Source organism: Streptomyces canus, assembly GCF_030816965.1.
Classification (GTDB): Bacteria; Actinomycetota; Actinomycetes; order Streptomycetales; family Streptomycetaceae; genus Streptomyces; species Streptomyces canus_E.
This window is the reverse complement of record NZ_JAUSYQ010000002.1, coordinates 4,977,315-5,090,923: the sequence shown is the minus strand read 5'-3', so window position 1 is coordinate 5,090,923 and position 113,609 is coordinate 4,977,315. Positions and strand designations below refer to the sequence as shown.

General features: G+C 69.9%; 100 protein-coding genes, 4 tRNA genes and 4 pseudogenes (1 of these 108 only partly in view). 56 read left to right on the top strand and 52 right to left on the bottom strand.

What is annotated here, in order from left to right:
* Positions 1–797, top strand: partial view of a glycosyltransferase family 87 protein gene (locus QF027_RS24460; protein ID WP_306978952.1) — the 3' portion only. The gene continues 706 nt to the left of window position 1, outside the view; the window shows 797 of its 1,503 coding nt (coding positions 707–1,503); its start codon lies beyond the left edge, outside the window; the stop codon is at positions 795–797.
* A 143-nt stretch (positions 798–940) separates the two neighbouring features.
* Here the strand turns inward: QF027_RS24460 and QF027_RS24455 are convergent, their stop codons facing one another.
* The 3 genes from QF027_RS24455 to QF027_RS24445 all read right to left on the bottom strand — a co-directional run bounded on the left by QF027_RS24455 (position 941) and on the right by QF027_RS24445 (position 3,662).
* Positions 941–1,972, bottom strand: coding sequence for an alanine racemase (locus tag QF027_RS24455; RefSeq protein WP_053846236.1), 1,032 nt, complete (start codon positions 1,970–1,972; stop codon positions 941–943).
* A 74-nt stretch (positions 1,973–2,046) separates the two neighbouring features.
* The gene (gene femX / locus QF027_RS24450; protein WP_123761879.1) at positions 2,047–3,168 is read right to left on the bottom strand and encodes a peptidoglycan bridge formation glycyltransferase FemX; all 1,122 of its coding nucleotides are present in this window, start codon (positions 3,166–3,168) and stop codon (positions 2,047–2,049) included.
* A gap of 182 nt (positions 3,169–3,350) precedes the next feature.
* The gene (locus QF027_RS24445; RefSeq protein ID WP_306978957.1) at positions 3,351–3,662 is read right to left on the bottom strand and encodes a hypothetical protein; all 312 of its coding nucleotides are present in this window, start codon (positions 3,660–3,662) and stop codon (positions 3,351–3,353) included.
* Between the two features lie 263 nt (positions 3,663–3,925).
* Here QF027_RS24445 and rpsF point away from each other — a divergent pair, with 263 nt between their 5' ends.
* From rpsF to rplI, 4 genes are all read left to right on the top strand, one after another.
* Entirely contained in the window at positions 3,926–4,216 is a 291-nt protein-coding gene (gene rpsF / locus QF027_RS24440; protein WP_007383258.1) for a 30S ribosomal protein S6, read from the top strand.
* 80 nt (positions 4,217–4,296) lie between these two features.
* On the top strand, positions 4,297–4,899 hold the full coding sequence (locus QF027_RS24435) for a single-stranded DNA-binding protein (protein WP_306978959.1): 603 nt from the start codon (positions 4,297–4,299) through the stop codon (positions 4,897–4,899).
* A 57-nt stretch (positions 4,900–4,956) separates the two neighbouring features.
* A complete protein-coding gene (gene rpsR, locus QF027_RS24430) occupies positions 4,957–5,193 on the top strand; it encodes a 30S ribosomal protein S18 (protein WP_003949403.1) in 237 nt (78 codons plus the stop codon).
* Between the two features lie 18 nt (positions 5,194–5,211).
* Entirely contained in the window at positions 5,212–5,658 is a 447-nt protein-coding gene (gene rplI / locus QF027_RS24425) for a 50S ribosomal protein L9 (RefSeq protein ID WP_020134131.1), read from the top strand.
* Positions 5,659–5,813: 155 nt separating this feature from the next.
* Here the strand turns inward: rplI and QF027_RS24420 are convergent, their stop codons facing one another.
* A complete protein-coding gene (locus tag QF027_RS24420; RefSeq protein ID WP_307077075.1) occupies positions 5,814–7,151 on the bottom strand; it encodes an MATE family efflux transporter in 1,338 nt (445 codons plus the stop codon).
* A gap of 459 nt (positions 7,152–7,610) precedes the next feature.
* Between QF027_RS24420 and dnaB the strand changes: the two genes are divergently transcribed.
* A complete protein-coding gene (gene dnaB, locus QF027_RS24415) occupies positions 7,611–9,089 on the top strand; it encodes a replicative DNA helicase (RefSeq protein ID WP_306978964.1) in 1,479 nt (492 codons plus the stop codon).
* Positions 9,090–9,346: 257 nt separating this feature from the next.
* On the opposite strand, the gene QF027_RS24410 is transcribed toward dnaB, so the two are convergent.
* Positions 9,347–9,910, bottom strand: a complete 564-nt coding sequence (locus QF027_RS24410; protein ID WP_306978965.1) for a dihydrofolate reductase family protein — start codon at positions 9,908–9,910, stop codon at positions 9,347–9,349.
* 714 nt (positions 9,911–10,624) lie between these two features.
* Here QF027_RS24410 and QF027_RS24405 point away from each other — a divergent pair.
* On the top strand, positions 10,625–12,010 hold the full coding sequence (locus tag QF027_RS24405) for a serine hydrolase domain-containing protein (protein WP_307077073.1): 1,386 nt from the start codon (positions 10,625–10,627) through the stop codon (positions 12,008–12,010).
* 89 nt (positions 12,011–12,099) lie between these two features.
* Here QF027_RS24405 and QF027_RS24400 read toward each other — a convergent pair whose 3' ends face one another.
* Positions 12,100–12,552 (bottom strand): GNAT family N-acetyltransferase, encoded by a 453-nt coding sequence (locus QF027_RS24400; protein WP_307077071.1) that lies wholly within the window; start codon positions 12,550–12,552, stop codon positions 12,100–12,102.
* A 186-nt stretch (positions 12,553–12,738) separates the two neighbouring features.
* Here QF027_RS24400 and QF027_RS24395 point away from each other — a divergent pair.
* Positions 12,739–13,555, top strand: a pseudogene (locus QF027_RS24395) (IS5 family transposase).
* Positions 13,556–13,697: 142 nt separating this feature from the next.
* Positions 13,698–14,906 carry an MFS transporter gene (locus QF027_RS24390; RefSeq protein ID WP_307077068.1) on the top strand — a complete coding sequence of 403 codons (1,209 nt, stop codon included), beginning with the start codon at positions 13,698–13,700 and terminating at the stop codon, positions 14,904–14,906.
* Between the two features lie 81 nt (positions 14,907–14,987).
* Here QF027_RS24390 and QF027_RS24385 read toward each other — a convergent pair whose 3' ends face one another.
* Complete coding sequence (locus QF027_RS24385) at positions 14,988–15,854, bottom strand: GNAT family N-acetyltransferase (protein ID WP_307077066.1); 867 nt, start codon at positions 15,852–15,854, stop codon at positions 14,988–14,990.
* 208 nt (positions 15,855–16,062) lie between these two features.
* Between QF027_RS24385 and QF027_RS24380 the strand changes: the two genes are divergently transcribed.
* Together QF027_RS24380 and QF027_RS24375 are read left to right on the top strand one after the other, a co-directional pair.
* A complete protein-coding gene (locus tag QF027_RS24380) occupies positions 16,063–16,695 on the top strand; it encodes an HAD family hydrolase (RefSeq protein ID WP_307077064.1) in 633 nt (210 codons plus the stop codon).
* A gap of 442 nt (positions 16,696–17,137) precedes the next feature.
* Positions 17,138–18,775, top strand: a complete 1,638-nt coding sequence (locus tag QF027_RS24375; RefSeq protein WP_307077062.1) for a globin domain-containing protein — start codon at positions 17,138–17,140, stop codon at positions 18,773–18,775.
* A 12-nt stretch (positions 18,776–18,787) separates the two neighbouring features.
* Here the strand turns inward: QF027_RS24375 and QF027_RS24370 are convergent, their stop codons facing one another.
* The 5 genes from QF027_RS24370 to QF027_RS24350 all read right to left on the bottom strand — a co-directional run bounded on the left by QF027_RS24370 (position 18,788) and on the right by QF027_RS24350 (position 22,516).
* Positions 18,788–19,270 (bottom strand): NUDIX domain-containing protein, encoded by a 483-nt coding sequence (locus tag QF027_RS24370; RefSeq protein WP_306978980.1) that lies wholly within the window; start codon positions 19,268–19,270, stop codon positions 18,788–18,790.
* 88 nt (positions 19,271–19,358) lie between these two features.
* Positions 19,359–20,276 carry a LysR family transcriptional regulator gene (locus QF027_RS24365; RefSeq protein WP_307077060.1) on the bottom strand — a complete coding sequence of 306 codons (918 nt, stop codon included), beginning with the start codon at positions 20,274–20,276 and terminating at the stop codon, positions 19,359–19,361.
* Positions 20,277–20,504: 228 nt separating this feature from the next.
* Positions 20,505–21,644 carry a cystathionine gamma-lyase gene (locus QF027_RS24360; protein ID WP_306978984.1) on the bottom strand — a complete coding sequence of 380 codons (1,140 nt, stop codon included), beginning with the start codon at positions 21,642–21,644 and terminating at the stop codon, positions 20,505–20,507.
* A complete protein-coding gene (locus QF027_RS24355; protein WP_307077057.1) occupies positions 21,641–22,132 on the bottom strand; it encodes a low molecular weight protein-tyrosine-phosphatase in 492 nt (163 codons plus the stop codon). The genes QF027_RS24360 and QF027_RS24355 overlap by 4 nt, the downstream gene beginning before the upstream one ends.
* 6 nt (positions 22,133–22,138) lie before the next feature.
* Positions 22,139–22,516: a phage holin family protein gene (locus QF027_RS24350; RefSeq protein ID WP_306978989.1), complete on the bottom strand. Its 378-nt coding sequence runs from the start codon at positions 22,514–22,516 to the stop codon at positions 22,139–22,141.
* 58 nt (positions 22,517–22,574) lie between these two features.
* Here QF027_RS24350 and QF027_RS24345 point away from each other — a divergent pair, with 58 nt between their 5' ends.
* From QF027_RS24345 to QF027_RS24330, 4 genes are all read left to right on the top strand, one after another.
* Entirely contained in the window at positions 22,575–22,892 is a 318-nt protein-coding gene (locus QF027_RS24345; protein WP_069759568.1) for a cupin domain-containing protein, read from the top strand.
* Positions 22,893–23,051: 159 nt separating this feature from the next.
* Positions 23,052–23,264: a DUF5326 family protein gene (locus QF027_RS24340; RefSeq protein ID WP_037711649.1), complete on the top strand. Its 213-nt coding sequence runs from the start codon at positions 23,052–23,054 to the stop codon at positions 23,262–23,264.
* A 426-nt stretch (positions 23,265–23,690) separates the two neighbouring features.
* Entirely contained in the window at positions 23,691–24,425 is a 735-nt protein-coding gene (locus QF027_RS24335; protein WP_306986618.1) for an IclR family transcriptional regulator, read from the top strand.
* Positions 24,426–24,523: 98 nt separating this feature from the next.
* The gene (locus QF027_RS24330; RefSeq protein WP_266562472.1) at positions 24,524–24,961 is read left to right on the top strand and encodes an SsgA family sporulation/cell division regulator; all 438 of its coding nucleotides are present in this window, start codon (positions 24,524–24,526) and stop codon (positions 24,959–24,961) included.
* Between the two features lie 388 nt (positions 24,962–25,349).
* On the opposite strand, the gene QF027_RS24325 is transcribed toward QF027_RS24330, so the two are convergent.
* Positions 25,350–27,032: a YibE/F family protein gene (locus QF027_RS24325; protein ID WP_307077055.1), complete on the bottom strand. Its 1,683-nt coding sequence runs from the start codon at positions 27,030–27,032 to the stop codon at positions 25,350–25,352.
* Positions 27,033–27,285: 253 nt separating this feature from the next.
* On the opposite strand from QF027_RS24325, the gene thiC reads away from it, so the two are divergent.
* The 3 genes and pseudogenes from thiC to QF027_RS24310 form a co-directional block, all read left to right on the top strand.
* Positions 27,286–29,076, top strand: coding sequence for a phosphomethylpyrimidine synthase ThiC (gene thiC, locus QF027_RS24320; RefSeq protein ID WP_307077053.1), 1,791 nt, complete (start codon positions 27,286–27,288; stop codon positions 29,074–29,076).
* Positions 29,077–29,397: 321 nt separating this feature from the next.
* Positions 29,398–29,838, top strand: a complete 441-nt coding sequence (locus QF027_RS24315; protein ID WP_306978994.1) for a hypothetical protein — start codon at positions 29,398–29,400, stop codon at positions 29,836–29,838.
* A 65-nt stretch (positions 29,839–29,903) separates the two neighbouring features.
* A pseudogene (locus QF027_RS24310) lies at positions 29,904–30,050 on the top strand (thiamine biosynthesis protein ThiC); the annotation flags it as partial.
* Between the two features lie 112 nt (positions 30,051–30,162).
* Here the strand turns inward: QF027_RS24310 and QF027_RS24305 are convergent.
* The 3 genes from QF027_RS24305 to QF027_RS24295 form a co-directional block, all read right to left on the bottom strand.
* Positions 30,163–31,026: a hypothetical protein gene (locus tag QF027_RS24305; RefSeq protein ID WP_307077050.1), complete on the bottom strand. Its 864-nt coding sequence runs from the start codon at positions 31,024–31,026 to the stop codon at positions 30,163–30,165.
* A 193-nt stretch (positions 31,027–31,219) separates the two neighbouring features.
* Positions 31,220–32,284 carry a metallophosphoesterase gene (locus tag QF027_RS24300; protein WP_307077048.1) on the bottom strand — a complete coding sequence of 355 codons (1,065 nt, stop codon included), beginning with the start codon at positions 32,282–32,284 and terminating at the stop codon, positions 31,220–31,222.
* Positions 32,285–32,483: 199 nt separating this feature from the next.
* Positions 32,484–33,596, bottom strand: a complete 1,113-nt coding sequence (locus QF027_RS24295) for a LacI family DNA-binding transcriptional regulator (protein WP_307077045.1) — start codon at positions 33,594–33,596, stop codon at positions 32,484–32,486.
* Positions 33,597–34,020: 424 nt separating this feature from the next.
* Between QF027_RS24295 and hisC the strand changes: the two genes are divergently transcribed.
* From hisC to cydD, 4 genes are all read left to right on the top strand, one after another.
* Positions 34,021–35,100 (top strand): histidinol-phosphate transaminase, encoded by a 1,080-nt coding sequence (gene hisC, locus QF027_RS24290; protein ID WP_306979005.1) that lies wholly within the window; start codon positions 34,021–34,023, stop codon positions 35,098–35,100.
* Between the two features lie 185 nt (positions 35,101–35,285).
* Entirely contained in the window at positions 35,286–36,794 is a 1,509-nt protein-coding gene (locus tag QF027_RS24285; RefSeq protein ID WP_306979007.1) for a cytochrome ubiquinol oxidase subunit I, read from the top strand.
* A gap of 18 nt (positions 36,795–36,812) precedes the next feature.
* Positions 36,813–37,817 carry a cytochrome d ubiquinol oxidase subunit II gene (gene cydB, locus QF027_RS24280; RefSeq protein WP_306979009.1) on the top strand — a complete coding sequence of 335 codons (1,005 nt, stop codon included), beginning with the start codon at positions 36,813–36,815 and terminating at the stop codon, positions 37,815–37,817.
* Positions 37,818–37,876: 59 nt separating this feature from the next.
* On the top strand, positions 37,877–41,365 hold the full coding sequence (gene cydD, locus QF027_RS24275) for a thiol reductant ABC exporter subunit CydD (RefSeq protein ID WP_307077043.1): 3,489 nt from the start codon (positions 37,877–37,879) through the stop codon (positions 41,363–41,365).
* Between the two features lie 107 nt (positions 41,366–41,472).
* Here cydD and QF027_RS24270 read toward each other — a convergent pair whose 3' ends face one another.
* The 8 genes from QF027_RS24270 to QF027_RS24235 form a co-directional block, all read right to left on the bottom strand.
* Positions 41,473–42,357, bottom strand: a complete 885-nt coding sequence (locus QF027_RS24270; protein WP_306979014.1) for a Cof-type HAD-IIB family hydrolase — start codon at positions 42,355–42,357, stop codon at positions 41,473–41,475.
* Between the two features lie 84 nt (positions 42,358–42,441).
* A complete protein-coding gene (locus tag QF027_RS24265) occupies positions 42,442–43,344 on the bottom strand; it encodes an LLM class flavin-dependent oxidoreductase (protein ID WP_307077041.1) in 903 nt (300 codons plus the stop codon).
* A gap of 52 nt (positions 43,345–43,396) precedes the next feature.
* Complete coding sequence (locus QF027_RS24260) at positions 43,397–43,840, bottom strand: hypothetical protein (RefSeq protein WP_307082475.1); 444 nt, start codon at positions 43,838–43,840, stop codon at positions 43,397–43,399.
* A gap of 37 nt (positions 43,841–43,877) precedes the next feature.
* On the bottom strand, positions 43,878–44,450 hold the full coding sequence (locus QF027_RS24255) for an RNA 2'-phosphotransferase (RefSeq protein ID WP_307077039.1): 573 nt from the start codon (positions 44,448–44,450) through the stop codon (positions 43,878–43,880).
* A gap of 121 nt (positions 44,451–44,571) precedes the next feature.
* Complete coding sequence (locus QF027_RS24250) at positions 44,572–45,510, bottom strand: MerR family transcriptional regulator (RefSeq protein ID WP_307077036.1); 939 nt, start codon at positions 45,508–45,510, stop codon at positions 44,572–44,574.
* Positions 45,507–46,424, bottom strand: coding sequence for a metal-dependent hydrolase (locus tag QF027_RS24245; RefSeq protein WP_307077034.1), 918 nt, complete (start codon positions 46,422–46,424; stop codon positions 45,507–45,509). Before QF027_RS24245 ends, QF027_RS24250 begins: the two co-directional genes overlap by 4 nt.
* A complete protein-coding gene (locus QF027_RS24240) occupies positions 46,373–48,130 on the bottom strand; it encodes an SDR family oxidoreductase (RefSeq protein WP_307077032.1) in 1,758 nt (585 codons plus the stop codon). Before QF027_RS24240 ends, QF027_RS24245 begins: the two co-directional genes overlap by 52 nt.
* Positions 48,127–48,969, bottom strand: a complete 843-nt coding sequence (locus QF027_RS24235; protein ID WP_307077030.1) for a M24 family metallopeptidase — start codon at positions 48,967–48,969, stop codon at positions 48,127–48,129. The genes QF027_RS24240 and QF027_RS24235 overlap by 4 nt, the downstream gene beginning before the upstream one ends.
* A gap of 248 nt (positions 48,970–49,217) precedes the next feature.
* Between QF027_RS24235 and QF027_RS24230 the strand changes: the two genes are divergently transcribed.
* The 6 genes from QF027_RS24230 to QF027_RS24205 all read left to right on the top strand — a co-directional run bounded on the left by QF027_RS24230 (position 49,218) and on the right by QF027_RS24205 (position 53,397).
* Positions 49,218–50,183, top strand: coding sequence for an ABC transporter ATP-binding protein (locus QF027_RS24230; protein ID WP_306986622.1), 966 nt, complete (start codon positions 49,218–49,220; stop codon positions 50,181–50,183).
* Positions 50,173–51,081 (top strand): ABC transporter permease subunit, encoded by a 909-nt coding sequence (locus QF027_RS24225; RefSeq protein WP_307077028.1) that lies wholly within the window; start codon positions 50,173–50,175, stop codon positions 51,079–51,081. Before QF027_RS24230 ends, QF027_RS24225 begins: the two co-directional genes overlap by 11 nt.
* A complete protein-coding gene (locus tag QF027_RS24220; RefSeq protein ID WP_307077026.1) occupies positions 51,078–51,989 on the top strand; it encodes an ABC transporter ATP-binding protein in 912 nt (303 codons plus the stop codon). Before QF027_RS24225 ends, QF027_RS24220 begins: the two co-directional genes overlap by 4 nt.
* Before the next feature lie 10 nt (positions 51,990–51,999).
* Positions 52,000–52,719, top strand: coding sequence for an ABC transporter permease subunit (locus QF027_RS24215; protein WP_266562505.1), 720 nt, complete (start codon positions 52,000–52,002; stop codon positions 52,717–52,719).
* Positions 52,720–52,768: 49 nt separating this feature from the next.
* Positions 52,769–53,023 (top strand): SGM_3592 family protein, encoded by a 255-nt coding sequence (locus tag QF027_RS24210; RefSeq protein ID WP_444876091.1) that lies wholly within the window; start codon positions 52,769–52,771, stop codon positions 53,021–53,023.
* Between the two features lie 268 nt (positions 53,024–53,291).
* Positions 53,292–53,397 (top strand) — tRNA-OTHER (locus tag QF027_RS24205).
* Between the two features lie 298 nt (positions 53,398–53,695).
* On the opposite strand, the gene QF027_RS24200 is transcribed toward QF027_RS24205, so the two are convergent.
* From QF027_RS24200 to QF027_RS24160, 9 genes are all read right to left on the bottom strand, one after another.
* The gene (locus tag QF027_RS24200; protein ID WP_307077023.1) at positions 53,696–54,499 is read right to left on the bottom strand and encodes an HAD family hydrolase; all 804 of its coding nucleotides are present in this window, start codon (positions 54,497–54,499) and stop codon (positions 53,696–53,698) included.
* A complete protein-coding gene (gene serS / locus QF027_RS24195; RefSeq protein WP_306979031.1) occupies positions 54,496–55,773 on the bottom strand; it encodes a serine--tRNA ligase in 1,278 nt (425 codons plus the stop codon). Before serS ends, QF027_RS24200 begins: the two co-directional genes overlap by 4 nt.
* 531 nt (positions 55,774–56,304) lie before the next feature.
* On the bottom strand, positions 56,305–57,237 hold the full coding sequence (gene pheA / locus QF027_RS24190) for a prephenate dehydratase (protein ID WP_306979033.1): 933 nt from the start codon (positions 57,235–57,237) through the stop codon (positions 56,305–56,307).
* 124 nt (positions 57,238–57,361) lie between these two features.
* Entirely contained in the window at positions 57,362–58,663 is a 1,302-nt protein-coding gene (gene efeB / locus QF027_RS24185) for an iron uptake transporter deferrochelatase/peroxidase subunit (RefSeq protein WP_307077020.1), read from the bottom strand.
* Between the two features lie 8 nt (positions 58,664–58,671).
* Positions 58,672–60,648 (bottom strand): copper resistance CopC/CopD family protein, encoded by a 1,977-nt coding sequence (locus QF027_RS24180; RefSeq protein ID WP_307077018.1) that lies wholly within the window; start codon positions 60,646–60,648, stop codon positions 58,672–58,674.
* A 13-nt stretch (positions 60,649–60,661) separates the two neighbouring features.
* A complete protein-coding gene (locus tag QF027_RS24175) occupies positions 60,662–61,114 on the bottom strand; it encodes a copper chaperone PCu(A)C (RefSeq protein ID WP_306979041.1) in 453 nt (150 codons plus the stop codon).
* Positions 61,111–61,767, bottom strand: a complete 657-nt coding sequence (locus QF027_RS24170; protein WP_306979043.1) for an SCO family protein — start codon at positions 61,765–61,767, stop codon at positions 61,111–61,113. Before QF027_RS24170 ends, QF027_RS24175 begins: the two co-directional genes overlap by 4 nt.
* Before the next feature lie 76 nt (positions 61,768–61,843).
* The gene (locus QF027_RS24165) at positions 61,844–62,581 is read right to left on the bottom strand and encodes a YcnI family copper-binding membrane protein (protein ID WP_307077016.1); all 738 of its coding nucleotides are present in this window, start codon (positions 62,579–62,581) and stop codon (positions 61,844–61,846) included.
* Between the two features lie 153 nt (positions 62,582–62,734).
* Positions 62,735–63,556 (bottom strand): hypothetical protein, encoded by an 822-nt coding sequence (locus QF027_RS24160; RefSeq protein WP_307077014.1) that lies wholly within the window; start codon positions 63,554–63,556, stop codon positions 62,735–62,737.
* Between the two features lie 230 nt (positions 63,557–63,786).
* Here QF027_RS24160 and QF027_RS24155 point away from each other — a divergent pair, with 230 nt between their 5' ends.
* The 3 genes from QF027_RS24155 (at position 63,787) to QF027_RS24145 (ending at position 66,099) form a co-directional block, all read left to right on the top strand.
* Positions 63,787–64,230, top strand: a complete 444-nt coding sequence (locus tag QF027_RS24155) for an ATP-binding protein (protein WP_306979050.1) — start codon at positions 63,787–63,789, stop codon at positions 64,228–64,230.
* Between the two features lie 87 nt (positions 64,231–64,317).
* Positions 64,318–65,256: an intradiol ring-cleavage dioxygenase gene (locus QF027_RS24150; RefSeq protein WP_307077012.1), complete on the top strand. Its 939-nt coding sequence runs from the start codon at positions 64,318–64,320 to the stop codon at positions 65,254–65,256.
* A gap of 9 nt (positions 65,257–65,265) precedes the next feature.
* Positions 65,266–66,099 carry a triphosphoribosyl-dephospho-CoA synthase gene (locus tag QF027_RS24145; protein WP_306979053.1) on the top strand — a complete coding sequence of 278 codons (834 nt, stop codon included), beginning with the start codon at positions 65,266–65,268 and terminating at the stop codon, positions 66,097–66,099.
* A gap of 670 nt (positions 66,100–66,769) precedes the next feature.
* Here the strand turns inward: QF027_RS24145 and QF027_RS24140 are convergent.
* Both QF027_RS24140 and QF027_RS24135 read right to left on the bottom strand, forming a co-directional pair.
* Entirely contained in the window at positions 66,770–68,236 is a 1,467-nt protein-coding gene (locus QF027_RS24140; protein ID WP_307077010.1) for an aminopeptidase P family protein, read from the bottom strand.
* 82 nt (positions 68,237–68,318) lie between these two features.
* Entirely contained in the window at positions 68,319–69,830 is a 1,512-nt protein-coding gene (locus tag QF027_RS24135) for a PP2C family protein-serine/threonine phosphatase (RefSeq protein WP_306979058.1), read from the bottom strand.
* Between the two features lie 452 nt (positions 69,831–70,282).
* On the opposite strand from QF027_RS24135, the gene QF027_RS24130 reads away from it, so the two are divergent.
* Positions 70,283–70,948 carry a bifunctional DNA primase/polymerase gene (locus QF027_RS24130; RefSeq protein ID WP_306979062.1) on the top strand — a complete coding sequence of 222 codons (666 nt, stop codon included), beginning with the start codon at positions 70,283–70,285 and terminating at the stop codon, positions 70,946–70,948.
* A gap of 56 nt (positions 70,949–71,004) precedes the next feature.
* Positions 71,005–71,655, top strand: coding sequence for a hypothetical protein (locus QF027_RS24125; RefSeq protein ID WP_306979063.1), 651 nt, complete (start codon positions 71,005–71,007; stop codon positions 71,653–71,655).
* A gap of 244 nt (positions 71,656–71,899) precedes the next feature.
* Here QF027_RS24125 and QF027_RS24120 read toward each other — a convergent pair whose 3' ends face one another.
* The 3 genes from QF027_RS24120 to QF027_RS24110 all read right to left on the bottom strand — a co-directional run bounded on the left by QF027_RS24120 (position 71,900) and on the right by QF027_RS24110 (position 74,510).
* Positions 71,900–72,865: a DUF5926 family protein gene (locus tag QF027_RS24120; protein ID WP_306979065.1), complete on the bottom strand. Its 966-nt coding sequence runs from the start codon at positions 72,863–72,865 to the stop codon at positions 71,900–71,902.
* A gap of 123 nt (positions 72,866–72,988) precedes the next feature.
* Positions 72,989–73,624: an ATP-binding protein gene (locus tag QF027_RS24115; RefSeq protein WP_306979068.1), complete on the bottom strand. Its 636-nt coding sequence runs from the start codon at positions 73,622–73,624 to the stop codon at positions 72,989–72,991.
* A 58-nt stretch (positions 73,625–73,682) separates the two neighbouring features.
* Positions 73,683–74,510, bottom strand: coding sequence for a glycerophosphodiester phosphodiesterase (locus QF027_RS24110; RefSeq protein WP_306979070.1), 828 nt, complete (start codon positions 74,508–74,510; stop codon positions 73,683–73,685).
* A 257-nt stretch (positions 74,511–74,767) separates the two neighbouring features.
* Between QF027_RS24110 and QF027_RS24105 the strand changes: the two genes are divergently transcribed.
* Together QF027_RS24105 and QF027_RS24100 are read left to right on the top strand one after the other, a co-directional pair.
* Positions 74,768–76,264, top strand: a complete 1,497-nt coding sequence (locus tag QF027_RS24105) for a S1C family serine protease (protein WP_306979072.1) — start codon at positions 74,768–74,770, stop codon at positions 76,262–76,264.
* Between the two features lie 62 nt (positions 76,265–76,326).
* Positions 76,327–76,413: transfer RNA gene (locus QF027_RS24100), tRNA-Ser, on the top strand.
* A gap of 99 nt (positions 76,414–76,512) precedes the next feature.
* Here the strand turns inward: QF027_RS24100 and QF027_RS24095 are convergent.
* A complete protein-coding gene (locus QF027_RS24095; RefSeq protein WP_307077008.1) occupies positions 76,513–76,944 on the bottom strand; it encodes a hypothetical protein in 432 nt (143 codons plus the stop codon).
* A gap of 48 nt (positions 76,945–76,992) precedes the next feature.
* A complete protein-coding gene (locus QF027_RS24090) occupies positions 76,993–77,865 on the bottom strand; it encodes a bifunctional DNA primase/polymerase (RefSeq protein WP_307077005.1) in 873 nt (290 codons plus the stop codon).
* Between the two features lie 254 nt (positions 77,866–78,119).
* Between QF027_RS24090 and QF027_RS24085 the strand changes: the two are divergent.
* The 6 genes and pseudogenes from QF027_RS24085 to QF027_RS24060 all read left to right on the top strand — a co-directional run.
* Positions 78,120–78,369 (top strand): annotated as a pseudogene (locus QF027_RS24085) (hypothetical protein); the annotation flags it as partial.
* Between the two features lie 187 nt (positions 78,370–78,556).
* Entirely contained in the window at positions 78,557–79,516 is a 960-nt protein-coding gene (locus tag QF027_RS24080; protein WP_307077004.1) for a bifunctional MaoC family dehydratase N-terminal/OB-fold nucleic acid binding domain-containing protein, read from the top strand.
* Positions 79,517–79,532: 16 nt separating this feature from the next.
* Positions 79,533–79,922 carry a MaoC family dehydratase gene (locus QF027_RS24075; RefSeq protein WP_057609230.1) on the top strand — a complete coding sequence of 130 codons (390 nt, stop codon included), beginning with the start codon at positions 79,533–79,535 and terminating at the stop codon, positions 79,920–79,922.
* Positions 79,919–81,085: a lipid-transfer protein gene (locus QF027_RS24070; RefSeq protein WP_307077002.1), complete on the top strand. Its 1,167-nt coding sequence runs from the start codon at positions 79,919–79,921 to the stop codon at positions 81,083–81,085. Before QF027_RS24075 ends, QF027_RS24070 begins: the two co-directional genes overlap by 4 nt.
* 146 nt (positions 81,086–81,231) lie before the next feature.
* Positions 81,232–81,789, top strand: coding sequence for a SigE family RNA polymerase sigma factor (locus QF027_RS24065; protein WP_057609235.1), 558 nt, complete (start codon positions 81,232–81,234; stop codon positions 81,787–81,789).
* Between the two features lie 131 nt (positions 81,790–81,920).
* Positions 81,921–83,600 carry a long-chain fatty acid--CoA ligase gene (locus tag QF027_RS24060; RefSeq protein WP_307077000.1) on the top strand — a complete coding sequence of 560 codons (1,680 nt, stop codon included), beginning with the start codon at positions 81,921–81,923 and terminating at the stop codon, positions 83,598–83,600.
* Positions 83,601–83,792: 192 nt separating this feature from the next.
* Here the strand turns inward: QF027_RS24060 and QF027_RS24055 are convergent, their stop codons facing one another.
* The gene (locus tag QF027_RS24055; RefSeq protein WP_306979126.1) at positions 83,793–84,986 is read right to left on the bottom strand and encodes an MFS transporter; all 1,194 of its coding nucleotides are present in this window, start codon (positions 84,984–84,986) and stop codon (positions 83,793–83,795) included.
* A 133-nt stretch (positions 84,987–85,119) separates the two neighbouring features.
* Between QF027_RS24055 and QF027_RS24050 the strand changes: the two genes are divergently transcribed.
* Entirely contained in the window at positions 85,120–85,701 is a 582-nt protein-coding gene (locus QF027_RS24050; protein WP_306979128.1) for a TetR family transcriptional regulator, read from the top strand.
* Between the two features lie 464 nt (positions 85,702–86,165).
* Here the strand turns inward: QF027_RS24050 and QF027_RS24045 are convergent, their stop codons facing one another.
* Together QF027_RS24045 and QF027_RS24040 are read right to left on the bottom strand one after the other, a co-directional pair.
* Positions 86,166–90,908, bottom strand: a complete 4,743-nt coding sequence (locus QF027_RS24045) for a PAS domain-containing protein (RefSeq protein ID WP_307076998.1) — start codon at positions 90,906–90,908, stop codon at positions 86,166–86,168.
* Between the two features lie 180 nt (positions 90,909–91,088).
* Positions 91,089–91,508: pseudogene (locus QF027_RS24040) on the bottom strand (SSI family serine proteinase inhibitor); the annotation flags it as partial.
* Between the two features lie 153 nt (positions 91,509–91,661).
* On the opposite strand from QF027_RS24040, the gene QF027_RS24035 reads away from it, so the two are divergent.
* Positions 91,662–91,752 (top strand) — tRNA-Ser (locus tag QF027_RS24035).
* 188 nt (positions 91,753–91,940) lie between these two features.
* Positions 91,941–92,013 (top strand) — tRNA-Arg (locus QF027_RS24030).
* Positions 92,014–92,729: 716 nt separating this feature from the next.
* On the opposite strand, the gene QF027_RS24025 is transcribed toward QF027_RS24030, so the two are convergent.
* The gene (locus QF027_RS24025) at positions 92,730–92,915 is read right to left on the bottom strand and encodes a hypothetical protein (protein WP_306979131.1); all 186 of its coding nucleotides are present in this window, start codon (positions 92,913–92,915) and stop codon (positions 92,730–92,732) included.
* Between the two features lie 205 nt (positions 92,916–93,120).
* Between QF027_RS24025 and QF027_RS24020 the strand changes: the two genes are divergently transcribed.
* Together QF027_RS24020 and QF027_RS24015 are read left to right on the top strand one after the other, a co-directional pair.
* Complete coding sequence (locus QF027_RS24020) at positions 93,121–93,606, top strand: NUDIX domain-containing protein (protein ID WP_306979133.1); 486 nt, start codon at positions 93,121–93,123, stop codon at positions 93,604–93,606.
* A 56-nt stretch (positions 93,607–93,662) separates the two neighbouring features.
* Positions 93,663–93,812, top strand: a complete 150-nt coding sequence (locus QF027_RS24015; protein ID WP_307076996.1) for a hypothetical protein — start codon at positions 93,663–93,665, stop codon at positions 93,810–93,812.
* A 74-nt stretch (positions 93,813–93,886) separates the two neighbouring features.
* Here the strand turns inward: QF027_RS24015 and QF027_RS24010 are convergent, their stop codons facing one another.
* Both QF027_RS24010 and QF027_RS24005 read right to left on the bottom strand, forming a co-directional pair.
* Positions 93,887–94,423 carry a GtrA family protein gene (locus tag QF027_RS24010; protein ID WP_307076994.1) on the bottom strand — a complete coding sequence of 179 codons (537 nt, stop codon included), beginning with the start codon at positions 94,421–94,423 and terminating at the stop codon, positions 93,887–93,889.
* A gap of 155 nt (positions 94,424–94,578) precedes the next feature.
* Positions 94,579–95,067: a MarR family winged helix-turn-helix transcriptional regulator gene (locus tag QF027_RS24005; RefSeq protein ID WP_307076992.1), complete on the bottom strand. Its 489-nt coding sequence runs from the start codon at positions 95,065–95,067 to the stop codon at positions 94,579–94,581.
* Between the two features lie 111 nt (positions 95,068–95,178).
* Between QF027_RS24005 and QF027_RS24000 the strand changes: the two genes are divergently transcribed.
* From QF027_RS24000 to QF027_RS23960, 9 genes are all read left to right on the top strand, one after another.
* On the top strand, positions 95,179–95,550 hold the full coding sequence (locus QF027_RS24000; RefSeq protein WP_306979141.1) for an HGxxPAAW family protein: 372 nt from the start codon (positions 95,179–95,181) through the stop codon (positions 95,548–95,550).
* A 635-nt stretch (positions 95,551–96,185) separates the two neighbouring features.
* The gene (locus QF027_RS23995) at positions 96,186–97,061 is read left to right on the top strand and encodes a DUF2797 domain-containing protein (RefSeq protein ID WP_307076990.1); all 876 of its coding nucleotides are present in this window, start codon (positions 96,186–96,188) and stop codon (positions 97,059–97,061) included.
* Between the two features lie 18 nt (positions 97,062–97,079).
* Complete coding sequence (locus QF027_RS23990; protein WP_306979146.1) at positions 97,080–97,571, top strand: hypothetical protein; 492 nt, start codon at positions 97,080–97,082, stop codon at positions 97,569–97,571.
* Between the two features lie 449 nt (positions 97,572–98,020).
* A complete protein-coding gene (locus QF027_RS23985) occupies positions 98,021–98,761 on the top strand; it encodes a response regulator transcription factor (protein WP_177324231.1) in 741 nt (246 codons plus the stop codon).
* Positions 98,758–100,404, top strand: coding sequence for a sensor histidine kinase (locus QF027_RS23980; RefSeq protein WP_306979149.1), 1,647 nt, complete (start codon positions 98,758–98,760; stop codon positions 100,402–100,404). The genes QF027_RS23985 and QF027_RS23980 overlap by 4 nt, the downstream gene beginning before the upstream one ends.
* Before the next feature lie 14 nt (positions 100,405–100,418).
* Positions 100,419–101,906, top strand: a complete 1,488-nt coding sequence (locus QF027_RS23975; RefSeq protein WP_307076988.1) for a bifunctional glycosyltransferase family 2/GtrA family protein — start codon at positions 100,419–100,421, stop codon at positions 101,904–101,906.
* Complete coding sequence (locus QF027_RS23970; protein ID WP_307076986.1) at positions 101,906–104,125, top strand: ArnT family glycosyltransferase; 2,220 nt, start codon at positions 101,906–101,908, stop codon at positions 104,123–104,125. The genes QF027_RS23975 and QF027_RS23970 overlap by 1 nt, the downstream gene beginning before the upstream one ends.
* Before the next feature lie 115 nt (positions 104,126–104,240).
* Positions 104,241–105,755, top strand: a complete 1,515-nt coding sequence (locus QF027_RS23965) for an MFS transporter (RefSeq protein ID WP_307076984.1) — start codon at positions 104,241–104,243, stop codon at positions 105,753–105,755.
* Positions 105,756–105,867: 112 nt separating this feature from the next.
* Positions 105,868–106,629 carry a TetR/AcrR family transcriptional regulator gene (locus QF027_RS23960; RefSeq protein WP_306979157.1) on the top strand — a complete coding sequence of 254 codons (762 nt, stop codon included), beginning with the start codon at positions 105,868–105,870 and terminating at the stop codon, positions 106,627–106,629.
* A gap of 20 nt (positions 106,630–106,649) precedes the next feature.
* On the opposite strand, the gene QF027_RS23955 is transcribed toward QF027_RS23960, so the two are convergent.
* From QF027_RS23955 to QF027_RS23935, 5 genes are all read right to left on the bottom strand, one after another.
* On the bottom strand, positions 106,650–107,123 hold the full coding sequence (locus tag QF027_RS23955; protein ID WP_307076982.1) for a PPOX class F420-dependent oxidoreductase: 474 nt from the start codon (positions 107,121–107,123) through the stop codon (positions 106,650–106,652).
* Positions 107,124–107,127: 4 nt separating this feature from the next.
* On the bottom strand, positions 107,128–107,727 hold the full coding sequence (locus QF027_RS23950; RefSeq protein ID WP_306979162.1) for a class I SAM-dependent methyltransferase: 600 nt from the start codon (positions 107,725–107,727) through the stop codon (positions 107,128–107,130).
* Between the two features lie 34 nt (positions 107,728–107,761).
* Entirely contained in the window at positions 107,762–108,583 is an 822-nt protein-coding gene (locus QF027_RS23945; protein ID WP_307076979.1) for a YceI family protein, read from the bottom strand.
* An 89-nt stretch (positions 108,584–108,672) separates the two neighbouring features.
* Positions 108,673–111,210, bottom strand: a complete 2,538-nt coding sequence (locus QF027_RS23940) for an MFS transporter (RefSeq protein WP_307076977.1) — start codon at positions 111,208–111,210, stop codon at positions 108,673–108,675.
* Positions 111,211–111,223: 13 nt separating this feature from the next.
* The gene (locus QF027_RS23935; protein WP_306979169.1) at positions 111,224–111,730 is read right to left on the bottom strand and encodes a MarR family winged helix-turn-helix transcriptional regulator; all 507 of its coding nucleotides are present in this window, start codon (positions 111,728–111,730) and stop codon (positions 111,224–111,226) included.
* A 195-nt stretch (positions 111,731–111,925) separates the two neighbouring features.
* Here QF027_RS23935 and QF027_RS23930 point away from each other — a divergent pair, with 195 nt between their 5' ends.
* Entirely contained in the window at positions 111,926–112,129 is a 204-nt protein-coding gene (locus QF027_RS23930) for a hypothetical protein (protein ID WP_306979171.1), read from the top strand.
* A gap of 482 nt (positions 112,130–112,611) precedes the next feature.
* On the opposite strand, the gene QF027_RS23925 is transcribed toward QF027_RS23930, so the two are convergent.
* Positions 112,612–113,505, bottom strand: coding sequence for an RNA polymerase sigma factor SigF (locus tag QF027_RS23925; protein ID WP_306979173.1), 894 nt, complete (start codon positions 113,503–113,505; stop codon positions 112,612–112,614).
* Positions 113,506–113,609: the final 104 nt, after the last annotated feature.

Genomic DNA, 113,609 nt, shown 5'->3' with positions numbered 1-113,609 from the left:
TCCTGCTGGGGCCACTGTTCGTGCTGTGCTGGCGGGCGGGCAAGTGGCGGGACTTCGGCAAGGCCCTGGGCGGCGCGGCGGTCTCCTGGCTCGTGGTGAACCTGCCGGTGATGTTCTTCGCCTTCGACGGCTGGTCGAAGTTCTACACGTTCAGCCAGGAGCGGGGCGTGGACTTCGGCTCCTTCTGGCTGATCCTGGCGCAGAACTCGACCGACCCGTTGAGCACCGACACCGTCAACACGCTTGCCACACTGTTGATGTTGCTGTCCTGCGCCGGTATCGCGGCGCTCACCCTGACCGCTCCGCGCCGGCCGCGTTTCGCCCAGCTCGCGTTCCTGATCGTCGCCGCGTTCATCCTCACCAACAAGGTCTACTCGCCGCAGTACGTTCTGTGGATGGTGCCGCTGGCTGTGCTGGCGCGGCCGAAGTGGCGGGACTTCCTCATCTGGCAGGCGTGCGAGGTGGCGTACTTCCTGGGGATCTGGCTGTACCTCGCGTACACGACCAGCGGCAACGCCCACAAGGGCCTGCCGACCGACGGCTATCACTGGGCCATCGGACTGCATCTCCTGGGCACGGCCTACCTGTGCGCGATGGTCCTGCGCGACATCCTCATGCCGGAACGGGACGTGGTACGGCGGGCCGGCGACGACGATCCCTCGGGCGGTGTGCTCGACGGAGCGGAGGACGTCTTCGTGTTCGGCCCCGCCGCCCATCCACCACGGCACGCGGCCCACTTCGACGGACCGCAGGTGGAGTGGGGCAACGACCGCGGAGCCGCCGACCGTTCGCTCTGAGCGAACAGGGCTAGCGGGGCGTACGCCGATTGGGCCATGTACGCGAAGGGCTGTGCACGGAAGCTTCCGTGCACAGCCCTTCGTCCGGTCCAGGGGGGCTGGGCGACCCGTTCTCACGGCGCTCAGCGGTCGTCTCGCGCCGCTCAGCGGTCGACGATCCGGTCGAACTGCGTGGTGGTGTGCCGCAGATGGGCCACCAGCTCCTCGCCGACCTTCGGTTCTGGGGCGTCCGAGGGCACGAACAGGATGGACACCTGCATGTGCGGCGGTTCGGCGAACCAGCGCTGCTTGCCGCCCCAGACGAAAGGAGAAAGGTTCCGGTTGACCGTGGCCAGACCGGCGCGGGCGACGCCCTTGGCGCGCGGCATGACGCCGTGCAGGGCCTTCGGAGCCTCCAGGCCCACGCCGTGCGACGTACCGCCGGCCACGACGACCAGGAAGCCGTCGGAGGCCGCCTTCTGCTGCCGGTAGCCGAAGCGGTCCCCCTTGGAGACGCGGGTGACGTCCAGGACGGCGCCGCGGTACTCGGTGGAGTCATGGTCCCCGAGCCACAACCGGGTCCCGATGCGCGCGCGGAACCGGGTCTGCGGGAACTGCTGCTGCAGCCGGGCGAGATCTTCGGCCTTGAGATGGCTGACGAACATGGTGTGCAGCGGCAGCCGGGCCGCGCGCAGCCGGTCCATCCAGCCGATGACCTCCTCGACGGCGTCCGAGCCGTCGGTGCGGTCCAGCGGCAGGTGGATCGCGAAGCCCTCGAGGCGCACGTTCTCTATGGCGGCGTGCAGCTGCGGCAGATCCTGCTCGCTGATGCCGTGCCGTTTCATCGAGGACATCACCTCGATGACCACGCGGGCGCCCACGAGGCCGTAGACCCCGTCGATCGACGACACCGAGCGGATCACCCGGTCGGGCAGCGGTACGGGCTCCTCGCCTCGTCGGTACGGCGTCAGCACCAGCAGGTCACCGCCGAACCAGTCCTTGATCCGCGCGGCCTCGTAGGTCGTGCCGACGGCGAGGACGTCCGAGCCCAGCCGGGTGGCCTCCTCCGCCAGCCGCTCGTGCCCGAAGCCATAGCCGTTGCCCTTGCAGACCGGGACGAGCCCTGGGAACTGCTCCTGCACGTGCTTGTGGTGCGCCCGCCAGCGCGCGGTGTCGACGTAGAGCGTGAGCGCCATGGCCGGACCCGGAACCTTTCTAGTGGCTGCGGTGTATCAGAGGTATGGGAGCTATTGAAGCGAAGATCGCGACGTCAGCGGCGCGACATGTAGATGTCGAGCGCCTTGTGGAGCAGCTTGTTGAGCGGGAAGTCCCACTCGCCGAGGTACTCGGCGGCCTGGCCGCCCGTGCCCACCTTGAACTGGATCAGGCCGAAGAGGTGATCGGTCTCGTCCAGCGAGTCGGAGATCCCCCGCAGGTCGTAGACGGTCGCGCCGAGCGCGTAGGCGTCACGCAGCATCCGCCACTGCATCGCGTTCGAGGGCCGGACCTCGCGGCCGATGTTGTCGGAGGCGCCGTAGGAGTACCAGACGTGCCCGCCGACGATCAGCATGGTCGCCGCCGAGAGGTTCACGCCCTCGTGCCGGGCGAAGTACAGCCGCATCCGGTTGGGGTCCTCGGTGTTGAGGGCCGTCCACATGCGCTGGAAGTACGACAGCGGGCGGGGCCGGAAGTGGTCGCGCACCGCGGTGATCTCGTACAGCCGCTGCCATTCCTCGAGGTCCTGGTAACCGCCCTGGACGACCTCGACACCGGCCTTCTCGGCCTTCTTGATGTTGCGGCGCCACAGCTGGTTGAAGTTCTTGTGCACCTCTTCCAGGGACCGGTTGGCGAGTGGCACCTGGTAGACGTAGCGGGGCTGCACGTCACCGAAGCCGGCTCCCCCGTCCTCGCCCTGCTGCCAGCCCATGCGGCGCAGCTTGTCGGCGACCTCGAAGGCGCGCGGTTCGATGAAGTCGGCCTCGATGTCGCGAAGGCGCTTGACGTCCGGGTTCTGGATGCCCGCCTTGATGGAGGTGGCCTCCCAGCGCCGGATGATCACCGGCGGACCCATCTTCACGGAGAAGGCGCCCTGGTGCTTGAGGTGCGCGAGCATCGGTTCCAGCCACTCGGTCAGATTCGGCGCGAACCAGTTGATGACCGGGCCCTCGGGCAGATAGGCGAGATAGCGCTTGATCTTGGGCAGCTGACGGTAGAGGACGAGACCCGCGCCGACCAGCTCCCCTGTGCGCTCGTCGAACCAGCCGAGGCTCTCGGAGCGCCACTCCGCCTTGACGTCTGCCCAGGCCGGAACCTGCATGTGGCTCGCCGACGGCAGGCTCTGGATGTATGCCAGATGCTGCTCGCGACTGATCGTCCTCAGGGTCAGGCTCATTCGGGGCGCTCCTCGGGCTGGTGTGTCCCCATGGATACAGGGGCTCCGGCTCTCGCGCCGAAGCCTACTGCGCCTTGCGGGCGCCCTGACTGGGCGTACGGAACCTGCGCCCCGGCTCTTGGGCCGCCGAGGCGTAACGCGGTGCTTTGGTTGGTGTCAGGGGACCGTGCCCGTGGCGTCAGCTAGAAGAGCCCACCGAAAAGGCCGCCGTGCGCCATGCCGAGGAAGAAGCCGACCGCGGACGCGCCGAGACCGAGGATCAGCCCGAAGCGCTCGCGGGTCGTCTCCGAGATCCACTGGCCGTAAGCGCCGGTGAGGATGCCCACCAGGCCGGTCCAGGAGCTGAGCAGGTGCAGGTTGTGGAACATCGCCGTGACGAACGCCGTGACGCCCAGCACCAGGGTCACCGCGAGCAGCGTGTCCTGGAGGGGGTGGGGCTTTCCGTCCGTGGCGAAAAGGCCTCCGGCGGTGTTGGGTCGCATTGCCTGTGCCATAGGGCACCTCCTGCGGAAGACGGCGCACGGTAGCGCCATACACACCCGATGTGTACAGAGTGACCGCCTCCGGGGCCGGATTTCAACCGGAAGCCGGTGTGCGGGTAGTCTGTACCGTCTGCACGGTGTCTGCCCATGTCACGACCGGGACTACCGCGAGGAAGCCCCGATTGTCAGTGGCGGCCGATACCGTTGCGTACGCATCACAACCCTCCTGCCACGGAACGACCGTGGCCGTTGAGTCCAAAGGAGGTGGGTTCCACATGCGTCACTACGAGGTGATGGTCATCCTCGACCCCGATCTGGAGGAGCGCGCTGTCGCCCCCCTGATCGAGAACTTCCTCTCCGTCGTCCGTGAGGGCAACGGCAAGGTGGAGAAGGTCGACACCTGGGGCCGTCGTCGGCTCTCGTACGAGATCAAGAAGAAGCCCGAGGGCATCTACTCGGTCATCGACCTGCAGGCCGAGCCTGCGGTCGTCAAGGAGCTCGACCGCCAGCTGAACCTGAACGAGTCGGTCCTCCGGACCAAGGTCCTCCGCCCCGAGACCCACTGAGCTTTCCCGCTCAGCTGATCTCGGGATTCGAGTAGCAGCAACCAAGCAGCCAGAGCAGCAAACCCGCCGAGAGGTTCCCCATGGCAGGCGAGACCGTCATCACGGTCGTCGGCAATCTTGTCGATGACCCCGAGCTGCGCTTCACCCCTTCCGGTGCGGCGGTCGCGAAGTTCCGTGTCGCGTCCACCCCCCGCACCTTCGACCGCCAGACGAACGAGTGGAAGGACGGCGAAAGCCTGTTCCTGACCTGCTCGGTCTGGCGTCAGGCGGCGGAGAACGTCGCCGAGTCGCTCCAGCGAGGCATGCGCGTCATTGTGCAGGGCCGGCTGAAGCAGCGGTCCTACGAGGACCGTGAGGGCGTCAAGCGCACGGTCTACGAGCTGGACGTCGAGGAAGTCGGCGCCAGCCTGCGCAGTGCCACGGCCAAGGTCACCAAGACGGCCGGCGGAGCCGGGCGGGGTGGCCAGGGCGGTTACAGCGGTGGCGGTGGCGGCCAGGGTGGCGGCGGCTGGGGTGGAAACTCCGGCGGCGGCCAGCAGGGCGGCGCTGCTCCCGCGGACGACCCGTGGGCGACCGGCGCTCCCGCCGGTGGCGGCCAGGGCGGCGGTGGTGGCGGCGGCTGGGGTGGAAACTCCGGCGGCGGCCAGCAGGGCGGCGGCTACTCGGACGAACCCCCCTTCTAGGCCTCTGGCCGGAGGGTGGGTCGTACCCACACTTCTTGATCACACAGGAGAAACACCATGGCGAAGCCGCCTGTGCGCAAGCCTAAGAAGAAGGTCTGCGCTTTTTGCAAGGACAAGGTCACGTACGTGGACTACAAGGACACGAACATGCTGCGGAAGTTCATTTCCGACCGCGGCAAGATCCGTGCCCGCCGCGTGACCGGCAACTGCACGCAGCACCAGCGTGACGTCGCCACGGCCGTCAAGAACAGCCGTGAGATGGCGCTGCTGCCCTACACCTCCACCGCGCGATAAGGGAAGGGTGACCGACTAATGAAGATCATCCTCACCCATGAGGTTTCTGGCCTCGGTGCCGCGGGCGACGTCGTCGACGTCAAGGACGGTTACGCTCGCAACTACCTGATCCCGCGGAACTTCGCGATCCGTTGGACCAAGGGTGGCGAGAAGGACGTCGAGCAGATCCGTCGTGCTCGCAAGATCCACGAGATCCAGACCATCGAGCAGGCCAACCAGGTGAAGGCCCAGCTCGAGGGTGTCAAGGTCCGCCTGGCCGTCCGCTCCGGCGACGCCGGTCGTCTCTTCGGTTCCGTCACTCCGGCCGACATCGCTTCCGCGATCAAGGCTTCCGGTGGCCCCGAGGTCGACAAGCGCCGCATCGAGCTGGGCTCGCCGATCAAGACTCTGGGCGCCCACGAGACATCCGTGCGTCTGCACCCCGAGGTTGCCGCCAAGGTCAACATCGAGGTCGTCGCAGCCTGATCGCTGCGTCTGGCTTGAGCAGCTTTGGCTGGTCAGCTGAGAAGGGGCCGCACCCGCTGGGGTGCGGCCCCTTCTGCCTGCTGGCGACCGGGGTGCGGCCATGTTTCACGTGAAACGGTCAACGCGGCCGCTGGGGTGTGTTTCACGTGAAACGGTCAGCGTGTAGCACCTGTCACCAGCCAGCGACCCGAGCGGGACCGCAGCCACAACGTCAGCATTCGTACCGTCATCATCAGGGTCATGGCGGCCCAGAGAGTCGTCAGTCCACCGCCCAGCGTGGGGACGAGCAGGGCGACCGGGGCGAAGACCACCAAAGTCAGGATCATCGCCTTGGCCAGGTAGGGGCCATCTCCGGCACCCATGAGTACGCCGTCCAGAACGAAGACGACACCGCAGATCGGCTGGGAGAGAGCCACGATCACCAGAGCGGGCAGCGCGGCGTCCTTGACTGTGGAGTCACCGGTGAACAAGGGGAGGAACAACGGTCGGGAGAGTATGACCAGTACGCCGAGAGCGACTCCGACCGCGATCCCCCACTCCACCATCCGACGGCATGCCTGGCGGGCACCGTCGGTGTCATCGGCACCCAGGTAGCGTCCGATGATGGCCTGCCCGGCGATGGCAATGGCGTCGAGGGCGAAGGCGAGCAGGCTCCACAGGGACAGGATGATTTGGTGGGCGGCGATGTCGGCGTCACCCAGGCGAGCTGCGACAGCCGTGGCAATCATCAGGATGGATCTCAGGGAGAGAGTGCGGACCAGCAGAGGCACGCCGGCTTGGGCGGAGGCTCTGATCCCCAAGGCGTCGGGGCGCAGGGAGGCGCCGTGCCTGCGGGCCCCGCGAACGACAACTACGAGATAGGCGGCGGCCATGCCGCATTGAGCGATGACCGTGCCCCAGGCGGAGCCGGCGATGCCGAGGTCGGCGCCGTAGACGAGGCCTGCGTTGAGGACGGCGTTGGCTACGAAGCCGGCAATGGCCACGTAGAGCGGGGTCCTGGTGTCCTGCAGTCCGCGGAGCACCCCGGTCGAAGCGAGCACGACCAGCATGGCCGGGATGCCGAGGGCCGAGATCCGCAGGTAGGTGGTCGCGTACGGGGCCGCTGTGTCGGAGGCACCGAAGAGTTCCACGATCGACGGAGCAGTAGGCAGGACGACGGCGATGACGGCAGCACCGAGCAGCAGTGCCAGCCAGATGCCGTCCATGCCCTGACGGATGGCGGCCTGGAGGTCTCCGGCACCCACGCGGCGGGCGACGGCGGCGGTGGTGGCGTAGGCGAGGAAGACGAAGACGCTGACAGCTGTCGTGAGAAGGGCAGAGGCGATGCCGAGACCGGCGAGTTGGGCAGTGCCCAGATGGCCGACGATCGCGCTGTCGACCATGACGAAGAGAGGCTCGGCGACGAGCGCGCCGAAGGCCGGAACGGCGAGTGCGACGATCTCGCGGTCGTGCTGTCGACGGGTGGCCTTGGGGATCGCGGACGCCTGTGTCATGTGCACCAATCTAATCGTCCACAGGTAAGAGATGCAACGGAGATTAGACCCTTACTCGTGTTCGGGAGGGGTGCGCCGCTGTGTACAGTTCGAACTGATCTTGAGCCGACCGGGAAAGTTTTTCTTCTGCACAGCCGGTGGACGGCGAAGGTGCAGGTCAAGTGGCCTCTTTCAGGATGAGAAGCAGCTTGTTCACAGGCCTGTCCACCGAGTCGTGCACAGGTTTTGCGGAGTTCTCCACAGCATCCGGGCCGTCGTCCACATGGCCTGTGGATAACCAGATTGGCTGACGGTGCCTGCGGGCCTACGGTGGTCCGGCGCCCGCTCCGTTCGTCGGCTTGGAAATCAGCACAAAACCGACGTGCCAGAACCGGAGTTGGGTGTCTCATTTGTCAGTGCCGTGCCGTAGAACTGAGAAGCACGGCGAGGTCCGCTCGGCGGACGGGAGGAGGTGGCTCGGTGAGCATTTCCGAGCCCTTGGACGACCCCTGGGCCGACAGCGGTCCCAGTGATCGTCTGCCTTCCTCGCGCCGCCGCGGCGACGGAGGCCGGGGCCGAGACGAACAGCACGACCGTGGCAGGGACACTGGCGAGTGGGACGGCGGAGGCACGGCCTTCGAGAGGGTCCCTCCCCAGGACCTGGATGCCGAACAGTCCGTCCTGGGCGGCATGTTGCTGTCCAAGGACGCCATCGCGGACGTCGTCGAGGTCATCAAGGGCCACGACTTCTACAAGCCCTCCCACGAGACGATCTTCCAGGCGATCCTGGACGTCTATGCCAAGGGCGAGCCGGCCGACCCCATCACGATCGCCGCGGAGCTCACCAAACGGGGCGAGATCAACAAGGTCGGCGGCGCCTCCTATCTGCACACCCTCGTCCAGACCGTGCCGACGGCGGCGAACGCCGAGTACTACGCGGAAATCGTCCACGAGCGCGCCGTCCTGCGGCGTCTGGTCGAGGCGGGGACGCGCATCACCCAGATGGGATACGCGGCCGACGACGACGTCGACGAGATCGTCAACCGTGCCCAGGCCGAGATCTACGCGGTCACCGAGCAACGCACCAGCGAGGACTATCTGCCGCTCGGCGACATCATGGAGGGCGCGCTCGACGAGATCGAGGCGATCGGCTCACGCAGCGGCGAGATGACCGGTGTGCCCACCGGTTTCACGGACCTCGACTCGCTCACCAACGGTCTGCACCCGGGCCAGATGATCGTCATCGCCGCCCGCCCCGCCATGGGCAAGTCCACCCTCGCCCTGGACTTCGCCCGCGCGGCTTCCATCAAGCACAACCTGGCCAGTGTCATCTTCTCCCTCGAAATGGGGCGCAACGAGATCGCGATGCGTCTCCTGTCGGCGGAAGCGCGTGTGGCCCTGCACCACATGCGTTCGGGCACCATGACGGACGAGGACTGGACCCGGCTGGCGCGCCGAATGCCCGAGGTGTCCTCCGCGCCCCTCTATATCGACGACTCCCCGAATCTGTCGATGATGGAGATCCGGGCGAAGTGCCGGCGGCTGAAGCAGCGCAACGACATCAAGCTCGTGATCATCGACTATCTGCAGCTGATGCAGGCCGGTGGTTCCAAGCGTTCCGAGAGCCGTCAGCAGGAGGTCTCGGACATGTCCCGTAATCTCAAGCTCCTGGCCAAGGAGCTTGAGGTCCCGGTGATCGCGCTCTCGCAGCTCAACCGTGGTCCCGAGCAGCGTACGGACAAGAAGCCGATGGTGTCCGACCTGCGTGAGTCCGGCTCCATCGAGCAGGATGCCGACATGGTGATTCTGCTGCACCGCGAGGACGCCTACGAGAAGGAGTCACCGCGCGCCGGCGAGGCGGACATCATCGTGGGCAAGCACCGAAACGGCCCGACGGCGACGATCACTGTTGCGTTCCAGGGCCACTACTCGCGCTTCGTGGACATGGCGCAGACCTGATATCCGTGCGGGGTTCCGGCCCGCTCCGCATGTCAGTGCCTGGCTGACACCCTTGGGAGTATCCGTCAGCAGCGTGGTGGTGCGAGCCGCGCTGGGAACTGTCGCAGTTGCTCTTTGCACATCATCCCGGATCACATCGTGACCACTGAACTGGGTCCGGTAGGGGTGGATCTGAAGCCACACTGCCGGCTGTCCAGCCCAGCGGTGGCTTCACGTTCGCGTGCACCCGGCAGGCGGTCGAGTCGCGTGACGGGCGTTCAGCGCCTCGTCTCGTACCTGGCCAGGATCACGCCGCGGGGAAGCGTCCGCGTCTCCACCAGGTTCAGGTTCACCCAGCTGTCCAGCGCAGTGAAGAACGGCGTGCCGCCGCCCACCAGGACCGGCGCGGTGACCAGCACGTACTCGTCAATCAGCCCGGCCCGCATGGCTGCCCCGGCGAGCGTCGCGCCGCCGATGTCCATCGGGCCGCCGTCCTCGGCCTTGAGCCGGGTGATCTCGGTGACCGCGTCGCCGGTGACCAGACGGGTGTTCCAGTCGACCTTGTCGATCGTCGAGGAGAACACCACCTTCGACATGTCCCGCCAGCGGCGCGCGAACTCGATCTCCGCCGGGGTGGCGTTGGGCTGCTGGTCGCCGGTCGGCCAGTGGGAGCTCATCGTCTGCCACAGCTTGCGCCCGTACAGCGACAGGTCGGTCGCCTGCAACTGGTCGGACCAGAACTGGAACAGCTCGTCGCTCGGCACGCCCCAGCCGATGTCGTCGCCGGGCGCGGCGATGTAGCCGTCCAGGGTCAGGTTCATGCCGTAGATCAGTTTCCGCATGGCGCCAGCCTTCCGCGAGTCGGTCTCACGCGTACAGACCGGCGCGGCGCGGGAAACTCATCGGTGCGCGATCTGAGCTCGCATGTAGTCCTCGTGCTCGGTGGCTCAGCCCCGGACTCATCGTTCCGCCGAGGAAACGGCTCGATCTGGGACTGATCTTGGGTGACATCGCGGTGAGACAACAGAGAACCAGCAGGTCACAGAAGATCGACATGTCACCGGGGTGCCTAGGGCCGGCAAGTGCACCCTGCCGGCCCTAGGACCACATCACGGAGAGCCCCACGACTCGCTCGACGCACCCGTGGATCGGGCGTTCTCACGCCGCCTGGGCGCCGCGGCCATGCGGCTTCTCTGGGCACTTGCCGCGCGCCGTCCTGAGGTTGTCCTGGAGGCGAACTTCCTGTGCTACGCCATCTCTACACCCGGCCCCACCTCGAATATCCGGCCCGACGGTGTTCGAGGTCCATTGCGCGTGTCCGCCGGAGAAGGGGGCCGTAACCGAGTGGTCGGCCGTACTGAGGCAGGACCTCGGGCGCGAGTTCGCGGGCCACATGGACCAGACGGGTCGTGGCCGTCCGCTCGCCGCCCAGGTCCGCCAAGCGTTCGACGCGGAGATGACCTGGGTGTGAGAAGGGCGTCGGTGGTCGGCCCCCTGCAAGGCCCACGGGGCTAAAGAAGTCGACGTCCGCGTGCCCGGCGGGATGGACTGGGGGCATGACGACATCTCAGGGAGAGCTGCTTCCCGGTACACGCAGGGCGTTGCTGCACCGGATCGCCGTGGCCCAGGCCGAAGGGCGGGCACCGTCGCTGGTAGCGGCGGTCGTGAGGGGCGGACGGTCGGTGTGGCACGGTTCGCGTACCTCGGTGGACGGGCACGGCCCGGACGAGAACGTGCAGTACCGCATCGGGTCGATCACCAAGACCTTCACCGCCGTTCTCGTCATGCGACTGCGGGACGAGGGACTGCTCGACCTCGGTGACCCGCTGGAGAAGCACGTGTCCGGCACGGGAGCGGGGGAGGCCACAGTGGCCGAACTCCTCGCCCACACCAGTGGATTGGCGGCCGAGTCTCCCGCGCCCTGGTGGGAGCGCACCTCCGGGGGGCTGCGCCCGGAAATCGCCGACGTACTGGGCGAGCAGCCCTTTCGGCACCCCGTCGGACGTCGCTTCCACTACTCGAACCCCGGGTACACCCTGCTGGGCGCACTCGTCGAGAAGCTGCGGGGGGCTCCGTGGGAGGAGGTGCTCCGACGTGAGGTGCTCGCACCTCTGGGCCTCGACCGGACGAGCGTCCGCCCCGAAGCGCCGCACGCGGGCGGCTGGGCCGTACATCCGTGGGCCGATGTGATGCTGCCCGAACCCTCCGTGGACCTCGGACGGATGGCTCCCGCGGGTCAACTCTGGTCCACCACCGCTGACTTGGCCAGATTCGCAGTTTTCCTCGCCAACGGCGACGATCGCGTACTGAGTGCGGAGGCCGTGCGGGAAATGCGCATGCCCGCGGCTCCAGCCGGCATGGGGGATCTCCCCGACGGCGCTTCTTACGGGCTCGGATTGCAGGTCCAGCACAGTGACGGACGTCTGCTCGTGGGCCATTCGGGCTCGCTGCCGGGCTTCCTGGCGAATCTCACGATCGGTGTGGCGGACGACGTGGCCGCAGTGGTGCTGGCCAACTGCACCTCCGGCCCGCTGCTGTCCGTTGTAGGGGCCGATCTCGTACGGATCGTCGCCGAGGCCGAACCCAGAATCCCCGAGCCCTGGCGCCCGATGCGCGAAGTCGCCTCGTCCTCAATGGAGTTGGTGGGTCAGTGGTACTGGGGAACGAATGGATTCGCCCTACGGCTGACTGCGGACGGACTCGCCTCGCTGGAGCCGCTGTCGGGCACAGGTCGGCGCTCGCGATTCCGGGCCAACGGTGACGGCACCTGGACCGGCCTGGAGGGCTACTTCCATGGGGAACTCCTGAAGGCCGTACGGCGGCCTGACGGGTCCGTGGACCACCTCGACCTCGGCTCGTTCGTGTTCACTCGGCAGCCGTACGACGAGGGGTCTTCCGTGCCGGGTGGAGTCGATCCGGAGGGGTGGCGCGGCATCGGCTAGACGCCCCTGCCCGATCGGCACAGCAAGGTGCCCTGTTTCACGTGAAACAGGGCACCTTGCTGTGCCGCGAGCGAGTGGCCAGGGGAGGATCACAGGGCCAGCTTGAAGCCCACATGTGAGGCCGTGAAACCGAGCCGTTCATAGAAGCGGTGGGCGTCCGGGCGTGTGTTGTCGGACGTCAGCTGCACCAACTGGCAGTTCTGACGCCGGGACTCCTCGATCGCCCACTCGATGAGCCGGGTCCCGAGCCCACTGCCACGCTCGTCGGCGTGGATGCGCACCCCTTCGGTGATCGATCTGGTGGCACCGCGCCGGGACAGGCCCGGAACGACCGTGAGCTGAAGCGTGCCGACCACACGACCCTCTCGCGTGGCGACGACCAGATGCTGGTTCGGGTCGGTGGAGAGGCGCTCCAGGGCGCTCACATAGGGCGCCAGGTCGTCCGGGGATTCGCGCTGAACGCCCAGGGGGTCGTCGGTGAGCATGCCGACGATCGCGGAGAGGTCGTCCAGCGTGGCGGGCCGAATTTCAAGATCTCCCATGGCCGCACCCTATGCCGGGGCCTCGTGTGCCGGCACCGAAGGTATGGGAGGGCATCGAACAGGCCGCAGCCCCCTTGAGGCGGCTGACCAGGCGGATGGTGGCGTTCTGGCTGAGGGTCCTTGCAGAATGATCCTTTTGTGGCACGGTGTCGATGTATGTGATCCCGTCGTTTGTGGGGCGTGACCATGGCGCGGCGGAAGCCGTGGGAGGTCAGTGACGAGTTGTGGGCGGTGATCGAGCCGCTGTTGCCGCGCCATGAGCGTCGTTACAGGTATCCGGGCCGCAAGCGGATCGATGACCGCAAGACGCTCCAGGGCGTGCTGCTCGTCCTGTACACCGGTGTCAGTGGGAGTTCCTGCCGCAGGAGTTGGGGTTCGGTTCGGGTCCCACGTGCTGGCGGCGGCTGGCCGAGTGGCAGGAGGCCGGGGTGTGGGAGGAACTCCAGCGGGTGCTGCTGGATGGGTTGCGGGCGGCTGACCGCCTCGACTTCTCCCGCGCCACCATTGACGCCTCCCACATGCAGGCCAAGCAGGGGCGAAGCAGCCCAAAAGTCGGTCCGAGCCCGGTTGACCGCGCACGGCGGGCTCGAAGCATCACGTGCTGACAGAGGCGCACGGCATCCCGCTGCGTGTGTCGCTGACCGGCGGTCACCGCAACGACGTCACCCAGCTCCTGCCCCTGGTCGACAGCATTGGGCCGGTGCGGGGCAGGCGGGGCCGGCCCCGGCGCAGGCCCCGCACGTTGTATGCCGACCGCGGCTACGACCACGACATCTATCGCCGCCGCCTGCGCGAGCGCGTCATCACACCGAAGATCGCCCGACGCGGCCAGCCGCACGGCTCGGGACTGGGCAAGGTCAGGTGGGTCGCCGAGTCCGCCATCGCCTGGCTCCATGGCCCCCGCCGCTTACGAATCCGCTGGGAAGTACGCGACGACATGCACGACACCTTCCTCCAGCTCGCACACTGCATGACCCTCGCCGGCAAACATCCAGCTTTCTGAAAGCACCCCTGAGGGCGACGGCGTCGGCTACCTGCTTCGCAGGACACGCCTAGATAGCCATCGTTTGCAGATATGCAGCGTCTGCAATTATTGTTTCTGTGCGCAACACGCTCCTGCAATCTTCTGGGAAGGTGTCACCCCCATGCCGCTCGCGCTCCTGGCTCTCGCGATCGGGGCCTTCGGAATCGGAACGACCGAGTTTGTGATCATGGGGCTGCTGCCCGAGGTTGCGGACGACTTCGGGGTCTCCATCCCCACCGCCGGCTTCCTGGTCACTGGTTACGCGCTCGGCGTCATGTTCGGCGCTCCTCTGATGACCGCCCTCGGCACCAAGGTCTCCCGCAAGCGGATGCTGATGCTGCTGATGGGGCTGTTCATCGCCGGTAATGTGCTCTCCGCCCTCGCCCCGGCCTTCACCGTCATGCTGATCGGACGGGTGGTCGCCTCCCTCGCCCATGGAGCTTTCTTCGGCATCGGCTCGGTCGTCGCCGCCGACCTGGTGGCCCCGGACAAGAAGGCCGGAGCCATCGCGATGATGTTCACCGGCTTGACCGTCGCCAATGTGGTCGGCGTCCCGCTCGGTACCCTGATCGGCCAGACCGCCGGCTGGCGTCTCACTTTCATGATCGTCGCGGCCCTTGGTGTCGTGGGTCTGATCGGCGTCGCCAGGCTCGTCCCCGAGATGCCCCGGCCGGAGGGCGTGCGTCTGCGCCACGAGCTGGCCGCCTTCAAGAATGCCCAGGTGCTGCTCGCCATGGCGATGACTGTCCTCGGCTTCGGCGGTGTCTTCGCCGCCATCACCTACATCGCGCCGATGATGACCCACGTGGCGGGCTTCGCCGACAGTTCCGTGACCTGGCTGCTGGTCCTCTTCGGGCTCGGCATGGTCGGCGGCAACCTCGTGGGCGGCAAGTACGCCGACCGCGCTCTGATGCCCATGCTGTACGTCTCCTTGGGTGCCCTGGTTGTCGTGCTCGCGCTCTTCACGCTCACCGCGCACAACAAGATCCTGGCCGGCGTCACGATCGCTCTCATCGGTGCTCTGGGCTTCGCCGCCGTGCCGCCGCTCCAGAAGAGGGTCCTCGACCAGGCGCACGACGCCCCTACGCTTGCCTCAGCCGTGAACATCGGTGCCTTCAACCTTGGCAACGCCCTCTCGGCCTGGCTCGGCGGCCTGGTCATCTCGGCCGGCTTCGGCTACACCGCTCCCAACTGGGTGGGGGCGGCCCTGGCCGCAGGGGCTCTCCTCCTCGCGTTCCTCTCGGCTGCGCTGGAGCGTCGGGACAGCGGTCCCAGCGCCATGGTCGCAGGGGGGACGCCCGCCGGACAGAGGACCGCAGCGCACCACTGAGCCGACCTGACCGCCAGCCAGGCACGACGACGCCGTCGGTTTCCCGAAGCCCGGGAGCCGACGTCGTTGTACAGACGTACCTCAGAGCGCCGCCACGGTCAGCGGAGCGAACCGCCGGCTCCAGTCGCCCGGCAGTTCCGGGATTCCGAACGTCATGACCGAGTTGAGGCCTACCGGAGCCAGACCGCGTTCTGTGGCCCACGCCCGCAGCTCTTCGTGTCGTACGTCGATGTCGGTGCGCAGCGGACGGTCGGTGCCTGCGGCGAGCGATGTGAGGAGTGCCTGTGCCGTCTCGGTGTCACGGGCGATCAGCGGGCCCACGACATGGGTGTTCATGTTGGGCCAGGCGGCCGCGTATCCGATGATCCGGCCGCTCTCCTCGGCTACGCGCAACTGGTCGGCGAAGGCGGGCAGCCGGGTGATGAGGTGCGTGCGATCCGTGCCGAGCACCTCCTCGTCGAGCCGGAGAATCGTGGCGAGATCCTCAGCGGTGGCCGCACGTGTGCTCACCATCGGCGCCGGGCCGCCCGGCGTGAAGTGCCCCTGGAGCATCTCCACCCGGCCGGTCAGCTTGAACCCCAGTTCCTCGTAGAGCGGACGGCCATAGGGCGTCGCGTGAAGAGTCAGAGGGGTTGTGCCCATCGCGGAGAGAACGTGACGCATGAGCCGACAGCCGATGCCCTGTCGGGCGTGCCGTTCGGCGACCAGCACCATCCCGATCGCCCCCAGGTCGGGCTCGCTGTAGGGGCCGTACTCCGTGACCACGCAGGCGGTGACGAGCCCTCCGTGGGGGTCGTCGATGCCATAGCCCTTTCCGGCCGTGAGCAGGAGGCCCCACTTGTGCTCCTCGCGCGGCCACCCCCGGTCCTCGGACAGGTCCGCGCAGGCGGTGAGATCGCGAAGCGTCAGACGGCGGATGGGGAGGACGGCGAGGGAAGGAGTCGGCACGCAGGTCAGGCTGTCCGATGGGTGCCCTCGGCGTCCACCTGTTTCCCGGGGTGCGTACGACCTTTTGGCCATGTCGTAGCCAAGCGCACAACAGGCGATCAGAAGCCGGGTGTTTCACGTGAAACATCGGAGAACGGCGACCAGCCGTCGATCGACCGGAAGCGCCACTGACGCTTCACTGGGTTCAGGGACCGCTAGCCTCAAGAACATGGCGAGACTTCATCTCTTCGACCTCGATGGCACTTTGCTGCATGGGACCAGCGCGCCCGTGCAGATTTCCCGGCAGCTTGGGATCGAGGCCGAGACGGTGGCACTCGACCAGGCGATCGGGTCCGGACTGATAGGTCCGCCCGAATATGCGCAGCAGGTGTACGCGCTGTGGGCGTCCCTGACCGAAGCACACGTCGTTGCGGCCTTCGAAGGAGCCCCGTGGCTGGCCCGCATTCGTGAGGTCTGGGCGGAGATCAGGGAGCAGGGGGACTACTGCGCGGTGGTGTCACTCTCACCGTCCTTCTTCGTGGAACGGCTCACCAGTTGGGGAGCTCACGCCGCATACGGGTCCCGCTTTCCGGCCGTTCCCTTCACCGAGCCCGTGGACCCTGCCGGAGTGCTCAGCGCCGCCGCCAAGGTCCTGATCGCGGACCGGTTGTGTGAGCAGTTCGGAGTGACACGGGCCGACTGCATTGCCTATGGAGACTCGTCCTCCGACAAGGATCTGTTCGCCGCGGTGCCCATCTCCGTGGCGGTCAATGCGGACCATCATCTGTCCGATATCTCGACCCACTCCTACAAGGGCAGGGATCTGTGGGAAGCCTATGAATTGGTGCGCCACGTCCGGTAATTGAGTCAATTCGCAGTTCGCCCCGCGAACACCCCGCGAACACCCCGCGAACACCCCGCGAGCAATTCGTGGAGGAGGAGGGGGGACTTGTGTGCGGAGCGGTGACCGGTAGGGTCGACTCCGGTTCTTGTTCGTACTGGGGTACGACCACTCCAGTACGGCCGAGAGCGGGGCAATGCAGCCTAACGGGACGGAGAGATCGAAGACCCGCATTTACGGTTATACGGTCAGGGCATCCGTACGCGGTGGGACGCTGCAGTGAGCGTGATGCGGCCAATGTCACACTCTCGCCTACTTGTCCGTACGGACGGTGAATGCGGGTTGAATGTGGCCCCGTTTGCCGTGACGGGCGGGGAAAGCAAGCCGTCTGCGGGGGAAGCAGGCATCTTCCGACCGAGGAAGTGCGCAGACCGACCGAAAGATGTTCGAGGCGAGGCACACCATGGACGCTCCGACCACCATGTCGGCCGACAACGGCACATCCGGGGGCGGGGGCGGCTGGTTCACACCACGCAATCAGCCGACGGCGGCGCCGGGCGCCGAGCAGGAGACGGCGGAGGGAAGCAGGCTGGCCGGGCTGCGCCCGGTCCGCAGGCCCAGGACGGGTAACTCGCCAGGGCCCTCGACGGCCGGCGAACCGGACCTGTCGGGGCAGGCCGCAGCGCCGCCCGATACGGAGACCGACCGCGAGGAAATGACACCGGCCAAGGAGATGGCTGCCCCGGCCGACGAGACACGGCTCCCGGCACGGCCGGAGGAGATAGACACCCCGGAGGAGATACACACCCCGGAGCAGACCTCGCAGGCCCCGAGTCCCACCCCTGCTCAGCCCCCGGAAGTGCCGGACGACACCCCTTCCGCGGGCCTTCGAGTGCCCGTCCAGCGCTCCTCCCCGCCCCAGGACGGCACCACCCCGCTCGGTACCAACCCGCCGCAGTTCCCGGGCCTTTCCCCGACAGACCAACCGCCCTCCCCGGACGCCGTCCGCATCCGTCGGACCATGGCCGAGATCGCCCCCTTCGCCGAGAAGGTCACGTCGTACTTCTACGCGCTGCTCTTCGTGCGCCATCCCGATCTGCGCCCGCTGTTCCCCGCCGCCATGGACGCCCAGCGGGACCGCTTGCTCAGGGCACTGCTGACGGCGGCCGAGCACATCGACAACGCCCCGGTCCTGGTCGATTACCTGCAGAACCTGGGCCGGGGCCATCGCAAGTACGGCACCCGTGCCGAGCACTACCCGGCGGTCGGGGAGTGCCTCATCGGCGCACTGAGCAAGTACGCCTCCGGCATCTGGGACACGGAGACGGAAGCGGCCTGGGTCCGGGCGTACACGACGATCTCGCAGGTGATGATCGACGCGGCGGCCGTGGACGAGCTGCGCGCCCCCGCCTGGTGGTATGCCGAGGTCGTGTCACACGATCTGAGGACTCCGGACGTCGCCGTCGTCACTGTCCGGCCCGACCAGCCCTACCCGTTCCTCGCCGGCCAGTACACGAGCCTGGAGACGCCGTGGTGGCCGCGCATATGGCGGCACTACTCCTTTGCCTCGGCGCCACGCTCAGACGGTCTGCTGTCGTTCCACGTGAAGGCCGTCCCCGCGGGCTGGGTCTCCAACGCCCTGGTGCACCGGGCTCACCCCGGCGACATCATCCGGCTCGGCCCGCCGTCCGGAGCCATGACCGTGGACCACACCACCGACAGCGGACTGCTCTGTCTGGGCGGCGGCACCGGCATAGCTCCGATCAAGGCTCTGGTCGAGGACGTGGCCGAACACGGCGCACGACGGTCGGTCGAGGTGTTCTACGGAGCCCGCACCGACAACGACCTGTACGACATCGACACGATGCTCAGGCTCCAGCAGTCCCACCCCTGGCTGTCCGTCCGTGCCATCGTCGACCAGCAGGCCCATCTCCAGCTCCCGGACGCCGTACGCGAGTACGGCCCCTGGCACGAGTACGACGCCTATCTCTCGGGCCCGCCCGGCATGATCCGCAGCGGTGTGGACACGCTCAGGTCCATCGGGATCCCGTCGGAACGCATACGCCACGACTCCGTGGAGGAAATCGTCCTGGCGCAGTGACCCGGCGAGAGGTCAGCCCAGATCCGGTGCGTGCATGGCCCGTACGCCTTCGATGTTGCCGTCCAGATAGTGCCGCAGGGACAGCGGGACGAGGTGGACGGTGGCGATCCCGACGCGGCTGAATGGCACCCGGACGATCTCGTACTCTCCGATGGGTTCGTCCACTTCGGGCCCGTGCCGCAGGGACGGGTCCATCGACTCCAGGTGGCAGACGAAGAAGTGCTGCACCTTCACTCCGGTCGCGCCGCCGTCGTCGCCGATGTGCTCGACGGTGTCCACGAAGCAGGGCACCACGTCGGTGATCTTGGCGCCGAGCTCTTCATACACCTCGCGGTGCAGGGCGTCGACGACGGTCGTGTCCGTCGGCTCGACTCCACCGCCGGGAGTCAGCCAGTAGGGATCCATGCCGGGCTTGGTGCGCTTGATCAGGATCAGGTCGTCACCGTCCAGCAGGACGGCACGGGCGGTGCGCTTGACCACGGGTCGGACGGTCATGGGGGGAATGTGGCCCGGATGGTTCCACGTGAAACATCGCATGTGGTGACCAGTCGGGCTCGCTGTGTGAAGACCGCAAAATACCTGCTCAACACCAGTCGGCGGCCGCCCGTAGTAACCACTCGTGCGCCCGTGCGATGTGTGGCATGGCCAGCGTTCCGGTGCGCACCACCAGGAAGTACGTCCGAAGCGGCGGCACGGTGGGCTCGTGGAGGGCGACGACGTCACCACGTTCCAGAGCTGCCGCGCACAGATAGCGCGGCAGCACCGCGAGCCCGGCGCCCGCGACCGCGCAGGCGAGCACCGCACGCAGATCGGGGACGACCACGGTGCCCGGCGCGGCCGGGCGGGAGTCGAAGACGGAGGCCCAGTAGCGCGAAACGAAGGGGAGTGACTCGTGCGCCTCGATCACGGGGACGTTCTCGAACGCGGGGGCTCGTTTGACCGACCGAACAGTCTTGAGCGCCCCTGAGTCGATCTGACCGGCCCACTTCGGGGCGGCGACCAGGACGTGCTCCTCGTCGCAGAGCGTGCTCGCCGTGAGCAGCGCACCCCGTGGACGAGCCGTGCTGATGGCCAGATCGTGATGCCCGGCAGCCAGGCCCTCCAGTGTTTCCTCGGCGTTCCCGAAGGACGCCCGCAGAGCGTAGCCCTGGCCGTCCTCGCCGGTCAGCTCGGTGAGCGCGGGCAGCGCCCGCTCGGCGGTGAACTCGGGTGGCCCCGCGAGATGCAGCGTCCTCAGGGACGACTCGTCGTCGAGGCCGGTCTCGGTGATCTCCACCAGGGCGTCGAGATGAGGGGCGGCCTTGTGGGCGAGTTCGTCGCCTATGGTCGTCGGGGTGACTCCGCGGGCCTGCCGCAGGAAGAGGGGGCGTCCCAACTGCCGCTCAAGGGTGCGGATCTGCGAGGTGACGGCCGGCTGCGAGAGGCCCAGCAGTGCGGCGGCACGGGTGAAGGAACCGGCCCGGTGCACCGTCACAAAGGTGCGCAGCAAAGCCAGATCCATGGCGATGCCCTCCCCTTCCCAGCCCTTCTCCCGGCCTTGAGGCAGGGCCCAACTATAAATATGTCGATAGGTCTCTGTCGCTACTGTGATTGGACACTGACAGAGAGTCAACTAGCCTTGTTCGCGCGGTTCTTCGCGCGCAGAACCGGGGCGGTCCGAGCCACGAGGGGGGAGGCTCGGACCGCCCGTCGTACGTAGCGGGACACCTGCGAAGTCCTGAGGAATCGGTCAGTCCGTCGACTCGTCCAGCGCGCGCAGTACATCCGCCACCAGATCCTCGGGATCCTCCGCCCCCACCGAGAAGCGGATGAAGCCCTCCGGTACGTCGTCCCCGCCCCAGCGCCGACGCCGCTCGGCCGTCGAGCGCACCCCGCCGAAACTCGTCGCGTCGTCCACGAGCCGCAGGGCGTCGAGGAAACGGTCGGCACGCGCGCGCGTGGGCAGCGTGAAGGAGACCACGCATCCATAGCGGCGCATCTGCTGCGACGCGATCTTGTGCGAGGGGTCGTCGGTCAGTCCCGGATAACGCAGTCCGGTCACCTCCGGCCGCTCGCGCAACGCCCGGGCGAGCACGAGCGCGGTCGCGTTCTGCCGGTCGACCCGCATCTGGAGCGTGGCGATCGAGCGATGCGCGAGCCAGGCCTCCATCGGTCCCGCGATGGCACCGACGATCTTCCGCCAACGGCGTACGGCGTCCATGGCCTCGCCCTCGCGGCCGGCGACGTACCCCAGGAGGACGTCTCCGTGCCCCGTGAGCTGCTTGGTTCCGCTGGCCACGGAGAAGTCCGCGCCGAGCTCCAGCGGGCGCTGTCCGAGCGGAGTGGCGAGCGTGTTGTCGACGGCTACGAGCGCCCCACGCGCGTGTGCCGCCTCGACGAGCCGCCGGATGTCACACACCTCGAGGCCGGGGTTCGACGGCGTCTCGATCCACAACAGCCGCGCGCCGTCCAGGATGTCGAGCTGGGCGTCACCGGCGGTCGGAGCGGTGCGCACCTCGATGCCGTACGCCTCCAGCTGTGTCTGCACCAGAGGCATCGCCTGGTAGCAGTCGTCGGGCAGGACCACGGTGTCGCCCGCGCGTAGTTGGGAGAAGAGCACAGCGGAAATGGCCGCCATGCCCGAGGCGAAGACCAGCGTCTCCACGCCGTCCTGCCCCGGCGCCTCCAGCTCTCCAATGGCGCTTTCCAGCAGGTTCCAGGTCGGGTTCGTGTCGCGGCCGTAGGTGTACGGGCCGTCGACCTCCCCAGGCAGATGGAAGTGGGCGGCGAAGGCCGGACCGGGCAGGGTCGGCTCGTTCTTGGCCGGCTCGGGCAGTCCGGCTCGCACCGCGCGCGTGCCCTCTCCCTTGTCCGCAGCCCTGTCGCTCATGCCACCCGTCCTTCCGCCTGCTCGCGCACCTCGGCGAGCAGGCCCTCGCTCGCCGCCTCCACCATCTCAAGGCACTCCTCGAAGCCGTCCAGGCCCCCGTAATACGGGTCCGGAACGTCGAGCTCGTCGCCTGCCGCGGGGTCGTACGAACGCAGCAGCCGTACCTTCCCGGCATCCTGCGGGGTGGGTGCAAGGCGGCGCAGGGCCTTGAGGTGGCCGGTGTCGAGGGCGATGACGAGGTCGAGGCGGGAGAACCAGGACGGCTGGAACTGCCGGGCCGTGTGGCCGCCGTCGTAACCGTGCTCCTCCAGGACGGCGACGGTGCGCGGGTCGGCGCCGTCGCCCTCGTGCCAGCCGCCCGTTCCGGCGCTGTCGACCTCGACCAGACCGTCCAGCCCGGCCTCCGCCACGCGGGCGCGGAAGACCGACTCCGCCATCGGGGAACGGCAGATGTTGCCCGTGCAGACGAAACAGACGCGGTAGGTCATGCCTCCTCAGTCCTCGTCGGGCAGGACGACGTGCAGGGCCCAGGCCACTATCGAGATGATCAGGCCGCCCAGGACCGCGGTCCAGAACCCCTCGACGTGGAAGCTCAGGTCGAGCTTGTCCGCGAGCCACGAGGTGAGCAGCAGCATCAGCGCGTTGACGATCAGCGTGAACAGGCCGAGCGTCAGGATGAACAGCGGGAAGGTCAGTACCTTCACGACCGGCTTGACCAGGAAGTTCACCAGGCCGAAGACCAGGGCGACGAGGATCAGCGTCCAGACCTTCTTGCCGGTGCTGTCACCGGTCAGGGTGATCTTGTCGAGCAGCCACACCGCGACCGCCAGAGCACCCGCGTTGGCGATCGTCTTGACTACGAAATTCTTCATGTGTCTGATCGTGACAGAAGAGATCGGTTACGGGCACTGACGAGGGCGGTCTAAGTCGATGAAGGCATTCCGGTTGGATGAACTGGAGGCGGAGCGCGCCGCCAACGACGGCGCCTATCTGCAGTTCCTGCGTGAGCGGAACATGTCCGTCGGCCTCTACGCACTCGATGCGGGTGCCCAGGACCCGCAGCAGCCGCACCACCAGGACGAGGTCTACTTCGTGGTCAGTGGCCGCGCGGCGATCACCGTAGGCATGGAAACCACCCAGGTGTCGCGCGGCAGCGTGGTGTACGTACCGGCCGGTGTCGCCCACAAGTTCCACCACATCAGCGAGGACCTCAGGGTCATGGTGGTGTTCTCTCCCCCGGAGAGCTGACCTGCGGTCTCGGGGTTCCCTAGGGGATCAGTCAGGGGAGGACAAGGGGTGCGAGGCCCTCGCAGAGGCACCTGCCGGCCCTAGCATCGAGTGCAGGAGATTGATGGATCCGGTACCAGAAGGGCCGGACGGTGCAGGACTTCAGAGAGGTTAAGTGCGATGGGAGAGATCTTCGCGGGGCTGCCGTGGTGGGTGAAGTGGATCGCTGTGCCGGTCATTGCCCTGGTCGTGTTCGGCGGGCTGATAGCCACGGTGGTGGGCTTCGTCATCGGCCTGCTCTTCAAGCTGCTGGTCTTCGTAGCCCTGGTCGGCGGACTCGTCTACGTCGTACGGAAGTTCATGTCGAGCTCCTCGTCGCGCAGCGACTGGTGAGCATCCGGGGCGGGCGGGACGACCGGTAACAGGAATCCCCCGTTCCCCCGGGGGAGGGAAGTTTTCCGAACGGGCCGTATACGTGCGGTGGCGGACCGTTAAAGTCCGGAACTCGACGCGGGGACGACCCCGCGAGCGGCGTACACCCCCTCCCGTGTTCCCCGCACGGGCTGCCCCCTCGCGCTCCGGGAGTGACCCTTGGCCACGGTTGACACCGCACCCGCACAGATCGACGCCCGTTCGACGACGGCTCCCGCACAACCGACGGCTCCCGTACAGCCGACAGCTCCGCTACAACCGTCTGTTCCCGTACGGCGGCCGTCAGCCCACGTACAGACATCCGCTCCCGTACGGCCGTCAGCACCCGTCCAGCGTCACGCGGCGCCCTCCTCCGAAGCGCCCGAACAGACCCACTCCGCAACGCTCATCGGGTCTGTCCAGCGTGCGATGCGCCTGCTCGAGACCGTCGCGGAGCACGAGCACGGGGCCCCTGCCAAACAACTCGCCCGTGAGACCGGGCTGGCGCTCCCCACGGCGTACCACCTGCTGCGCACCCTCGTGCACGAGGGCTATCTGCGCCGCGACAAGGGCCTGTTCTTCCTGGGAGAGGCAGCCGAGCGGCTGAGCAGCAGCGGAGCCGAGCAGAAACGTCGCAGCACCGTCGTCGAGGCGCTCGCGCACTGGCGCGACCTGATCGGCGTACCGGTGTACTACGCGCAGTACCGGAACGGCGAGATCGAGGTCCTCTGTGTCTCCGACAGCCCCGGCAATCCGGCGGTCGATGAGTGGGCCGACTTTCGCGAGACCGGGCACGCGCATGCCATCGGACAGTGCCTCCTCGCGCAGCTCGACGACGAGGCTCGACGCGACCACCTCGACCGGTACCCCGTGCAGTCCATCACCCCGTACACCGTGCGAGACGGGCACAGCCTGCTTCGGCGTCTCGAACGGACCGCGCGCATGGAACCGGTGATCGAGCGTCAGGAGTACGCACTGGGGACAGTGTGCGCGGCCATTCCGATCACATTGGGTAACACCGCGGCAACGATGGCCATCTCCCTGCCCGCCCATCAAGCGGGCCGGTTGCTGACCGCGACCCAGCAACTGCAGGACGAAATCGGCCGGCTGATGGGCTCGCTGGCGATCTCTATCAGTATCTGAAAACTCACTCCTTGTGATCTGTCGTGCACGTTCAGCAAGATGCCACCAGTGTCAGAGGGATCATTCCCGGCCAACGAAGGCAGATGACGGGGTAGGCGATGCGCGAGTCCGTACAGGCAGAGGTCATGATGAGCTTTCTCGTTTCGGAGGAGCTCTCCTTCCGCATTCCGGTGGAGCTGCGCTACGAGGCCTGCGATCCCTACGCAGTCCGGCTGACCTTCCATCTCCCGGGCGACGACCCGGTGACCTGGGCTTTCGGCCGTGAGCTGCTGATCGACGGGGTGGGTCGGCCATGTGGGGAGGGCGACGTGCGGGTCTCGCCCGCCGGTTCCGACCTGCTGGGCGACGTCCTGATCAGGCTGCAGGTCGGCGGTGATCAGGCACTGTTCCGCTCGTCGACGGCGCCGGTCATCGCGTTCCTCGACCGAACAGACAAGCTGGTGCCGCTGGGGCAGGAGACCGCGCTGGCCGATTTCGACACCCATCTCGACGAGGCGTTGGACCGGATCCTGGCGGAGGAACAGAGTGCGGGCTGACGCCTTACGGCAGTGAGGTGACAGAACTCTCCATGGTGAGGTGGGAGGGCGCAGGAACGCTTCTGCCGGCGCGGGACCGTGGGCGCGCAGGAACGCCCAGGCGCCGGGCCGCTCCGTGTCCGAGGCAACGAGGCCGGCGCGGAAGCTGACGCGATGTGATCCAGCGGGCGTGCCCGCACCCGTTCCACGGCGAGCGGGTCTCATCGTCGAAGCCGGGAGCCGGGAGCCGGGAGCCCTGGGGTACTTCTGGCGAATCTTGAAGTCGCCCTCGTACTGGAGCGGATGCGCCTGACGGAGCAGTCGGCGCCTCATGAGGCGCCCCGCGTGCAAAACAATCACTCGGTGGCCGCCCGATGGAGAGCGCCATCAGAAGCGTCCCGGACCCATCTCAGCGCCTGCGCCGCCGCCCCTTGCCACCGCGTGCCGCTGCCGGCCGGCTGTCGGCCGTGCCCGCGCTCGCGCTTGTCGCCGGTACTACGGGAGCCCCTGCTCCCGCACCCACCGCCTCCGCCTCCGGCCGGTCCGCCGAGACCACCAGCGCCGCGAGGACCGTGGTGACCGGTACCGAGGCGACGAGGCCGATCGAGCCGACCAGCGTGCGCACGATCTCCTCCGCCACCAGCTCACTGTTGGCGACGGTCCCCACGCTGGACTGTGCGATGGAGAAGAGCAGCAGCAGCGGCAGCGCGGCACCCGCGTAGGCGAGGACGAGCGTGTTGACGACGGAGGCGATGTGGTCGCGCCCGATCCGGATACCGGCGCGGTAGAGCCCGCGCCAGCCCATCGTCGGGTTGGCCTCGTGCAGCTCCCAGACAGCCGAGGTCTGCGTGACCGTCACGTCGTCGAGGACCCCGAGCGAGCCGATGATGACGCCGGCGAGCAGCAGGCCGCTCATGTCGATCGATGGATACAGCCCATGGATGAGCCCGGTGTTGTCGTCCGTGTTGCCCGTGAGTGCGGCCCAACCGATGAACTGCGATCCGAGGATGCCGATCAGAATCAGGGAGATCAGCGTGCCCAGCACGGCCACGGAGGTTCTGGCCGACAGACCGTGGCACATGTAGAGGGCGATCAGCATGATGGCGCTCGCCCCGACCACCGCCACGAGGAGCGGGTTCGAGCCCTGCAGGATCGCGGGCAGGACGAAGAAGTTCAGCAGCAGGAAGCTGACGGCCAGCGCGACCAGCGCCATGACACCACGCAGTCGCCCGACGATCACCACGGCGAGCGCGAAGATGCCGGCGAGCAGCCCCATGGGGAGCCTGCGGTTCACGTCGGCGACCGAGTACTGCAGATCCCTGGGTGCCGAAGGCTCGTACGCGACCACGACCTTCTGGCCCTCGTGCAACTGCCGAGACTGGTCCGGCTGGACGATCTCCGTGAAGGTGCGGCCCTTGTCGTTGCCGGTGTCGACCCGGATCGTCGCCTTCTTGCAGGTGCCGTTCGCCTGCTGCTCGGCGGAGGAGCCCTCGGCCGTGGAGGTGTCCCCGGTCGGAGTCTCCCCCGAGGCGTTCACCGACTTGCAGCTGACGCTCACGACCTTGCTGACCGTGGCCTGCTGGGTCTGCCGGTCGAAGCCGACCCCGGTGCGTTCGTGCGCCGGGGCGCCACCGGGCCACAGCACTGCCAGCCCCACCACCACGGCTACGCCGAACGGGATGAGGATCGCCGCGATGACCTTGCGCAGGTGCTTGGAGACGGGAGCTGCCGGACCGTGGCTGTGACTGTGGCCGCCACCGCTGCCGGACCCGGAACCGCCCCCCTGCGCGTGCCCGTGTCCGTCGCCGGGTCCGTGCCCATGGCCGTCACCACCACCCCGGCCCCCGCCACCCTGACCGCCCAGGTCACTGCCACCGCCCTGGCCTTCGCCACCGGCTCTGGGCCCGTATCCGTAGCCGTGCCCGCCGTGCCCGCCGTGCCCGCCGTGCTCATGCTCGTGCCAGCCGTCGGCCCCGCCGTTTCCGAGGCTCCCGCGGGAGCCATTGCCGGGGCCGGGCCCGGGGCCGTTTCCGGAGCCCGGCCGGCGCGGAGGCTCGGGAGGCGGGTAAGGGGGCTGATGCGTCGTGGTCACCGACCGATCATCGCAAGAACGACAGGGGCCCTCTGTTCACCGCGCCCGAATTGACGCTAGCGTGGAGCCACCTTTGTACACGCGGGAGCTCGGAGCACCGGGCTGAGAGGGCGCTGACCTCCGTCCCAGCGATGTTTCACGTGGAACGTCATCTCAAGCGAGTGACGTTCCCCACGAAACGTCGGCGGACGGAAACCGCTGCGTCGACCGCCGAACCTGTTACCGGGTAATGCCGGCGTAGGGAGTAGGTCTCATGACCATCAAGGACGCGCGCACGCCTGCCTCCGAGCAGAACGACGACCAGCTCGACACGGAGGCCGGGAAGTCCATCGGCTGGCACAAGGCGTACATCGAGGGCTCGCGCCCCGATCTTCGGGTGCCGGTCCGTCAGGTGCACCTCACCAACGGGAAGTCGGTCGCGCTGTACGACACGTCCGGCCCGTACACCGATCCGCTCACCGAGACGGATGTCCGACGGGGCCTCGCGCCACTGCGGGACAACTGGATCATCGCCCGCGGGGACACCGAGGAGTACGCGGGACGTCCCGTGCGCCCCGAGGACGACGGGATCAAGCACACCTCACCGCGGGGTGGCCTCCGCAACCTCGACGCGGTCTTCCCGGGGCGGCCACGCCAGCCGCGCCGTAGCCGTGACGGCAACGAGGTCACGCAGCTCGCCTACGCCCGTCGCGGTGAGATCACGCCGGAGATGGAGTACGTGGCCATCCGGGAAAACGTCTCTCCCGAGGTCGTCCGCGAGGAGATCGCGGCGGGGCGCGCGGTGCTGCCGGCGAACGTCAACCACCCGGAGATCGAGCCGATGATCATCGGCAAGCGGTTCCTGGTGAAGGTCAACGCCAACATCGGCAACTCCGCAGTGACGTCCTCCATCGAGGAGGAGGTGGAGAAGATGACCTGGGCGACCCGTTGGGGCGCCGACACGGTCATGGACCTGTCCACCGGCCGCAACATCCACACCACTCGCGAGTGGGTGCTGCGCAACTCCCCCGTCCCCATCGGCACGGTGCCGCTCTACCAGGCGCTGGAGAAGGTCGACGGCCGCGCCGAGGAGCTGACCTGGGAGATCTACAAGGACACGGTCATCGAACAGGCCGAGCAGGGCGTGGACTACATGACGGTCCACGCGGGCGTGCGCCTGCCGTACGTACCACTGACGGCCAACCGCAAGACCGGCATCGTCTCGCGCGGCGGCTCGATCATGGCGGCCTGGTGCCTCGCGCACCACAAGGAGTCGTTCCTGTACGAGAACTTCGAGGAGCTGTGCCAGATCCTCGCCGCCTACGACGTCACGTACTCGCTGGGCGACGGCCTCAGGCCCGGTTCGATCGCGGACGCCAACGACGAGGCGCAGTTCGCGGAGTTGCGCACGCTCGGGGAACTCAACCGGATCGCGAAGCGTTTCCACGTACAGACCATGATCGAGGGCCCGGGACACGTCCCGATGCACAAGATCAAGGAGAACATCGACCTTCAGCAGGAGATCTGCGATGAGGCTCCGTTCTATACGCTCGGCCCGCTGACCACCGACGTCGCGCCGGCCTACGACCACATCACCTCCGGCATCGGCGCCGCCATGATCGCCTGGTGGGGCACCGCGATGCTCTGCTACGTCACGCCCAAGGAGCACCTGGGCCTGCCCAACCGGGACGACGTCAAGACGGGTGTGATCACCTACAAGATCGCCGCCCATGCGGCCGACCTCGCCAAGGGACACCCCGGTGCCCAGGAGTGGGATGACGCCCTCTCTGACGCCCGCTTCGAGTTCCGCTGGGAGGACCAGTTCAACCTGGCCCTCGACCCCGACACGGCCCGGGAATTCCACGACGAGACCCTGCCCGCCGAACCGGCCAAGACGGCTCACTTCTGCTCCATGTGCGGGCCGAAGTTCTGCTCGATGAAGATCTCCCAGGACATCCGCCGCCGCCACGGCGGCAGTCAGGAGGAGATCGAAGAGGGCATGGCTCAGAAGTCGAAGGAGTTCGCGGCGGCGGGCAACCGGGTGTATCTGCCGATCGCGGACTGAAGCCCGACGCGTGTGGTCCGCGCTTCCCAGTCGCCCAGGGCACGTGTCCGAAGCGCGGACCTCGACGGTGAAGGCACCGAAGAATCAACTCTTTGGGAGATTTTTTACGGCCACTTGCTCGGATGCCAGGAGTAGGCGGATAGACAAGCTGCCCCGGGCCCGCGATGCTGCCTTGGCGATCACGCGCCGGGTCGTGGCTGCATTGTGTGAGGGGTGGGGCTGGTGGAGCGATCGCAGGTCCGGTCTGTACCGGAGTGTGTCCGTTACCGATCGACGCGTCTGCAACGCGTGCTACCTGTTCTGCCCCTCCTTGTCGTCGTCATGGGCACGCACATCTGGGAGTGGCTGGATGGGGTGCCATTGAGAACTGAGGTGGCCGAGACGTTTGGTATGTGGGCCGTCATGCCGTTCGTGCTGCTGATCGCCGGTCGGTACTTCGGCGTCACACTCACGCAGTCGACGGCCGTCGTGCACAACCTCCGCCGCCGGACCATCCAGTGGGCCGACATACAAGCCATCCTCATCGAGCCTTTCCAGGGGACCCGGACTGTCGTGATCTACGAAGCCGACGGCCGCCGAACCCGCCTGCGGGCACCCATTACCGGTTTTCTTTCCTGGGATAGCGGATTCGACGAGAAGTTCCAGACCATTGGCACGTGGTGGCTCGAGCACCGTGGGCCGGGCTGGGCTCCTGTTCCGCCACCGAGGGCATCAGGGAAGGGTCCATCGGCGCCTCGTGATCCTTTCGCTCCTCCCGCGTAGTCGGCGGCTGGTCCACGTGCCCTCCGGGAGGGGAGCGCTGTTGGATGAAGGTGCGTTCGGATTCCGGCCTGAAGCTGCTTTCGATGAAGATGTCCCAGGACATCCGCCGCCGCCACGGCGGCAGTCAGGAGGAGATCGAAGAGGGCATGGCTCAGAAAGCGAAGGAGTCCGCGGCGGCGGGCAACCGGGTTTATCTGCCGGTCGTCGACTGACGTAGGCGATTCGCCGACTGAACTGGGCGAGCCGCCGGCGAGTGGCCCGCGGCCGGGTCTTCGGCTTGCGCTCCCCGTGGTGGGGGCGCAAGCCGAGGGGCTGTGCCGGTTGCTACTCCGGCTGGTGTTCCGGCCCCCCGAAGTCCGGGCTGGTGTAGTCCGGGCTGCTGAAGCTCGGGCGGGCACCGGACGCTCCGTCGTCCGGGCTGCTGAAGCCTGGGCGGTCGTAGCCGAGGGTGGGCATCCGGCTGGTCGGTGCGGGCGGAGCCGTGTGGTGCAGAGCGGTGGTGCCGGGGTCGGCCAGGGCCTCTCTGAGGAAGGGGAGGATGCCGCGTTCCAGCAGGGCTTCGCGCCAGGCGTCCCTGGCCCGTGCCACCTCCTCGCTCAGCTCGCCGTGCCCCGCGTCCGGCGAGGGCCGGTTGCGCAGGGCGGTGAGCAGCAGCCCGACGGCGGCGACCAGGATCGCGGCCGCGGTCATGGCGCCGAACACCCATCCGATGGTGATCATGGTGTGGGCGAACGCCGGTTCAGGGTCGAGCATCTGCAGGATGTAACCCACGAGCAGGAAGATCGCCGCGGCGATTCCGGCGAGGACGGGCGTCAGGACCGCGGCGACGGCGACGGCGCCCGCACCGGCGGTCTCGGCGACCTCTCCCATGGTGGTGGCGAGCCCCATCGCACCCGTGTCCGACTCGGCGGGACCGGGTTCATGCACGGACGACAGGGTGGACGGCGTCGCCGGGCGGCGCTGTTCCTCGCGGACCTTCACGTAGTGCTGGTACTCGGTCGCCGCGGCCGCAGTGACGAGTGCGGTGGCGTTGAGCGCCATGGTGCGCAGCTGTTCGGGATTCAGCCGCTGTCCGACAGCGGCCAGTTCGGGACGGTGTGGGGCGGAGCGCAGCGCCTCATCGAGGATCCGCTCGTACTCCTGGCGGTCCTCGCTGTGCAGGTGCTGCGGAACGCTGTTCATGTGCATCCCCCGATGCTCCGTAGGGCTTGGGGCTCGCATGCCAACGAGCCGTCGGGCAGAAACGGAGGGGAGCCTGCTACGGATAAGCAGATGGTAGAGCGGTCACGGCACAGGGTGACAGGGGGTTTCCAGAAATTGGCCTCTGGCCTGCGCGGTCGACGGTCAGTCCGTCCTGCGGGAACGAATGCCCCGTGAGCGTTCAGATATCCAGGGGCAGTTGCTGGACCAGCAGTTTTCCGGCCATGGTCACCCCACCGTCCATCGCGATGGCCAGTCCGTCGGCGTAGACGTGCGGTCCCTCGACGACCGGCCCGGATTCGTCCTCGTCGTCCTCGGAACCCACTTCGCCGAGCAGATAGGGGATCGGGCTGTGGCCGTGAACGATGCGGGTGCCGCCGTACGTATCGAGCAGCGAGCGCACATGGTCGGCGCCGCCCTCGTCGCGGAAGGAGAAGCGCTTGGTCAACTTGCGGAACAGATCCCACACCTCGTCCGCGTCGTTGCGCGTGAGGGTCTCGCGGACGGTGTCGTTGACCGCCTCGATCGAGTCGCCGTAGTCGAGATAGGCGGTGGTGTCGGAGTGGACGAGCAGATGTCCGTCGACCTCCTCGACGGCGTCCAGTCGTGCCATCCACTGCAGATGGTGGTCCTGGAGGCGGTCCATGTCGGTCTTCTGTCCGCCGTTGAGCAGCCAGGCCGCCTGGAAGGTGGCGGTGCCCGCGCCGGAGTTGACGGGGGTGTCGCCGAACCGCTTGGCGCCGAGGAGCAGCAGTTCGTGGTTGCCCATGAGGGCCTTGCAGTAGCCGCCGGCCGCGGCGGCCTCCGCGGACAGCCGCATCACGAGGTCGATGACGCCGATGCCGTCGGGCCCACGGTCGGTGAAGTCGCCGAGGAACCACAGCCGGGCGGTGCCCGCGCACCAGTTGCCGGCCGCGTCGACGAGGCCCTTCTCCTGGAGCGCGGACGTCAGTTCGTCGAGGTAGCCGTGGACATCGCCGACGACGAACAGCGGACCGGGACCGTCCACCGTTCGTGCCGCGGGGTCGACGGCCGCCTGGAGCTCGTCACCGTGGTGGATGACGGGCAGGTCCTGCTCGGTGGGGGTGTACCCCTCCGGGTAGGCCTCCTCGTCGGCCGGGACGACGTCGCCGGGGTGCGTGCTGTGGCCGTACGGACCGGTCTCGTTGACGTACGCGGGTACCCGGAAGTCGCGCAGCACCGCCGTGCGCTCCACCTCGGGTCCCTGACCGGCCCCCTGAGTCATCAGACCCCTCCACCATCGCGCCGCATCTGCACCGCTTCGGACTGCCTGGTCGCAGCGGCCCGCGGTGTCGTGGGCCCATCATAGGAATGCGGATCGCGCCATGTGATGACCCAGGGGTAGTGAATCGGAGCAAGACTCCTGTTCGCCGCGGCATTCGCCCCGATTGGCCGGGCTTGGGCCCTCGCCCGGCCGCTTCCTGCTACTTCTCCTCGGGTGACCGCGGCGAGCTGACCGTCGTGCGCGGGGCACGCCGCTGCGAGGAGGTGCGCACGATCAGCTCGGTCGGTATCACCTGCTCGACCGGTTGGTCCGATTCGACCCCCTCGATGGCGTCGATGAGGAGCTGGACCACGGCCGTGCCGATGCGGCGCGGCTTGAGAGAGAGCGTCGTGACGGGCGGCTCGGTGCTGGCGTACACAGTGGACTCGCTGCAGCAGACGATCAGCAGGTCGTCGGGAACGCGCAGCCCGTAGCGACGGGCGGCGGCCAGCAGGTCGGTGCCGTTCGGGTCGAACAGGCCGTAGACGGCGTCCGGCCGGTCCGGGCGGGCGAGCAGCCGGTCGGCGGCGACGGCGCCGGCGCACGGATCGTGCGCGGGATAGGCCTCGTACACCGGGTCCTGCCCGACCCGCTCGCACCAGCGCAGATACGCGGTGGTCGACAGATGGGTGTACGTGTCCGTCGTCGTCCCCGTCAGCAGGCCGATGCGGCGGGCGCCGGCGTCGGCCAGATGGTCGAGGATGCCGAGGACGGCGGCCTCGTGGTCGTTGTCGACCCAGGCGGTGACCGGGAGGGCACCGGCCGGGCGGCCGTCGGAGACCACCGGTAAACCCTGCCGGACCAGCTCGCTGACGACCGGGTCATGGTCGGACGGGTCGATGACCACGGTGCCGTCCAGGGCGACGTTCGACCACACGTCGTGGCGAGAGGTCGCGGGCAGGATGACGAGGGCGTAGCCGCGGGCGAGCGCGGCGGAGGTGGCGGCCCGCGCCATCTCGGCGAAGTACGCGAACTCGGTGAAGGTGAAAGGTTCATCCCCGTACGTCGTCACAGTCAGGCCGATGAGTCCTGACTTGCCGGTACGGAGGGTTCTGGCCGCGGCCGAGGGCCGGTAGCCCAGCCGGTCTGCGACCTCCCTGACATGGCGGCGGGTGGCATCCGGGAGCCTGCCCTTGCCGTTCAGGGCGTCGGAGACGGTCGTGATGGAGACTCCGGCGGCGGCGGCCACGTCTCTGATGCCCGCCCGGCCCGGCCGGCTGCCTCGACGGGAGGTTTCCGCGCGGCTCACCTGGTGCTTCCCTGCTGCTGTCATGGCGAGCCGATAGTAGGGCTCATGCGGTGGGGTAGGGCGGACGCATATGCACGCGTTGACAGGCACGTTTCTGCAAGGTCATCTGGCGTCAACTGCCTGTGAAACAGAGCCAGTTAAACGATCCAATGGCATTACGTAACTTGTCGGCACGCATGGGCCTGCCAAGTCCCCGATGTTTCGAAGAGGTCTCAACTCACCTTCACGGGTGACGCGCGCCACGGCGCGAGCCACCGGCGCATAGATATATGTGACCGCGCCCCCTGATTCGTCTGCCTTCGTACGGTGATGCACCTGATGCCTGTGGGGCAGATGAGGTTCGTTCCGACCTGTACGCAGCGGCGCCCAATCCTCATAAGGTGAGCAGTATTGGATGCCGGCTGCCGGAGTCGGATGCCATGAGTCGGTGGTCATGAGGAGGACTGCGGTGAGCGAGACGAGCCCCAAGCTGCGCGCCGAGCTGGAGGGTATCCCCACGTACAAGCCGGGCAAGCCCGCCGCTGCCGACGGTCCGGTGGCCTACAAACTGTCTTCCAACGAGAACCCGTATCCGCCGCTGCCGGGGGTGCTGGAGACCGTGACGGCCGCCGTCTCCTCCTTCAACCGCTACCCCGACATGGCCTGCACAAGTCTGATGAACGAGCTGTCCGAGCGCTTCGGCGTCCCGCTCTCCCATCTGGCCACCGGCACCGGCTCCGTCGGCGTCGCCCAGCAGCTGATCCAGGCGACCTCGGGACCGGGCGACGAGGTGATCTACGCCTGGCGGTCCTTCGAGGCGTACCCGATCATCACGCAGATCAGCGGTGCCACCTCGGTGAAGGTGCCGCTGACGGCCGATGACGTGCACGACCTGGACGCGATGGCCGAAGCGATCACCGAGCGGACGCGGCTGATCTTCGTCTGCAACCCGAACAACCCGACGGGCACGGTCGTGAAGCGGGCCGAGCTGGAACGGTTCCTCGACCGGGTGCCGAGTGACGTGCTCGTAGTGCTCGACGAGGCCTATCGCGAGTTCATCCGTGACCCCGAGGTGCCGGACGGCGTGGAGCTGTACCGCACGAGGCCGAACGTCTGTGTGCTGCGCACCTTCTCCAAGGCGTACGGCCTCGCGGGCCTCAGGGTCGGCTTCGCGATCGCCCACGAGCCGGTGGCCGCGGCGCTGCGCAAGACCGCGGTGCCCTTCGGGGTGAGCCAGGTCGCACAGGAGGCGGCGATCGCCTCGCTGCGGGCCGAGGACGAACTCCTGGGCCGGGTCGGCTCGCTGGTCTGCGAGCGCAACCGCGCGGTGGAGGGACTGCGAGCACAGGGCTGGACGGTGCCCGAGACCCAGGCCAACTTCGTGTGGCTGCGGCTGGGGGAGCGCACGGTCGACTTCGCGGCGGCGTGTGAACAGCACGGCGTGGTCGTACGGCCGTTCCCGGGCGAGGGCGTGCGGGTGACGGTCGGGGAGACCGAGGCGAACGACATCTTCCTGAAGGTGGCGGAGGCGTTCCAAAAGGAGCTCTAGCTCACACCGGCCGCACGTCTGCGCAGGTCAGAGCAGGGCGGCACAGGGGGTTCCGGAGGTAACCGGGACCCCCCTTCGTCTATCGAAAGCAGGTGCGGCATACTGGCTTGTGAATGTGAACGCTTTCACAAGCGGTCGCTTCGCAAGCATTTGTTCCACAAGCCTGTGAGGTAAGGAGCGGCGACGTGGACCTGGCTCTGGCGCCGGAGACCCTGGCGCGCTGGCAGTTCGGCATCACCACCGTCTACCACTTCCTGTTCGTCCCCCTGACGATCTCCCTGGCCGCCCTCACGGCAGGCCTGCAGACGGCCTGGGTGCGCACGGAGAACGAGAAGTACCTCAGGGCCACCAAGTTCTGGGGCAAGCTCTTCCTGATCAACATCGCGATGGGTGTGGTCACCGGCATCGTGCAGGAGTTCCAGTTCGGCATGAACTGGTCCGACTACTCGCGCTTCGTCGGCGATGTCTTCGGCGCCCCCCTCGCCTTCGAGGCCCTGATCGCCTTCTTCTTCGAGTCCACCTTCATCGGCCTGTGGATCTTCGGCTGGGACAAGCTGCCCAAGAAGATCCACCTGGCCTGCATATGGATGGTCTCGATCGGCACGATCCTGTCGGCGTACTTCATCCTCGCGGCCAACTCGTGGATGCAGCACCCCGTCGGCTACCGGATCAACAAGGAAAAGGGCCGGGCCGAACTCACCGACTTCTGGGCCGTGCTGACCCAGAACACCGCGCTCACCCAGGTCTTCCACACGATGTCGGCCGCCTTCCTGACCGGTGGCGCCTTCATGGTCGGGATCGCGGCCTTCCACCTGTTCCGCAAGAAGCACATCGCGGTGATGAAGACTTCGCTGCGTCTCGGCCTGGTCACCGTGGTCATCGCCGGCATGCTCACCGCGATCAGCGGTGACACCCTCGGCAAGGTCATGTTCAAGCAGCAGCCGATGAAGATGGCGGCCGCCGAGGCCCTGTGGGACGGCCAGGACTCCGCACCCTTCTCGATCTTCGCCTACGGCGACGTGGAGAAGGGCCACAACACCGTGGCCATCGAGATCCCTGGCCTGCTGTCCTTCCTCGCCGACGACGACTTCACCTCGTTCGTCCCGGGCATCAACGACGTCAACAAGGCCGAGCAGCAGAAGTACGGGCCCGGCGACTACCGGCCCAACATCCCCGTCACCTTCTGGGCCTTCCGCTGGATGATCGGCTTCGGGATGGCGTCCTTCGCCATCGGCCTCGCCGGACTCTGGCTGACCCGCAAGAAATTCATGCTGCCGCAGCACCTGCGCGTCGGCGAGGACGAGGTTCCGCATCTGGTCCTCTTCAAGAACAAGGCCCTCAGCCCCAAGCTCGGCAGGCTCTACTGGCTCGTGGCGATCTGGACCCTTGGTTTCCCTCTGATCGCCAACTCCTGGGGCTGGATCTTCACCGAGATGGGCCGCCAGCCGTGGGTCGTCTACGGCGTCCTGCAGACCCGGCACGCGGTCTCCCCCGGCGTCTCCCAGGCCGAGGTCCTCATCTCGATGCTCGTCTTCACGGCTCTCTACGCCATCCTCGCCGTCGTCGAGGTCAAGCTGCTCGTGAAGTACGTCAAGGCCGGCCCGCCCGAACTCACCGAGGCCGACCTCAACCCGCCCACGAAGATCGGCGGCGACACCCGTGACGCCGACAAGCCGATGGCCTTCTCGTACTAGGCCGAGGGAGATCGAGTCATGGAACTTCACGACGTCTGGTTTGTGCTCATCGCCGTCCTGTGGACCGGCTACTTCTTCCTGGAGGGCTTCGACTTCGGGGTCGGTGTCCTGACCAAGCTGCTCGCCCGCGACCGGGCCGAGAAGCGTGTCCTGATCAACACCATCGGTCCCGTCTGGGACGGCAACGAGGTGTGGCTGCTGACGGCGGGCGGCGCGACCTTCGCCGCCTTCCCCGACTGGTACGCCACGCTCTTCTCCGGCTTCTATCTGCCGCTGCTGGTCATCCTGGTCTGCCTGATCGTTCGGGGTGTCGCCTTCGAGTACCGGGCCAAGCGGCCCGAGGAGAACTGGCAGCGCAACTGGGAGACCGCGATCTTCTGGACCTCACTCATCCCGGCGTTTCTGTGGGGCGTGGCCTTCGGCAACATCGTCCACGGGGTGAAGATCGACCAGCACTTCGAGTACGTCGGCACCCTCTGGGACCTGCTCAATCCGTATGCCCTGCTCGGCGGTCTGGTGACGCTGACGCTGTTCACCTTCCACGGAACGGTCTTCACGGCCCTGAAAACCATCGGGGAGATCCGGGAGCGGGCGCGGAAGCTGGCGACCCGGGTGGGCCTCGTCTCGGCCGCGCTGGCGCTGATCTTCCTGCTCTGGACGCAGGTCGACAGCGGCGACGCCAAGAGCCTGGTCGCGCTGGTGGTCGCCGTGGCCGCACTGGTCGCCGCCCTGGTGGCCAACCAGGCCGGGCGTGAGGGCTGGTCGTTCGCCCTGTCGGGCGTCACCATCGTGGCCGCCGTGGCGATGCTCTTCTTGACGCTCTTCCCGAACGTCATGCCCTCCTCGCTCAACGCGGACTGGAGCCTGACGGTCACCAACGCCTCGTCGAGCCCGTACACGCTGAAGATCATGACCTGGTGCGCGGGGGTCGCCACACCGCTCGTCATGCTCTACCAGGGCTGGACCTACTGGGTGTTCCGTAAGCGGATCGGTACGCAACACATCGCCGAAGCCGCGCACTGAGCCCGATATGGGGCATGTTTCACGTGAAACATGCCCCTTGAGAAGAGGGTGTGTTTCACGTGAAACCGATCGACCCGCGTCTGCTCCGATACGCCCGGGCCACCGGTCTCTTCCTGGTGGCCGTGGTCGGACTGGGCGGCCTCGGTGCCCTGCTGGTCATCGCCCAGGCGATGCTCGTCGCCGAGGTCGTGGTCGGCGCGTTCCAGCATGGCCTGGCGGTCACGGAACTCCGCATTCCCCTCCTGCTGCTGGCGGCCGTGGCAGTCGGTCGCGGGCTTGTCTCCTGGCTCACCGAGCTCGCGGCGCACCGCGCGAGTGCCGCAGTGAAGTCGGAGCTGCGGGGGCGGCTGCTGGAACGGGCTACGACGCTGGGGCCCGGGTGGCTGAGCGGGCAGCGGACCGGGTCGCTGGTCGCCCTCGCCACCAGGGGAGTCGACGCCCTCGACGACTACTTCTCGCGCTATCTCCCGCAGTTGGGCCTCGCAGTGGTCGTGCCGGTGGCGGTGCTGGCGCGGATCGTGACCGAGGACTGGGTCTCGGCGGCCATCATCGTCGGGACCCTGCCCCTCATCCCGGTCTTCATGGTGCTGATCGGCTGGGCCACCCAGTCCCGGATGGACCGTCAGTGGCGGCTGCTGTCTCGACTGTCGGGGCACTTCCTGGACGTCGTGGCGGGGTTGCCGACCCTGAAGGTGTTCGGCCGGGCCAAGGCGCAGGCCGAGTCGATCCGGCGCATCACCGGCGAGTATCGGCAGGCGACCATGCGGACCCTGCGGATCGCCTTCATCTCCTCCTTCGCCCTTGAGCTGCTGTCGACGCTCTCGGTGGCGTTGGTCGCCGTGACGATCGGGATGCGGCTCGTCCACGGGGAGATGAACCTGTACGACGGCTTGGTCATCCTCATCCTGGCCCCCGAGGCGTATCTGCCCCTGCGGCAGGTCGGCGCGCAGTATCACGCGGCGGCGGAGGGGCTGGCCGCCGCCGAGGAGATCTTCTCGGTGCTGGAGACGCCGGTGCCGACGTCGGGTGCCGCTGCGGTGCCCGCGGGCGCGCTGGCCTTCGAGCAGGTCACGGTCACGTACCCCGGGCGCTCGGATGACGCCGTCGCGGACGTGTCCTTCCAGGTCGCACCCGGCGAGACGGTCGCGTTGGTCGGGCCCAGCGGCGCGGGCAAGTCGACGCTGCTGAACGTCCTGCTGGGATTCGTGCGACCGACCGAGGGACGGGTGCGGATCGGGGGAGCCGATCTCGCCGAGGTCGACCTGGCGGAGTGGCGGTCGCGCATCGCGTGGGTGCCGCAGCGGCCGCAGTTGTTCGCCGGGACGATCGGCGAGAACGTACGGCTGGCCCGGCCCGACGCCGACGAGGCCGCAGTACGAAGGGCGTTGGGGGACGCGGGGGCGCTGGAGTTCATCGACGCGCTGCCCCTGGGGGCCGACACCGTGCTCGGCGAGGACGGGGCGGGGCTGTCCGCCGGGCAGCGGCAACGGCTCGCGCTGGCCCGGGCGTTCCTCGCGGATCGGCCGGTGCTGCTCCTCGACGAGCCGACGGCGGCGCTCGACGGAGCCACCGAGGCGGAGGTCGTGGCGGCGGTACGGCGACTCGCGGCGGGGCGGACGGTGCTGCTGGTGGTGCACCGGCCGGCACTGCTGGGGGTGGCGGACCGGGTGGTGTGGCTGGCGGAGCCGGCTGTACCGGCTCCGGTGGAGGCCATGGCCAGGGTGTCCGCGGCACGTACGGTCGAGGACAGCAGCCCTGCTTCGGCCGAGCCCGGAACGACCGAGCCGCCGACACAGGCGCGCAGCGTTCTCTCTCGCGTCCGCGCCATGTCCGGTCCCCGACGAGGCCGACTCGCGCTCGCGCTGCTGCTCGGGAGCCTCGCGCTCGGCAGCGCCGTGGGTCTGATGGCCACCTCCGGGTGGCTGATCTCGCGGGCCTCGCAGCAGCCGCCCGTGCTGTATCTGATGGTGGCCGTGACGGCGACCAGGGCCTTCGGGATCGGCCGGGCCGTGTTCCGGTACGCGGAGCGCCTGGTGTCGCACGACGCCGTGCTGCGGATGCTCGCCGATACCCGGGTCGCCGTGTACCGGCGCCTGGAACGACTGGCGCCGGCCGGTCTGCGCACGGCGCGCCGGGGAGATCTGCTCTCACGGCTCGTCTCCGACGTGGACGCCCTCCAGGACTACTGGCTGCGCTGGCTGTTGCCCGCCGGTGCCGCCCTCGTGGTGTCTACGGCCTCCGTGGGCTTCACTGCCTGGTTGCTGCCCGAGGCAGGTGCCGCGCTCGCCGTGGGCCTGCTGGCTGCCGGTGTCGGTGTTCCGCTCATCACCGGGGCCGTGGCTCGCCGCGCCGAACGCAGGCTCGCCCCCGCTCGCGGGGAGCTGGCGACGCGGGTGACCGATCTTCTCACCGGGACCGCGGAGTTGACCGTCGCCGGTGCCCTGCCCGCCCGTACCGCCGAGGCACGGCGGGCGGACGGCGTTCTCACCCGGATTGCCTCACGCGCCGCCACCGCCACCGCACTCGGTGACGGACTCACCGCCCTGATCTGCGGCCTGACCGTCACCGCCACCGCCCTCGTCGGCGCCCAGGCGGTCGCCTCCGGGCGGCTCGGCGGGGTCGCCATGGCCGTGGTCGTGCTCACTCCGCTGGCAGCCTTCGAGGCCGTACTCGGGCTGCCGCTCGCCGTGCAGTACCGGCAGCGGGTGCGCAGGAGCGCGGAGCGCGTCTACGAGGTGCTGGACGCGCCCGAGCCCGTACGGGAACCGGAAGCTGCTCGGCAGGCGCCCGCCTCACCGTTCCCGGTCGTCCTCAAGGGGCTGACCACTCGGCACGAGGGCCAGGACCGGGACGCGCTCACGGGCCTCGACCTGAGCCTGGTGGAGGGCCGGAGGATCGCCGTTGTCGGCGCATCCGGCTCCGGCAAGACGACGCTCGCGCAGGTGCTGCTGCGTTTCCTGGACGCGGACGCCGGCGCCTACACCCTGGGCGGCGTGGACGCCTACAGGCTGCGCAGCGACGACGTACGGCGGCTGGTGGGGCTGTGCGCGCAGGACGCACATCTCTTCGACAGCTCGGTGCGCGAGAACCTGCTCCTCGCCAAGAAGGACGCGACCGAGGACGACCTGCGGGACGCGCTGAAGCGGGCCCGTCTGCTCGACTGGGCCGAGAGCCTGCCCGACGGGTTCGACACCCTGGTCGGCGAGCACGGGGCGTGGCTGTCCGGCGGTCAGCGGCAGCGGCTCGCGCTGGCCCGGGCACTGCTCGCCGACTTCCCGGTCCTCGTCCTGGACGAGCCCGCCGAGCACCTCGACCTGCCCACCGCTGACGCGCTCACCGCCGATCTGCTGGCCGCCACCGAAGGCCGCACGACCCTCCTCATCACACACCGGCTGGCAGGACTCGAGTCGGTGGACGAGGTGGTCGTACTTGATGAGGGACGGGTCGTGCAGCGGGGTTCCTACGCGGAGCTGGCGGGCGTGGAGGGGCCGTTGCGGGGAATGGCCGAGCGGGAGGCGGAGTCGGAGCTGTTGGTGGCGGCGCGCTGAGGCCGACATCGAGATCGTGATCGAGCACACGGACCGCCATTACACGCAGCACGCCCATCTCGCCGGCTCTGGCCGGCGGGGCCTCTGGTCGGCTGAGCGGCAGCCCCCTACAGCCGTTCCAGCATCCGCTCGATCACGACGGCCACTCCGTCGTCGTTGTTGGCGACGGTCCGGCCCGAGGCCGCGGCGATCACGTCCGGGTGGGCGTTGCCCATCGCGTACGACTGCCCGGCCCAGGTGAGCATCTCGACGTCGTTGGGCATGTCCCCGAACGCGACGACCTCCTCGTGCGAGATTCCGCGCTCGGCGCAGCACAGGGCGAGCGTGCTGGCCTTGGAGACGCCGGGTCCGCTGATCTCCAGCAGGGCGCTGGGGCTGGACCGGGTGACGTTGGCGCGGTCCCCGATGGCGAGGCGCGAGAGGGTGAGGAAGGCGTCCGGGTCGATCGAGGGGTGGTAGGCGAGGATCTTCAGCACCGGTTCGGCGGCACCGGGACCGTCCTCGGCCAGCAGTTCCTCGGCCGGGGCGAGGTTGTCGGGGATCTCCATGTGCAGCTTGGGATAGTCCGGCTCCTGGTAGAAGCCGTACGTCTGCTCCACCGCGTACACCGTGCCGGGCGCCGCCTCCCTCAGCAGCCCTACGGCGTCCAACGCGTTCTCCCGGGCCAGCTCGCGCACCTTCACGAACCGGTGGGCGCCGGGGCCACCGTGCAGGTCGACCACTGCGGCGCCGTTGCCGCAGATGGCGAGGCCGTGGCCGTGGACGTGGTCGCTGACGACGTCCATCCAGCGGGCCGGGCGGCCGGTGACGAAGAAGACCTCGATGCCCGCCTCCTCGGCGGCGGCGAGAGCCGCGACCGTGCGTGGGGACACCGACTTGTCGTCGCGCAGCAGAGTGCCGTCAAGGTCGGTGGCAATCAGGCGCGGAGGTATGTCGGCGGCCGGGGTCTCGGGCTGTCGAGTAGCTGAGGTCACCCGCTCATTCTCCCGCATATGCATGCACGACCGGGCGGGTGTCCGCACAGGTGAGACATAGATGACGCAGGAGCGGACCCCACCCGCCCCGGTGCTGCCGCCTCAGCCCAGCTGTGCCGGTGCCTCCATGGCGATCTGCTCGAAGACCTTCTCGTCGGCGGCGAAGTCCGAGTCGGGGATCGGCCAGTGGATCACGAGCTCCGTGAAGCCGAGCTCCCGGTGGCGGCCCGCGAAGTCGACGAAGGCGTCGAGGGACTCCAGCGGGCGCCCGCGATCCGGGGTGAAGCCGGTGAGCAGGATCTTGTCGATCGAGTGCACGTCCCGGCCGAGCGACGCGCAGGCGTCGGTGAGCTTCTCGACCTGGCCGCGGAGGGCCTGGAGGGACTGCTCGGGCGTGCCGTTCTCGTACAGCTTCGGGTCTCCGGTGGTCACCCAGGCCTGCCCGTGGCGGGCGGCGAGCCGCAGGCCGCGGGGCCCGGTGGCGGCCACGGCGAAGGGCAGCCTGGGCCGCTGGACACAGCCGGGGATGTTGCGGGCCTCGTGAGCCGAGTAGAAGTCGCCCTTGTAGGACACAGAGTCCTCGCAGAGCAAACGGTCGAGCAGCGGGATGAACTCGGCGAGCCGGTCGGCACGCTCGCGTGGGCTCCACGGATCCTGGCCGAGCGCGGTGGCGTCGAAGCCGGTGCCACCCGCGCCGATACCGAGGGTGACGCGGCCGCCGGAGAGGTCGTCGAGGGTGATCAGTTCCTTGGCGAGGTTCACCGGGTGCCGGAAGTTCGGCGAGGTCACCAGGGTGCCCAGGCGCAGCCGGTCGGTGACGCCCGCGGCGCCGGTCAGCGTGGGCAGGGCGCCGAACCAGGGGCCGTCGCGGAAGGTGCGCCAGGACAGGTGGTCGTAGGTGTATCCGGTGTGGAAGCCGAGCTGGTCCGCGCGTTGCCATGCCTCGCGGCTCCCCTCGGTCCAGCGGCGGTAGGGGAGGATCACGGTGCTCAGGCGCAGACTCATGTGTCCGAGCGTATGCGCCGGGCTGTGTTTCACGTGAAACAGTGACTCACGGTCACTGCGTGCGGCCGCTGAGCCAGGGACTGAGTCCGACCGGGATGAACTCCTTGTGCACGCGGTCGCCCGGCAGCGGCACCATCAGGAAGTGGCTGGGCGGGAAGGGGCGCCTCTTCACCCAGGCGTGGCCTTCGTAGAGGGCGCGGAGGAAGGCGGGGACGTCGTCGCGGGCGATGTCGGGGCACTCGACTCCGTCGACGGTGATCAGGGCGTCGTCGTCCGGGAACAGCCGCACATCCACCTGAGGTCGGCCGCCAAGCTCGACGTGGGCCTCGTGGGGCAGGGTGCCGTCCGGGTCGGTGGTGACGCCGACGCCCGCGGCGCTGCGGCGGGAGGTCTGATCGGCGCCCATGTCGTGGGTCACCTCGATCGCGAGCCCGTACGCGGCGGCGAGGGCGCGGAGCGCCGTGACGGCGGCCTCGGTGGTGGGGAGGTGGTCCATGCCGTGGTCCATGGTGTCGATCATCTCCCGTCGAGGCTCAGTGCTGCGCGGGAAACCGTAGGTAGCGCGGGGGCACGGACTGGGTCAGCCACACGCCGTTCGCGCTGACGTGGAAGACATGGCCGTCGCGGTGCATGGCTTGCGCGTCCACGGAGAGCACGACGGGGCGACCGCGGCGGGCGCCGACCCGGGTCGCGGTCTCGCGGTCGGGCGAGAGGTGTACGTCGTGCCGGTTCATGGGGCGCAGTCCCTCGGCGCGGATCGTACCCAGGTGGCGCGCCACCGTGCCGTGGTAGAGGTACGGCGGCGGGGTCGCCGGTGGCAGGCCGAGGTCGACGTCGATGGTGTGGCCCTGGCTGGCGCGGATGCGCGTGCCGTCGATCGCGAAGCGCTGTTTGTCGTTGGCGGCGACCACGTGGTCCAGCTCGTCCCGGGTGAAGCGGAAGCCGTGCTCGGTGGCCGCGGCGATCAGCGCGTCGATCTCGACCCAGCCGGCCTCGTCGAGCGTGAGTCCGATGCGCTCGGGCTGGTGGCGCAGATGCTTGGAGAGGTACTTCGAGACCTTCACGGTGCGTCTCTCGTTGCTCTCGCGTGGCTTGTTCTCGTTCACCCCGCCAGGGTGCGGGAGAGACGTGAATCACGCGAATGATTTTGACCCGGATGTTTGATCCACAACCAACTGTAGTTATCCACAGGCTACTTGGCGTTTCTGTGGACAACTCCCTGTCATGTCAGACCTCTTCGTCAAGATCGATTGGGGGCCGCCCATTTGACGTGAGCGCATCCAACGCCCTTGCCCGCACCTCCCGTTCAGCCGCCAGCACAAAGAACTCCGCTGCGCACTCCACCCCAACCAGCCCTTCCACCGCCCGCATCGTCTCCTCGGGTACGGACACGGAACGTGACGCCTGACGCCCACCCGACCCCTCCCCGGAACCGAGGTGCTGCCGCAGGTGCCGAACCGCCAACGTTCGCATCGCACGAGCGAGTTCGGCGTCGACGGTCTGCTGCGCGAGCGGCCGCAGCCGACGGACGAGTGAGGCTGCTTCTGCGGCGTCCGTGTCGGTCGGCTGGTGCTGTCCTTCCAAGTAGCGCGCGAAGACGTGCTCGGTGGTGAACTCCAGGAAACGGGCGGCGATGTGCTCAACCTGGCCCCTCAACTCCCGCAAGTGCCCGGAGATCGCGGCGAGCGGAACCCCGGCCGCGTACAACTCGGCGGCCACGGCGAGCTCTTGGGGGCTTGGCACGAGGAAGGATCCGTCGTCGCCGGGTACCGGCTCCAGTACGCCGAGCTCCACCGCCTCGGCGACCGCGGCCTCGTCGGGGGTGCCGCCGAAGCGGGCGTCCAGCTCGGCGCGGGAGATCCGGACGGCCTCCTCGTCGGTCCACGGACCGTCGACCTCGGCGACAAGACCGAGGATGCCGCCGAGGCCACGGCCGGAGTCGTAGGCCTCCAGGAGCTCCTTGATGGAGGTCAGGCCGTAGCCGCGGTCGAGGAGATCGGCGATCTGGCGCAGCCGGACGAGGTGGGTGTCGGTGTAGATGTTGGCCCGGCCGCGGCGCTCGGGGCGGGGGAGCAGTCCGCGGTCCTGGTAGGCGCGGATGGTGCGGACGGTGGCGCCGCTGAGGCGCGCGAGGTCCTCGATCCGGTGGGCGTGGGCGTCGCTCACGCTGCGGCCCTCGCCGCCGGTGACCGCTTCAGGTAGTCCACCGCACGGCTCAACGACCCCTCCTGCGACGGGTGGTAGGACCGCCGGAAGTACCGCGGTATGGCCGCGCCGAGCTCCCGCCAGGCGGGCAGCAGTCCTTTTCGTACGGCCCTCTCGTGCTCCTTGAGGGAGTAGCGCAAGCGGCCCGCGAGCTGTGGGTCGTGACGGATCAGGTAGGCCGTCCCCCACAGCCACAGGTGGAGCATCACCGGCGCGGTGACCACCATGCCCGCGATCCGGCGGGCGTATCGGGGAGTTCCGGTACCCCCGCAGTGCTGGTACATGTCGAAGGCGACCGCGCGGTGTTCGACTTCTTCGGCGCCGTGCCAGCGCAGCAGGTCGAGCATGATCTCGTCGGCGCCGGCCCGGTCGAGTCCGTCGGCGGCCAAGACCCAGTCGCCGAGCACGGCCGTGAACTGCTCGATGGCGGCGACGATCGACAGCCGGAAGCGCAGCCACTCGCGCGCGGGAATGGGCACGTTGAGGGGCGGGCGCTCGCCGAGCAGCCGCTCGAAGAGGAAGTCGACGTACTTGGTGAAGTCGGCGGTGTCGAGCCGCTGCGCGGCCAGGTGGTCCAGTACGTGCGCGTGCTGGACGCTGTGCGTGGCTTCCTGGCCCATGAACCCCTTGACGTCGGCGCGGAGTTCGGGGTCACTGACCAGCGGCAGGCCTTCCTTGAGGACTTTCACGAACCAGCGCTCCCCCGTCGGCAGCAGCAAGTGCAGCACGTTGATGACATGGGTCGCGGTGGGCTCGCCGGGGACCCAGTGCAGGGGCGTGCGGGACCAGTCGAAGGACACCCGGCGCGGGGCGATCTCGTGGCTCACAGCGGCGGTTCCAGCCGTGCGATCGCCCGGAGTGCCTTCGGCGCCCATCGGGCCATGGCGCGCGCGCCGCGGGCCTCGGGCGTGACCGGTACGACGGCCTGGTTGCGGACGACAGCTCGCAGGATCGCGTCGGCGACCTTCTCGGGCGGGTAGTTCCGCAGTCCGTAAAGGCGGGCCGTGCGTTTCTGGCGGCGTTTCTCCTCGTCGGCGTCGACGCCCGCGAAGCGCGCGGTGGAGGTGATGTTGGTGTTGACGAAGCCGGGGCAGATCGCGCTCACGCCGATGCCCCGGCCCGCGAGTTCGGCACGCAGGCTCTCGCTGAGCATGAGGACGGCCGCCTTGGAGGTGCCGTAGGCGGCCAGCGCCTTGGAGGGCTGGTAGGCGGCCGCCGAGGCGGTGTTGACGATGTGGCCGCCCTGTCCGCGCTCCGCCATCTGCTTGCCGAAGAGTCGGCAGCCGTGGATGACGCCCCACAGGTTGACGTCGAGGACCTTCTTCCAGTCCTCGGTGGTGGTGTCGAAGAAGGAGCCGCCCAGGCCGATTCCGGCGTTGTTGACCAGGACGTCCACCACGCCGTACTCGGCGGCGACCTTGTCGGCGAGTTTCTCCATGGCCTGTTCGTCGGAGACGTCGACGGTCTCCGCCCAGGCCTCGGGGGCGCCGACCAGCCTGGACAGTTCCGCGGTGCGGGCGGCGGCCTCGGTGTCCCGGTCGACGGCGACCACGCGCGCGCCGGCCTCCGCGAAGGCGAACGCCGTGGCGCGGCCGATGCCGCTGCCCGCGCCGGTGACCAGCACGAGCTGTCCGCCGAACCGGTCGGCGTACTTCCCGGTCGCCCGCACAGCGGTCCGGCCGCCTTCGACGGACGTCACGAACTCCGTGATCCACGCGGACAGCTGGTCCGGGCGGGAGCGCGGGATCCAGTGCTTGGCGGGGAGGGTGCGCCGGGTCAGCTGTGGTGCCCACTGCTCCAGGCCCTCGCAGAGCTTCTCCGAGAGGAACGCGTCCCCCAGGGGCGTGATGAGCTGCACGGGCACGTGCGCGTACGCGTCGGTGCGCGGGCGGCGCAGCCGGGCCCGGACGTTGTCCCGGTACAGCCACGCGCCACGGGCCGCGTCGGTGGGCAGCGAGGAGGTCGGGTAGCCGTCGGAGGGGACCTTCTCGACGCGCTCCAGGAGGCGGGGCCAGATCTTGCCGAGCGGCCCGCGCCAGGCCAGTTCGGGCAGGCCGGGGGTGTGCAGCAGGTAGATGTACCAGGATTTGGCGCTCTGCCCGAGCAGCTGGCCGACCCGGCGCGGGGTGGGGCGCTTGAGGCGTCCCGCGATCCAGTGGCCGAGGTGGTCGAGGGACGGTCCGGACATCGAGGTGAAGGACGCGATGCGCCCCTCGGTACGCGGGACGGTGACGAACTCCCAGGACTGCACCGAGCCCCAGTCGTGTCCGACCAGGTGCACGGGCCGGTCCGGGCTGACGGCGTCCACGACGGCCAGGAAGTCGTCCGTCAGCTTCTCCAAGGTGAACCCGCCGCGCAGCGGCTTCGGTGCCGTCGACCGGCCGTGGCCCCGGACGTCGTAGAGGACGACGTGGAAGCGGTCGGCGAGACGGTTCGCGACCTCGGCCCAGACCTCCTTGCTGTCCGGGTAGCCGTGCACCAGGACCACGGTCGGCCGACCCGGGTCGCCCAGTTCGGCCACGCACAGTTCGACGCCACCGGTTCGCACCCGGCGTTCCCGCGCACCCTTCAGCAAGCTCACTGCGCCTCCGCCCAGCGCCGCACGTGCGGCAGATCGTCGTCCAGCCAGAAGGCGCTCTGCTCGGGGTCCTTGGAGTCGGTGACGACCAGGATCTCCTCGAACTTCGCGCCCGTGCCCCGGAATCCGAGGTGGGGTTCTACCGCCCACAGGCCCGGCCGCGGCGGGTGGTCGGAGAAGCGGTACGGCGACCACAGGGGCGACCAGCTCTCGCGGTGGCCATGCAGCGCGTCGGCGGCCAGGCCCTTCAGGGACTGGGTGCCGAACCCGAAGACGTGCGGTGACCAGCGGCGCTGCTTGACCTGGTCGACCTTGTGGGCGATCAGGCCGAACGGGTACGCGCGGTGCCGGTTGGCGTATCCCTGGCGGACCATGAGGCGATCCACGTCCTCGTAGATCTCGCGCAGCGACCGCCGCTCACGGACCTCGCGCAGGATCAGCTCGCGGTGCGCCTCGAGGTCGGCCATCAGCCTGTCCTGGACGGGGTTGATCCCCAGCGAGCCGGAGTAGCCGATGTCGGCGGTGAAGCCCTCGTACACCGGGGCCATGTCCAGGATGAACGGCATGCCGGGCGCCAGGCGGCGGTCGGTGGGGAAGAACTGCAGCGGAATGCGGAAGCCCGTGAACGCCGTACGGTCCCCGAACCAGGCGAACGGCAGGTGGAACCAGTCCCGTACGCCCCGCTCGCGCAGCCACTCGCGCTGCATCCGGGCGGCCTGCCGTTCGCTCACGCCGGGCTCCAGACGGGCCGCGACCGCCTCCGCGCACTCGTACGCGAGCCGCTGGACCTGCCGGAATCCCCGCAAGCGGGTGGAGAGTCCGCTGTTCACCGACGTCGTCATGCCGCCTCGTCCCCATCGACTGCGGTACGTGCCCGTAACGTGACACTGGCGAATGTGACAGTTGTTAGAGGCTGCGTCAATAGGGCGGGGTCGGGCTGTGGAAAAGCCCTCCGATGTGGAAAACGGAGGCCGCGTTGTTCTACTTCAGGGTGACCCCTAGGTGCCCGTACGTCTGGAGTCTGATGCCGATGCAGCTCTGCGGGGTGACGACCTGAGTGGTCCGCGTCACTACTGTCGACGACGTGACTGTGATCGCGACCGAAAGCCTGAGCAAGCGGTTCCCCCGGGTGACCGCTCTTGACCGGCTCTCCTTGGACGTCGGACCCGGTGTGACCGGACTCGTCGGAGCCAACGGAGCCGGCAAGTCCACCATGATCAAGATCCTGCTGGGTCTGTCCCCCGCCTCCGAAGGCCGTGCCGAAGTGCTCGGGCTCGACGTCGCGACCAAGGGCGCCGCCATCCGCGAGCGTGTCGGCTACATGCCGGAACACGACTGCCTGCCGCCGGACGTCTCGGCCACCGAGTTCGTCGTGCACATGGCCCGCATGTCCGGTCTGCCGCCCACCGCCGCGCGCGAGCGCACCGCGGACACCCTGCGCCATGTCGGCCTGTACGAGGAGCGCTACCGCCCCATCGGCGGCTACTCCACCGGCATGAAGCAGCGCGTGAAGCTCGCGCAGGCCCTGGTGCACGACCCGCAGCTGGTCTTCCTCGACGAGCCGACCAACGGCCTCGACCCGGTCGGCCGCGACGACATGCTGGGCCTGATCCGACGTATCTACACCGACTTCGGCATCTCGGTCCTGGTGACCTCGCACCTCCTGGGCGAACTCGAGCGCACCTGCGACCACGTCGTCGTCATCGACGGCGGCAAGCTTTTGCGCTCCAGCTCCACCACCGACTTCACCCAGACCACGACGACCCTCGCGGTCGAGGTCACCGACAGCGACGAGCACCCGGACGGCACCCGCGCGGTGCGCGAGGCGCTCCACGCGCGCGGGGTGGAGGCGCTCGACTCCCAGAGCGGTCTGCCGGGCGCCGGCCACATCCTGCTGCTGACCGCACAGGGCGAGGAGACCTACGACCTCGTCCGGGACGTCGTCGCCGACCTCGGTCTCGGCCTGGTGCGCATGGAGCAGCGCAGGCACCACATCTCGGAAGTCTTCACGAACGAGGACGAGCAGCGGAAGGAGGCCGTCGGCCATGGCAGTTGAGAACCCGGTCACCGCCCCCTCGGGCGACCAGACCCGCATCCACAACATCGGCTACCGCACCTACGACGGCCCTCGCCTCGGCCGCTCCTACGCCACCCGCTCGCTCTACTCGCAGTCCCTGCGCGGCGCCTACGGCCTCGGCCGCTCGGTGAAGTCCAAGGTGCTGCCGATGCTGCTGTTCGTCGTGATGTGCGTGCCCGCGGCCATCATGGTGGCCGTCGCCGTTGCCACGAAGGCGAACGACCTGCCCGTCGACTACACGCGCTACGCGATCATCATGCAGGCCGTCATCAGCCTGTACGTCGCCTCGCAGGCCCCTCAGTCCGTCTCGCGCGACCTGCGCTTCAAGACCGTGCCGCTCTACTTCTCGCGGCCCATCGAGACCGCGGACTACGTGCGCGCGAAGTACGCGGCGCTGGCCTCGGCGATGTTCATCCTGACCGCCGCCCCGCTGATCGTGCTCTATGTGGGCGCGCTGCTGGCCAAGCTGGACTTCGCCGACCAGACGAAGGGGTTCGGGCAGGGACTCGTCTCCGTGGCGCTGCTCTCGCTGCTCTTCGCCGGTATCGGCCTGGTCATCGCGTCGGTCACCCCGCGCCGCGGCTTCGGCATCGCGGCGGTGATCGCCGTGCTGACCATCTCCTACGGCGCGGTCTCCACCGTCCAGGCGATCGCGGACGCCCAGGGCAGCTCCAGTGCCGTTCCGTGGATCGGCCTGTTCTCGCCGGTCACGCTCATCGACGGACTGCAGTCCGCGTTTCTCGGCGCGAGCTCGGCGTTCCCGGGAGCGGTCGGCCCGTCGAGCGGCGAGGGCGTGGTCTACGTCCTGGCCGTCCTCGGCCTGATCGCCGGCAGTTACGGCCTCCTGATGCGCCGCTACAAGAAGGTGGGACTGTGACCACGCTCCAGATCGACCATGTCTCCCGCTGGTTCGGCAACGTGGTCGCCGTCAACGACATCACCATGACGATCGGCCCCGGCGTCACCGGCCTCCTCGGCCCCAACGGCGCCGGGAAGTCCACCCTCATCAACATGATGGGCGGCTTCCTCGCCCCCTCCACCGGCACCGTCACCCTCGACGGACAGCAGGTGTGGCGCAACGAGGCGATCTACCAGCACATCGGCATCGTCCCCGAGCGCGAGGCGATGTACGACTTCCTCACCGGCCGTGAATTCGTCGTCGCCAACGCCGAGTTGCACGGTCTGGGTGCCAAGGCCGCCCAGAAGGCGCTGGCCACGGTCGAGATGGAGTACGCGCAGGACCGCAAGATCTCGACGTACTCCAAGGGCATGCGCCAGCGCGTGAAGATGGCGTCCGCCCTGGTCCACGACCCCTCGCTGCTCCTGCTCGACGAACCGTTCAACGGCATGGACCCGCGCCAGCGCATGCAGCTCATGGACCTGCTGCGGCGCATGGGCGACGAGGGCCGTACCGTGCTGTTCTCCTCGCACATCCTCGAAGAGGTCGAGCAGCTCGCCTGGCACATCGAGGTCATCGTCGCGGGCCGGCACGCGGCCAGCGGTGACTTCCGCAGGATCCGCCGGCTGATGACGGACCGTCCCCACCGCTACCTGGTGCGTTCCAGCGACGACCGCGCCCTCGCGGCCGCGCTGATCGCCGACCCGTCGACGTCCGGCATCGAAGTCGACCTGGCGGAGGGCGCGTTGCGCGTCCAGGCGGTCGACTTCGGCCGTTTCACCGCGTTGTTGCCCAAGGTCGCGCGCGACCACGGCATCCGGCTGCTCACGGTCTCGCCGTCCGACGAGTCCCTCGAGTCCGTCTTCTCGTATCTTGTCGCGGCGTAGGAGGCCGAAGATGTACGACCCCACAGTCGCCCGACTCACCTATCGGGCCCTGCTCGGCCGCCGCCGGGCCCTCATCCTGGGCGCCCTGCCCCTGCTGCTGATCGTGATCTCCGTGATCGTGCGCGCCCTCGTCGGCGCCGACGACCAGACCGCATCCGACCTGCTGGGCGGGCTCGCGCTCGCCACCATGGTGCCGATCATCGGGGTCATCGCGGGAACCGGCGCGATCGGCCCGGAGATCGACGACGGCTCGGTGGTGTACCTGCTGTCCAAGCCGGTCAAGCGGCCGACGATCATCTTCACCAAGCTGATCGTGGCGATCGCCGTGACGATGGTGTTCTCCGCCCTGCCGACGCTGATCGCGGGGTTCATCCTCAACGGCAACGGCCAGCAGATCGCCGTCGCCTACACGGTGGCCGCGCTGGTCTCCTCGATCGCCTACGCGGCGCTCTTCCTGCTGCTCGGCACGGTGTCCCGGCACGCGGTGGTCTTCGGGCTCGTCTACGCGTTGGTCTGGGAGGCCCTGTTCGGTTCCCTGGTCGCCGGGGCGAGGACCCTGAGCGTCCAGCAGTGGTCGCTGGCCGTCGCCCACAAGGTCGCGGGCGGGGACCTGGTCACCTCGGACGTCGGCCTGCCGACGGCCACGGTGCTGCTGGTCGTGGTGACCGTCCTCGCCACCTGGTACGCGGGACAGAAGCTGCGGTCGCTGACGCTGGCGGGCGAGGAGTAGGCGCCCCGACGTGTCACTGATGTCCCGCTTACTGACAGGGACTTCATCCTTGTCCGGGCAGACTGGACAAAGGGGAACGTTCGGCTGGGAGTCGAAGGGAACGGGCATGGCAGACGACTGGGACGAGCTGGTCCTGGACGAGGACTTCATACGGTCCGCAGGCACGACCGAGCCGTCTGCCCGCGCCCGGATGCTGGCGGCGCGCTGGCGTGACGAGGAGCCCGAACCGCAGCCCTGGCGCTCCGACGAGCCGCCCGCTGGGTGGTTCTTCAGCAAGCGCCGTCGGCGCTGGCGGCGCCGGTAGGCTCGAACACACGGCCGCATTTAATCGGTGGCGCCCAACTCGTCGTACCGGCAGAGTGGTTGATGTCCACACCGCCGGACGACGGTCCGGCGCCACGTTCTGGGGAGGAGCCGGGCGATGTCCATGCACGACAGTACGTCCAGCTCCCGCCAGGGCAGCACGCGGAGGACTCCGGTGTAGTTACGCCACCGTCGAGTCCACCCGCAGGAACTGCCCGGGGCGGCCGCTTCGAGCACGCGATGTCGCTCTCGCGTGAGGCCGCCCACCCGGAGGATTGGCCGAGTGGTAAGGCACCGGCTTGCGCTGTGTTGAATCAGAAGCGAGTCGTGGTCGGGTCTGGAAAGCCCGCGCACGTTCGATCCGTGCATCCTCCGCGAGACGTTGTCACTGGGACCTGGCCGGGCTTCTTGGCCGGGGTACGTCAAGAAGGGCCGGCGGTTTCCGCTCGGTGCTGCCGCGGCCATCGAGTGGGGAGCGGAACTCCGTGCGGCCCGGGACCCAGTCGGTGCAGGCGGCCGCCGTCACGGACATGGCCGAGGAGCGCGGCGGTGGGCGGGCCGGTTGCGGCGTGATCGTCGACCAGCTCGGCCGACGGCGAAGCGGCCGTGGGGCCGGTGCACGCGCTGCCGGCCCGTCGACGAGCTCCCGGGCCGGCCGGACAGCGCGTAGCCGTCAGCCGAGCAACCGCTCCAGCACCACCGCGATGCCGTCCTCCTCGTTGGAGGACGTCACCTCGTCGGCGACCGCCTTCAGCTCCTCGTGCGCGTCCGCCATCGCCACGCCGTACGACGCCCAGGCGAACATCGGGAGGTCGTTGGGCATGTCACCGAAGGCGATCGTGTCCGCGGCCTTCACCCCCAGGCGGCGAGCGGCCAACGACAGGCCCGTGGCCTTCGACAGGCCCAGCGGCAGCAGTTCGACGATGCCCTGGCCCGCCATCGCGACCGAGACGAAACCGCCCGCGGCCCGAACGGCGGCCTGCGCCAACTCGTCGTCCGACAGCTCCGGATGCTGGATGTAGATCTTGTTCAGCGGAGCGGCCCACAGATCCGATGCGTCCGTGAACGGCGTCGACGGCAGGGCGCCCGTCACCGCGTACCCCGGCCCGACCATCACGTCGCCGTCGAGGCCGTCGCGGCTCGCCGCCAGGTACAGCGGGCCGACCTCCGCCTCGATCTTCGCGAGGGCCACGCCGGCCAGCTGCCGGTCCAACGTCACCGACGTCAGCAGACGGTGCTCGCCGGCGTGGTACACCTGCGCGCCCTGGGCGCAGACCGCGAGGCCGTCGTAGCCGAGGTCGTCGAGGACGTGCCTGGTCCAGCGGGCGCCGCGTCCCGTCACGACGATGTGGACGGCGCCCGCCGCGGTGGCCGCGGCGAGCGCGTCACGGGTGCGCTGCGAGACCGACTCGTCGGAGCGCAGGAGTGTTCCGTCGAGGTCGGTCGCGATCAGCCGGTACGGAAAGTCACTGCTCACTTGGCGACCGGTTCCAGCAGCTCCCGGCCGCCCAGGTACGGACGCAGCACCTCGGGCACCCGCACCGAGCCGTCGGCCAGCTGGTGGTTCTCCAGGATCGCCACGATGGTGCGCGGTACGGCGCACAGCGTGCCGTTGAGCGTCGCCAGCGGCTGGACCTTCTTGCCGTCACGCATACGGACGGACAGGCGGCGCGCCTGGAAGCCGTCGCAGTTGGAGGCCGAGGTCAGCTCGCGGTACTTGCCCTGGGTCGGGATCCACGCCTCGCAGTCGTACTTGCGGGACGCCGAGGCGCCGAGGTCGCCCGAGGCCACGTCGATGACCTGGAACGGCAGCTCCAGGCCGGTCAGCCACTGCTTCTCCCAGTCCAGGAGCCGCCTGTGCTCGTTCTCCGCGTCCTCGGGAGCGACGTACGAGAACATCTCGACCTTGTCGAACTGGTGCACGCGGAAGATGCCCCGGGTGTCCTTGCCGTAGGTGCCGGCCTCGCGGCGGAAGCACGGCGAGAAACCGGCGTAGCGCAGCGGGAGCTTGTCGGCGTCGAGGATCTCGTCCATGTGGTACGCGGCGAGCGGGACCTCGGAGGTGCCGACCAGGTAGTAGTCGTCCTTCTCCAGGTGGTAGACGTTCTCCGCGGCCTGGCCGAGGAAGCCGGTGCCCTCCATGGCGCGCGGGCGGACCAGCGCGGGGGTGAGCATCGGGGTGAAGCCCGCCTCGGTGGCCTGCGCGATCGCCGCGTTGACGAGGGCGAGCTCCAGCAGGGCGCCGACGCCCGTCAGGTAGTAGAAGCGGGAGCCGGACACCTTGGCGCCGCGCTCGACGTCGATGGCGCCCAGCGCCTCGCCGAGCTCCAGGTGGTCCTTGGGCTCGAAGCCCTCGGCGCCGAAGTCGCGGATGGTGCCGTGCGTCTCCAGGACGACGAAGTCCTCCTCGCCGCCCACGGGGACGTCGGGGTGGACGAGGTTGCCGAGCTGCGACGCGAGGCGCTTGGTCTCCTCGTCGGCGTCGTTCTGCGCGGCCTCGGCTTCCTTGACGTCCGCCTTGAGCTGCTCCGCCTTCTTCAGGAGCTCGGCGCGCTCCTCCGGAGTGGCCTTGGGGATGAGCTTGCCGAGCGACTTCTGCTCGGAACGCAGCTCGTCGAAGCGGACGCCGGACGACCTGCGCCGCTCGTCGGCAGACAGGAGGGCGTCGACGAGGGCGACGTCCTCTCCACGGGCGCGCTGCGAGGCGCGCACTCGGTCGGGGTCCTCACGGAGCAGGCGAAGGTCAATCACGCGGTCAAGGCTACCGGTGCGGGGATACGGCCCACGACTCACTATTCCCAGCAGTAGCGAATCGCCGCTTACGTTCCGTTATGGGTGAATTGCGGTGTGTGTCAATGAAAAGCACCGGGTGTCCCCGGGACGAAGCATGCGCGAGGAGTCGGGTTGACTGGACTCCCTTGTGGAGAACGGGACTTGGCGCACGGTTGTCCACAGGAGTCCCCACCCCTCGGAAAGTTATCCACAGGCTGTGCGGAGGATCTGTGGATTTCGGAATTGATCACTCCGAAACTTGGGGATCACGCCGAGGATTCCCCACGTAAACCCACATCTACCCCTACTTTCGAGTGGAAAGCGGTCACTCCAAAGGGTTACCCAAGGGAAAAGAACGGACGAAGGGTGATGTGCGCGCCTGTGAACGCCGGAGGGGTCCGTAGGACGATTTGTCGACAGGGCCACGCTTCAGTGTCGACTTGTCCCCAGGTCGAGACGCAGGCTTGTGGATAACTTCTGTGGATAACTAAAATCTGCAGGTAAGACAGGTCAGAAGCGCCCGTCCTGGCACCGGGCCACCCAGTCCGAGGCCGCCATGAACTCCTCGTCCGAGGTGCCGGTCAGCGGCGCCCGCAGGTCCACCGGTTCCTTGTCCGCACGCGGGTACGAACCGAGGAACCGCACTTCTCGGCAGATCCGCTTCAGCCCCATCAGCGCCTCCGCCACCCGGCGGTCGGTGATGTGGCCCTCGGCGTCGATGCAGAAGCAGTAGTTGCCGATACCCGCACCCGTGGGCCGGGACTGCAGCAGCATCAGGTTGATACCGCGGGTGGCGAACTCGCCCAGCAGGTCACGCAGCCCGCCGGGGTGGTCGTCGCGCTGCCACAACACGACGGAGGTCTTGTCGGCGCCGGTCGGTGCCGCGGGCCGGGCCGGGCGGCCGACCAGCACGAACCGCGTCTGCGCGTTCTCGGCGTCGTGGATCCCGGTCTCCAGCGCCTGAAGGCCGTACCGGGCGGCCGCGAACTCGCCGGCGAAGGCCGCGTCGTACTGGCCCTCTTGGACCAGCCGGGCCGCGTCCGCGTTGGAGGCGGCCGACTCCCAGTGGGCATCCGGAAGATGCGTCTTCAGCCAGTTGCGCACCTGCGGCTGGGCGGCCGGGTGCGCCGAGACCGTCTTGATGTCGGTCAGCTCCGTGCCCGGCCTGGCCAGCAGCGCGAAGGTGATCGACAGCAGCACCTCGCGGTAGATCATCAGCGGGGCGCCCGCGACCAGTTCGTCGAGGGTGGTGGTGATGCCGCCCTCGACGGAGTTCTCGATCGGCACGAACGCGGCCTCGGCCTCACCCGCGCGCACCGCGTCCAGCGCGGACTGCACCGACACGTAGGGGATCAGCTCCCGGGTCGCCGCCTCGGGAAGCGTTCGCAGCGCGACTTCGGTGAAGGTGCCCTCAGGGCCGAGATAGGCATAGCTCGCTGGCATGACCTCACCCTAATGGCCCTTGTGGAACAGGGCGCGGGAGTCTCACGACTGCCCCTCCGCTGAGTGAAACGGCGTGACCAAGGGCCACCCCCGGACGTTCGCGTGACCCGCACGGCCCGAACCCTCACCCCTCCAGCAGCCCCTGGCCCACGTACTCCCCCTCCGCCGCCCCGCCCGGCACCGCGAACAGACCGCTCGACTCGTGCCGGATGTACTGGGAGAGTGCGTCGCCGCGGTCGAGCTTGCGCTGGAGCGGGACGAAGCCGCGCAAGGGGTCGGCCTGCCAGCAGACGAACAGGAGCCCGGCGTCCGGCACCCCGTCCGCGTCGATGCCGTCGTGGTACGAGAACGGGCGGCGCAGGATGGCAGCACCCCCGTTCTGGTCGGGCCGGGTGATCCGGGCGTGCGCATTGATCGGCACCGCCAGATTCCCCTTCGCGTCCGTCTTCTCCAGATCCATCGCCGTCGTCTCGGTGCCCCCGGACAGCGCCGCGCCGTTCGCCTTCCGGCGCCCGACGACCGCCTCCTGGGCCGTCAGGGACAGCTTCTCCCAGTCGTCCAACAGCATCCGGATCCGTCGTACGACGGCGTAGGAGCCGTTCGCCATCCACGCGGGGGTGCCGGATTCCGGGACGAAGACGCGCTGGTCGAAGTCGGGCTCGCCCGGTTTCGGATTGCGCGTGCCGTCCAGCTGGCCCATGAGGTTGCGGGCCGTCATGGGGTGGGCCGTGGCCCCCGGCGTGCGGTTGAAGCCGTTCATCTGCCAGCGGACCTTCGCCGCGCTGCCCGTGTCCTTCTGGATCGCGCGCAGGGCGTGGAAGGCGACCAGTGCGTCGTTGGCGCCGATCTGCACCCAGAGATCGCCGTTGCTGCGGGTCCTGTCGAGCTGGTCGGAGGAGAAGTCGGGCAGTGGGTCGAGGGCGACCGGCCGCTGCTTCTCCAGACCGGTGCGGGTGAAGAAGCTGTGCCCGAAGCCGAAGGTCAGAGTCAGCGAGGAGGGCCCGGCGTCCCGGGCGACATCCGTGTCGTGGGACCCGGAAGCCTCGCCCGCCATCAGCTGCCGAGCCGTCTGTGACCAGCGGCGCAGCAGCGCGGCGGCCTCCTTGCGGCCCGCGCCAGCCGCCAGGTCGAAGGCGACGAGATGGCCGCGGGCCTGGAGGCCTTCGGCGATGCCGGGCTGATGTTTCCCGTGAAACATCACCTCGTCGCTGCCCACGGAGGTCAGCGGGGTCGCCGCGGCGGGCGCGGAGGCGTACCCCACGGCTCCGCCGGCCGCGCCCAGGACGAGCCCGGTGGCACCGGCGGTGCCGAGCAGGGCGCGCCGCGAGATGCCGCTGCCGGCCGGGACGCCCCCCTCGGCGGAGGCGCTCCCCTCGACGGAGCCGCCCTCTTCGGTGCCGGCGACGGGAATGGACTGTTCAGCCATGGTGCGGTTCAGCCGATCTGCGCGTTCTTGGAGACGGTCGTCTGGTCGATGTCGGAGGTCCGTACGGTCACGGCGACCTTCCAGTCACCCGCCATGGGGATCTGCACGTTGCTCGCCGACCAGTGGCCCGTGGCGATGTGGTCCGGGGTGATGGCCAGCGGCCCGATCTTCTTGGCCTCCAGGGTGAGGGCGACCTTCACCTCGGGGATGTCGAAGGCGCGGCCGTTGGGCCGCTGGACGTAGACGTGCATCTCGTTGCCGCCCACGCGCGCGGGGTCGAAGTCGACGGTCACGACGCCCTTGCCGTCCGTGCCGCCGGTGTCGAACGACATGTCCAGCGTCAGCGCCCCCGAGGAGTCCGACGCGTCCGACGAGGAGGACGACGAAGAAGAGGAAGCCGCCTTGGCCGCCTTGGCGCCCTCCTCCGTACGGCCGGGCTCGGTCTGCGTCAGCACGGTCGTGACCGCCAGCAGCACGACCGCGACACCGGCCTCGGCGAGCACCGAGCGGCGCAGCCCGAACCGGTTCGGATCGGCGTCCCGCGTCCGCTTCTGCCGCGCGGTGTCCATAGCGGCCTGCTGCCGGGCGAGTTGAGCGGCCCGCTTGGAGCCGGCGGCGCCCTTGGAGGGACCGGGGTCCTTGGAACCGCCTCCCTTGGCGCCCTTGGCCTTGCCGGACCCGGACCCGGACGCGGACCCCGACCCGGAGGCATTGGCAGCGACCCGCTCCTTCTGCTGCACCCGTTTCCCCCGCTGCGCCACCGTGTCCGCGAGCTGCGCGGTCCACCGTCGCGAGAGGAACGCGATGCCGACCAGCAGCGCCACCAGCCCGATCTTGACCAGCAGCAGCTGCCCGTACCGGGTCCCGGTGAACGCCGACCAGGAGCCGAGCTGCCGCCATGACTGGTAGACGCCGGTCGCCACCAGCGCGACCACGCTGCCGAAGGCGACCTGGGAGAACCGTCGTACGGCGGCCGACTCGATCGGCGCGTCGGAGCGGTACAGCGCGACGAGCAGTGCGGTCAGCCCGCCGAGCCAGGTGGCGACGGCCAGCAGGTGGACGACGTCGACGGGCATCGCGATGCCTGCCTGGAGCCCGACCGAGGCGTGCTCGGCCATCGCCCAGCTCGCCGCGAGTCCGGCCGCGACGACGGTCCCGCCGACCGCGAGCCCGAAGGTGAGGTCCCGCTTCTCCTCGTCCTCGCGCTTGTCATAGGCCCCGAAGAGCACGGAGATGAACAGCGCCGCCGCCGCGAGCAGCAGCAGCCGGGACACGAGGGCCGCGCCCGCCTTGGTCTGGAGCACGTTTCCGAGCAGATCCAGGTCGAAGATGTCCCCCACCTTCCCGGAGCCCGTGTAGGAGCCGCGCAGCAGGAGCAGCAGCAGGGTGGCCGAGGTGAGCGTGAGCCAGCCGCCGACGACGAGCCGCTGCATGGGCTTCACTCCGGCGCCGCGCTGCCAGCAGCCGAGCACGAACGCGGCGCCGCCGACCAGCACGATGAAACCGGCGTACGACATGTACCGCCCGAAGCCGTACAGCCAGCCGACGGCCCCGCCGCCCACCGTGTCCCCGGAGACGGAGACGGAGGTGGTGGAGGGGGCGCCGACGGAGAAGGTGTAGGCGCCGGCGACGGGATGACTGTCGGCGGAGACGACCTGGTAGGTGACGGTGTACGTGCCGTCCGGCAGGCCGCTGTGGACCTTGACGCCGTACGTCGTGCCGCCGACCTCGAACGGCTTGCCCTGCTGGACGGTCTTGCCCTTGGGGTCGAGGACCCGCAGCGAGTCGTTCGACAGGGCGACCTTCTCGGAGAAGGTCAGCGAGACCTGGTCGGGCGCCTTGTCGACCACCACCCCCTGCTGGGGGTCGCTGCCGGTGAGCGCGGCGTGCGCGGAGGCAGGCCCGGCCGTGGTCAGCAGCAGGCCGCACGCGGCCAGGAGCAGCAGTACCAGGGTCCGGACGCGGGGGGCGATGGTCTGCGTCAAGGTGATCCCTCCCTCAGTGTCCGGTCTTCGGGACGTACGTCGCCGACTTCACCGGCATCTTCACGACGACGGGGTCGGACTGGGCGAAGTGCAGTTCGACGGTGACCGTCTGCCCCTGCTTCGGAGCCTGCTTCAGCTTGTCGAACATCAGATGGTTGGCGCCGCTTTTGAACACGAGTTGACCGTGGGCGGGGACGGAGAGGCGGGAGACCTCCTCCATCGCGCCGCCGGTCGTCTCGTGCATGGTGACTTCGCCGTCGTCGCTGGTGACCGAGGTCAGCTCGGCCTTCGACGAGCCGGAGTTGGAGATCGTCATGAACCCGGCGGCCATGTCGGCGGAGACGGGCTGCGGGATGTAGGCGCCGGAGACGGTGAGGTCTCCGGAGGAGCCGTCGGAATCCGAACAGCCGGCCAGCAGCAGGACCGCTCCTGTCAGTACGGCGAGCCCGGTGGGGGAACGCTTCACGGGTTCTGCCCCTTGATGAGCCTGGGCAGGTCCTTGGTGTAGTCGTCGACGGAGGCGTCCTCGCCGTACAGGACGTACCCCTCGTCGGTCTTCGGGGAGAAGGCGACGACCTGGGTGCCGTGCACCGAGACGGTCTTGCCGGTCTTCTTGTCCTTGTGGGACGGCTCGATGGAGATGCCGAGGGTGCGGGCGCTCGCCTGGATGGTGGCGAAGTCTCCGGTCAGGCCCACGAACCTGGTGTCGATGCCCTTGAGCCACTTGCCGAGCTCGGCCGGGGTGTCGCGGGCCGGGTCGGTGGTGACGAACACGACGGTCAGCTTGTCCTGCTCGGACTTGGGCAGCTGCTTCTTCGCGACGGCGATGTTGTTCATCGTGAGCGGGCAGATGTCGGGGCAGTGGGTGTAGCCGAAGTAGATCAGCGTCGGCTTGCCGGCGGTCTCCTTGCGGAGGTCGTACTTCTCGCCCTTGGTGTCGGTGAGAACCAGGTCCGGCTTCTCGAACGGCTGGTCGAGGACAGTGGCGGCCTTGTCGGAGCCGGCCTCCTCCGAGACCACGGAGACGGGCGAGTCGCTGTCGTCACCGCTGCCGCAGGCGGAGAGGGTCAGGGTGGCGGCGGCGATCAGCGCGGCCGCGGCGAACGTCTTCTTGCGCATATCAAATGTCCCAGAGGTAAGGATTTCGATGCGCGCCGGGGCCGTACGACCCCGGCGCGCGTCCCGCGAAACAGGGTCAGGCGTCGCTGCGCCGACGGCCGGCGAGCACCCCGTAGGCCACGCCCAGGGCGCCGACGACGATGCCCACCACGCCGAGGACGCGGGCGGTGGTGTCACTGCTGTCACCGGTGTCGGCCTCGGTGGTCGCGGCGGCGTTCTCGGTCTTGGCGTCCGCGTCCTCGGCGGCCGTCGAGCCGTGGTGTCCGTCCTCGGAGGCCGCGGACAGGGTGAGGACGGGAGCCGGCGTCTCGGGTTCCTCCGCGCCGTCCTCCTGGACCTCGATCCAGCGCACGACCTCCTTGTTGGAGTACGTCTGGATCGCCTTGAAGACCAGTTCGTCGGCGTCCTCGGGCAGGGCGCCGATCGAGACGGGGAACTTCTCGAAGTAGCCGGTCGGGATGCCGCTGTCCTTGGTGGCGGCGGTCCAGGTGACCTTGGAGACGGCCTCGGTGATCTGCTCGCCGTGCAGTTCGAGCGGCTTGTCGAGCTTGGACTTGGTGACCTCGATCTTCCAGCCGGCCATCGGCTCCGGCATGACCGAGGCCAGCGGGTGGTCGGTCGGGAAGTTGACCTCGAGCTTGGTGGTGGAGGCGTTGTCGCGCTCGTTGGGGACCTTGAAGTCCACGACCGCGTAACCGCCCTTGGCGGCGGTGCCCTCGGCCTGCACGCTGACGTGCGCGAACGCGGGCGAGGACAGGACGATGACGGCGGTGGCGGCGACGGCACCGGTGGCGGCGAGACGAGAAGCCTTCATGAACAGCACTCCGCTTCGAAAGGGATTCCGGTGAAGAGGGATACGCGTGTGTACACGCGCGTGCCGCACGACGGCGGCCCCTTTCACACGTCCCTCAGGAACGTCCCTCACCTCAGGAACGTCCCTCAGTTGTGGAGTGGTGGTCGCGTCGCGTCAGGCGGCGAGAACGAGTCCGGCGGCGGCCGGGGGACCGCGCCTGATCACCGTGTGCTGGAGTGCCGCGGTACGCGGTCGGGGCGGCACGAGCGACGCCGCCAGCGGGGCGCGTGGTCCGGCCTCGGGCGCCCCCGGCAGCCCCGCACGCAGGGCGCGCACCAGCGCGAGGGCCCCCCGCAGAGACCGTACGAGCGCCCCTTCCGCGACCGAATGCGCCGAGCATGTGGACAGTTCGGCGAGCCGCAGCAGCGCCAGATCCCCGTGCCGCAGCAGCCACCCGGCGGCGACGGCCGCGAGGACGTGCCCGAGGACCATCGGCAGGGACGGCCAGACGGAGGAGCCGGTCATGACGTCCGCGGAATGGTGCACCGCCGTGGTGCCCGTCCCGGGCTGGAGCCGCGCGTCGATGAGGATCTTCTGCGCCTGCGCCGGGCTGATCGCCGCGGCGGTGGTCCCGCACAGCAGCCGTGCGGCCTGCTGGACCAGCGTGGCGTCGGACGCCGACTGAGCGGACGACATCGACGACATGGACGACGACATCGCCGTCGTGCCGTGCTGCCCGAGCCCGAAGAGCACATGCAGCACGGTCTGTCCGACCGCCAACAGCGTCGCGATCCCCGCCAGTGAGCGCTCGCGCCCGGCAAGAGGTGCCACGACGAGCACGGCCCCGACGAACGCCGCACCGAGCGTCCACAGCGGCACCGTGGCGCAGGAGGCGATCGAGTGGCCGGCCGCGGCCAGCACGACGCAGACCGCGGCGAACACCGCGGCCCGCAGAACCCGGAGATCCCCTCCGGAACGCGCGTGGGGGGCAGTCATGGCGGGCTCATCATCGCACTGGGCTTATGAGCGCCATACGGCAGGTCCACAAGATGACGTAGGGGGTGTACGACCGGAAGGTCACTTCTGACCCGGGCTGCCCCACATACACCGGTCATTGCCACCGGCGCATCCCCCGTATGGGCGGCATCACGTCAACGATGTGCTTACTCCGGGGCGTGCGCGGCAATACGTAACGGTATGTCGAGCCGCGGCCAGGAGGCTGGAGCATGAGCATCTGGTGGTCACTCCATCTGCGGCGCGAGGCTGCGAGCGTTCCGCTCGCCCGGCGCCTGCTGCTCGGCACCATGGAGACCGCGGGCGTCGACCCGGACGTCTCCTACGATCTCTCCCTCGCCCTCAGCGAGGCCTGCGCCAACGCAGTGGAGCACGGCGGGGAGAGCGGGCTGCCGGACTCCTCGGCGGCGTACCGGGTCACCGCCTACCTCGACGGCGAGAAGTGCCGTATCGAAGTCACCGACTCCGGCCCCGGCTTCCCGCCCGTGCGGCCGCCCCGCCCCACGCCCATGGAGGCGGAGAGCGGCCGCGGCCTCTGTCTCATCCGCGAACTCGCCGACCACGTCCAGATCGGCAACAAACCGGGCCGTGGCGCCGTGGTGAGCTTCGACAAGATCCTCAAGTGGAGGAAAGACGCACCGCTGATGGCGGTGTGAACCGGAGACTTCAGCTTTTCAGCATCCTCAGGTTGCGCACAGCGTCCCCTCAAGGTCCTGACGGACAGGATTCCTACGGTCCCGGCCATGACGGGAAACCACAGGAACTCCGGCATCACCCGGCGCCGCGCCATCGCGGTGACCGGCGGAACGGTCGCGGCGGGCGGGCTCGCCGTCACCGGGTACCAGTCGGCCTTCGCCGACACCACCGACACCACCGAGGCGACGGCCACCGCCTCGGCGACGAGCACCGGCGCGTGCATGACGCTCATGTCGAGCGTCACCGAAGGCCCGTACTACCTCGACGGCGCCCTGGTCAGAAAGGACATCACCGAGGGCAAGAGCGGTGTCCCGCTCACCCTGCGACTGACCGTCGTGGACGCCACCGACGGCTGCACCCCGGTCAAGGGAGCGGCCGTGGAGATCTGGCACTGCGACGCCTGGGGCTACTACTCCGGCTACACCACCGCCAACCCCGGCGGCTCCGCCCCCGCGGAGAGCGAGGACGGCTCGACCGCGAACGACAACACCTACCTGCGCGGCTACCAGATCGCGAACGCCAACGGGGTTGTGAAGTTCGAGACGATCTTCCCGGGCTGGTACATCCCGCGCACCTGCCACATCCATGTGAAGGTGCACACCGGCGGTGAGAAGGAGGACGGCACCTACGAGGGCGGCACGGTCAATTACACCGGCCAGCTGTTCTTCGACGACACGATCGCCGGGGAGATCTTCGCTCTGGAGCCCTACTCCCGGCACTCCGGCAGCTACACGACCCTCGACGACGACATGGTCTACGACGGCGGCGGCGCCGCGAGCGGACTGCTCACCCTCAAGGCCGTGCACAAGGCCGACCCGTCTCAGGGCTACAAGGGCTCCCTGTCCCTCGCCATCGACCCGGACGCCGAGAACACGGGCGCGGGCAGCGGCGGTGGCGGCACGCCGCCGAGCGGGGCCCCGTCGGGCGAACCGCCGAGCGGCGCTCCGTCCGAAAGTGCCAGTCCCTCGGCCTCCGCGTCCCCATAAGGTACGGCCATGAGCAGCCGCGAGGACGAGGCGCTGGCACTGGCCGCCGTGGACGCGCTGACCGGTCAGCTGGCCCTGGCTCCCAAGCCGGGCCTGCCCGACCCGCGTGACCTCGGCGTTCGCGCCACGAGCCCGGACCACAGTTCCCTGCGCTGGTCGGCCAAGGCGCTCGCGCCCGGCCTCGCGGCGATGGCCGCCGCCGCCCGTCGCATCGGCGCGCCCAGTCCCCAGCTGCGTGCGGAGCTGGGCGCGATCGGCCGCTGCACCGAGCACTCGGTGGGCCTGGCCGGGGGCGGCCACCGCGGTGCCCTGTGGACCCTCGGTCTGCTGGTCGCCGCGGCCGCCCTCGACCCGGGGGCGCGGTCCAAGGACGTGGCCACGGCTGCCAAGAAGATCGCCGCGCACAGCGACAGACGGGCCCCGCGGCGGCCCTCCCGGGGCTCCTCGGTGTCCGCGAAGTACGGCGCGGCAGGCGCCCGGGGCGAGGCGCGGGCCGGATTCCCGCACGTACGGCGGGCGTTGGACGCGCTGGCCGCCTCCCGCAAGGCGGGCGCCGACGAGGCCCAGGCCCGCCTGGACGCCCTGCTCACCGTGATGTCCACCCTCCAGGACACCGAACTCCTCTACACAGCAGGCCCGTCGGGCCTCCGCCATGTCCAGGCGGGCGCCCGCGCCGTCCTGGAGGCGGGCGGTACGACGACGGACGCGGGCCGCGAGGCCCTGCTCGCCCTCGACACCGACCTCCACGCGCGCGCGTGGAGCCCCCGCGGCAGCGCGGGGCTGCTCGCGGGTGCCCTGTTCGTGGACACACTCCCGGCGCCGACCGCCCCACGGCCTGCCTGACGCCACCGGACACCTGTCCCGTCCAGTCCACGGGGCGCGTTCGGGCGCGCCTGCCGGTGCCGGGTGGGGGCTGTCCGGTGGTGGGCGGTGCGGGGTGTGGGCTGTCCGGTGGTGGGCGGTGCGGGGTGTGGGCTGTCCGGTGGTGGGCGGTGCCCGGTGCGGTCTGTCCGACGTCGGTCACTTCCCGCGTGCGCCATCCGATGTCCGTGGGTGCCTGAGCGTGCGCCACGTGACACCTGTCGGTGCCCGGTGCGGCCCACTCGACGTCGGTCACCGCCCGAGTACCGCCCACCCGATGCCCGTCGGTGCCCGATCGAGGCCCACTCGGCATCCGTCAGCACCGAGCGCGGCCCACCTCGACCCCCGTCACCTCACGAGTGCGGCCGCCCGTCACTTCACGAGCACAGCCCGCCCCATACTCGGCTCCGATGCAGGGCCGGCGGCTCTCCTGGTCGCCGGTCCCATCGCGTACGACGCCACCAGCGTCCCCCCGCCGAGCAACAGCCACCCCGGCGTGCCCCAGGAAGGACGCCACCGCCAGCCCCGTGGCCGGCGCCAGCAGCACGGCCGCGCCGCGCGCTCCACGCCGGTCCGCGAGCGGCCCGAGCGGTACCCCCACCACGAACCCACCCAGGGGAGCGACCGGCCACGATCCACCCGCAGTCGAGACTCAACCCTTGAGCCGGGCCATCCACGCCTCGACCTCGTCGGACTGCCGAGGCAGCCCCGACGACAGATTCCGGTTCCCTTCCTCCGTCACCAGGATGTCGTCCTCGATCCGCACCCCGATACCCCGGTACTCCTCGGGCACGGTCAGATCATCGGCCTGGAAGTAGAGGCCGGGCTCGACGGTCAGCACCATGCCCGCCTCGAGAACCCCGTCGACATACGACTCCACCCGCGCGGCGGCGCAGTCGTGGACGTCCATGCCCAGCATGTGCCCGGTCCCGTGCAGCGTCCACCGCCGCTGGAGCCCCAGCTCCAGCACCCGTTCCACAGGCCCCTCGACCAGCCCCCACTCCACGAGCCGGGCGGCCAGTACCCGCTGGGACGCGTCATGGAAGTCCCGGTACTTGGAGCCCGGCTTCACGGCCGCGATACCGGCCTCCTGAGCGTCGTACACGGCGTCGTAGATCTTCTTCTGGATCTGACTGAAGCGGCCGTTGATCGGCAGCGTCCGCGTCACGTCGGCGGTGTAGTACGTGTGCGTCTCGACACCGGCGTCGAGCAGCAGCAGCTCACCCGACCGCACGGCCCCGTCGTTGCGCACCCAGTGCAGCGTGCACGCGTGCGGCCCGGCCGCGGCGATCGTGCCGTAGCCGACGTCGTTGCCCTCGACACGCGCGCGGAGGAAGAACGTGCCCTCGATGTACCGCTCGGAGGTGGCCTCGGCCTTGTCGAGGACCTTCACCACGTCCTCGAAGCCGCGGACCGTCGAGTCGACCGCCTTCTGCAGCTCGCCGATCTCGAACGCGTCCTTGACGAGCCGCGCCTCGGACAGGAAGACCCGCAGCTCCTCGTCCCGCTCGGCGGTGACCTTGTCGGTCAGCGCGGCCTCGATGCCGGCGTCGTACCCGCGGACGACCCGCACCGGGCCGGTCGCCTCGCGCAGCGCGTCCGCCAGCTCGCGCACATCGGAGACGGGGATGCCGTACAGCTTCTCGGACTCGGTGAGGGAGTGCCGCCGCCCGACCCACAGCTCGCCCTGTCCGGAGAGCCAGAACTCACCGTTCTCGCGGTCGGAACGCGGCAGGAGGTAGAGCGTGGCGGTGTGACCGCCGGAGGCGGCCGGTTCCAGGACGAGCACGCCGTCCTCGGTCTGGTTGCCGGTGAGATAGGCGTACTCGACGGATGCCCGGAACGGATACTCCGTGTCGTTCGAGCGCGTCTTCAGGTTGCCGGACGGAATCACCAGCCGCTCGCCGGGGAACCGCGCGGACAGCGCCGCACGGCGGGCCGCGGTCTCGGCGGCCTGCGCGATCGGCTCCAGGTCGTGCAGCTCGGTGTCGGCCCAGCCGGACTTCATGCTCTCGGCCAGCTCGTCGGAGACGCCCGGGTACAGGCCGTTCTTACGCTTCTTGATCGGCTCTTCCGACTCTTCCGGGGTCTCCGGGGTGAGCTCGTCGGCCACGGTCATCCTCCTAGATACGGCACTGGACCCCCTCCATCGTACGGTCGTACGGAAGGGGGCCCAGGGCCGAAGGACCTGTTACCACCTGCTACTCGAAGTGAGCCGCGAGTAGGACGACGTCCTCCTCGGAGTCCGCCTCGTCCAGCCCGTCCGGCAGCACGGCCCGCAGCACGTGGTCGGCGACGGCGCCGGGGTCGCCGCGCAGCGCCTTCGGGACCCCTGCCGCGGCCGCGTGCAGGCGCGCGAAGGACCGGTCGGTGGCGTCGCCGGTGCGGTGCAGCAGCCCGTCGGTGTACAGCAGAACCGTCTCTCCCGGCTCGGCGCACAGCTCCACGCTGGGCGCCTCCCAGCAGGCGAGCATGCCGAGCGGCGCGGACACGGTGGTCTCCACGAAGTCGGCGCGCCGCTCGCCGATCAGCAGCGGCGGGCAGTGCCCGGCACCGGCCAGCGTGATCTTGCGCAGCGCGGGCTCGCAGTAGGCGAACAGGGCGGTGGCGGAGCGGGCCGGCTCGGTGAGCCTGAGCAGCAGCTCCAGGTCGGACAGGACCGCGACCGGGTCCTCGCCCTCCATGACCGCGTACGCCCGCAGGGAGGCTCTGAGGCGTCCCATCGCGGCGATCGCGCTCGCGCCGCTGCCGGTCACCGAACCGACCGCGAGGCCCAGCGCCGCGTCCGGCAGCGGCAGGGCGTCGTACCAGTCGCCGCCGCCGCGCGGACCGGTGCGGTGGCGGGCGGCGAGCCGTACACCGGCGACGCGGGGGAGCCGGGACGGCAGCAGTTCCTCCGCCAGCGTCGCCATGCGCGCGCGCGTGCGCTCGACTTCGAGGAGCCGGGCCAGGTGCTCGGTGGCATGGCGGGTGTACAGACCGACGAGGTGGCGCCGGCGTTCGGACGGTTCGGCGGGCTCGTCGTAGAGCCACACGGCGGCACCGAGGCGGCCGGCGCCGGCGGTGGACAGGGGAAGCGCGTAGCTGGCCGCGTAACCGAGGCGTGCGGCCACCTCGCGGTGGCGCGGGTCGAGGCCGTCCTCGGCGAGCAGGTCGGGCTGGGCGATCTCGCCGTCGCCGCCCGGCAGTCCGTCGAGGATCCTTCCGTACGACATGGAGCTGCGCGGGACGGTCTCGATGTGCCCGAGGTCGGCGCGGGCGAGTCCGAGACCGATCGTGGTGTCGGGGCCGAGGCCGTCGCCCGGTTCGAGGACGACCAGTCCGCGCCGGGCTCCCACGAGGGCGGCTCCGGCGCGCAGGAGTTCCTGGAGAGCGTCGGACAGGGCATCCGTGCGGACGAGGCGTTCGGTGAGTTCGTGGAGGGTCGTGAGGTCGGAGACCCAACCGGCGAGCCGGTCCTGGAGCAGGGCGCCGGGTGCGTTCGGCGGGGAGACCGAAGGGATGGCCGGGGCGGCTGGCGCGGGCGCGACAGTGTGTGCGGGTGCGGGAACCGTTGAATCGATTCCAGCCACTTTCGGAGGGTGAGGGGCGTTCATGGCGTCCGGCTTTCGGACTGGTGCGTATTGCTCAAAAGCATCGCAAACCCCCATGTCATTCTGCGCCGCTAGCAGTGTCTCCACATCTACACGCACTCGTAAGGGGATGTCCAGCATTGTCCTGCCGGGATTCCTGGTGTCCGTGGGTAACCGGTGGAGACTGGGTCGAAGGGAAAAGTTGGCTAAAAACTGCCTCGGGTTACGGTGTATTGAGGTCGACTGGCCTTGCTCCACAGAGCGTCACAGCGGTCGTGATGGGTACGTACTCGGTAAGGACCAGGGGTGGTGGGCAGCCACCCGGAACCTGGTGACCGACCCGGGCGTCTTAGCCACCGACGACCGAGCCCCATCCTCCCGTGGCGGAGGCGGAGAGAAATACGCGGGACGGCAAAACGCCAGACTTCGCCACCCCCCGCCACGCCCAGGCTTTTGATAGACGCAGTATGGGGTTCCCCTTGTCTCGGACAAGGGTGTGATGCGCCAACAGGTACGCACAGTGAAGTGATCGACACATGGTGTGATGTGGTCCACGGTGTTGCCAGCGGTGCAACGGAAAGGAACGAGCGCTCATGCGCGAGATCCTCGGAAGGCGACGCAGGCTCCTGTCCCAGCGCAGCGACGGAAGGCCTGAATTGCTCGGCGCGGCCCTGACCTTCGCGAAGGAATGGCAGTGGCCCGTACTCCCGGGCGTGGCACCGGACCCGGAGGGCCGGGCCCGCTGCGGATGCCCCGACCCGGAGTGCACGGTGCCCGGCGCCCACCCCTTCGACCCGGGCCTGCTCGCGGCCACCACCGACGACCGCATGGTGCACTGGTGGTGGACCAACCGCCCGGCCGCGCCGATCATCCTGGCCACCGGCGGCAAGGCCCCCTGCGCGGTCAGCCTGCCGGCCCTCCCGGCCGCACGCGCCCTGGCCGCGCTCGACGCCCAGGGCATGCGCCTCGGCCCGGTGATCGCCGCGCCGACGCGCTGGGCGATCCTCGTCAAGCCGTACTCCTTGGAGCAGCTGGGCGAACTGCTGTACGCCCAGGACCACGTCCCCGGCTCCCTCCGCTTCCACGGCGAGGGCGGCTACATCGCCCTGCCCCCGTCCGAGACCGGTCACGGCGACATCACCTGGGAGCGGGCGCCGCTCCCCGGCTCGGCCTCTCCGTGGGTCCCCGACGTCGAGGCCGTGGTGGACGCCGTGGTCGAGGCCCTCACCCGTACGGGTGTGAGCGCGCCCGAGTTGTAGGGGTGTCGGGCGCGGGCGGGACCGGGCGCCCGCGCCGGGTCGTTATCGTCCGCTTCATGCTGCGTCATTCCGGGGGACGACCCCCAGACCCCCGATGGGTTCGTCTGCTTGCCCTGTCGGGAGTCGTGGCGTGCGCGGTCGCGCTGCCGCTGGCCGTGGCCTCCGCGGGACAGGTGGGCGACGGAGGCCGAAGGGTCGTACGTGATCTCGTGCGTCCTTCCGCAGCGTCTTCCGCCGTACGTCCCTCCGTGGAGCCTTCCGCGGTACGGCGTTCCGCTGTACGGCCTTCCGCCGCCGACGACCACAAGGCGCCGCTCGCCGACGCCGGCCGCTCCCCGCTGCTGCTCGGCCTGGGTCTGGCCACCGCCGCGCGCTGTGGTCCCGAACTGATCTCCCCCGACGGCATCGAGGCGCAGACCTGTGTGCTCACGCAGGGCGAGGAGATCTGGGCGCGCACCTACTACCGCAATGCGACCGGCGCGGTGCTGGACGCCGTGCTCAGCTTCATGGGGCCCGGCGGACGCACCGTGCAGATGCACTGCCCGGTCGGAGCCGGGGACGAGCCGGACAGCTGTGAGACACCCCGGGACCGCATCCAGGGGACGCCGGCCGACTACACGGCGGTCGCGGAGTTCGCCGCCAGGCGGGGCAGCGGACCACTGCTGCTGCGAGCCGGGAGCAACTCCGGGGAATCTGCGGGCAGTTGACACGCGACGGCGTTCCGTAAAGCTGCCCGGACACAGAAAGACCCGGTTGCTGGCGACGGGGGATGCACCAGCAACCGGGCTATGGGAACCGTAACAAGAGATCGGCCGTTCGCAAATTCGACCGTGCCGCTTACTGGCTTATTCGGACACCGATTCGCCTTCTCCTGGGGGGAGTTGTGAACGGAGCCGGTCGTTTCGTGAAGATGCGGTGCGGCTGACCGGCCGGTCAGCCGCACCGGCTCTGTCAACTCAGCGTGACCTGGCGGTTGGTGAGGCCGCCACGGGCGCGGCGCTCGTCGGCGGTCAGCGGTGCGTCCGTGGCCAGAGCGCCTGCGAGCCGCTCGGCGAACTCGGCGGCCGGCTTCTCGACGTCCTCCGCGGTGACCCCGCTCGGCAGGTCCCAGACCGGCACGGTGAGGCCGTGGGCACGGAAGGAACCGACGAGCCGGGTGCCCTCGCCGAGGCTCGACCTCCCGGCCGCGTGCAGGCGCGCGAGCGCGTCCAGAAGTTGCTCCTCGGGGTGCGGCATGACCCAGCGCAGGTGGTTCTTGTCCGGCGTCTCGCACCAGTAGGCGGCGTCGACACCGGTCAGCCGGACGGTCGGGATGGCCGCGGCATTGGCCCGCTCCAGCGAGGCGGTCACCTCGGGTGTGGCGTTCTCCGCGTCCGGCACCCAGAACTCGAAGCCCTCGTGCACAACTGGCTCGAACGCGCCTTCGGGATCGAGCAGATCCTGCAGCCGCGGACCGTCGGCGGGAGCGCGCCGGCCTTCCACGGGGGTACCCGGAGCCGCGGTGAGCGCGCGCTGGAGGGTATCGGCGAGGTCGCGGCTGATGTCGCCCGACGCGGTGTCGTTCTGCAGGCCGAGCAGCACCGAGCCGTCGTCGCGGCGCAGGGCGGGCCAGGCCATCGGCAGGACCGTGGCCAGCGTGACCGACGGGACACCTTCGGGGAGGCCGCTCTTGAGGGTCAGCTCGACCGTGGCGGCGGGGACCAGCTCGCGCAGGGCCACCCAGTCGCCCTCGCCCGCGAGGCCCTCGAACGGGCGGTGCACCAGCTCGGTCGCGGCCTGTGCGGCGGCCCGGCCGTGGCAGGCCTTGTAGCGGCGGCCGCTTCCGCACGGGCAGGGTTCGCGGGCGCCGACGACCGGGACCTCCCCATCCGTGAGCTGCGGGCGCTTGGCCTTCGTCTGGGGTCGCTTCTTGGCCATCGTGGCTGTCTCCCGGTTACGGCTCGTCTCGTACGGGCGCGAGCCTAGCCGCTTGCGACTTGGCCGACGGGAGCCTGTGGACAACCACCGGGTGTCTGTCGCGGACGCTCGGTCCGGGTCGCCTCAGTCGAGATCGTCGAAGGCGTCCGAGAAGTCCAGGTCGGGTATCGCGACCGACGGGGCCACGACACGCGTGGCGAAGTCGTCCCGGCGGCACCCGGCATCCGGATCGTGAACGTCCGAATGGACGATCACCCAGACCGTGACCTCGCCCCGGGCGTCGTCCCTGACGCCCCAGTCGTCGGCCAGCGCGGTGATGATGTTCAGCCCGCGGCCGCCGTGCGCGGTGACCGAGGGCGTGGCCGGAGCCGGGCGGGTGGGCCCGCCGCCGTCCGTCACCTCGACCGTGAGCCTGCCACCCGTGTCCACCCGCCAGGCGGCGCGGACGTCACCGTCCCCGGCCAGGGCGTCGCCCAGCGGTCGGCCGTGTTTGCACGCGTTGCTCAAGAGTTCGGAAAGAATCAGTACGGCGTCGTCGATGACCGATTCCGTCACGCCACCCCTGCGCAGCTGCACGCGCATACGGTGTCTCGCTTCGCCCACGCCCGCAGGGCCATGGGGTACGGCCATGCTCGACGACGTGGGCACCTCCTGTGCCACCACCAACGCCACCCCCGAGACCTCCTTCGCCCCACGCCACGGTGTGGATGCCCCATGGGCCTGTACCGGAAACCGGCCAATCACGTTCCGCCGACGCATTCGTAACGATCGAACACGCACCGAACGCGCCGGGGCACACCCTGTGACGGAGGGGACGTCAGCGACCCAGTCGGTCGAGCACCGCGCGCGGGCGATTGGTGATGATGGCGTCGACGCCCAGCTCGACGCAGAGGTCCACGTCCCCGGGCTCGTTCACGGTCCACACGTGCACCTGGTGACCCGCCCGCTTCAGGCGCTCGATGTAGCCGGGGTGGTTGCGCACGATGCGGATCGAGGGACCCGCGATCCCCACCCCCGCGGGCAGCCGGCCGTCCCGCAGCCGGGGCGAGACGAACTGCAGCAGATAGACCGTCGGAAGGGTCGGCGAGGCGGTACGCACGCGGTGCAGCGACCGGGCCGAGAAGCTCATGACCCTGATCGGCGACTCGGCGGCCGAGGCGGGGGCGTCCAGGCCGAACCGCTTCAGGAGCACCAGCAGCCGCTCCTCGACCTGGCCGGCCCAGCGCGTCGGGTGCTTGGTCTCGATGGCCATCTCCACCCGGCGACCCGCGTCGGCGACGAGTTCGAGCAGCCGCTCCAGGGTGAGGACGGAGGTGTCCTCCCGGTCCTCGGGCCGGAACACCCAGTCCGGCTCCTCGTCGCGGGTGCGCCAGAACTCCCGGGTCCTGCGGGAGCCGAAGTCCAGGGCGGCGAGGTCGGAGAGCTCAAGGGCCGAGACCGCGCCGCGGCCGTTGGACGTACGGTTGACCCGTCGGTCGTGGACGCACACGAGATGACCGTCGGCCGTGAGGCGTACATCGCATTCGAGGGCGTCCGCGCCGTCCTCGATCGCCTTTCGGTACGCGGCGAGAGTGTGCTCGGGAGCGTCTTCCGAGGCTCCGCGGTGGGCGACGACTTGAATCAGCTGCTGCCGTGCGTGGGTCACTGCGTCATGGTGCCACCGCTAGGGGGTACGCGTGCGAACGGAGGCATATGGATTGCGTGTCATTTGTCTTACATGGCCTATATAAAGAGCAGCCACGAACCCACAGGCACCGCTTATGGTGCCCTGACGGCCCGTGGGAAAAGCTGACGGCATACAAAAGGACATGCACAGCTGACGCACGCCGGACACCGAGCGGCAGTGGCCGAGCGTGACCGAGTGCGACCGACAACCGACAGCCGTGACCGAGGAGAGAAGCTGTGAGCACCGAGAACGAGGGCACCGCGGTACCCCCGGCCCCGTCTGCACCCCCCGTGCCGGTGGATGCTCCCGTGGCTTCGACGCCCCAGGCCTCCGAGGCGGGCGCCCCCACCACCCCGATCCCACCGGTGCCGCCGCACGCCTCCGGCAGCGCGCAGGGGCCGGAACTCGTGCATGCGGGACCGGCTCCGGCGTACGCCTCGGCGGAGGGTGGTGCTCGGCATGGCGCGAGCGGCGCGCCGCAGCAGCACGGTCAGGGCCCCGAGGGCGCCTGGCCGCCGCCACAGGCCCCGGGCAGCCCCTTGTACGCCGACGGCGGCACGGGCGGGGCGGGCGGAGCCTGGGGTTCGGATTACCAACAGCCCGCGCCGAAGCCGAAGAACGGCCGTGGTGGTCTCGTCGCCGCGGTCCTGGTGGCGGCGCTCGTCGCCGGCGGCGTGGGCGGTGGTCTCGGCTACACCCTGGCCAAGGACAACGACAACGGCTCCTCGACGACCCTCTCCGCCTCCGACAGCGGCGGCAGCGTCAAGCGTGACGCCGGCACCGTCGCGGGCGTGGCGCAGAAGGCCCTGCCCAGCACGGTCACCATCGAGGCCGAGTCCACCAGCGGCGAGGGCGGCACCGGCACCGGATTCGTCTTCGACACCCAGGGCCACATCGTCACCAACAACCACGTGGTGGCCGACGCGGTCGACGGCGGCAAACTGACCGCCACCTTCCCGAACGGCAAGAAGTACGACGCCGAGGTGGTCGGCCACGCGCAGGGCTACGACGTGGCCGTCATCAAGCTCAAGAACGCGCCGAGTGACCTCAAGCCGCTCACCCTGGGCAACTCCGACCAGGTGGCGGTCGGCGACTCCACGATCGCGATCGGCGCCCCCTTCGGCCTGTCGAACACGGTCACCACGGGCATCATCAGTGCGAAGGACCGCCCGGTGGCGTCGAGTGACGGCAGCGGCAGCAACGCCTCCTACATGAGCGCGTTGCAGACGGACGCGTCCATCAACCCGGGCAACTCGGGAGGCCCCCTCCTCGACGCGCAGGGCAACGTGATCGGCATCAACTCCGCGATCCAGTCCACCAGCGGCGGCGGCCTCGGCGGCACCAGCCAGTCCGGCTCGATCGGTCTCGGCTTCGCCATCCCGATCAACCAGGCCAAGTACGTCGCCCAGCAGCTGATCCAGACCGGCAAGCCGGTCTACGCCAAGATCGGCGCGTCGGTCTCCCTGGAGGACTCCACGGGCGGCGCGAAGATCACCACCGAGGGCGCCGGCGGCTCCGACTCGGTCGAGGCGGGCGGCCCCGCCGCGAAGGCCGGCCTCAAGCCCGGCGACGTCATCACCAAGCTGGACGACCACGTGATCGACTCCGGCCCCACCCTGATCGGCGAGATCTGGACCCACAAGCCCGGCGACAAGGTCAAGATCACCTACGAGCGCGGCGGCCAGACCCACACGGTGGATCTCACCCTGGGCGCCCGCACCGGGGACAGCTGACCGGCACACGCCCGTCCTGACCCGTTACTCTGGTCCCCGCGCCACGGTCACCGGTGGCGCGGGGTGGGTTGCCCGAGCGGCCTAAGGGAACGGTCTTGAAAACCGTCGTGGCAGCGATGTCACCGTGGGTTCAAATCCCACACCCACCGCGGTAGTTCGTAAGTGCTGGTCAGGAAGGGTGTCCCTCGGTGAGGGGCACCCTTTTCCTCTTGCGGTGGGTCGGGCGGGTGCTCGAACAGAGCCCAGGTCTAAAGCTCGTAGTCCCGCGCCAGTTCCTCCCAGGCGATCTCCCGCAGCTCCTCCTGCGCGTCGCACCCCGACGGCACGCGTGCGTGGGGCTGGAACCAGATGATCGTGAGGTGGGAGCCGTACAGGATGGGATCGCGGGAGGGTGTCAGGGCCGTGGAGCGGAAGACGCCGACGCAGGCCACCGGCGGCAGCATCTCGACCGGGCCGAAGGCGCCCGGGTAGTGGTCCGGGTACTCGTGCGGGGGCGGTACCAGGTGCACGGGGGCGGTCGGGTAGTCGTGTTCGGCCGACCTCAGCAGGCCTTTGATCCTCAGCTCGTTGACCGGTCTGCAGGGGTAGCCGTCCAGCATCCCGCCGTACGTCGACGTCAGGCGCAGCTCCCCGAGGTCGACCCTGCGGCCGGAGGTCAGGACGAGCCGGGACAGGGTCATGATCGGCACTCTGTGGCGCTCCCATGGTGCTGGTGATGCTGTTCCGTTCTATGGCCGATGTCCCGTCATCCGCGCCGCCGACGCGATCGTCGCCCGTGCTTCGCGTTCCGTGAGGCCCGTGTTGAGGGCCGCGTCCACCAGGGGCGCGACCAGCGCGGGGCCGATGCCGTTCTCGTAGGCACGGCAGGCGGCCCAGAAGAGGCGGGTGTTGCGCTGGCCCTCGTGGGCGGCGAGGACGAACTGGACCAGACCCTGGCCCTGGTCGCCGGCCGAGGGGTGGGTCGCGGGGTGGGTGGGGCGCGGTAGTGGCAGGAGCAGGCGGAGCAGGGCCGGTGGGCAGGCCGCGGGGGCGAGGTGGGCGGTGCCGGGGGCCGTGCCGTAGACGCCGTGGTCGGTGCGGGAGCCGGGGCCGACGAGGTAGCCGCCGGCACCCCGGATGTCGATGCCGGGGGCGAGGCGGCCGGCCGAGTTGGGGACTGCGGCGTCGGGCGGGCCGGTCAGCCAGAGGTGGCGGCCGCCGCTCGGGGTCAGGACGACGACCGTGTCGGGGATCGTGAAGAGGTGGCGCAGCGCCAGTTCGCGCAGGGCCGCCGAGGAGTCCGTGCCCGACTTGGTGTCCAGGTCCAGGCCGATCAGATGGTGGGGCGGGAGACCGCACGCGATGCCGTAGCCGGTCGCCCAGGGGGCCGCCGCGAAGAGTTCGCGGATGCGGACGGGGTCGGTCGAGGCGTCGTAGACCCCGTGGCCGAACGCGCCGCACTCACCGTGGCAGGGCGCGGCGAAGGAGCCGTCGTCGCGGTGGGGGGAGCGCAGGGCCGGGAGCTTGGTGCGGGACAGGGGGATGACGGCCAGCCCGCGCTCGGCGGCTGACAGGGCGTGTGCGAGGGCCAGCGTCGTGGCCTGCCGGTCTGTGGTGGCCATGGCTCCATGTTCGTACGTACGTTCGAAAAAGGGAAGGGGTGGCGGGGGTGACGCGCCGGGGGTGAGGGATTGGCTGGAAAAGTGCCGGAACGCTTCCCTTGGAATAACTGCTTCCGCCCTGGTTCGCCGGGGATTCGGTGGGCAACTCTGATCTCGCGACGTCGTGCACAGCACCGGGGTGGTCGGCCAACTGCGCTGGGGAGGGCCTCACTTGACGTACTACCGGCAACAGGCCGGGTTCTGGGTGAAAGACCATGGCAAGCATCCGTACCGCCCGCGTCATCGCCGCCTTCTCCGCCCTCCCGCTCCAATGCGGGTGTCGCGAGCATCGTGGGCAGCGGGGTCGGGCACGACGACAACGGCAACTCGTCGACCACGCAGCAGAACGCCGTCGGCTCCGGCGCCTCGGCCCAGAGCAGCACGGCGCAGGTCAACGGCTCCGCGTTCACGGCCGTCAACCAGGGAAACAGCAACGCATCCGTCAACTTCACCCCGCTGTGGTGGTCATGTGCGAGGGCTGACGGGCCTCGACGGGGGGCTTCAGGGGGTGGGCTTCACGGGGTGGGACACGTCCGCGCGGCGGTGCTTCGGCGCCGCCGCGCAGGCGTGTTCGCGTGCGCGGCGACGGCCTTGACACCGCACTGGATCTGACGGACAGTCAGGAAATCTTGCGGACAAGGAGGTTGCCGTCATGGGCGACGATCCGGACCACCAGACGCCCCGGCCCCAGCCGCACCCCCCGGCAGACAACCTGCTGACGCGCCTTAAGACCTACGAAGGGCACCCCGCCGCCGTCGCCGGGGCCGGCAAGGACGCCGTCAACCTCCCCATGATCCGGCACTGGTGCGAAGCCCTGGGCGATACCAACCCGGCCTACACCGGGCCAGGCGCCGTCGCCCCGCCCACCATGCTCCAGGCCTGGACGATGGGCGGCCTGACCGGGCACACGGGCAGGTCATCGGCGTACGACGAGCTCCTCGCGCTCCTCGACGAGTCGGGCTGCACCTCGGTCGTCGCCACCGACTGCGAGCAGGAGTATCTCCAACCCCTGCGCCCCGGCGACCGGATCACGTTCGACACCGTCATCGAGTCGGTCTCGGACCGCAAGACCACCCGGCTCGGCACCGGCCACTTCGTCACGACCCGCACCGACGTCCGCGTGGGCGAGACCCTCGTCGGCACCCACCGCTTCCGCATCCTCAAGTACGCGCCCGCACAACGGAAGACGACCCCTCCCCGGCCCCAACGCCCCCGCCCCGTCGTCAACCGTGACAACGCGGGCTTCTGGGAAGGCGTCGAACAGCACCGACTCCTCATCCAGCGCTGCACCTCCTGCGCGACCCTCCGCTTCCCCTGGCTCCCGGGCTGCGCCCGCTGCGGCGGCCCCGACTGGGACACGGTCGAGGCGAGCGGTGAGGGGACCGTCCACTCGTACGTCGTCATGCACCACCCGCCCTTCCCGGCCTTCGACCCTCCCTACGCCGTCGCGCTCGTCGAACTCGCGGAGGGCGTGCGGATGATCAGCAACGTGGTCGGGACGCCGTACGACAAGGTGCGGATCGGGATGCCGGTGCGGCTCGTTTTCCAGGCGTACGACGGTGACCTCACCCTTCCCGTCTTCCGCGCCACCGCCGAGGAGGCCGCCGTATGAGAAAGGGCGACGAGGTATGAGAAAGGGCGACGAGCTGCCACCCCTCGAGATCCCGATCACCCGCACGCTGATCGTCGCGGGCGCGATCGCCTCCCGGGACTACCAGGACGTGCACCACGACCCGGAACTGGCCCGGCAGAAGGGCTCCCCGGACATCTTCATGAACATCCTGACGACGAACGGCCTGGTGGGGCGCTACATCACCGACCACTTCGGACCACGGACCGTGCTCAGGAAGGTGGCCATCAGGCTGGGGGCGCCCAACTATCCGGGGGACACGATGGTGTTGACCGGAACCATAGAAGCTCTCGAGGACACCACCGCGACCGTCCGGATCGTGGGGACCAACGGCATCGGCAACCATGTGACCGGGACGGTCACGTTCTCGATGAGGGACGCCGAATGAGCGCACGCGCGCGTGACGCGCTCGGAGGCCGGGCCGCGATCGTCGGCATCGGGGCCACCGAGTTCTCCAAGGACTCCGGTCGCAGCGAACTGCGCCTGGCCGCCGAGGCGGTCCGCGCGGCGCTCGACGACGCGGGGCTCACGGCGGCCGACGTGGACGGCATGGTCACGTTCACCATGGACACCAGCCCGGAGATCACCGTGGCCCAGGCCTGCGGGATCGGCGAGCTGTCCTTCTTCTCCCGCGTCCACTACGGCGGTGGCGCGGCCTGTGCGACCGTGCAGCAGGCGGCGCTCGCGATCGCCGCGGGCGTGGCCGAGGTCGTGGTCTGCTACCGCGCCTTCAACGAACGCTCCGGCCGCCGCTTCGGCTCCGGCGTCCAGCACCGCGAACCCTCCGCCGAGGGAGTCGCCCTCGGCTGGTCACTCCCCTTCGGCCTGCTCACTCCGGCCTCCTGGGTGGCGATGGCGGCCCAGCGCTATCTGCACACCTACGGCCTCGGCCCGGAGGCCTTCGGCCATGTGGCGGTGACCGACCGCGCGTACGCGGCCACCAACCCGGCCGCCTGGTTCCACGGCCGCCCCATCACCCTCGCCGACCACGCGGCCTCCCGCTGGATCGTCGAGCCGCTCAGGCTCCTGGACTGCTGTCAGGAGACCGACGGCGGCCAGGCGATCGTCGTCACCTCGCTCACACGCGCGCGTGCCCTCCCCCACCGGCCCGCCGTCATCGCGGCCGCCGCCCAGGGCGCGGGCCGCGCCCAGGAACAGATGACCAGCTTCTACCGCGACGACCTCACCGGCCTCCCCGAGATGAACGTCGTCGCCCGCCAGCTGTGGCGCACCTCCGGCCTGAGTCCCCGGGACATCGACGTGGCGATCCTGTACGACCATTTCACCCCGTTCGTCCTGATGCAGCTGGAGGAGTTCGGCTTCTGCGCCCGGGGCGAGGCCGCGGACTTCGTTCGCCGGGCCGAGCTCCCCCTCAACACCCATGGCGGCCAACTGGGCGAGGCCTACCTCCACGGCATGAACGGGATCGCGGAAGCCGTACGCCAACTGCGGGGGACGGCCGTGAACCAGGTGCCGGAGGCGGAGCGCGTGCTGGTGACGGCCGGGACAGGGGTACCCACGTCCGGGCTGGTGCTCGCCGTGGACGCGTAGCCCCCAGGGGTAATCCCGCAGTAGATGCGCCTCCCTCGTCCACCTTCAGGAGGTGCAGCAGGCACCACCTCTACAACCTGAGGGGGAGTCTTCTTCGGGACCTGTGGCCGATGAGCGGGGGGTGGTCGCGAATCTAGCGTGGAGCCATGACCACACCCGTCTGCACCAGCGCTTCGAAGGCCGCCGTACCGGCGACGCAGACCCTCGCGTACCCCTCGTTCGCCTCGTACGTGAAGGCACGCCAGCCGGTGCTGCTGCGTACCGCCCGGTCGCTGACCGCGAACCCGAGCGACGCGGAGGACCTGCTGCAGACCGCCCTGACCAAGACCTACGTCGCCTGGGAGCGCATCGAGGACCACCGTGCCCTCGACGGCTATGTCCGCCGCGCCCTGCTGAACACGCGCACCTCGCAGTGGCGCAAGCGCAAGGTCGACGAGTTCGCGACCGACGAGATCCCCGAGCCCGACCCCGTGCCCGGCGACGACGACCCCGCCGAGCAGCAGGCGCTGCACGACGCGATGTGGCGGGCGATCATGAAGCTGCCCGCGCGGCAGCGGGCGATGGTCGTCCTCAGGTATTACGAGGACCTCAGCGAGGTGCAGACGGCCGAGGTGCTCGGGGTCTCGGTCGGGACCGTGAAGTCGGCGGTGTCCAGGGCGCTGGGCAAGCTCCGCGAGGACCCCGAGCTGGTGCTCGCCCGCTAGGGAACGCCGGGGAACCGTTGGTGACGGCCGGCCGTTGTGAGGGCATCGTGACGTGATCGATCGCCCGGCTCTAGTGACATACCGCGCGGTATGTGCGCAGAATCGGCGCAGCCCTTACTACCGCGTAGGCAATGTCGCCACGGGAGGACGCCGTGCTGAGCACGATGCAGGACGTACCGCTGCTGATCTCCAGGATCCTGACCCACGGGTCGTCGATCCACGGCACCTCACAGGTGACCACCTGGACCGGCGAGCCGGAGCCGCACCGCCGCTCTTTCGCCGAGGTCGGCGCCCGCGCCGCCCAGCTGGCGCACGCCCTGCGCGAGGACCTCGGAGTCGCCGGGGACGAGCGGGTGGCCACCCTGATGTGGAACAACGCCGAGCATGTCGAGGCCTACTTCGCGATTCCCTCGATGGGCGCGATCCTGCACACCCTGAATCTCCGCCTCCCGGCCGACCAGCTGGCCTTCATCGTGGGCCACGCGGCCGACCGGATCGTCATCGCCAACGGCTCGCTGCTCCCCCTGCTCGCCCCGCTGCTCCCGCACCTCAAGACGGTCGAGCACGTGGTGGTCTCAGGCCCCGGCGACCGCACGGCCCTCGAGGGCTCCCACGCGCGCGTGCACGAGTACGAGGACCTGATCGCCGGCAAGCCCACCACCTACGACTGGCCCGAGCTGGACGAGCGCCAGGCCGCCGCCATGTGCTACACCTCCGGGACCACGGGCGACCCCAAGGGCGTGGTCTACAGCCACCGTTCGATCTATCTGCACTCCATGCAGGTCAACATGGCCCAGTCGATGGGCCTGACCGACCAGGACACCTCGCTCGTGGTCGTCCCCCAGTTCCACGTCAACGCCTGGGGTCTGCCGCACGCCACCTTCATGACCGGCGTCAACATGCTGATGCCGGACCGCTTCCTGCAGCCCGCGCCCCTCGCCGAGATGATCGAGCGCGAGCGGCCGACCCACGCGGCCGCAGTCCCCACCATCTGGCAGGGTCTGCTGGGCGAGCTCACCGTCAAGCCCCGTGACGTCTCCTCCCTCACCCAGGTCACCATCGGCGGCTCGGCCTGTCCGCCCTCCCTGATGGAGGCCTTCGACAAGCTGGGCATGCGGGTCTGCCACGCCTGGGGCATGACGGAGACCTCCCCGCTCGGCACCGTCGCCCGCCCGCCGGCTCACGTGGTCGGCACGCCCGAGGAGTTCGCGTACCGCCTCACCCAGGGCCGCTTCCCGAGCGGCGTCGAGGCCCGCCTCACCGGCCCCGGCGGCGAGCGCCTCCCCTGGGACGGCGAGTCCGCGGGCGAGCTGGAGGTCCGCGGCCCCTGGATCGCCGGCGCCTACTACAACGGCCCCGACGCCGAACCCCTGCGCCCGGCGGACAAGTTCAGCGAGGACGGCTGGCTGAAGACCGGCGACGTCGGCAGCATCTCCGCCGACGGCTTCCTCACCCTCACCGACCGCGCCAAGGACGTCATCAAGTCCGGCGGCGAGTGGATCTCCTCGGTCGAGCTGGAGAACGCGCTGATGTCCCACCCGGACGTCACCGAGGCCGCCGTCGTCGCCGTCCCCGACGACAAGTGGGGCGAGCGGCCGTTGGCCACGGTCGTCCTCAAGGAGGGCTCCACCGCCGACTTCGCGTCTCTGCGCGCCTTCCTCGCGAGCGACGTCTGCAAGATCGCCAAGTGGCAGCTGCCGGAGCGCTGGTCGATCGTCGAGGCGGTCCCGAAGACGAGCGTCGGAAAGTTCGACAAGAAAGTGCTCCGCAAGCGGTACGCGCAAGGGGAGCTGGAGGTCACCCAGCTCTGAGGGAGCGAGGGGTACGGGATCCAGGACCCCGCAGCCGGACCAGGGCCCTGCTCCCCGTACAACAGCCGTCACCCGGCCGGCACGCGCGTGTACGACGACGGAGGCGTCCCTCACACCGAGGGCGCCCCCGTACCGGACGACTTGGAAGACCGTTGCTCTACAGCCGTCACCCACAGCCGTTCGCAACGACCGTCACCGCCGTACGGAAGTGGCGAGCCACCCCAACCCCAGCCACACTCCCGCCACGGCGCACACCCCGCCCCAGCCCCACCATCCGAAGGCCGACCCGGCGAGCGCGGACGCCGTCGCGCCGCCGGCGAAACCCGCCACGACATACGCCGTGTTGGCGGTGGCAGGGGTCGAGGTCGTCGTCAGGGCGACGGTCTGGTTGGCGACGTGGGAGGCGACCAGGGCCGCGTGGACGGCGATCGCCGCGACGAACAGGGCCCACATGACGTGCCCGCCGAGCCAGAACAGCGGCACGGACACGGCGGCGAGCAGATACGCCGACCGTACGACCTTGGTGGCGCCGAAGCGGTCCACGAACCCTCCCGCCAGGGGCGCCACGACGGCGGCCGCCAGCCCGAAGAGGCCGAAGAGCCCGGCGGTCGCGGTCGACAGGCCGTAGGACGGGCCGGTCAGCAGGAGGGCCAGGGAGGTCCACAGCGCGCTCCAGGCGCCGTACATCCCCGCCTGTCGTACGCACGCGCGCCACAGGTCGGGCGAGCGGCGGACGACGGACGGCAGGGCGGTGAGGCCCGAGAAGAGCGGGCCGGAGCGGTGGACGCGTTCGGCCGGCAGGGCGTAGGCCGTCGCGAGGCCGAGGACGGCCGTCAGGGCGGCCGCGCCCACGAAGACCACCCGCCAGCCGTAGGCCTGACCGATCAGGCCGCCGAGCACCCGGGCCGCGACAATGCCGGTGAACAGGCCCGCGATGACGGCCGCGACATGGCGGGCCCGGCGGTCCGCGGGGGCGCGCTGGGCGACCAGCGGGACCAGCAGCTGGGGGACGACGGTCGCCGCGGAGGCGATGAGGACGGCGGCCGCGAGAGCGGTGGTGCCGGTGGCGAGCGCGGCGGCGGTGAGGGCCGCGGTGGTGACGAGCGAGAGGGCGGCGACCAGGCGCCGTCGGTTCACCCTGTCGCCGAGCGGGGCGAAGACGAGCAGCCCGAACGCGTAGCCGAACTGCGCGACCGAGGCGACCCAGGCCACCGCGGAGGGTGTCGAGCCGTAGTCGCGGGCGATGAGGGGAAGCAGCGGGGCCGCGAGGTAGATGTTGGCGGCCGTGACGGCGGTGCAGACGGCGATGAGGACGAGGAGGAGCGAGCCCGCGCGCCGGGCGGGGGCCTGCGTGGGCCGTCCTTGGGTGACGGTTGCTGTCGGCATGACCGGGGGACTCCTTCGAGCCAGGTCTAACAACTAACTGGTTGGTTGGACCAGTCCAACAGTCTGGGTTGCCCGCCGATTCCCTGTCAACCAAATAGTTGGTTAGTTGCCCCGCCCCCTCTACCCTGGGCCCATGGCAGCAGCAAGGGACCCCGAGGCCACCCGGGCCAGGATCTTCGAGGCGGCGGTCGCCGAGTTCGCCCGCTACGGCGTCGCGGGCGCCCGCATCGACCGCATCGCGACCGAGGCCAAGGCCAACAAGCAGCTGATCTACGCCTACTTCGGCAACAAGGCGGAGCTGTTCACCAAGGTCCTGAAGAAGGTCATGCTCGACCTGGCCGTCGCCGCCCCCGTCGACCCGGACGACATCGAGGGCTGGATCGACCGCGTGATGGACTACCACGCCGCCCACCCCGAGGTGCTGCGTCTGCTCTTCTGGGAGGGAATGGAGTACGGCACCACCGAGCTGCCCGACGAGACCGAGCGCCAGGAGCACTACCGGCACAAGATCGACGCCCTCCAGGGCGCCCAGGACCGGGGCGTCGTCAGCGACGCGATCCCGGCCCGCGACCTGCTGTTCCTGCTCATCGCCCTCGCCAACTGGGCCGTGGTCGTCCCCCAGATGAGGCGGATCGTCGTGGGCGCCGAGGAGAGCGACCGTGAGCGGCTGCGGGCCTCGGTGCGGGAGGCGGCGCGGAGACTGATCACGAAGTAGGCAGTCGTGCGGTGGGTGTGCTCGCGGCACCGCAACGACCGCCCGGCCATGTCCTCAGGCCGTACGCGGGTCCCACGTGCCATACCGCGAGGGCGGCCGGGGCCGGTCGGCCGGGACGGCGGCCGGTCGGCTGAGACGGCGGCCGGTCGGCTGGGACGGCGGCCGGTCGGCTGGGACGGCGGCCGGTCGGCTGAGACGGCGGCCGGTCGGCTGAGACGGCGGCCGGTCGGCTGGGACGCGCGGAGCGGGACGGGACGGGATCCACGCGGGGTCGGTCGCGGCGGAACTCCCCACGACGGCCGAGATCGCGAAGCCCCGCGCCGAGCAGGCGCAACCGCCGCCCGCGGTGGCCGACGGCCACGCGACCGTCCCGTCCGATGGCGGCCGGAGCGCGACGGACCCCGGCCGTACCCGCACCGCGGTCACCTGCCGCCCGGTCACCGCGACCGGCCCGACGACCCGTCCTAGTTGGTACCGATACGCGCCAGCAGGTCCACGATCCGTGACTGCACCTCGGCGCTGGTCGACCGCTCGGCGAGGAACAGGACCGTCTCACCGGAGGCCAGCCGAGGCAGATCGGCCTGGTCCACGGCCGCGGTGTACACGACCAACGGAGTGCGATTCAGCTGCCCGTTCGCCCGCAGCCAGTCCACGATCCCGGACCGCCGCCGGTGCACCTGCATGAGGTCCATCACCACGAGGTTCGGCCTGAGCTGCCCCGCGAGCGTCACGGCATCCGTGTCACTCGCGGCCCGCGCCACCTGCATCCCCCGCCGCTCCAGCGTCGCGGTCAGCGCCAGCGCGATCTCCGCGTGCTCCTCGATCAGCAGCACGCGCGGCGGGTGCTGCTCGCTGTCCCGCGGCGCCAGCGCCTTCAGCAGTACGGCGGGATCGGCGCCGTACGCCGCCTCCCGCGAGGCCTGCCCGAGCCCGGCGGTCACCATGATCGGCACCTCGGATGCCACCGCCGCCTGCCGCAGCGACTGGAGCGCGGTCCGCGTGATGGGCCCGGTCAGCGGGTCCACGAACAGGGCGGCGGGGAAGGCCGCGATCTGCGCGTCGACCTCCTCGCGGGACTGCACGACGACCGGCCGGTACCCACGGTCGCTGAGCGCCTGCTGGGTCGTCACGTCCGGCGCCGGCCACACCAGCAGCCGCCGCGGGTTGTCCAGCGGCTCCGGGGGCAGTTCGTCGTCCATCGGCTGCGGCCGGGGGGTGTGCGGGATCTCGACGGCCCCGCCGGGACCGTCCAGCGGCTCGGGCCCCTCGGCGGCGTTCTCGTCGGGCGCCCCTATGGCGTACGACCGTCCGGCCGCCTCGGTGGCGTGCGCGAGCCGCGACTGTCCGGCCAGCGACGGCTGCGGTGTCTGCGCCGGTGCCGCTACGGCCTGCTCGGCCGCCGGATGCGGACGTGCTCCCGGCTCCGGGGCCGCGGGGGCAGCGGGGTCGGGTCGGGTGCCGAGTTTGCGCCGCCGCCCCGAACCACCGGGCTGCTGCGGCGGAGGCGTGGCCGTCCCCGGCTGCTGCACCTGGGCCGCCTGCCGGGTGAACGGCACCCCCTGACCGAGGGTGCGCACGCTGATCGCCCGGCCCTGGGTGGAGTTCGGGTCGACGGGTGCGGCCGCGGCTTCGGCGGGCAGCGGCTGCGCGACCCGGGCCTGCAGAGGCGTGCCGGGCGGCGGAGTGGACTGACCGGCTTCGGGGGCCTGCGCGGGCTGGGGTGCCGGCTGGTTCGGGGGTACGGCGGTGGCGGCGCCGTTCGCCGGTACGGGTGTGCCGGCTCCGGAGGCGTCGTGGCTGGTGGGCCACGGCTGGGGAGCGGGCGTGGCCTGCGACTGGTCGGGTGCCGGTGCCGGTGCCGGTGCCGGTGCCTGCGGCTGGGGCGTCTCGGCGGGGAGGGGCCGGCCGGGGGCGAGGCCGGGCTGGGCCGGGGCGGTGCCCTGTACGGGCATGCCCGGTGCGAGGCCGGCCTGGGCCGGGGACGCCTGAAGGGGCGAGGCCGGGGCGGGTGCGGTCTGCGGGACCAGGCCGACCTGTCCGGTCGCGTTCTGCACGGGGACACCCGGGAACTGGGCCGACGGCACCGCGCCGGGTTCGGCTGCTTGGACACCCTGTCCGGGCGCTTCGGCGGGCTGGGCCACGGCCCGGCGGCGGCGGCCCGTCGGCGCGTTGGTCGGGTGCGGCTGCGGCGGGGTGTGGTCGTCGGCCTGGTCATGCGGCACGGCGTCGTGCCGACCGTCGTCACCGTGACCGTCGGCGGGGACGGCGTGACCGGGGACTGGGGCGAGGCCGCTGGCCGGAACGGGGGCGGGGGCGGGGGCGGGAGCTGCCGTCGGAACCGGGGACGGGGCCTGGCCGAGGGGCTGCGCCTGACCCGGGACCTGTGCCTGCCCCGGTGCCTGGGTCTGGCCGGGTACCTGGATCTGGCCGGGTACCTGTACTTCACCCGGGAGTTGTGCCGAGCCCGGGGCCTGACCTTGGCCGGGGATCTGTGCCTGCCCCGGTGCCTGGATCTGGCCGGGTACCGGCATCTGGCCCGGGAGCTGCCCCAAGCCCTGGCCCGGGACCTGAGCCGGGTCGGCGACCTGAGCCGGGTCTGCGGCCTGGTTCGGCACCTGACCTTGGCTCGGGGCCTGTGCTTGACCAGGCGCCCGAATTTGTCCGGGTACCGGCATCTGGCCCGGGAGCTGCCCCAAGCCCTGGCCCGGGACCTGAGCCGGGTCTGCGACCTGGTTCGGCACCTGACCCTGGCTTTGGACGTGAGCTTGCCGCGGGACCTGAGCCTGGCCCGGAATCTGCGCCGACGCCGGCCCTGTCGTCTGTGCCTGTGCCTGTGCCTGTGCCTGCACCGGCGTCAGTCCCACCGCGGCCGCGTCGCCGGACGGTCGGTCCGCCTCGGCGGGCGGGAGCGCGAACACCGCACGGGGGGCCGCCTCCTGTGCGGCCGCGCGCTCCGACGCGGCGGCGAGGGCGCGCCGTCGGCGCCCGTCCTGCTGCGGTGCGCCCGTGCCGGACGAACCCTGCCCGGCGACCGGGAGCTCCCCCTGCGCCTGGCCCGCTTCGGCGGAGCCGCCCGCGGGCAACGCCGCCGGCAGCGCGTGCTGTTCGCCACCGTCGTTCAGGGCCCGACGCCCGGCCGGCACGGGCACGCCCTGCGGTGGCACGGTCCCGCCGAGACCGGTACCCGCGGCGGCGGACCCGGCGCCATGCTCGGCGGCCATCACCACGGCACCCTCGGACACACCGGCTTCGGCGGGCCGGGCACGGCGTCGACCCGTACCTCCGGAGCCTTCCCCGTCGTCGCCGGAGGCCTGTGCGGGTACGGACACCGGCTGTTCCCGCTCGGCCGCCGCCCGCCGCCTGCGCCGCCCGGTGGGCGCCACGGATTCGTCGGTCTCGGCCGGGAGGTCGGCGTCCAGGAAGGAGTCGGTGGAGGAGCGCCGGGCCCGCCGCCGCCCGCCGCCATCGGCAGGGGCGGCCTCCACGGGGGCGGTTTCCAGGGGGGCGGCCTCCAGCGCGGCCGGACCGGGAGCCGCGACGGCCCCCGCCCCACCGCCGATGGGCACTTCGAGGACGTACGCGCTGCCGCTCATGCCCGGCACCTCGTGCGTCTGCAACACACCGCCGTGGGCGCGCACGATCCCGCGCACGATCGGCTCGTGCACCGGGTCTCCCCCGGCGTACGGCCCGCGCACCTCGATCCGTACGCCCTCGCCGCGCTGCGCTGCCGCCACCACGACCGTGTTGTCCATGTAACCGCCCGCGGACACGGGAGAGTTCCCGGTCGCGTCGACCCCGGCCACGTCCGCGATGAGATGCGCGAGCGCGGTCGCGAGGCGCTGGGCGTCGACCTCGGCCTCGATGGGCGGCGCGTGCACGGCGAACTGGACGCGCCCCGGCCCGATGAGTTCGACCGCGCCGTCCACACCCGCGGCGACGACCGCGTCGAGCATGACGTTCGTACGGACGATGTCGTCGGTGCCGGCGTCGAGTCGCTGGTAGCCGAGGACGTTGTCGATGAGGTTGGTGATGCGGGAGTAGCCGGCCGAGAGGTGGTGCAGGACCTGGTTGGCCTCGGGCCACAGCTGGCCTGCGTCGTCGGCGGCGAGCGCGGACAGTTCGCGGCGCAGTTCGTCGAGGGGGCCCCGCAGGGAGCGGCCGAGCAGGGTGAGGAGCTGGTCGTGGCGCCCGGCGAGCGCCTCGTAGCGGTCCTTCTCGCGCTCCCCGAGCGCGGCGTACCGCTCCTCACCGGAGGCGATTTCCTCGTCGTGCTGCTCCTGGAGCTCTTCCAGTTCGGTGATGTGCTTCTGGCGCAGCGCGGTGAGTTCGGAGGCGTGCTCCTCCTCGATCCGTTCCAGCTCCGCCGCGTGGGCCTTCTCGGCGGCGGTCTTCTCGTCGGCGAGCGAGTCGTAGGGCCGCCGGTCGGTGAAGGTGAGCACGGCGCCGACGAGCTGGTCGCCGTCGCGCACCGGCGCAGTCGTCAGGTCCACCGGGACCTTCTCGTCCTTCTTCGACCACAGCACCTGTCCGCGCACCCGGTGCTTGCGCCCGGAGCGCAGGGTGTCGGCGAGGGGGGACTCCTCGTACGGGAAGGGGGTGCCGTCGGCGCGGGAGTGCAGGATGAGGTCGTGGAGCTCGCGGCCACCGAGGTCACTGGCCCGGTAACCCAGTATCTGGGCGGCGGCCGGGTTGACGAGCACGATCCGCCCGTCGGTGTCGGTCCCTACGACACCCTCCGAGGCGGCCCGCAGGATCATCTCGGTCTGCCGCTGCGACCGTGCCAGCTCGGCCTCGGTGTCCACGGTCCCGGTGAGGTCGCGTACGACGAGCATGAGCAGCTCGTCGCCGCTGTAGCCGTAACCGTCGTAGGCCTGCTGGCCGTTCTCCAGATTGGCGCTGGTGACCTCGACGGGGAACTCGGTGCCGTCGGTCCGCCGGGCGACCATCCGGGTCGGCTTGGTGCGCCCGCGCGGGTCCATGTGGTCGGGCCGCCGCATGGAGCCCGGGATGAGCCGTGAGTCGAAGTGCGGCAGCAGATCGAGCAGCCCGCGGCCGACCAGGGCGGTGCCCGGCGCCTCGAACGCCTCCAGCGCGATGGTGTTCGCGTTGACGACGGTCCCATTGGCGTTGACCAGCACCAACGCGTCGGGAAGCGCGTCGAGTATGGCTGCGAGGCGAGCAGCGCCTCGGGATGGCCTGCTGCTCACGAGACGCTTCCTCCCTGTTACCGCACTTTGCCGACCGTTCGGGCCATCTTGCCAAGGGGCCCGCGACGTGTCACGCGAGGGAGTCTAAGCGCAGCCGTTGTGCGGGGGGTGCTGGATGAGAGGGAGGTCGCACGACGAAGTGAAGTAGAACGTGTGACCGCCTGCCGGTGGCTGGGTGTCCATGCTGGGGAGGAGCGGCACGAACCGGTCCCATCGCGCGATGTCGCACCCGTCGCTCCGGTCGAACCAGGTGTCCACGGGGCGCCCGGCCCAGGTCCCCGTGACGTGGGCGGTGGCGGGACCGCCGTAGAGCATGGTGCAGAAGCTGCCCTCGGGGACGGGGGCGAAGGTGTCCTTGCCCCACCGTGTGTTGCGCTCCAGGACGGCGCAGGCGCCGGGCAGGTCGGGGTGGGTGCCGTGCGTGGGGTGACAGCCGACCTCGAAGGTCCCGTCGGCGCCGCTTCCCGCGTCCCGGACGGTGACGGTGAGATGGTCGCCGCCGTCGGTGTATGCCGACGCGGGGGTGGGGGCCAGAGCGGCGAGGAACAGGGGGAGGGGGCTCAAGCGTGCGAGCCGGCCGAGCCGGGTGACGTATGACATGCCCTGACTAACGCCGGACGGCGCCGTACGTTGCGCGAATGCACTTTGCCCTGTGCCCCGCCCGCCTAGTACCGTGGGAACCGATTGGTGGCACGACCTTCGACTGTGTCATCATCTGCACGCACCACTCGCGCTCGCGCGGGCGGCTGTGCTGGAGGCGTCGCCTAGTCCGGTCTATGGCGCCGCACTGCTAATGCGGTTTGGGACTTAAATCCCATCGAGGGTTCAAATCCCTCCGCCTCCGCGCAAGATCACCGAAGCCCCGGTCCGAGCGACCGGGGCTTCGTCGTTGTCCCCCTGCTCTGAGGGGTGTTTTGGCAGGTCACAAGGGCTACGGCAAACGGATTTCACATGCGAGCGGCAGTCATGTAATGTTCTTCCTGTCGCCGCGAGCGGCCCGGAAGGGCAAGGAACGGCGAGAAAACAGAACAAGCACTCGTAGCTTAACGGATAGAGCATCTGACTACGGATCAGAAGGTTGCAGGTTCGAATCCTGCCGAGTGCACAGCAGTTCAAAGCCCCCTCGGGATCATCCCGGAGGGGGCTTTGTCGTGGCGTACGGTCGGCCCCCGTCCTGCTGCTGCCATGTACACCCCCGGCGCCCGGTCGGACGACCCTGGGAGCGGTGCTCGGGGTGGGGGCGACGCCGGCCGGTGAGCACTTGCGGTGGCGGCGGAGGGTCAGGGACAACAGGCTGCATGACCGCCGGACCATGTACGCGGATTGTCTGGTGACCCTTCGTCGAGCGCACGAGGCCACGCGGTTGGCCGCTGACGAGGACTACCCGGGCTCACAGGCGAGGGCAGCCAAGATCCGGCAGGCGTTCCAGGCGTTCCAGGCGTCGGGGTGCGACGAGGCGCGGGAACGGCTTGTGTGACGGCGTCCACCGACGTGTCGGAAGCCGCTTCGTACCACTCCTTGCGTCGGGTCCGGGAAACTCTCGCGTCCGGATGCACGGTGACTTCAGATGAGTACCACGCCGCCAGGCAGGCTCACGGAGACGCGACCCGGGCGCGCGTGCGGTCTTCAGGCAGGGCCTGGCGACACTGGAGCTCTGACCGGTTCTGTACAGCTACAGCAACCGCGCTGCCGGTAACGCCCTCGTCAGTCGAGCTCTCCGGCCGGAGTTCCCCGCCCCCGCCGCGCACCCCGGACGTACGAGAGGCCCCGGAGTGGGATCTCCGGGGCCTCTTGCGGCAGGGGGATGGCGTGGCAGCGAGGTCATGCGGCGGTCGTGGCCAGGCCGTGGAAGGCCTGGATGGTGCGGGGGTGGGCGAGCTCGTCGAGCAGGTGGCGCCAGTCGGGGTCGGCCGCGGCGGGGTGGGCCAGGTCCCAGGCGGTGAGGAGTGGGGTCAGTTCGCTCTCGGGGGAGATCTCGATCGACGGGGAGGACAGCAGCGGGGTCATGGGAGTTCCTTCCGTAGAGGGCGTAGCACGTGAACTCGGGGGCCGGGCCCGGCCGTCCGGGATCCGATGGCTTCTACGATGCCGCCGATTCCGGTACGGCGACATGGAGCCCACCGCCCAGTCCAAGGTGGGGGAAGCTTTACCCCCAAGGGTGTTGGCAGCCCCCAACACAGCGTTGTCGTACCCCTCTGCCATCGTGACCGCCATGGGCGAACTAGTGGAGCGCGTGGACGAGGACGACCGGGTCATCGGGGTGGTGGACCGGGCGGAGGCCATCGAGAAGGGGTGGCTGCACCGGATCGCTACCACGGTCTGCCGTGATCCGGACGGACGGTTTCTGGTGCATCGGCGGCCGGAGAACGATTCCCGCTTCCCGGGGCAGTACAACTGGCTGGTGGGCGGGGCGTCGGAGGTCGGGGAGTCGTACGAGGAGGCGGCGGCCCGCGAACTCGCCGAGGAGCTGGGGGTGTTCGGGACCCCTCGCTTCCTCTTCAAGTTCCTGTGCCGCGGCGAGATCAGCCCCTACTGGCTCGGGGTGCACGAAGTCGTCGTGACCGGAGCGCTCGTACCCGATCCGGCGGAGATCGCGTGGCACGGCTGGTTCAGCGAGGGGGAGTTGCTGGAGGCGGCCGGGTGGAGGACGTTCGTGTCCGACGGGGCGGAGGCCCTACGGCGTCACCTGGCGGCCTGAACGCCGAGAGCGTCGGCAGCGACTCCCGCCGACGGGGCGGCCGCCGCGGGTCGAGCTTGAAGACGGACCCAGGCAGGTACCCCGCCGGCCCGTCGTCGAGGTGGCTCACGAACTCCCTCGAGACCGCCGCCCGGATCGTCGTCGTAGGAGATCTGGCGCAGGGCGTCCAGCGGCCCGGCATCGTCGAGTCGGTGGCGGCGCCGTAGAAGGGGCCGGGCGTTGCGCCAGTACCCGCGCACGGCAGCCCCCTTCGGGGCGGGCGAACCGTGTTGACCGTACGTCAGCAGGTGGCGCCGACGGCGGCCTGGGTGAGGACGGGGCGGGGCAGGGGGAGCACGGGGCGCGGGGGACGCGGGGTCTTGCGGCCGCTCGCGAAGACGAACAGGCGCAGGACCAGGAAGCGGCCGATGCCGGCCAGACCGGACGCGGTGAGGTAGACGGCCTGTTCCGTGAGCATGCCGGGCGCCGACTGGATGACGTGGAGGAGGAACATCGCGGCGCAGGTGACGGCGTACGCGGCCGCCGCGGAGCCGGAGGACTGGAGGTGCCGGCGCCAGCCCGGGCGGCGGCCGGTGCCGAAGGTGAACAGGGCGTGGAGCTCGGTACACAGGAGCGTGGAGACCACGGTGATCACCGCGTTCGCGACCGCCCACGGCATCGTCATCGCCGCCAGCGGTACGGCGAAGCTGGAGAGGACGCCGATCCCGCCGCCGCAGACGACGAAGCGGACGAAGGAGGCGAGGGGGCCGGGGCCGGCCGGGGAGGACAGGGAGGGCGAGGACGGGGACTGGGTCCTGTCGGCCGTCTGCGGCTCCATGGTGTTTCCTCCGGCTCGGCGCGGGCTTCTCGATCCGCCTGATCCGGGGTGGATCGGCTGAGATCAACGATGCCGTCGCGGGCTCGCCGGAACGATGGAGTGCCCTCCCGAATGGGAGGTGGGGCTAGCTCCACCCCCGGGGTGGGGCGGTCCCGCTACTCGCCGTCCGCGTCCTTCGCCCGCAACTCCTCGATATAGGCGAGCGCGAGGTTCGTCGAACGGCTGAACCAGTCGTGGAGTACGGCGATCTCGTCGGCGGAGTAGCCCGCGAAGACGGCGTCGAGGCGGTCGTAGTACGGCTGGTAGAGGGCGACGACCTTGGCCACGGCGTCGGGCAGTGCGGCGACCCGGACGCGGCGGCGGTCGGTGGGGTCGGGGACGCGGGTGACGTAGCCGCCGCGTTCGAGGCGGTTGAGGATGCCGGTGACCGCGCCGGTCGTGACATGGGCGTGCTCGGCGAGGTCGCCCGCGGTGAGGAGGTTCTCGCCGGCCTTCAGGACGCAGGCGAAGGACAGCAGGTCGGTCACGTTCAGACCCAGCCGTTGGGCCATCTCCTGCTGGCCGAGGTGAGCGGTGGCGATGAAGAGGTCCATCGCCTCCCGTGTCTGGGCCGGAGTGGCGGTGGGGCGGGGCTCGGCGGACATCGGGTTCCTGATTCTCTGAGGCGTTCGCTGGGCGTTCTGGATTTCCCTTAGCGCGTGAGAGGTTTCTGCGCTAAATTTCTTAGGAAGTGAGGGATCGGTCGAGGGGGATCTGTGGGTGCACATCAGTATGACGAGGGGCACACGGTCGCGGGCTGGACCGGATGCGGCATCGCTACCGCCGGGACTGCCGTGCTGGGGGCGGGGGTGTGCACGGTGTCCGGTGTGTGGATAGCCGGTGGTCTCGCGATCACCGCGGTGGGCGCCCTCGTCACCTGGGCCCTGCACCTGGCCGGCTGGGGCAAGCCGCCGGGGCGCCGGCCGCGCGAGCAGTGGGGGATGCGGGTGCGGGACACGAGCGCGCGGCAGGGGCATGCCGCCTGCGTCGGGTGCCGGATGGCGGGGCGGGGAGGCTCGCGGACCCGGGTGGTCGAACCCGGGGCGGGGGCGACGGCAGAACCAGTCCCCGTGGAGTCGGTGGGCTGAACTCCCCGGAGTCCGCACGTCGCGGCTCCTGCGGACGGGTCTCGGTCTCCTGCGGGCCGGTCTCTGGCTCCCGTGAACCGGAGACCGGTGCCCGGCTCTCGCGGGCTGGTCTCTGGAGTTCGCGCGTCGAGGTTCCTGTGGATGGGTCTCGGGCTCCTTCGGACCAGTCTCCGAAGCCCTCGCCTCGCGGGACCTGCGGTGGGGCCTCCGCTGCGGCGGACCGATCTCCGGGTGCCGCGGCCCCGCCTTCGGTTCCCGTGAACCGGAGACCGGTGGCCGGCTCTCGCGGGCCGGTGTCTGGAGTTCGCGCGTCGAGGTTCCTGTGGATGGGTCTCGGGCTCCTTCGGACCAGTCTCCGAAGCCCTCGCCTCGCGGGACCTGCGGTGGGGCCTCCGCTGCGGCGGACCGATCTCCGGGTGCCGCGGCCCCGCCTTCGGTGCCCGTGAACCGGAGAGCGGTGCCCGGCTCTCGCGGGCCGGTCTCCGTAGCCCTCGCGTCGCGTCTCCGAAGCCCTCGCGTGACGGTTCCCGTGGACGGGTCTGCGCTCCTGCGGACCCGTCTCCGGCCCCCGCTCGCCCGTCTCCGGATCCGCGCGCGATCCCCGTTGTCAGTGGCGCCCCCTACCCTCGGGAGGGATGGCACAGGTATGGAAGTGCTCGGGGCTGCGGTGGTCGGCGGGTGGGCCCGTGCTGCGGTGGGTCGGCGGTCGGAGCAGCGCGCTGACCTGGGGGAAGCGGGTGGCCTTCGGGGTCACCGAGGGGGGTGTGCGGACATGTGTGGGAGCGCGGGGGCATGCGTGTCCGGCGTGTGCCGCGGTGTCGGGGCGGGGTACGGGGGCGCGGTGCGAGGAGTGTGCGCGGCTGGACCGGGCGCACTCCGTGGCCGCAGACACCCTCGCGGACGACCCCCGTCCGTACCGGGTGTACCTGGCGTGGTTCGGGCCCGGCATGGTCAAGGTCGGCATCACGGCGCACGAGCGCGGGAGCGCGCGCCTGTGGGAACAGGGCGCCGTCTGCTTCAGCTGGCTGGGCACCGGTCCGCTCATGGCCGCCCGGCGCACCGAGGAACTGCTGCGGGCGGCCCTCTCGGTGCCGGATCGCATTCCGTACGGCGACAAGCGGGCCGTCCGGTCCGCCCTGCCGGCGTCGGCCGCCGAGCGGGCCGCCGAGATCGCCGAACTGCACGCGCGGGCGGTGACACTGGGCGGCTGGCCCGAGTCCCTGGAGCGCGCGCCCTACGAACCGGTCGACCATGTCGAGGTCTTCGGCCTCACCGGCCTGCCCACCGCCGTCGGTGAGGTGAGCGAGCTCGTCGCGGGCGGGTCGGTGGGCGGCCGGCTCATCGCGGCGGCCGGCCCGGACCTGCACCTGGAGACGGAGGGCGGGGGAGTCGTCGTACTGGACACACGGCTGATGACGGGGTGGGATCTGGTTCCGGCCGACGGGGCGGAGATCACCGTGCCGATGAGAGAGTTCAAGGAGACGCCGGGGGTTCAGGACGGGTTGTTCTGATGAGGGGGAGGGCCGGAGATGGACGTCACCGTGCAGTGGATACGCACGTCGTGGACGAAGCAGTCCCGTGGCGGCGAGGCCGCGACAAGGAGGAACGCGGCTCCGGTCGGCTTCGTTCTGCCGCCGTCCGCGGTGGGGCGCGACGGGGAGCCGTTCGTCCACGCGGTCCGGATGGACGAGCAGGACGGCTTCGTGCCGCACGACCACCAGGGCGACAACCTCAGAGGTGTCGACGTCCAACTCCGCGAGGCCGACGGGCGGTTGCGGGTCCTGCCCCGGGTGAGACCGATGTTCGGGGTGCCGCCCCGGCCGCGGCGGCGTCCGGGCGTGCGGCTCGAGCCCGGACAGTGGGTGCGGTGGCGGCTCAACTACCGCTTCAGCAGTGCCGTCGGGCTGCGGGACTGGTCGTACTGGCTGGACACCTTCAACATCGCCTACGGCCCGGTCGGCGCCGAGGTGTTCCTCGGGGCGCCGACGGTTCATGTGGACGAGCAGGGGCCGGTCCGTTGACGCCCTCACCTGCGTGAACGCAGGTGATTCCGGTCAGCTCCTCCCCCAGTTCTCGGCTTCGCTCGAACCGGGGGGACTCCCATCGCGGTGCTCCCTTGGGTTCCTGCTTCACGGGCCCCCTGCCACCCGGAGGTGGTCTTACAGGGCCTCCACAGGCCTGACTTCCCGCCCGTCCGGCGGTAGGTCCGCCCACTACGTGGTCGGACAAGGCGACTTCAGCAGTGGCGCTGCGCCCCTACGGGGCGCCGGGGCGAGGATGCCCTACACCTCCACCTGAAGGGAGCACTGGGCAGGTGTGCGGTGGTGGTCGGAGTCTCGGGCGGGTGCCTCGTCCGCTCCGTCGAACAAGGGATTCCCCAGGGGTTCCCTGAGAGCCTCCTGTGCGTTTCTCAGGGAAATCACAGATGGCGGAAAGGATGCTCTCAGGGGGCCCCGACATGGTGTTCGCCATGACCACGACCTCGCCCCAGGGGCGCACCGAACTGCTGAGGCCGGACGGGAGCCCCGTCCGAGTGCTTGTGGTGGACGACGAGCTGTCGATCACCGAACTGCTGTCCATGGCCCTTCGCTATGAGGGATGGCAGATCCGGAGTGCCGGAGACGGCCACGGGGCCGTCCAGACCGCGCGGGAGTTCCGGCCCGACGCCGTCGTCCTGGACATGATGCTGCCGGACATGGACGGCCTCGCCGTCCTCGGCCGGCTGCGCCGTGACCTGCCGGACGTGCCCGTGCTGTTCCTGACCGCGAAGGACGCCGTCGAGGACCGCATCGCCGGGCTCACCGCCGGTGGCGACGACTACGTCACCAAGCCGTTCAGCCTCGAAGAGGTCGTGGCCAGGCTGCGCGGCCTCATCCGCCGCTCCGGTGCCGCCGACCGCCGCAGCGACTCCGTGCTGGTCGTCGGTGACCTCACCCTCGACGAGGACAGCCACGAGGTCTCGCGCGCCGGAGAGAACATCCACCTCACCGCGACCGAGTTCGAACTGCTGCGCTTCCTCATGCGCAACCCCCGGCGGGTGCTCAGCAAGGCGCAGATCCTCGACCGTGTGTGGTCGTACGACTTCGGCGGCCAGGCCAACGTCGTCGAGCTCTACATCTCCTACCTGCGCCGGAAGATCGACGCGGGACGTGAGCCGATGATCCACACCCGGCGCGGAGCCGGCTACCTGATCAAGCCCGCCGCCTCATGAGCGGGCGACGACGGCCGCGGGCGCAGAAGCGAGCAGGGCGAGCAGGCAAGCCGCGCACGCTGCGGACGCGGCTCGTCGTCGCGTCGGTGGTGCTGATCGCCGTGGTCTGCTCGGTGATCGGCACCGTGACGACACTGGCGTTGCGGTCCCATCTGTACGACCAGCTGAGCGGCAAGCTGAACGAGGCCTCGTCACGGGCGGCGCCGCGCGACTTCCCGCCCGGGAAGTTCGCGAACGGCGACAACGGCAATGGTGACGACAAGAACGGCCAGCGCGGCGCGCAGGCCGACCAGCAGAACACCCCCGCCAAGTTCGTCACCGGCCCGGGGCCGGACGGCACGATCGCGGCCAAGGTGGAGAAGGGCAAGATCACCGACGCCAAGCGCGGGGTGAAGTCCGACTCCGACCAGAACTTCACGATGAGCGCCGAGAACCTCACGGCCGCCCAGATCAAGGTGCTGAACGCGGTCCCCAAGGACAACAAGCAGCACAAGGTCGAGCTGCCGGGCATCGGTGACTACCTCGTCCGGTACTCCAGCAACGACACCTCCGCCTACTACGTCGCCCTCCCCACCACGGACGTAGACGCCACCATCGACACCCTGATCCTCGTGGAGATCAGCGTCACCGCCGCCGGTCTCGGCGCCGCCGTCATCGCCGGTTACGTCCTGGTCGGGCTCGCCACCCGCCCCCTCCGCAAGGTCGCCAACACCGCCACCCGGGTCTCCGAACTGCCACTCCACACCGGTGAGGTCAATCTGAGCGAGCGGGTGCCCGAGTCGGAGTGCGACCCGCACACCGAGGTCGGGCAGGTCGGCGCCGCGCTGAACCGGATGCTGAACCACGTCCACGGCGCCCTGCACGCCCGCCAGCAGAGCGAGATGCGGGTACGCCAGTTCGTGGCCGACGCCAGCCACGAGCTGCGGACCCCGCTCGCCTCCATCCGCGGGTACGCCGAACTCACCAGACGCGGCAGGGAGGAGGTCGGCCCCGACACCCGGCACGCCCTGGGCCGTATCGAGTCCGAGGCGGGCCGGATGACGCTGCTCGTGGAGGACCTGCTGCTGCTCGCGCGCCTGGACGCCGGGCGGCCGCTTCAGTTCGAGCAGACCGACCTCATCCCGCTCGTCGTGGACACCATCAGTGACGCCCGAGCGGCCGGCATGGACCACAACTGGCGCCTGGACCTGCCCGACGAACCCGCCCTCGTCTCCGGTGACGCGGCCCGTCTCCAGCAGGTGCTCATCAACCTGCTCGGCAACGCCCGCAAACACACCCCGGAGGGCACGACCGTCACGGCGCGGATCCAGCGGCGCGGCCCCTGGATGTGCGTGGACGTCGAGGACAACGGTCAGGGCATTCCGTCCGACCTGCTCCCGCACGTCTTCGAACGGTTCGCGCGCGGTGACTCCTCGCGCTCGCGTGCCTCCGGCTCGACGGGTCTCGGCCTCGCCATCGTGCAGGCCGTCGCGACCGCGCACGGCGGCGCCGTGACCGTCGACAGCGTTCCCGGGCGCACCGTGTTCACCGTGCACCTGCCCGCTGTCGGTCCCGTGACCCCGCATCCGGCGCCCGAAACCAACTGGCAATCGCACTCACAGGCACAGCACAGCGCCGCCATATGGGTGCAACAGGGGGCTTGACCAGAGTCGTTCACATGCGAACCGACTCTTCTCCCGGCACCCTGCCGGCGCGGGAGCACCTCCCGGCCGGCGACGCCGGTACGCCTGTCCTGGACGTAGTGATCCCCGTCTACAACGAGGAGAAGGACCTCCAGCCGTGTGTGCTGAGACTGCACGAGCACCTCAAGCGCACGTTTCCGTACGCGTTCCGCATCACCATCGCGGACAACGCGTCGACGGACACCACTCCCCTGGTGTCGCAGCGGCTGGAGGCGGAGATCCCGGAGGTCAAGGCCTTCCGGCTGGAGCAGAAGGGCCGCGGCCGGGCCCTTCGGACCGTCTGGTCCGCCTCGGACGCCCCGATCCTGGCCTACATGGACGTGGACCTGTCCACCGACCTCAACGCCCTGCTGCCGCTGGTGGCCCCGCTGATCTCGGGCCACTCCGACCTGGCGATCGGCTCCCGGCTCGCCCGCAGCTCCCGGGTCGTGCGCGGCCCCAAGCGCGAGTTCATCAGCCGCGCCTACAACCTCATCCTGCGCGGCTCCCTCCAGGCCCGTTTCTCCGACGCGCAGTGCGGCTTCAAGGCCATCCGGCGGGACGTGGCGCAGGTCCTGCTGCCGCTCGTCGAGGACACCGGCTGGTTCTTCGACACCGAGATGCTGGTCATCGCCGAGCGCGCGGGCCTTCGTATCCACGAAGTGCCTGTCGACTGGGTCGACGACCCCGACTCCACCGTCCACATCGTGAAGACGGCGACCGAGGACCTCAAGGGGGTGTGGCGGGTGGGCAAGGCCCTGGCGAGCGGATCGCTGCCGCTGGACCGCATCGCCCGGCCGTTCGGCGACGACCCGCGCGACCGCGAGATCCAGGACGTGCCCAAGGGGCTGGCCCGCCAGCTCGTCGGGTTCTGTGTCGTCGGCGGTCTGTCGACCCTTTTCTACCTGGTGCTCTACAGTGCCTTCCGCCAGTTCGGCGGCTCCCAGATCGCCAACGCGCTGGCCCTGCTGGTCTCCGCGGTCGCCAACACCGCCGCCAACCGGCGCCTGACCTTCGGGGTGCGCGGGCGGGGCGGCGCCGTCCGGCACCAGGCGCAGGGCCTGGTCGTCTTCGGTATCGGCCTCGCGCTGACCAGCGGCTCGCTCGCCGCGCTCAACGCGGCCAGCAGCGACCCCGCGCACTCCACCGAGCTGGCGGTGCTGATCGCCGCCAACCTCGCGGCGACCGTGCTGCGCTTCCTGCTCTTCCGGGCCTGGGTCTTCCCCGACCGCGACGACGACCAGCCCCGCTCCACGGTGGTGGCCGGCCACACCCCGTCCTCGCCGACCTACGCCACCCAGCAGCCGTACGCGCCGCTGCCCCAGCGCCTCACCCCGCACCACCAGTACGCCACGGCGCCGCAGTCGCCGTACGAGACAACCGAGTTCCGCGCCGGTGAAGCCGCGGAGCAGCGCTCCTGGAGGGACGCCACCGTGCAGTTGCAGCCGGTGCGCCCGACCGACACCGACCCGAGGAACTCCTGATGACCACGCAGACCGACCATCCGACCCAGCAGGGTTCCGGGTGGGGTCCGGCGGCGACGGCCCCCGAGGCGCCGGTCGCTCCCCCGGCCCCCGAGTCCGGCGAACCCCAACAGCCCCTCGCGCACAGACTGTGGCGCGGCCGCCCGGAGGACCCGCGCTGGGCACGCCCGGCCTTCTGGGGCCTGCTGCTCGCCACCGCGGCGCTCTACTTCTCCAACCTGAGCGCCTCCGGCTACGCCAACTCCTTCTACTCGGCGGCCGTCCAGGCCGGCACCAAGAGCTGGAAGGCGATGTTCTTCGGCTCGCTGGACGCGGGCAACGCCATCACCGTCGACAAGCCCTCGGCCTTCCTGTGGCCGATGGAGATCGCGGCCAGGATCTTCGGCCTGAACGCGTGGACGATCCTCGGCCCCGAGGTCCTCATGGGCGTCGGCACGGTCGCCGTCGTCTACGCGTCCGTGCGCCGCCGGTTCAGCCCCGGGGCCGGTCTGATCGCGGGCGCCGTGCTCGCGCTCACCCCCGTCGCGGCGCTGATGTTCCGGTTCAACAACCCGGACGCCATGCTGGCCCTGCTGATGGCGCTGGCCTGCTACTTCGTCGTCCGGGCCATCGAGGACGGCAAGACGAAGTGGCTGGTGTGGGCGGGTGTCGCGATCGGCTTCGCGTTCCTCGCGAAGACCCTCCAGGCCTTCCTGATCCTGCCGTCGCTGGCGATCGTGTACGCGGTCTGCGCGCCGGTGTCCCTGAAGAAGCGCTTTGGCCAACTGGCCGCCGCTACCGGTGCCCTGATCGTCTCCGGCGGCTGGTGGGTCGCGATCGTCGAACTGTGGCCCGCCTCCTCCCGCCCCTACATCGGCGGCTCGCAGAACAACTCCTTCCTCGAGCTGACCTTCGGCTACAACGGCCTCGGCCGTCTGAACGGCGAGGAGACGGGCAGTGTCGGCGGCGGTGGCGGCGCCGGCGGCACCGGCCAGTGGGGCGAGACCGGCTGGAACCGGATGTTCAACTCCGAGATCGGCGGCCAGATCTCGTGGCTGCTGCCGGCCGCGCTGATCCTGCTGGTCGCGGGCCTGGTGGCGACGCGCAAGGTTCAGCGGACGTCGGTGACCCGCGGTTCGTTCCTCGTCTGGGGCGGCTCGCTGCTGATCACCCTGGTGGTCTTCAGCTACATGGCGGGCATCTTCCACCAGTACTACACGATCGCCCTGGCCCCCTACATCGCCGCCGTGGTCGGCATGGGCACCGGGATCCTGTGGGAGAAGCGCGCCGAGATGTGGGCCTCGCTCACCCTCGCGGCCTCCGTCGTGGCGGCCTCGGCCTGGGGGTACGTCCTCCTCAACCGCACCCCCGACTACCTGCCCTGGCTGAAGTGGCTGGTCCTGACCGGCGGCCTGGTCGCCGCGCTCGGCCTGATCTTCGTGGCCAGGCTCGGCCGGCAGCTGGCGCTCGGTGCCGCGGCCCTGGGCATCGTGGCCGCGCTGGCCGGTCCGACGGCGTACACGCTGAGCACGGTGAACTCCGCGCACACCGGGTCCATCCCGACGGCCGGTCCCGCGGGCGCGAGCATGATGGGCGGCGGTCCCGGTGGCGGCGGCCGCGGCGGCTTCGGCGGCGGCACCGGCGGCCCGGGCGGCCAGACCCAGAACGGCAACGGCACCACCCAGGGCCAGGGTCAGCAGGGCCAGGGCTTCCCGGGCGGCGGCACGGGCGGTACCGGCGGCTTCGGCGGCGGGATGCCCGGCCAGAACGGCAACACCCAGGGCAACGGCAACACCCGGAACCAGCAGGGCGGCATGCCCGGCGGCACCACGGGTGACGGCGGCATGGGCGGTGGCGGCGGTGTCGGCGGCCTGCTCAACGGCGCGACCGTCTCCGCCGAGGCCAAGAAGCTGCTGAAGGCCGACGCGGACGACTACACCTGGGCGGCGGCCGCGATCGGCGCCCAGAACGCCGCGAGCTACCAGCTCGCCACCGACGAGTCCGTCATGGCGATCGGCGGCTTCAACGGCACCGACCCGTCCCCGACGCTGGCCCAGTTCAAGGAATACGTGGCGGACGGAAAGGTCCACTACTTCATCTCCAGCGGCTCCGGCGGCGGCATGGGCGGCAGCAGCAGCGGTACGTCCTCGCAGATCACCTCGTGGGTCGAGGCCACCTTCAAGAAGGTGACGGTCGGTTCGGCCACCTTCTACGACCTCACCCAGAAGGCGAGCGGCTGACGTAGGACCGGATCAGGGCGGAGGGGCGGCGACCGCGCGGGTCGCCGCCCCTCCGCCCTGTCCGTGGCGGAAAGTTTGTTGTACAGCGTATGGGAACCGTTCTACGGTGTACGGCATGTCAGCTCCCGCTCCCGTCACCGTCTCCCAGGGCCACCCCCAGCGCTGGCTGATACTCGGCGTCATCTGTCTCGCGCAGCTGACCGTGCTGCTCGACAACACCGTCCTGAACGTCGCGATCCCCTCGCTCACCCGGGAACTGGGCGCGGCCACCTCCGACATCCAGTGGATGATCAACGCGTACTCGCTGGTGCAGTCCGGTCTGCTGCTCACCGCGGGCAGCGCAGCCGACCGCTACGGCCGCAAGAAGCTGCTGATGGCGGGCCTGGCCCTGTTCGGCCTCGGCTCCCTGGTGGCCGGTCTCGCCACCACCAGCGAACAGCTGATCGCGGCCCGCGCCGGCATGGGCGTCGGCGGTGCGCTCCTCATCACCACCACGCTCGCCGTCGTGGTCCAGATCTTCGACGACAGCGAACGCGTGAAGGCGATCGGCCTCTGGTCGACGGTCAACTCGCTCGGCTTCGCCGTAGGACCGCTGCTCGGCGGCGTGATGCTCGACCACTTCTGGTGGGGCGCGATCTTCCTCGTCAACATCCCGGTCGCGGCCATCGGCCTGGTGGCCGTCCTGGCCCTGGTACCCGAGTCCAAGAACCCGCAGGGCGACCGCCCCGACCTGCTCGGCGCACTGCTCTCCACGATCGGCATGACGAGCCTCGTCTACGCGATCATCTCTGGCCCGGACCACGGCTGGACCTCCGCCACCACCCTCACCTCCGCCGCGGTCGGAGCCGTGGTGATGACCGGGTTCGCCGTATGGGAACTGCGCGCCCCGTACCCCATGCTGGACCTGCACTTCTTCCGCAACCAGCGGTTCACCGGGGCCGTCGCGGGCGCGATCCTCGTCGCCTTCGGCATGGCGGGCTCGCTCTTCCTGCTCACGCAGCACCTGCAGTTCGTCCTCGGATACGACCCGCTGGAGGCCGGACTGCGGACGGCGCCGTTCGCCCTCACCATCGTCGCCCTCAACCTCACCGGGATCAGCGCGAAGCTCCTGCCGAGGGCCGGCACACCGCTCACCATCGCCCTCGGGATGACCTGTCTGGCCGTGGGCCTCGCGGCGATCGCCGTGCTCGGCCGTCACGGGTACGGCGGCATGCTGGCCGGCCTGATCGTCATGGGCGCCGGGGTCGCCTTCGCGATGCCGGCCATGGCCAACGCCGTCATGAGCGCGATACCTCCGGAGAAGGCGGGGGTGGGGGCCGGTATCAACGGAACGCTCGCCGAGTTCGGGCAGGGGCTGGGGGTCGCGGTGCTGGGCGCCGTGCTGAACTCCCGCTTCGCGGCGCTGGTCTCGGTGGCGGCGGCGTCCTTGCCGGCGGCGCTGGCGCATGCGGGCTCGGCACAGGAGCGGGCGCGGATCACCGAGGCGTTCGCCTCCGGCCTGGAGAGCAGTCAGTTGGTGGGGGCGGGCGCTGTGTTGCTGGGCGGAGTGGTCGCCGCGGTGTTGTTGCGGCGGGCTGAGCGGGCAGAGGGAGCCCAGGAGCTCGGAGCTTCGGGCCGTCGGCGGGTGTGAGTCCGTCGTGGCTGGTCGCGCCCACGCGGCGGAGCCGTCCATTGATACGGCTCGCGCCCCGGTAAGGCCTAGCATCTTTTGCAAGTGGACGGATGTACTCGAAAGGTGCGCCATGCCTAACGCAGGCCAGAAGGCCTCGAGTCGGACCAGTGTGTGGCTGGAGGGCAAGGTGCGCCGGAGCGGGCGTGGCGGGGGGCAGCCGTCCGGACTGGACCGGGACCGGATCACCGAGGTGACGGTCCGTCTCCTGGACGCCGAAGGACTGGCCAAGTTCTCCATGCGGCGGCTGGCCGCCGAGCTGAACGTGACCGCGATGTCTGTCTACTGGTACGTCGACACCAAGGACGACCTCCTCGAACTCGCCCTGGACGCGGCCTTCGGCGAACTGCAACTGCCGGACCCGGAGGCCGACGAGGACTGGCGGGACCAACTGAGCACGGTGGCCAAGGAGTACCGGAGCCTGCTGGTCCGGCACCCCTGGGTCTCACCGCTGGCCGGCACCTTCCTCAACATCGGCCCCAACTCCCTGGCGCTCTCCCGGATCGTGCACCGGGTCATCCGCAAGACCGGTCTGCCCGCACACGGCATCACGGGCGCGATCTCCGCCGTCTTCCAGTTCGTCTACGGCTTCGGCACCATCGAGGGCCACTTCATCGCCCGCTCCGCCCAGGCCGGCATGACCCAGGAGGCCTACTTCCGCCACGCCATGACCACGGCCACCCGGGCTCCCGGCGCCGCGGAGATCCTCAAGGAGAACGAGGAGATCATGACGGCGAGGGGAGGCGACACGGTGGAGGAGATGAGGGACAGGGACTTCACGTTCGCCCTGAACCTGTTGATCAAGGGAATCGAGGCGATGGTCGGGCCCGCTTAGGTGCGCCGGCGCAGGGCCCCTCAGGCGTCCGGCGAAGCCAACCGCTCAGGAAACCCGCCCGTCGCCACAGGGCCCCACCGCACCGGGGTCACCCGAATGATCGACTTGCCCTGCTTCACCATCGCCGCCCGGTACTCGTCCCAGTCGGGATGCTCTCCGGCGATGTTCCGGTAGTACTCCACCAACGGCTCCACGGACTCCGGCGAGTCGACGACCTCCGCGGTCCCGTCGACCTGCACCCACGGTCCGTTCCAGTCGTCGCTCAGCACGATCACGCTGACCTGGGAATCCCGCTTCGCGTTCCGCGTCTTGGCCCGCTCGGGGTACGTCGAGACGACGATCCGCCCGGAGTCGTCCACCCCGCAGGTCAACGGCGAGGCCTGCGGTGACCCGTCCCCCCGCCGCGTCAGCAGGATCGCCCGGTGCCGGGGCCGTACGAATTCCAGCAGCTCGTCCAGCGAGACGGCCTTGTTGGTAGCAATGTTCGGTGCCATGACGTCAGCCTAGTTGGAGCGCCACGGCGTTCCAGTGAACCGCGTCACGGCCGAGTCGGTCCGCCTTCTCGTCCACGATCCGCAGCAGCCTCAGCCCCGCCGCTGCCCCGTGCCCGGCGACCTCCTCCGGCGCGATGTCGAACATCCGCCGGTCCACGGGCGGCTCACCGCGCCGCAGGGTGATCAGCAGGATGCCGCCGGGGGCGAGCAGTTCGGCCAGGCGCCGCATGGCGAGGGGCCGTTCCTCCGGCCGCAGGTGCATCCACACCGCGGACAGCAGGACGACGTCGTACGGTCCCTGGACGCCGGGTATCTCCGGGAGCGCACCCGCCCGCCAGGTCACCCCGCTGCCGGGATGCAGCCGCTCGGCCAGGTCCCGCAGCTCCGCCACCGGCTCCACCGCATCGACCGTGAACCCGCGCCGGGCCAGCGCCGCCGCGTCCCGCCCCGTCCCCGCGCCGACGTCCAGCGCCCGCGCGGGCGCCTCCGGCAGCAGATCCAGCAGCGCCTCGTGCACCGACTCGAAGGAGACGCTCTCGTACACCCTGCCCAGCCGCTCCGCCGACTCGGCATAGTAGGCCTGTACCCCCGTGGTTCGCTCCATGCCAAAACGGTATGACCTGCCACTGACAACGGCCTCAGGCCTGCGGCAGCGACTCCCCCTGCACCGCCTGGACATCGAGCTCGACCTTCAGCGTCGTACCGACCGCCGCGATCCCCGCCTGCACGACCTGGTTGTAGTTCATGGCGAAGTCCTCCCGGCGAAGCTGGGTGGTGGCCCGGAAGGCGGCACGGGTCCCGCCCCAGGGGTCGGCCCCCGTCCCCAGATACGCGAGGTCCAGGTCGACGGGGCGTACGACACCACGCATCGCCAGCTCACCCCGCACGGTCCACCGGTCCGTACCGGCCACCGTCAGTCCTGTGGACCGGTACGTGATCTCCGGGTACCGCTCGACGTCCAGGAAGTCCGCCGACCGCAGGTGCTCGTCCCGCATCGCGTTCCCCGTGTCGATGGAGGCCGCCCGGAGCACCGCCTCCACCCGCGACTTGGTCACGTCGTCCGGGGCGATCTCGATCGCCGCCGTGAAGTCGGTGAAGCGGCCGTGCACGCTGGAGATTCCCAGGTGCTGGGCCACCGCGCTCACACTGGAATGGGCCGGGTCCACGGTCCAGGGCCCCGGCGGCGGAAGTTCCGCCCCGCCGATGCGGGCCAGTGTGACCGTGCCGACCTCGGCCCGGCCGCTCGCGGTGACGATCGCGCTCGACGCGGCGGGCGCGTAGCCGACGGCCGTGACGATGACGGTGTACGGCCCCGGCTCCAGCGGTGTGGCGTCCCGTACCGCCCCTTCGGCGTCCGCCTCCGCCCGCAGCACCTGCGTGCCGGTCATGTCGGTCACCGTGACGACCGCGTGCGACACGGCCCATCCGTCCCGGGTCCGGATCCTCGCGTTCAGTCCCATTTCACGTAACTCCTCGAAGAAGACCGGCCCGTGGCGGGCGCGCACCTCCGCTCGGAGCGCGCTCCCTGCCACGGGCCGGAGTCGGTGGACTACTCGCCGGGGTGGGCGAGTTCGATGTCGTGGCCGTCGACCGCGGGGCCGTTCACCGTCAGGGCCGTCGCCTGCGGCGGGTAGCCCGTCGCGATGACCGTGTACTCGCCGCCGTCCAGGTCGGTGAAGGCGTACGCCCCGTCCGTCCCCGTGGTGGCGGTACCGACCACGTTGCCCGCACCGTCCACGAGGGTGACCCGCGCGTCGGCCAGCGGACCGTGCGGCGCCCGTACGACACCCTGGAGGCGGGCCCCCGAGTCGAGGTCGACCTCGATACGGGTGACGCCGGTGCCACCGACCTCGACGGGCAGCGCGCGCGGCCGGAACCCGGCGGCGTTCACCGCGACGGTCACCGCGCCCGGCACCAGCTCGCCGAAGGCGAACTCGCCCTGCTCACCGGTGGTCCCGGTGGCCAGCAGATCGCCCCGCACATCGGTGACGATCACCATCGCGTCCTTGACCGGCTCCCCGGTCTGCGCGGCCCGCACGAGCCCGTTCAGCCCGCTGGTGCCGCTGAGGAGGACGTCGTAGGCCACCGGCTCGCCGTTCACGAGCACCGTGGAGGCCTGCGGCTGGAAGCCGTCGGCGGAGGCGATGAGGACGTACGACCCCACGCTCGGCGCCTCGACCGCGTAGGAGCCGTCGGCCTGGGTCACCGACCGGCCCAGCTGCCGTCCCGCGAGTGAGATCAGCGTGACCGCGGCCTGCGGGACCGGCGCGCTCTCGTTGCCGCGCACGAAGCCGCGGACCGGGATGCCGCCGGAGCCGGCCGAGGACTCCTCGGGGCGGGTCAGGGTGGCGACGGCGGACAGCCGCTGCGTGCCGTCGGGAGCGGTCTCGGTGTCGGAGGTGGTGGCCCAGCTCGGCGTGTGCCCGGCAGCCGGAGCCGCAGCTTCTGCGGGAGCCGCGGCCTGCGTGGGTGCCTCGGCGGGCGAGTCCTCGCCGGCCGCCTGCGCCAGTGCGCCCTTGGTCTTCAGCGGAACCTCCTTGATGAACAGCGTGATCAGGAACGCGACGGCCGCGAGGGCACCGGCGATCAGGAAGACGTCAGCGATGCCGTGGCCGTAGGCGCTCTCCATCAGGGTGCGCACCGGGGCCGGCAGCTTGCCCAGGTCCGGGATGCTGTCGGTGGACGAGCCGGAACCGGACAGCGCGGCCTGGTACTTGGGGTCGAGGGCGGCGACGCCGTCCGTGACGTAGTGGGTGATCCGGTGGGACATGACCGCGCCGAGCGCGGAGACGCCGACCGCACCACCGAGGGAACGGAAGAAGGTGACCGTCGAGCTGGCCGAGCCGAGGTCGCTCGGGTCGACCTGGTTCTGCGTGCACAGCACCAGGTTCTGCATCATCATGCCGATGCCGAGACCCAGCAGCGCCATGAAGATCGACATCTTCCAGTACGCCGTGTCGTACCGGATGGTGCCCAGCAGGCCCAGTCCGGCCGTCACCAGCACACCACCGCTCACCAGCCACGCCTTCCAGCGGCCGGTGCGGGTGATGAACTGCCCGGAGACGGTGGAGGAGACGAACAGGCCACCGATCATCGGGATGGTCATCACACCCGACATCGTCGGGGACTTGTCGCGGGCCAGCTGGAAGTACTGGCTGAAGAAGACCGTGCCGGTGAACATGGCGACACCGACGAACAGCGAGGCCAGCGACGCGAGCGTGATGGTGCGGTTCCTGAACAGGCGCAGCGGGATGATCGGCTCGCGCACCTTGGACTCGACGAGCACGAACAGCAGACCGAGGACCAGCGAACCACCGACCATCGCGTACGTCTGCCAGGAGATCCAGTCGTACTTGTCACCGGCGAAGGTGACCCAGACCAGCAGCAGCGACACGGCGGCGGCGATGAAGAACGCGCCGCCCCAGTCGACCTTCACGTCCCGCTTCACGACCGGCAGGTGCAGGGTCTTCTGCAGCACGATCAGCGCGATGACGGCGAAGGGGACGCCGACGTAGAAGCACCAGCGCCAGCCCAGCCACGAGGTGTCGGTGATGACACCGCCGAGCAGCGGGCCGCCGACGGTGGCGACGGCGAACGTCGCGCCGAGGTAGCCGGAGTAACGGCCGCGCTCACGCGGGGAGATCATCGCCGCCATGACGATCTGCGCGAGGGCGGACAGACCGCCGACGCCGATGCCCTGAACGACACGGCAGGCGATCAGCATGCCGGCGTTCTGCGAGAGACCCGCCGCCGCGGAGCCCAGGACGTAGATGATCAGGGCTATCTGGACGAGCGCCTTCTTGCTGTACAGGTCGGCGAGCTTGCCCCACAGGGGAGTGGCCGCGGTCATCGACAGCAGGGCGGCGGTGACGACCCAGGTGTAGGCGGACTGGCCGCCGCCGAGGTCGCTGATGATGTGCGGGAGCGCGTTGGTGACGATCGTGGACGACAGGATCGCCACGAACATGCCGAGCATCAGGCCGGAGAGGGCCTCCATGATCTGCCGGTGCGTCATGGGGGCGTACTCGGTGGAGCCTCCCCCGTGCTTGGCGTGAGCCCGCACACCGGTTGGTGTGGTCGTAGCCATGGGCTTCCTTTTCTTACTGGGTGGTCGCGGGTGTACGGGTGATCTGTCCGAGTACGGGGGGTACGGGCGGCCGCGGTTCGGGGCCGTGGGCGCGGGTGTCGTCGAAGCTCGCCCGGAGGCGGGCCATCAGCGCGGTCAGCTGGGCCACCTCGTCGTCGCTCCAGTCGCTCAGCCGTTCGGCGAGCAGGTGGCAGGTCCGGCGGGACAGCTGGTCCAGGAGCACCTGGCCGGCCGGCGTCAACCGCAGGATGCGCGAGCGCTTGTCCACCGGGTCGGGGGAGCGTTCGATCCAGCCGCGCTCGGCGACGTGCGCCACGTGCCGGCTGGTCACGGACATGTCCACGGCGAGCAGCTCGGAGAGCCTGCTCATGCGCATGTCTCCGAAGCGCCCGAGCAGGGTCAGGACGGCGGCGGAACCTGCGGGGCACTCGGACGGCATCATCCGCCCGATCTCCCTCTTCACGGCGCCGAAGGCGCTGAACTGACGGATCAGCTCCTCGTATCGCGCCTGCTCGGCCATCACACCTCCCGTATTCGTTGCTTAGGGCAACCATAGGCGCGCTTGGTTGCTACAGGCAAATAAAACGGGGTCGGTGCGGCACAAAAACTTGGCAAAGGCAAGTATTGCGAACGTAAACCTGCGGGTGAGGGCCCGTACAACCACCCTGAGCCCCGCACTTGGGCCCGGCTCCCGGATTCGCTAGGGTCTCTGGGCATGGCTGAGAACCAGGTCCCCCAGGGCAACCACGACCCCGCCGGCAGCACCCAGATGTTCCGCGCGTTCGTCGACGAGGGCCCGCAGGGCCGCCGGCAGCAGACTGCTCCCGCCTCTTCGGGCGGCCCGCGCATCGGCCTCGTCATCGGCGTGGTGGTCGCAGTGGCGATCGTCGCGGCGGTGGCCTGGCTGGCGCTCAAGTAACGGGGCGGGTGCCTGCGGCGGCCTGCGCGGGTTCGGTGGGGGCGGGCGTTGTGCGCAGTTCCCCGCGCCCCTGAATGCCTGCGGCGCAGCTGCGGCCCCGGTGGGGGCGGGTGTAGCGCGGACGGTCTGATGGGCGGTTCGGGGCCGGGGTGAGGACCGGCCCGTCGTGGCGCAGGGGACCGCAACTCCCCAGGGGCGCGGGGAACTGCGCAACCAGCCGCAACGGACCCGCAGCCGCCCGACAACCGACCCGGCACCCCCACAGGCGCACCGCCCACGCCCGGCGCAGCTGCCCGCGGGGAACTGCGCAACCAGCCGCAACGGATCCGCAGTCGCCCGACAACCGACCCGGCGCCCCCACAGGCGCACCGCCCACGCCCGGCGCAGCTGCCCGCGGGGAACTGCGCGACCGGCCACGAAGGACCCGCAGTCGCCCCCCGACCTGACCGGGTGCCCCCTCGGGTGCACCCGGTTCGGTCAGGTCAGTCCGAGATGAGTCCCTCCCGCAGCTGCGCCAGCGTGCGGGTCAGCAGGCGCGAGACGTGCATCTGGGAGATGCCGACCTCCTCGCCGATCTGTGACTGCGTCATGTTGGCGAAGAAGCGCAGCATGATGATCTGCCGCTCCCGGGGCGGGAGTTTGGCCAGCAGCGGCTTCAGGGACTCCCGGTACTCCACGCCCTCCAGGGCCGTGTCCTCGTAGCCGAGGCGGTCCGCGAGGGAGCCCTCGCCGCCGTCGTCCTCCGGGGCCGGAGAGTCCAGCGAGGAGGCGGTGTAGGCGTTGCCGACCGCGAGGCCGTCGACGACGTCCTCCTCGGACACGCCCAGCACGGAGGCGAGTTCGGCCACCGTCGGGGAGCGGTCCAGCTTCTGGGAGAGCTCGTCGCTGGCCTTGGTGAGCGCCAGCCGCAGCTCCTGGAGCCGGCGCGGGACGCGCACCGACCACGAGGTGTCGCGGAAGAACCGCTTGATCTCGCCCACGACGGTCGGCATCGCGAACGTCGGGAACTCCACGCCGCGCTCGCAGTCGAAGCGGTCGATCGCCTTGATCAGGCCGATGGTGCCGACCTGGACGATGTCCTCCATCGGCTCGTTGCGCGAGCGGAAGCGGGCCGCCGCGTAGCGCACCAGCGGGAGGTTGAGTTCGATGAGGGTGTCCCGGACGTAGGCGCGCTCCGGGCTGTTCTCGTCGAGTGCGGCGAGCCGCAGGAAGAGGGAGCGGGACAGGGTGCGGGTGTCGATGGCCCCCGACACGGCCGGGGGAGCCGGGAGGGCCGGGGCCGGTGCGGCCTCGACGGTCGTGATGTCGTCGAGCACTGGCTCAGCCTCGCTCTTCATGAGCGTAAGCACCTTCGAGCTGCCCTGATCTGCGGACATGCCACCCCCTTTGGGTCGCGGGACGGTCGTGGCGAACGCCCCGTGGTGGAACGTCAGCCTTCACCTGAATACCGGTGCCGAAGCCTCGGCAAACGCGCTTCCCG

Excerpts from the sequence above, each read along its gene's own strand:
- QF027_RS24455 (WP_053846236.1), bottom strand. The coding sequence starts at position 1,972 with ATGGCGCTCACGCTCTACGTCGACACCGCGCGCTGGCGGGCGCACCAC.
- femX (WP_123761879.1), bottom strand. The coding sequence starts at position 3,168 with ATGAGCCTGACCCTGAGGACGATCAGTCGCGAGCAGCATCTGGCATAC.
- QF027_RS24445 (WP_306978957.1), bottom strand. The coding sequence starts at position 3,662 with ATGGCACAGGCAATGCGACCCAACACCGCCGGAGGCCTTTTCGCCACG.
- rpsF (WP_007383258.1), top strand. The coding sequence starts at position 3,926 with ATGCGTCACTACGAGGTGATGGTCATCCTCGACCCCGATCTGGAGGAG.
- QF027_RS24435 (WP_306978959.1), top strand. The coding sequence starts at position 4,297 with ATGGCAGGCGAGACCGTCATCACGGTCGTCGGCAATCTTGTCGATGAC.
- rpsR (WP_003949403.1), top strand. The coding sequence starts at position 4,957 with ATGGCGAAGCCGCCTGTGCGCAAGCCTAAGAAGAAGGTCTGCGCTTTT.
- rplI (WP_020134131.1), top strand. The coding sequence starts at position 5,212 with ATGAAGATCATCCTCACCCATGAGGTTTCTGGCCTCGGTGCCGCGGGC.
- QF027_RS24420 (WP_307077075.1), bottom strand. The coding sequence starts at position 7,151 with ATGACACAGGCGTCCGCGATCCCCAAGGCCACCCGTCGACAGCACGAC.
- QF027_RS24410 (WP_306978965.1), bottom strand. The coding sequence starts at position 9,910 with ATGCGGAAACTGATCTACGGCATGAACCTGACCCTGGACGGCTACATC.
- QF027_RS24405 (WP_307077073.1), top strand. The coding sequence starts at position 10,625 with ATGACGACATCTCAGGGAGAGCTGCTTCCCGGTACACGCAGGGCGTTG.
- QF027_RS24400 (WP_307077071.1), bottom strand. The coding sequence starts at position 12,552 with ATGGGAGATCTTGAAATTCGGCCCGCCACGCTGGACGACCTCTCCGCG.
- QF027_RS24390 (WP_307077068.1), top strand. The coding sequence starts at position 13,698 with ATGCCGCTCGCGCTCCTGGCTCTCGCGATCGGGGCCTTCGGAATCGGA.
- QF027_RS24380 (WP_307077064.1), top strand. The coding sequence starts at position 16,063 with ATGGCGAGACTTCATCTCTTCGACCTCGATGGCACTTTGCTGCATGGG.
- QF027_RS24375 (WP_307077062.1), top strand. The coding sequence starts at position 17,138 with ATGGACGCTCCGACCACCATGTCGGCCGACAACGGCACATCCGGGGGC.
- QF027_RS24370 (WP_306978980.1), bottom strand. The coding sequence starts at position 19,270 with ATGACCGTCCGACCCGTGGTCAAGCGCACCGCCCGTGCCGTCCTGCTG.
- QF027_RS24365 (WP_307077060.1), bottom strand. The coding sequence starts at position 20,276 with ATGGATCTGGCTTTGCTGCGCACCTTTGTGACGGTGCACCGGGCCGGT.
- QF027_RS24360 (WP_306978984.1), bottom strand. The coding sequence starts at position 21,644 with ATGAGCGACAGGGCTGCGGACAAGGGAGAGGGCACGCGCGCGGTGCGA.
- QF027_RS24355 (WP_307077057.1), bottom strand. The coding sequence starts at position 22,132 with ATGACCTACCGCGTCTGTTTCGTCTGCACGGGCAACATCTGCCGTTCC.
- QF027_RS24350 (WP_306978989.1), bottom strand. The coding sequence starts at position 22,516 with ATGAAGAATTTCGTAGTCAAGACGATCGCCAACGCGGGTGCTCTGGCG.
- QF027_RS24345 (WP_069759568.1), top strand. The coding sequence starts at position 22,575 with ATGAAGGCATTCCGGTTGGATGAACTGGAGGCGGAGCGCGCCGCCAAC.
- QF027_RS24340 (WP_037711649.1), top strand. The coding sequence starts at position 23,052 with ATGGGAGAGATCTTCGCGGGGCTGCCGTGGTGGGTGAAGTGGATCGCT.
- QF027_RS24330 (WP_266562472.1), top strand. The coding sequence starts at position 24,524 with ATGCGCGAGTCCGTACAGGCAGAGGTCATGATGAGCTTTCTCGTTTCG.
- thiC (WP_307077053.1), top strand. The coding sequence starts at position 27,286 with ATGACCATCAAGGACGCGCGCACGCCTGCCTCCGAGCAGAACGACGAC.
- QF027_RS24315 (WP_306978994.1), top strand. The coding sequence starts at position 29,398 with ATGGGCACGCACATCTGGGAGTGGCTGGATGGGGTGCCATTGAGAACT.
- QF027_RS24305 (WP_307077050.1), bottom strand. The coding sequence starts at position 31,026 with ATGCACATGAACAGCGTTCCGCAGCACCTGCACAGCGAGGACCGCCAG.
- QF027_RS24300 (WP_307077048.1), bottom strand. The coding sequence starts at position 32,284 with ATGACTCAGGGGGCCGGTCAGGGACCCGAGGTGGAGCGCACGGCGGTG.
- QF027_RS24295 (WP_307077045.1), bottom strand. The coding sequence starts at position 33,596 with ATGACAGCAGCAGGGAAGCACCAGGTGAGCCGCGCGGAAACCTCCCGT.
- cydB (WP_306979009.1), top strand. The coding sequence starts at position 36,813 with ATGGAACTTCACGACGTCTGGTTTGTGCTCATCGCCGTCCTGTGGACC.
- QF027_RS24270 (WP_306979014.1), bottom strand. The coding sequence starts at position 42,357 with ATGCGGGAGAATGAGCGGGTGACCTCAGCTACTCGACAGCCCGAGACC.
- QF027_RS24265 (WP_307077041.1), bottom strand. The coding sequence starts at position 43,344 with ATGAGTCTGCGCCTGAGCACCGTGATCCTCCCCTACCGCCGCTGGACC.
- QF027_RS24260 (WP_307082475.1), bottom strand. The coding sequence starts at position 43,840 with ATGGACCACCTCCCCACCACCGAGGCCGCCGTCACGGCGCTCCGCGCC.
- QF027_RS24245 (WP_307077034.1), bottom strand. The coding sequence starts at position 46,424 with ATGGGCGCCGAAGGCACTCCGGGCGATCGCACGGCTGGAACCGCCGCT.
- QF027_RS24235 (WP_307077030.1), bottom strand. The coding sequence starts at position 48,969 with ATGACGACGTCGGTGAACAGCGGACTCTCCACCCGCTTGCGGGGATTC.
- QF027_RS24225 (WP_307077028.1), top strand. The coding sequence starts at position 50,173 with ATGGCAGTTGAGAACCCGGTCACCGCCCCCTCGGGCGACCAGACCCGC.
- QF027_RS24215 (WP_266562505.1), top strand. The coding sequence starts at position 52,000 with ATGTACGACCCCACAGTCGCCCGACTCACCTATCGGGCCCTGCTCGGC.
- pheA (WP_306979033.1), bottom strand. The coding sequence starts at position 57,237 with ATGCCAGCGAGCTATGCCTATCTCGGCCCTGAGGGCACCTTCACCGAA.
- efeB (WP_307077020.1), bottom strand. The coding sequence starts at position 58,663 with ATGGCTGAACAGTCCATTCCCGTCGCCGGCACCGAAGAGGGCGGCTCC.
- QF027_RS24170 (WP_306979043.1), bottom strand. The coding sequence starts at position 61,767 with ATGCGCAAGAAGACGTTCGCCGCGGCCGCGCTGATCGCCGCCGCCACC.
- QF027_RS24165 (WP_307077016.1), bottom strand. The coding sequence starts at position 62,581 with ATGAAGGCTTCTCGTCTCGCCGCCACCGGTGCCGTCGCCGCCACCGCC.
- QF027_RS24160 (WP_307077014.1), bottom strand. The coding sequence starts at position 63,556 with ATGACTGCCCCCCACGCGCGTTCCGGAGGGGATCTCCGGGTTCTGCGG.
- QF027_RS24155 (WP_306979050.1), top strand. The coding sequence starts at position 63,787 with ATGAGCATCTGGTGGTCACTCCATCTGCGGCGCGAGGCTGCGAGCGTT.
- QF027_RS24150 (WP_307077012.1), top strand. The coding sequence starts at position 64,318 with ATGACGGGAAACCACAGGAACTCCGGCATCACCCGGCGCCGCGCCATC.
- QF027_RS24145 (WP_306979053.1), top strand. The coding sequence starts at position 65,266 with ATGAGCAGCCGCGAGGACGAGGCGCTGGCACTGGCCGCCGTGGACGCG.
- QF027_RS24140 (WP_307077010.1), bottom strand. The coding sequence starts at position 68,236 with ATGACCGTGGCCGACGAGCTCACCCCGGAGACCCCGGAAGAGTCGGAA.
- QF027_RS24135 (WP_306979058.1), bottom strand. The coding sequence starts at position 69,830 with ATGCTGGACATCCCCTTACGAGTGCGTGTAGATGTGGAGACACTGCTA.
- QF027_RS24130 (WP_306979062.1), top strand. The coding sequence starts at position 70,283 with ATGCGCGAGATCCTCGGAAGGCGACGCAGGCTCCTGTCCCAGCGCAGC.
- QF027_RS24125 (WP_306979063.1), top strand. The coding sequence starts at position 71,005 with ATGCTGCGTCATTCCGGGGGACGACCCCCAGACCCCCGATGGGTTCGT.
- QF027_RS24120 (WP_306979065.1), bottom strand. The coding sequence starts at position 72,865 with ATGGCCAAGAAGCGACCCCAGACGAAGGCCAAGCGCCCGCAGCTCACG.
- QF027_RS24115 (WP_306979068.1), bottom strand. The coding sequence starts at position 73,624 with ATGCGTCGGCGGAACGTGATTGGCCGGTTTCCGGTACAGGCCCATGGG.
- QF027_RS24095 (WP_307077008.1), bottom strand. The coding sequence starts at position 76,944 with ATGACCCTGTCCCGGCTCGTCCTGACCTCCGGCCGCAGGGTCGACCTC.
- QF027_RS24090 (WP_307077005.1), bottom strand. The coding sequence starts at position 77,865 with ATGGCCACCACAGACCGGCAGGCCACGACGCTGGCCCTCGCACACGCC.
- QF027_RS24080 (WP_307077004.1), top strand. The coding sequence starts at position 78,557 with ATGGGCGACGATCCGGACCACCAGACGCCCCGGCCCCAGCCGCACCCC.
- QF027_RS24075 (WP_057609230.1), top strand. The coding sequence starts at position 79,533 with ATGAGAAAGGGCGACGAGCTGCCACCCCTCGAGATCCCGATCACCCGC.
- QF027_RS24070 (WP_307077002.1), top strand. The coding sequence starts at position 79,919 with ATGAGCGCACGCGCGCGTGACGCGCTCGGAGGCCGGGCCGCGATCGTC.
- QF027_RS24065 (WP_057609235.1), top strand. The coding sequence starts at position 81,232 with ATGACCACACCCGTCTGCACCAGCGCTTCGAAGGCCGCCGTACCGGCG.
- QF027_RS24060 (WP_307077000.1), top strand. The coding sequence starts at position 81,921 with ATGTCGCCACGGGAGGACGCCGTGCTGAGCACGATGCAGGACGTACCG.
- QF027_RS24055 (WP_306979126.1), bottom strand. The coding sequence starts at position 84,986 with ATGCCGACAGCAACCGTCACCCAAGGACGGCCCACGCAGGCCCCCGCC.
- QF027_RS24050 (WP_306979128.1), top strand. The coding sequence starts at position 85,120 with ATGGCAGCAGCAAGGGACCCCGAGGCCACCCGGGCCAGGATCTTCGAG.
- QF027_RS24025 (WP_306979131.1), bottom strand. The coding sequence starts at position 92,915 with ATGACCCCGCTGCTGTCCTCCCCGTCGATCGAGATCTCCCCCGAGAGC.
- QF027_RS24020 (WP_306979133.1), top strand. The coding sequence starts at position 93,121 with ATGGGCGAACTAGTGGAGCGCGTGGACGAGGACGACCGGGTCATCGGG.
- QF027_RS24010 (WP_307076994.1), bottom strand. The coding sequence starts at position 94,423 with ATGGAGCCGCAGACGGCCGACAGGACCCAGTCCCCGTCCTCGCCCTCC.
- QF027_RS24005 (WP_307076992.1), bottom strand. The coding sequence starts at position 95,067 with ATGTCCGCCGAGCCCCGCCCCACCGCCACTCCGGCCCAGACACGGGAG.
- QF027_RS23995 (WP_307076990.1), top strand. The coding sequence starts at position 96,186 with ATGGCACAGGTATGGAAGTGCTCGGGGCTGCGGTGGTCGGCGGGTGGG.
- QF027_RS23990 (WP_306979146.1), top strand. The coding sequence starts at position 97,080 with ATGGACGTCACCGTGCAGTGGATACGCACGTCGTGGACGAAGCAGTCC.
- QF027_RS23985 (WP_177324231.1), top strand. The coding sequence starts at position 98,021 with ATGACCACGACCTCGCCCCAGGGGCGCACCGAACTGCTGAGGCCGGAC.
- QF027_RS23980 (WP_306979149.1), top strand. The coding sequence starts at position 98,758 with ATGAGCGGGCGACGACGGCCGCGGGCGCAGAAGCGAGCAGGGCGAGCA.
- QF027_RS23975 (WP_307076988.1), top strand. The coding sequence starts at position 100,419 with ATGCGAACCGACTCTTCTCCCGGCACCCTGCCGGCGCGGGAGCACCTC.
- QF027_RS23970 (WP_307076986.1), top strand. The coding sequence starts at position 101,906 with ATGACCACGCAGACCGACCATCCGACCCAGCAGGGTTCCGGGTGGGGT.
- QF027_RS23965 (WP_307076984.1), top strand. The coding sequence starts at position 104,241 with ATGTCAGCTCCCGCTCCCGTCACCGTCTCCCAGGGCCACCCCCAGCGC.
- QF027_RS23960 (WP_306979157.1), top strand. The coding sequence starts at position 105,868 with ATGCCTAACGCAGGCCAGAAGGCCTCGAGTCGGACCAGTGTGTGGCTG.
- QF027_RS23955 (WP_307076982.1), bottom strand. The coding sequence starts at position 107,123 with ATGGCACCGAACATTGCTACCAACAAGGCCGTCTCGCTGGACGAGCTG.
- QF027_RS23950 (WP_306979162.1), bottom strand. The coding sequence starts at position 107,727 with ATGGAGCGAACCACGGGGGTACAGGCCTACTATGCCGAGTCGGCGGAG.
- QF027_RS23945 (WP_307076979.1), bottom strand. The coding sequence starts at position 108,583 with ATGGGACTGAACGCGAGGATCCGGACCCGGGACGGATGGGCCGTGTCG.
- QF027_RS23940 (WP_307076977.1), bottom strand. The coding sequence starts at position 111,210 with ATGGCTACGACCACACCAACCGGTGTGCGGGCTCACGCCAAGCACGGG.
- QF027_RS23935 (WP_306979169.1), bottom strand. The coding sequence starts at position 111,730 with ATGGCCGAGCAGGCGCGATACGAGGAGCTGATCCGTCAGTTCAGCGCC.
- QF027_RS23930 (WP_306979171.1), top strand. The coding sequence starts at position 111,926 with ATGGCTGAGAACCAGGTCCCCCAGGGCAACCACGACCCCGCCGGCAGC.
- QF027_RS23925 (WP_306979173.1), bottom strand. The coding sequence starts at position 113,505 with ATGTCCGCAGATCAGGGCAGCTCGAAGGTGCTTACGCTCATGAAGAGC.